Annotated in this window: 94 protein-coding genes, 1 pseudogene and 1 riboswitch; of the genes and pseudogenes, 42 read left to right on the forward strand and 53 right to left on the reverse strand. The window is 55.1% G+C overall.

Features of this window, described 5'->3' with window-relative positions:
* Positions 1-777: 777 nt before the first annotated feature.
* On the forward strand, positions 778-1,896 hold the full coding sequence (locus Abci_RS05810) for an MFS transporter (protein WP_048838218.1): 1,119 nt from the start codon (positions 778-780) through the stop codon (positions 1,894-1,896).
* 66 nt (positions 1,897-1,962) lie between these two features.
* Here Abci_RS05810 and Abci_RS05815 read toward each other — a convergent pair whose 3' ends face one another.
* The 7 genes from Abci_RS05815 to Abci_RS05845 all read right to left on the reverse strand — a co-directional run bounded on the left by Abci_RS05815 (position 1,963) and on the right by Abci_RS05845 (position 12,054).
* Entirely contained in the window at positions 1,963-4,560 is a 2,598-nt protein-coding gene (locus Abci_RS05815) for an MMPL family transporter (RefSeq protein ID WP_048838219.1), read from the reverse strand.
* Between the two features lie 116 nt (positions 4,561-4,676).
* Positions 4,677-5,723 carry a flippase-like domain-containing protein gene (locus tag Abci_RS05820; RefSeq protein ID WP_048838220.1) on the reverse strand — a complete coding sequence of 349 codons (1,047 nt, stop codon included), beginning with the start codon at positions 5,721-5,723 and terminating at the stop codon, positions 4,677-4,679.
* A 55-nt stretch (positions 5,724-5,778) separates the two neighbouring features.
* Entirely contained in the window at positions 5,779-6,261 is a 483-nt protein-coding gene (gene ribH, locus Abci_RS05825; RefSeq protein ID WP_048838221.1) for a 6,7-dimethyl-8-ribityllumazine synthase, read from the reverse strand.
* Between the two features lie 30 nt (positions 6,262-6,291).
* On the reverse strand, positions 6,292-7,623 hold the full coding sequence (locus Abci_RS05830; protein ID WP_048838222.1) for a bifunctional 3,4-dihydroxy-2-butanone-4-phosphate synthase/GTP cyclohydrolase II: 1,332 nt from the start codon (positions 7,621-7,623) through the stop codon (positions 6,292-6,294).
* The gene (locus tag Abci_RS05835; RefSeq protein ID WP_048838223.1) at positions 7,608-8,210 is read right to left on the reverse strand and encodes a riboflavin synthase; all 603 of its coding nucleotides are present in this window, start codon (positions 8,208-8,210) and stop codon (positions 7,608-7,610) included. Before Abci_RS05835 ends, Abci_RS05830 begins: the two co-directional genes overlap by 16 nt.
* Positions 8,195-9,247 carry a bifunctional diaminohydroxyphosphoribosylaminopyrimidine deaminase/5-amino-6-(5-phosphoribosylamino)uracil reductase RibD gene (gene ribD, locus Abci_RS05840; RefSeq protein WP_244877592.1) on the reverse strand — a complete coding sequence of 351 codons (1,053 nt, stop codon included), beginning with the start codon at positions 9,245-9,247 and terminating at the stop codon, positions 8,195-8,197. Before ribD ends, Abci_RS05835 begins: the two co-directional genes overlap by 16 nt.
* Before the next feature lie 105 nt (positions 9,248-9,352).
* Positions 9,353-9,496: riboswitch (FMN riboswitch) on the reverse strand.
* Between the two features lie 152 nt (positions 9,497-9,648).
* Positions 9,649-12,054, reverse strand: a complete 2,406-nt coding sequence (locus Abci_RS05845) for a TonB-dependent receptor (protein WP_048838224.1) — start codon at positions 12,052-12,054, stop codon at positions 9,649-9,651.
* A gap of 356 nt (positions 12,055-12,410) precedes the next feature.
* Between Abci_RS05845 and Abci_RS05850 the strand changes: the two genes are divergently transcribed.
* The 4 genes from Abci_RS05850 (at position 12,411) to Abci_RS05865 (ending at position 16,648) form a co-directional block, all read left to right on the forward strand.
* Positions 12,411-13,655, forward strand: a complete 1,245-nt coding sequence (locus tag Abci_RS05850; protein WP_048838225.1) for a cytochrome b — start codon at positions 12,411-12,413, stop codon at positions 13,653-13,655.
* Positions 13,655-14,431, forward strand: coding sequence for a cytochrome c1 (locus Abci_RS05855; protein ID WP_048838226.1), 777 nt, complete (start codon positions 13,655-13,657; stop codon positions 14,429-14,431). The genes Abci_RS05850 and Abci_RS05855 overlap by 1 nt, the downstream gene beginning before the upstream one ends.
* Before the next feature lie 24 nt (positions 14,432-14,455).
* Entirely contained in the window at positions 14,456-15,118 is a 663-nt protein-coding gene (gene petA, locus Abci_RS05860) for a ubiquinol-cytochrome c reductase iron-sulfur subunit (protein WP_048838327.1), read from the forward strand.
* Between the two features lie 135 nt (positions 15,119-15,253).
* Positions 15,254-16,648, forward strand: coding sequence for a DUF2252 domain-containing protein (locus Abci_RS05865; protein ID WP_048838227.1), 1,395 nt, complete (start codon positions 15,254-15,256; stop codon positions 16,646-16,648).
* Here Abci_RS05865 and Abci_RS05870 read toward each other — a convergent pair.
* On the reverse strand, positions 16,620-17,210 hold the full coding sequence (locus Abci_RS05870; RefSeq protein WP_048838228.1) for a peroxiredoxin: 591 nt from the start codon (positions 17,208-17,210) through the stop codon (positions 16,620-16,622). The two genes, Abci_RS05865 and Abci_RS05870, sit on opposite strands and share 29 nt — an antisense overlap.
* Before the next feature lie 231 nt (positions 17,211-17,441).
* Between Abci_RS05870 and Abci_RS05875 the strand changes: the two genes are divergently transcribed.
* Complete coding sequence (locus Abci_RS05875) at positions 17,442-17,996, forward strand: flavodoxin family protein (RefSeq protein ID WP_048838328.1); 555 nt, start codon at positions 17,442-17,444, stop codon at positions 17,994-17,996.
* A 72-nt stretch (positions 17,997-18,068) separates the two neighbouring features.
* Here the strand turns inward: Abci_RS05875 and Abci_RS05880 are convergent, their stop codons facing one another.
* On the reverse strand, positions 18,069-18,869 hold the full coding sequence (locus Abci_RS05880) for a hypothetical protein (RefSeq protein WP_048838229.1): 801 nt from the start codon (positions 18,867-18,869) through the stop codon (positions 18,069-18,071).
* Between the two features lie 675 nt (positions 18,870-19,544).
* On the opposite strand from Abci_RS05880, the gene Abci_RS05885 reads away from it, so the two are divergent.
* The 4 genes from Abci_RS05885 to Abci_RS05900 all read left to right on the forward strand — a co-directional run bounded on the left by Abci_RS05885 (position 19,545) and on the right by Abci_RS05900 (position 25,926).
* On the forward strand, positions 19,545-21,458 hold the full coding sequence (locus Abci_RS05885; RefSeq protein ID WP_244877593.1) for an esterase/lipase family protein: 1,914 nt from the start codon (positions 19,545-19,547) through the stop codon (positions 21,456-21,458).
* Positions 21,455-22,432 carry an Lnb N-terminal periplasmic domain-containing protein gene (locus Abci_RS05890; protein WP_048838231.1) on the forward strand — a complete coding sequence of 326 codons (978 nt, stop codon included), beginning with the start codon at positions 21,455-21,457 and terminating at the stop codon, positions 22,430-22,432. Before Abci_RS05885 ends, Abci_RS05890 begins: the two co-directional genes overlap by 4 nt.
* A gap of 173 nt (positions 22,433-22,605) precedes the next feature.
* Positions 22,606-23,961, forward strand: coding sequence for an MFS transporter (tcuC, locus tag Abci_RS05895; protein WP_084597546.1), 1,356 nt, complete (start codon positions 22,606-22,608; stop codon positions 23,959-23,961).
* A 285-nt stretch (positions 23,962-24,246) separates the two neighbouring features.
* Positions 24,247-25,926: an OprO/OprP family phosphate-selective porin gene (locus tag Abci_RS05900; RefSeq protein WP_048838232.1), complete on the forward strand. Its 1,680-nt coding sequence runs from the start codon at positions 24,247-24,249 to the stop codon at positions 25,924-25,926.
* Positions 25,927-25,967: 41 nt separating this feature from the next.
* Here the strand turns inward: Abci_RS05900 and Abci_RS05905 are convergent, their stop codons facing one another.
* The 4 genes from Abci_RS05905 to Abci_RS05920 form a co-directional block, all read right to left on the reverse strand.
* Complete coding sequence (locus Abci_RS05905; RefSeq protein WP_048838233.1) at positions 25,968-26,789, reverse strand: SDR family NAD(P)-dependent oxidoreductase; 822 nt, start codon at positions 26,787-26,789, stop codon at positions 25,968-25,970.
* Positions 26,790-26,865: 76 nt separating this feature from the next.
* Entirely contained in the window at positions 26,866-27,756 is an 891-nt protein-coding gene (locus tag Abci_RS05910; protein WP_048838234.1) for an S-methyl-5'-thioadenosine phosphorylase, read from the reverse strand.
* The gene (locus tag Abci_RS05915) at positions 27,743-28,456 is read right to left on the reverse strand and encodes a cytochrome c1 (protein WP_048838330.1); all 714 of its coding nucleotides are present in this window, start codon (positions 28,454-28,456) and stop codon (positions 27,743-27,745) included. Before Abci_RS05915 ends, Abci_RS05910 begins: the two co-directional genes overlap by 14 nt.
* 104 nt (positions 28,457-28,560) lie before the next feature.
* Positions 28,561-29,757 (reverse strand): cytochrome b, encoded by a 1,197-nt coding sequence (locus Abci_RS05920; protein ID WP_146806792.1) that lies wholly within the window; start codon positions 29,755-29,757, stop codon positions 28,561-28,563.
* Positions 29,758-30,025: 268 nt separating this feature from the next.
* Here Abci_RS05920 and hemF point away from each other — a divergent pair, with 268 nt between their 5' ends.
* Together hemF and Abci_RS05930 are read left to right on the forward strand one after the other, a co-directional pair.
* Positions 30,026-30,940 (forward strand): oxygen-dependent coproporphyrinogen oxidase, encoded by a 915-nt coding sequence (hemF, locus tag Abci_RS05925; protein WP_048838236.1) that lies wholly within the window; start codon positions 30,026-30,028, stop codon positions 30,938-30,940.
* Positions 30,941-31,094: 154 nt separating this feature from the next.
* The gene (locus Abci_RS05930; RefSeq protein WP_146806790.1) at positions 31,095-32,207 is read left to right on the forward strand and encodes a hypothetical protein; all 1,113 of its coding nucleotides are present in this window, start codon (positions 31,095-31,097) and stop codon (positions 32,205-32,207) included.
* Here the strand turns inward: Abci_RS05930 and Abci_RS05935 are convergent.
* The 4 genes from Abci_RS05935 to Abci_RS05950 all read right to left on the reverse strand — a co-directional run bounded on the left by Abci_RS05935 (position 32,172) and on the right by Abci_RS05950 (position 35,939).
* Positions 32,172-32,786 (reverse strand): Smr/MutS family protein, encoded by a 615-nt coding sequence (locus tag Abci_RS05935; protein WP_244877595.1) that lies wholly within the window; start codon positions 32,784-32,786, stop codon positions 32,172-32,174. The genes Abci_RS05930 and Abci_RS05935 overlap by 36 nt on opposite strands.
* An 80-nt stretch (positions 32,787-32,866) precedes the next feature.
* Complete coding sequence (locus tag Abci_RS05940; RefSeq protein WP_048838332.1) at positions 32,867-34,285, reverse strand: cytochrome-c peroxidase; 1,419 nt, start codon at positions 34,283-34,285, stop codon at positions 32,867-32,869.
* A 125-nt stretch (positions 34,286-34,410) separates the two neighbouring features.
* Positions 34,411-35,262: a DNA-methyltransferase gene (locus Abci_RS05945; RefSeq protein WP_048838238.1), complete on the reverse strand. Its 852-nt coding sequence runs from the start codon at positions 35,260-35,262 to the stop codon at positions 34,411-34,413.
* The gene (locus tag Abci_RS05950) at positions 35,259-35,939 is read right to left on the reverse strand and encodes a Tim44/TimA family putative adaptor protein (RefSeq protein WP_048838239.1); all 681 of its coding nucleotides are present in this window, start codon (positions 35,937-35,939) and stop codon (positions 35,259-35,261) included. Before Abci_RS05950 ends, Abci_RS05945 begins: the two co-directional genes overlap by 4 nt.
* A 176-nt stretch (positions 35,940-36,115) precedes the next feature.
* Between Abci_RS05950 and Abci_RS05955 the strand changes: the two genes are divergently transcribed.
* Complete coding sequence (locus Abci_RS05955) at positions 36,116-36,634, forward strand: histidine phosphatase family protein (RefSeq protein WP_048838240.1); 519 nt, start codon at positions 36,116-36,118, stop codon at positions 36,632-36,634.
* A gap of 187 nt (positions 36,635-36,821) precedes the next feature.
* Entirely contained in the window at positions 36,822-37,322 is a 501-nt protein-coding gene (gene secB / locus Abci_RS05960; RefSeq protein ID WP_048838241.1) for a protein-export chaperone SecB, read from the forward strand.
* Positions 37,323-37,403: 81 nt separating this feature from the next.
* Here the strand turns inward: secB and Abci_RS05965 are convergent, their stop codons facing one another.
* Together Abci_RS05965 and hemC are read right to left on the reverse strand one after the other, a co-directional pair.
* On the reverse strand, positions 37,404-38,180 hold the full coding sequence (locus Abci_RS05965) for a uroporphyrinogen-III synthase (RefSeq protein ID WP_084597547.1): 777 nt from the start codon (positions 38,178-38,180) through the stop codon (positions 37,404-37,406).
* Positions 38,181-38,191: 11 nt separating this feature from the next.
* The gene (hemC, locus tag Abci_RS05970) at positions 38,192-39,265 is read right to left on the reverse strand and encodes a hydroxymethylbilane synthase (protein ID WP_048838242.1); all 1,074 of its coding nucleotides are present in this window, start codon (positions 39,263-39,265) and stop codon (positions 38,192-38,194) included.
* A gap of 42 nt (positions 39,266-39,307) precedes the next feature.
* On the opposite strand from hemC, the gene Abci_RS05975 reads away from it, so the two are divergent.
* The 3 genes from Abci_RS05975 to Abci_RS05985 all read left to right on the forward strand — a co-directional run bounded on the left by Abci_RS05975 (position 39,308) and on the right by Abci_RS05985 (position 41,516).
* Positions 39,308-39,484, forward strand: coding sequence for a hypothetical protein (locus tag Abci_RS05975; protein ID WP_158319777.1), 177 nt, complete (start codon positions 39,308-39,310; stop codon positions 39,482-39,484).
* 64 nt (positions 39,485-39,548) lie between these two features.
* Entirely contained in the window at positions 39,549-40,643 is a 1,095-nt protein-coding gene (tsaD, locus tag Abci_RS05980; protein WP_048838334.1) for a tRNA (adenosine(37)-N6)-threonylcarbamoyltransferase complex transferase subunit TsaD, read from the forward strand.
* A gap of 51 nt (positions 40,644-40,694) precedes the next feature.
* Positions 40,695-41,516: a 23S rRNA (adenine(2030)-N(6))-methyltransferase RlmJ gene (locus Abci_RS05985; protein WP_048838243.1), complete on the forward strand. Its 822-nt coding sequence runs from the start codon at positions 40,695-40,697 to the stop codon at positions 41,514-41,516.
* A 30-nt stretch (positions 41,517-41,546) separates the two neighbouring features.
* On the opposite strand, the gene Abci_RS05990 is transcribed toward Abci_RS05985, so the two are convergent.
* Genes Abci_RS05990 through Abci_RS06000 form a run of 3 tightly spaced genes read right to left on the reverse strand, consistent with a single transcriptional unit; the run spans position 41,547 to position 46,028 of the window.
* Positions 41,547-42,272 carry a MarC family protein gene (locus tag Abci_RS05990; protein ID WP_048838244.1) on the reverse strand — a complete coding sequence of 242 codons (726 nt, stop codon included), beginning with the start codon at positions 42,270-42,272 and terminating at the stop codon, positions 41,547-41,549.
* A 50-nt stretch (positions 42,273-42,322) separates the two neighbouring features.
* Positions 42,323-44,383, reverse strand: a complete 2,061-nt coding sequence (locus Abci_RS05995) for a lysylphosphatidylglycerol synthase domain-containing protein (RefSeq protein WP_048838245.1) — start codon at positions 44,381-44,383, stop codon at positions 42,323-42,325.
* A 16-nt stretch (positions 44,384-44,399) separates the two neighbouring features.
* Positions 44,400-46,028, reverse strand: coding sequence for a lysine--tRNA ligase (locus Abci_RS06000; protein ID WP_048838246.1), 1,629 nt, complete (start codon positions 46,026-46,028; stop codon positions 44,400-44,402).
* A gap of 154 nt (positions 46,029-46,182) precedes the next feature.
* Here Abci_RS06000 and Abci_RS06005 point away from each other — a divergent pair, with 154 nt between their 5' ends.
* Complete coding sequence (locus Abci_RS06005) at positions 46,183-46,935, forward strand: competence/damage-inducible protein A (protein ID WP_048838247.1); 753 nt, start codon at positions 46,183-46,185, stop codon at positions 46,933-46,935.
* A gap of 36 nt (positions 46,936-46,971) precedes the next feature.
* Here Abci_RS06005 and Abci_RS06010 read toward each other — a convergent pair whose 3' ends face one another.
* The 3 genes from Abci_RS06010 to Abci_RS06020 form a co-directional block, all read right to left on the reverse strand.
* A complete protein-coding gene (locus tag Abci_RS06010; RefSeq protein ID WP_048838248.1) occupies positions 46,972-47,928 on the reverse strand; it encodes an acetyl-CoA carboxylase carboxyltransferase subunit alpha in 957 nt (318 codons plus the stop codon).
* A gap of 71 nt (positions 47,929-47,999) precedes the next feature.
* A complete protein-coding gene (locus Abci_RS06015; protein WP_048838249.1) occupies positions 48,000-48,935 on the reverse strand; it encodes a tyrosine recombinase in 936 nt (311 codons plus the stop codon).
* Positions 48,935-49,207 carry a hypothetical protein gene (locus tag Abci_RS06020; RefSeq protein ID WP_048838250.1) on the reverse strand — a complete coding sequence of 91 codons (273 nt, stop codon included), beginning with the start codon at positions 49,205-49,207 and terminating at the stop codon, positions 48,935-48,937. Before Abci_RS06020 ends, Abci_RS06015 begins: the two co-directional genes overlap by 1 nt.
* Positions 49,208-49,270: 63 nt before the next feature.
* Between Abci_RS06020 and aroB the strand changes: the two genes are divergently transcribed.
* The 6 genes from aroB (at position 49,271) to Abci_RS06050 (ending at position 57,722) form a co-directional block, all read left to right on the forward strand.
* Positions 49,271-51,004 carry a 3-dehydroquinate synthase gene (gene aroB / locus Abci_RS06025; RefSeq protein WP_084597556.1) on the forward strand — a complete coding sequence of 578 codons (1,734 nt, stop codon included), beginning with the start codon at positions 49,271-49,273 and terminating at the stop codon, positions 51,002-51,004.
* Positions 51,005-51,339: 335 nt separating this feature from the next.
* Complete coding sequence (locus Abci_RS06030; protein ID WP_048838251.1) at positions 51,340-52,485, forward strand: OmpA family protein; 1,146 nt, start codon at positions 51,340-51,342, stop codon at positions 52,483-52,485.
* Positions 52,486-52,583: 98 nt separating this feature from the next.
* On the forward strand, positions 52,584-53,123 hold the full coding sequence (locus Abci_RS06035) for a GtrA family protein (RefSeq protein ID WP_084597548.1): 540 nt from the start codon (positions 52,584-52,586) through the stop codon (positions 53,121-53,123).
* Between the two features lie 205 nt (positions 53,124-53,328).
* Positions 53,329-55,968, forward strand: coding sequence for an alanine--tRNA ligase (gene alaS, locus Abci_RS06040; RefSeq protein WP_048838336.1), 2,640 nt, complete (start codon positions 53,329-53,331; stop codon positions 55,966-55,968).
* An 84-nt stretch (positions 55,969-56,052) separates the two neighbouring features.
* Entirely contained in the window at positions 56,053-56,742 is a 690-nt protein-coding gene (locus Abci_RS06045) for a phosphatidylserine decarboxylase (RefSeq protein ID WP_048838253.1), read from the forward strand.
* 11 nt (positions 56,743-56,753) lie between these two features.
* On the forward strand, positions 56,754-57,722 hold the full coding sequence (locus Abci_RS06050; protein ID WP_084597549.1) for a CDP-alcohol phosphatidyltransferase family protein: 969 nt from the start codon (positions 56,754-56,756) through the stop codon (positions 57,720-57,722).
* Here the strand turns inward: Abci_RS06050 and Abci_RS06055 are convergent.
* The 7 genes from Abci_RS06055 to Abci_RS06085 form a co-directional block, all read right to left on the reverse strand.
* Positions 57,686-58,195, reverse strand: coding sequence for an NADH-quinone oxidoreductase subunit B family protein (locus tag Abci_RS06055; RefSeq protein WP_048838254.1), 510 nt, complete (start codon positions 58,193-58,195; stop codon positions 57,686-57,688). The genes Abci_RS06050 and Abci_RS06055 overlap by 37 nt on opposite strands.
* 30 nt (positions 58,196-58,225) lie before the next feature.
* On the reverse strand, positions 58,226-59,725 hold the full coding sequence (locus tag Abci_RS14495; protein ID WP_048838255.1) for an NADH-quinone oxidoreductase subunit D-related protein: 1,500 nt from the start codon (positions 59,723-59,725) through the stop codon (positions 58,226-58,228).
* Positions 59,725-60,846 carry a hypothetical protein gene (locus Abci_RS06065; RefSeq protein WP_048838256.1) on the reverse strand — a complete coding sequence of 374 codons (1,122 nt, stop codon included), beginning with the start codon at positions 60,844-60,846 and terminating at the stop codon, positions 59,725-59,727. Before Abci_RS06065 ends, Abci_RS14495 begins: the two co-directional genes overlap by 1 nt.
* Positions 60,843-61,508 (reverse strand): hypothetical protein, encoded by a 666-nt coding sequence (locus Abci_RS06070; protein WP_244877596.1) that lies wholly within the window; start codon positions 61,506-61,508, stop codon positions 60,843-60,845. The genes Abci_RS06065 and Abci_RS06070 overlap by 4 nt, the downstream gene beginning before the upstream one ends.
* Positions 61,505-62,527 (reverse strand): hypothetical protein, encoded by a 1,023-nt coding sequence (locus tag Abci_RS06075; RefSeq protein ID WP_048838257.1) that lies wholly within the window; start codon positions 62,525-62,527, stop codon positions 61,505-61,507. The genes Abci_RS06070 and Abci_RS06075 overlap by 4 nt, the downstream gene beginning before the upstream one ends.
* Positions 62,524-64,206 (reverse strand): hypothetical protein, encoded by a 1,683-nt coding sequence (locus Abci_RS06080; protein WP_048838258.1) that lies wholly within the window; start codon positions 64,204-64,206, stop codon positions 62,524-62,526. Before Abci_RS06080 ends, Abci_RS06075 begins: the two co-directional genes overlap by 4 nt.
* A gap of 161 nt (positions 64,207-64,367) precedes the next feature.
* Positions 64,368-65,150 (reverse strand): class I SAM-dependent methyltransferase, encoded by a 783-nt coding sequence (locus tag Abci_RS06085; RefSeq protein WP_084597550.1) that lies wholly within the window; start codon positions 65,148-65,150, stop codon positions 64,368-64,370.
* 68 nt (positions 65,151-65,218) lie between these two features.
* Here Abci_RS06085 and gloB point away from each other — a divergent pair, with 68 nt between their 5' ends.
* From gloB to nagA, 4 genes are all read left to right on the forward strand, one after another.
* Positions 65,219-65,944 carry a hydroxyacylglutathione hydrolase gene (gene gloB, locus Abci_RS06090; RefSeq protein WP_048838260.1) on the forward strand — a complete coding sequence of 242 codons (726 nt, stop codon included), beginning with the start codon at positions 65,219-65,221 and terminating at the stop codon, positions 65,942-65,944.
* A 152-nt stretch (positions 65,945-66,096) separates the two neighbouring features.
* Positions 66,097-67,104, forward strand: a complete 1,008-nt coding sequence (locus tag Abci_RS06095) for an N-acetylglucosamine kinase (protein ID WP_048838261.1) — start codon at positions 66,097-66,099, stop codon at positions 67,102-67,104.
* The gene (gluP, locus tag Abci_RS06100) at positions 67,105-68,409 is read left to right on the forward strand and encodes a glucose/galactose MFS transporter (protein ID WP_048838262.1); all 1,305 of its coding nucleotides are present in this window, start codon (positions 67,105-67,107) and stop codon (positions 68,407-68,409) included.
* Between the two features lie 28 nt (positions 68,410-68,437).
* Positions 68,438-69,541, forward strand: coding sequence for an N-acetylglucosamine-6-phosphate deacetylase (nagA, locus tag Abci_RS06105; protein ID WP_048838263.1), 1,104 nt, complete (start codon positions 68,438-68,440; stop codon positions 69,539-69,541).
* Between the two features lie 18 nt (positions 69,542-69,559).
* On the opposite strand, the gene Abci_RS06110 is transcribed toward nagA, so the two are convergent.
* From Abci_RS06110 to Abci_RS06135, 6 genes are all read right to left on the reverse strand, one after another.
* A complete protein-coding gene (locus Abci_RS06110; RefSeq protein WP_048838264.1) occupies positions 69,560-71,632 on the reverse strand; it encodes a S9 family peptidase in 2,073 nt (690 codons plus the stop codon).
* Between the two features lie 124 nt (positions 71,633-71,756).
* A complete protein-coding gene (locus tag Abci_RS06115) occupies positions 71,757-74,198 on the reverse strand; it encodes a penicillin acylase family protein (RefSeq protein ID WP_048838265.1) in 2,442 nt (813 codons plus the stop codon).
* Complete coding sequence (locus tag Abci_RS06120) at positions 74,199-75,407, reverse strand: FAD-dependent oxidoreductase (protein WP_048838266.1); 1,209 nt, start codon at positions 75,405-75,407, stop codon at positions 74,199-74,201.
* 129 nt (positions 75,408-75,536) lie between these two features.
* Positions 75,537-76,712 (reverse strand): serine hydrolase domain-containing protein, encoded by a 1,176-nt coding sequence (locus Abci_RS06125; RefSeq protein WP_048838267.1) that lies wholly within the window; start codon positions 76,710-76,712, stop codon positions 75,537-75,539.
* Positions 76,709-78,325, reverse strand: coding sequence for a serine hydrolase (locus tag Abci_RS06130; RefSeq protein WP_146806788.1), 1,617 nt, complete (start codon positions 78,323-78,325; stop codon positions 76,709-76,711). The genes Abci_RS06125 and Abci_RS06130 overlap by 4 nt, the downstream gene beginning before the upstream one ends.
* 186 nt (positions 78,326-78,511) lie before the next feature.
* Positions 78,512-79,405, reverse strand: a complete 894-nt coding sequence (locus tag Abci_RS06135) for a LysR family transcriptional regulator (RefSeq protein WP_048838268.1) — start codon at positions 79,403-79,405, stop codon at positions 78,512-78,514.
* 254 nt (positions 79,406-79,659) lie between these two features.
* Between Abci_RS06135 and Abci_RS06140 the strand changes: the two genes are divergently transcribed.
* From Abci_RS06140 to Abci_RS06160, 5 genes are all read left to right on the forward strand, one after another.
* Positions 79,660-81,135, forward strand: coding sequence for a sodium:solute symporter (locus Abci_RS06140; protein ID WP_048838269.1), 1,476 nt, complete (start codon positions 79,660-79,662; stop codon positions 81,133-81,135).
* A 52-nt stretch (positions 81,136-81,187) separates the two neighbouring features.
* Positions 81,188-82,114: an N-acetylmuramic acid 6-phosphate etherase gene (locus Abci_RS06145; RefSeq protein ID WP_048838270.1), complete on the forward strand. Its 927-nt coding sequence runs from the start codon at positions 81,188-81,190 to the stop codon at positions 82,112-82,114.
* Between the two features lie 40 nt (positions 82,115-82,154).
* Positions 82,155-82,961 (forward strand): glucosamine-6-phosphate deaminase, encoded by an 807-nt coding sequence (nagB, locus tag Abci_RS06150; RefSeq protein WP_048838271.1) that lies wholly within the window; start codon positions 82,155-82,157, stop codon positions 82,959-82,961.
* 37 nt (positions 82,962-82,998) lie between these two features.
* A complete protein-coding gene (locus tag Abci_RS06155) occupies positions 82,999-85,179 on the forward strand; it encodes a beta-N-acetylhexosaminidase (RefSeq protein ID WP_244877597.1) in 2,181 nt (726 codons plus the stop codon).
* A gap of 175 nt (positions 85,180-85,354) precedes the next feature.
* Positions 85,355-86,818 (forward strand): carbohydrate porin, encoded by a 1,464-nt coding sequence (locus Abci_RS06160; protein WP_244877603.1) that lies wholly within the window; start codon positions 85,355-85,357, stop codon positions 86,816-86,818.
* Positions 86,819-87,185: 367 nt separating this feature from the next.
* On the opposite strand, the gene cas6f is transcribed toward Abci_RS06160, so the two are convergent.
* The 7 genes from cas6f to Abci_RS06195 all read right to left on the reverse strand — a co-directional run bounded on the left by cas6f (position 87,186) and on the right by Abci_RS06195 (position 96,330).
* Positions 87,186-87,767 carry a type I-F CRISPR-associated endoribonuclease Cas6/Csy4 gene (cas6f, locus tag Abci_RS06165; protein WP_048838274.1) on the reverse strand — a complete coding sequence of 194 codons (582 nt, stop codon included), beginning with the start codon at positions 87,765-87,767 and terminating at the stop codon, positions 87,186-87,188.
* Positions 87,757-88,797, reverse strand: a complete 1,041-nt coding sequence (gene csy3, locus Abci_RS06170; RefSeq protein WP_048838275.1) for a type I-F CRISPR-associated protein Csy3 — start codon at positions 88,795-88,797, stop codon at positions 87,757-87,759. Before csy3 ends, cas6f begins: the two co-directional genes overlap by 11 nt.
* Positions 88,798-88,831: 34 nt before the next feature.
* Positions 88,832-89,797 (reverse strand): type I-F CRISPR-associated protein Csy2, encoded by a 966-nt coding sequence (gene csy2 / locus Abci_RS06175; RefSeq protein WP_048838276.1) that lies wholly within the window; start codon positions 89,795-89,797, stop codon positions 88,832-88,834.
* On the reverse strand, positions 89,790-91,106 hold the full coding sequence (gene csy1 / locus Abci_RS06180; RefSeq protein ID WP_048838277.1) for a type I-F CRISPR-associated protein Csy1: 1,317 nt from the start codon (positions 91,104-91,106) through the stop codon (positions 89,790-89,792). Before csy1 ends, csy2 begins: the two co-directional genes overlap by 8 nt.
* Before the next feature lie 26 nt (positions 91,107-91,132).
* On the reverse strand, positions 91,133-94,513 hold the full coding sequence (cas3f, locus tag Abci_RS06185; RefSeq protein ID WP_048838278.1) for a type I-F CRISPR-associated helicase Cas3f: 3,381 nt from the start codon (positions 94,511-94,513) through the stop codon (positions 91,133-91,135).
* On the reverse strand, positions 94,510-95,487 hold the full coding sequence (gene cas1f, locus Abci_RS06190; protein WP_048838279.1) for a type I-F CRISPR-associated endonuclease Cas1f: 978 nt from the start codon (positions 95,485-95,487) through the stop codon (positions 94,510-94,512). Before cas1f ends, cas3f begins: the two co-directional genes overlap by 4 nt.
* A gap of 126 nt (positions 95,488-95,613) precedes the next feature.
* Positions 95,614-96,330, reverse strand: coding sequence for a dTMP kinase (locus Abci_RS06195; RefSeq protein WP_048838280.1), 717 nt, complete (start codon positions 96,328-96,330; stop codon positions 95,614-95,616).
* A 252-nt stretch (positions 96,331-96,582) separates the two neighbouring features.
* Between Abci_RS06195 and Abci_RS06200 the strand changes: the two are divergent.
* Positions 96,583-97,281: pseudogene (locus Abci_RS06200) on the forward strand (polyprenol monophosphomannose synthase); the annotation flags it as partial.
* Positions 97,282-97,504: 223 nt separating this feature from the next.
* Complete coding sequence (locus tag Abci_RS06205) at positions 97,505-98,914, forward strand: glycosyltransferase family 39 protein (RefSeq protein ID WP_158319778.1); 1,410 nt, start codon at positions 97,505-97,507, stop codon at positions 98,912-98,914.
* A 37-nt stretch (positions 98,915-98,951) separates the two neighbouring features.
* Here Abci_RS06205 and Abci_RS06210 read toward each other — a convergent pair whose 3' ends face one another.
* Together Abci_RS06210 and Abci_RS06215 are read right to left on the reverse strand one after the other, a co-directional pair.
* Positions 98,952-99,782, reverse strand: a complete 831-nt coding sequence (locus tag Abci_RS06210; protein WP_048838283.1) for a hypothetical protein — start codon at positions 99,780-99,782, stop codon at positions 98,952-98,954.
* Between the two features lie 93 nt (positions 99,783-99,875).
* The gene (locus Abci_RS06215) at positions 99,876-100,640 is read right to left on the reverse strand and encodes a nucleoside/nucleotide kinase family protein (RefSeq protein WP_244877598.1); all 765 of its coding nucleotides are present in this window, start codon (positions 100,638-100,640) and stop codon (positions 99,876-99,878) included.
* Between the two features lie 240 nt (positions 100,641-100,880).
* On the opposite strand from Abci_RS06215, the gene Abci_RS06220 reads away from it, so the two are divergent.
* Positions 100,881-102,236, forward strand: a complete 1,356-nt coding sequence (locus Abci_RS06220) for a lipopolysaccharide biosynthesis protein (RefSeq protein WP_158319779.1) — start codon at positions 100,881-100,883, stop codon at positions 102,234-102,236.
* Positions 102,237-102,264: 28 nt separating this feature from the next.
* Positions 102,265-103,344 carry a glycosyltransferase family 4 protein gene (locus Abci_RS06225; RefSeq protein WP_048838285.1) on the forward strand — a complete coding sequence of 360 codons (1,080 nt, stop codon included), beginning with the start codon at positions 102,265-102,267 and terminating at the stop codon, positions 103,342-103,344.
* On the opposite strand, the gene Abci_RS06230 is transcribed toward Abci_RS06225, so the two are convergent.
* Positions 103,345-105,723: a heavy metal translocating P-type ATPase gene (locus Abci_RS06230; RefSeq protein ID WP_048838286.1), complete on the reverse strand. Its 2,379-nt coding sequence runs from the start codon at positions 105,721-105,723 to the stop codon at positions 103,345-103,347. It abuts the gene before it with no gap.
* 177 nt (positions 105,724-105,900) lie between these two features.
* Here Abci_RS06230 and Abci_RS06235 point away from each other — a divergent pair, with 177 nt between their 5' ends.
* A complete protein-coding gene (locus tag Abci_RS06235; RefSeq protein WP_048838341.1) occupies positions 105,901-106,233 on the forward strand; it encodes a metal-sensitive transcriptional regulator in 333 nt (110 codons plus the stop codon).
* A gap of 23 nt (positions 106,234-106,256) precedes the next feature.
* On the opposite strand, the gene Abci_RS06240 is transcribed toward Abci_RS06235, so the two are convergent.
* From Abci_RS06240 to Abci_RS06250, 3 genes are read right to left on the reverse strand one after another with little or no spacing between them, the layout of a single operon-like run.
* Positions 106,257-106,526: a hypothetical protein gene (locus Abci_RS06240; protein WP_146806786.1), complete on the reverse strand. Its 270-nt coding sequence runs from the start codon at positions 106,524-106,526 to the stop codon at positions 106,257-106,259.
* A gap of 29 nt (positions 106,527-106,555) precedes the next feature.
* Positions 106,556-107,341, reverse strand: a complete 786-nt coding sequence (locus tag Abci_RS06245) for a copper resistance protein B (RefSeq protein ID WP_084597552.1) — start codon at positions 107,339-107,341, stop codon at positions 106,556-106,558.
* Positions 107,338-109,146 carry a copper resistance system multicopper oxidase gene (locus Abci_RS06250; RefSeq protein ID WP_048838288.1) on the reverse strand — a complete coding sequence of 603 codons (1,809 nt, stop codon included), beginning with the start codon at positions 109,144-109,146 and terminating at the stop codon, positions 107,338-107,340. The genes Abci_RS06245 and Abci_RS06250 overlap by 4 nt, the downstream gene beginning before the upstream one ends.
* A 157-nt stretch (positions 109,147-109,303) precedes the next feature.
* On the opposite strand from Abci_RS06250, the gene Abci_RS06255 reads away from it, so the two are divergent.
* Both Abci_RS06255 and lldD read left to right on the forward strand, forming a co-directional pair.
* Positions 109,304-109,552, forward strand: a complete 249-nt coding sequence (locus tag Abci_RS06255) for a hypothetical protein (RefSeq protein ID WP_048838289.1) — start codon at positions 109,304-109,306, stop codon at positions 109,550-109,552.
* Positions 109,553-109,837: 285 nt separating this feature from the next.
* The gene (gene lldD, locus Abci_RS06260; protein WP_048838290.1) at positions 109,838-110,989 is read left to right on the forward strand and encodes an FMN-dependent L-lactate dehydrogenase LldD; all 1,152 of its coding nucleotides are present in this window, start codon (positions 109,838-109,840) and stop codon (positions 110,987-110,989) included.
* Positions 110,990-110,994: 5 nt separating this feature from the next.
* On the opposite strand, the gene Abci_RS06265 is transcribed toward lldD, so the two are convergent.
* Both Abci_RS06265 and Abci_RS06270 read right to left on the reverse strand, forming a co-directional pair.
* Positions 110,995-111,993, reverse strand: a complete 999-nt coding sequence (locus tag Abci_RS06265) for a DUF2125 domain-containing protein (RefSeq protein WP_048838291.1) — start codon at positions 111,991-111,993, stop codon at positions 110,995-110,997.
* 369 nt (positions 111,994-112,362) lie between these two features.
* Positions 112,363-113,067, reverse strand: coding sequence for a lysophospholipid acyltransferase family protein (locus tag Abci_RS06270; protein WP_048838292.1), 705 nt, complete (start codon positions 113,065-113,067; stop codon positions 112,363-112,365).
* 178 nt (positions 113,068-113,245) lie between these two features.
* On the opposite strand from Abci_RS06270, the gene ahcY reads away from it, so the two are divergent.
* Together ahcY and Abci_RS06280 are read left to right on the forward strand one after the other, a co-directional pair.
* Complete coding sequence (gene ahcY, locus Abci_RS06275) at positions 113,246-114,535, forward strand: adenosylhomocysteinase (RefSeq protein ID WP_048838293.1); 1,290 nt, start codon at positions 113,246-113,248, stop codon at positions 114,533-114,535.
* 319 nt (positions 114,536-114,854) lie between these two features.
* Positions 114,855-115,256: a DUF3597 domain-containing protein gene (locus tag Abci_RS06280; protein ID WP_048838294.1), complete on the forward strand. Its 402-nt coding sequence runs from the start codon at positions 114,855-114,857 to the stop codon at positions 115,254-115,256.
* Positions 115,257-115,343: the final 87 nt, after the last annotated feature.

The raw sequence follows: 115,343 nt of genomic DNA on the forward strand, positions 1-115,343 counted from the left end.
AACTGCGTCTTTTCTGAGCTGCCTGTGCGGCAGTGAACTCCATGTCCTTCCACAACCCCCGCATCACAACATTTCTGAGCTGCCTGTGCGGCAGTGAACATAACCGGTCAGCTTACTTTTTCTGGTAATTACTTTCTGAGCTGCCTGTGCGGCAGTGAACATCGAGCCAGGCTTTGTTGCCGCTACCAGAACTTTCTGAGCTGCCTGTGCGGCAGTGAACTAGAGACGATAGAGTCTATACTGGCGGAATTCTGCGGGAAAAAGAGGTTTTGGTCTATTTGACCCTCTTTTTTGGTCTGTTGGTTAAGTCTTTGAATTTCAATGAACAAATTATATGGCCAGAAAAAAGGGTTTTTCTGGAGTGGCGTGAAGCAGGTTTATAACCCGAAACGCGCCTGAGAAACCAGAGAAATAGCCCGTAGCTGTTATCTCACTGTCTCGTGCTGACCAGACTGGCGGCTGCCCTTACTAAGCACGGCAAATAGTACGCACCTTAGCAGGCAAAGCGTTTCGTCATGCCTCTATTTCCTGTAGTCGGATTGGACACACCACCGTAGCGCTATGCTATCGGTCCTTACCGTCTTGCCCGCACCTTATGCGGGCCGGGAGTGTCCACGCTGCTTCCGGTTCGTTGCCGTGGGCCTGCTGCCCGGTTTGTTTTTGCCTCTTGCCACAGGGATGCCTCGTGAAACACCAGACACCCAACGTCTATACGCTCCAATTTCCTTCTTGCTCCTCCTGCCCTGCCCTACAACAGCCTTTTGAAGGAGGCTGGGCATGATCTTCCGTATTCTTATTCTGTCTCTGGGCGCGTTTGTCTGGCAGGTTACTGAAATATTGCCTATCGGGCTCCTGACCGACATTGCCCATGGGCTGACTGTGTCTGAGTCCCAAATTGGTCTTTTGGTAACCGGGTATGCGTGGCTTGTGGCTCTGACAGCCATTCCCCTTACCATTGCCTGCTCCGGCGTGGACCGGCGGATTCTGGTTGCGGCTCTTATGGCTTTGGTGGGGAGTGTTAATCTGCTCACCGCCCTGACACCCAATTATACCGTTATGGCTTTACTGCGGGTGGCGTTGGCGCTGGGGCATGGGGTTTTCTGGTCCATCCTTTCCAGTCTGGCGGTGCGGCTTGCACCACAACTCCCCATTGCCAGAGTTACGGGCATGGCTTTTACCGGTGTGGCCGTGGCCTTTGCTGGTGGCATTCCTCTGGCTTCCGCCATAGGGCACTGGGCTGGATGGCGGGCCGCGTTCTCGCTCACAGGAGTTCTGGGGGTGATGGTGCTGGCTGGTATGCTGGTGCTTCTCCCGCCCATGCCGGGTGTACGGCGGCATATTGATATCCGCCACCTGCTGCGCCAGCCCGTGTTACGCTACATTGCCATTCTGACAGCCTGCGCGGTAACGGCGCATTTTACAGCCTACACCTACATTGTACCGCTTTTAAAGAAGCTGGTTCTGGCACCAGATGCTCAAATTCCGCTTATGCTGCTTGTGTTCGGAGGCGCTGGTATTGTTGGCAACTGGCTTGGTGGCCGCTTGCCTTTTTCAGCCGGGCGGACTGTCGGGCTGTCATTGGTTGGGCTTGTGCTGAGCTATGGGCTGCTTGTTGGGTCAACGTACGCCACATCTGCCATCTGGGTGGTGCTGGCACTGTGGGGCGTTATTGCAGCCCTGATAAACCTTGCCATGCAAAGCTATGCGCTGGAACTTGCCCCCAACCAGCATGAGGCCGCGGCATCCTTTTGTGTCACCGGGTTTAATGCTGGCATTGGTACGGGCGCCTTGGTGGGGGGTCTGGTTCTTCCGGCCGGGGGTGCTTTTGCCATTATTGGTACGGGTGTGGTTTTGGCCTGCGTTGCCATGGCTGTTTTAAAGGCCAAACCAGCCTGAACCCTTTATTCCCCTGAAAACCAGCCGTATAAAAAAACGCCCCATTATGGGGCGTTTTTCGTAAGGTCAGTTTTCGTCTATGTCTCGCTTTGGCAGCAGCGCTGGCACAAAAACTAGTGTTGCCAGCAAGGTGCACCCCAAAGACAACAGCAAGAGCCGCCCCATGCTGGCCGTACCCGGATGGTGGGACAACGCCAGAGAGCCAAATGCCGTACCCGTTGTCAGTGCAGAGAACAGCACAGCCCGCGCGGTGGGGGACGCCAGCGGGTGCTTCACACCATCACGCCAGTTCATGACGAAGTAGATGTTGAAGGACACCCCAACGCCCAGCAGCAGCGGCAGGGCGATAATATTTGCAAAGTTCAGTGTCTCAGGCAGCAGCACAATCAGAATAACGGTCATGAGGGCTGAGAGCAGCAGGGGGGCCAGAACAAGCATCATGTCTGTCAGACGGCGGCGGAGCGCCAGAAACAGGATGAGCGCAATCATGCCAATAGCGGCAACAGCAGCCTGTTCAAACGCCTTGACGATGGAGCGTGCGCTTTCAACAATATCAACCGCGCTCCCTGCCATTTTTGGTTCAATCTGCTGTAGGGAGGTCACAAAGCTGCGCAGAGCGTTGCTGTTGGACATAACGCCGTTTGGATGAACTTCCACCAAGGCGCGGCCATCGGGCAGCAGATAATTGCTGGCAATAGACTGCGGAACATCCTTAAGCGTGACAGGTGTTGCCTGTAACATGGTGCGGAGCTGGTCCAGCTCAGCAGGCAGAAAACGAACCAGAGCATGGTTGGCATCCACCACAATCGTGTCCGGCGCTGAGGCCATTTTGGCAAGCGCTGCCTGAATGCGGCGCAGCGGGTCTGTGGCACTCAGCTTGTCCATCACCCCACCCAGCGCAGTTGCGGTGCTCTGGGCGGCATCACGCAGGGCTTGCGCGTCGGGTTCTGGTCTGGGGGTTGGCACAATAAGGGTGGGCAGCAGGATATTGGCTGCATCCTGAATAAGCGCCAGTTTTTCAGGCTGGTTTTCCGGCACAAAAGACCCCAGCCACATGGCGTCATGCACACCAGGCACTTTGGCCAGACGGTCTGCCTCGCGCTTGGCATCATCCAGAGACGGCACCAGCAATTCTGCCCCATAGGGGGAAGACTGCGGGTTGGTCATAAGCAGGTGCAGGGCCTTCATGCCCTCGGAGTTCGGGTTTTTTGTGTGCAGTGGGTCGCCATCAAAATTGAGGCGCGGCACCAGAACAATGCCCGCCAGCGCCACAAGGCCAAAAACAATCAGCAGTGGCTTGCGCATCTGACGGATTTTGACATCCACAGGCTGCATGAAGGCATAGCCCATGCTCGGGCAGTCCAACGGCGGATGAAAAATACGCAGCAAGGCTGGCAGCAGAGTTGTGGTGCAAACGAATGCAACCATCATGCCAATACCGGCAATCAACCCAAGCTGGGCCACGCCCAGAAAGGCTGTGGGCGTAAATGCCAGAAAGCCTGCGGATGTTGCCAGTGCCGCCACCAAAATCTGGTGCCCTGTCTCCTCCCCAGTTTCCGCCAACGCGGCGAGGATTCCCTGCTCGTTCCGGCTATCCTGATGTTGGGCCCGGAAACGCACAGAGAACTGGATGGCGAAATCCACCGCAATGCCCACAAACAGGATGGCAAAGGCAACGGAGATCAGATTAAGCGTACCAACTGCCACGGCTGCAAAACCGGTCGTCAGCAGCAGGCCTACAACCAGCGTGACCACAATAGGCAGCACAACACGCCAGGACCGCACAGCCAGCATGAGCCAAATGGTCACCAAAGCCAGAGACCCCAGAAGCCCTGCCACCATCCCTTCTGCCACAGTGGCAAATTCTTCATCATCGAGCTGCACCTGCCCGGTCATGTGTACCTTGGCGTGGCCGCTTCTCACATAGTCCAGACTATCCGCAGCGCGGCGCATGGCATTTGCGGCATCCCCGCCCGGCTGGAAGGAACCATAGTCCAGCTTGGGTTTGGTGATGACAAACTGGTAACGCCCGGCAAGATCAGAGAGTTGACCACCTAACAGATGCTCCCAGGACAGGGGTTGGGGTTTGCCCGCCAGCGCCTGCTCAAGATTATCCGCAAAGCCTTTCAGGGCTGGCTGAAAGCCCGTCAGGTCCGCCTGCCCCTGCTTCACGCCTTCCGCAATAAGTGACAGGGCACCAAACAGACCGCGTGCTGATGGGTCCTGCGCCAACGCCCCCAGGAACGGCTGGGCGGCAATTGTGTCATCCAGTAACTGCCCAAGCGGTTTGGTATCCAGAAACATCAGGCCGTTGCGCACTAGGTACGGGTCTGCATCCGGGCGTTCTGCAAAGTTGAAGTTTTTATGGTCTGCTGCCAAACGCTCTGCCAGCAAACGGGCGGTCTCCCGCCCCTCTTCCGGCAAATCTGCCTCAATCACCGCAACAAGCAGGTTTTCCTTTTGCGGGAACAGACGGGCCATCTCGTCCGAACGTTGCTTCCACTCAAGCCGTGGGGAGAGCATTTTGCTCGTATCTGTGGTGACCCCCAGATAATTAACCCCGGCAAAAACTGCCCCAGCGGAGAGAATAAAAAACACTGCCACGACCGCATAAGCATGACGTGCGCAAAGCATGATGAAACGACCGATGAAGGCAGAAAGCATGGCGAGCTGTCAGTTCCTGATAAATTTTTAGGCCATTGAAGGCTCAAAGTTGTTTTGGTTTGGCCCAACCCACCTGCTTCATGCAAGCAGGGATATAGCAATGACCCTTTTTGCGTTCATAAACGAACGTCAGAAACCGAATTTTTACACAACATGGGTGCACATTCGCTCTCATGCTCCGGGCTTTCCGGGCACCATACATGCTCCAGCCACTGCCAGAGAACGAGCGAAGGTAGACCCCACACAATTTCGCGTACGCGTTTAATAAGGGACAGGGCCATTGCCATCTGGGGTGGCACGCCGAAAAGGCCGCCTACCAGAACATACCCGCCTTCAGAAACACCCAGAGCTCCCGGCACTGCAAAGCCAACGGATTTTGCGGCCTCACCCACGCCCTCAATCACGAACCCCACGGCTAATGAGCAGTCATATCCCATAAAATGCAGGATGAGGCAGACCTCAACTGCGCCAAGCGCCCAGGCAACAAACTGTAAGGTAAAAGCCCATACGGTAGCGCGTTTGGCCATATAAAGCGCCAACACCTGCTGGTGCAGCCCGCGTATGCTTTCAGCCCCGCTCCAGCCAAGATGGGCTGCTATTTTCAGTAAAAGCTTTTCAACAAGGGCCACGGCACCAAGCCACTGGCTAATAAAAACAGCCAGACCAATGGCAAGAGCCACCAAAGCGCTCTCCAGCAATTCATCGGTCACGGCAGAGCGTTGCACCAGCGTAAGCAAGACGATAAGGCCGAGCACCGTAAACAGAACCTGGCTCAGCAGTTCCAGAGTAAGGTCGCATATGGTTGCTGCCGCGGCACGCTTTGCGCCCAAACCGCGCCGGTTCAGCAGGCGCGTAGAGCAAACCTCCCCTCCAACCTGTGCAACAGGCAAAAGGTTGTTCACCCCTTCCCTCACACAGCGCAGGGCAAAGTAGTCTTTTAATGTCAGGACAGAAGAAGGGAGTGTATCAGGCTTAGGGCCGGAAATAACCCGCCAGGCCTGTGCGGAGAGAAGAACCTGCACGGTGTGGAACACGATTGCTGCAAGAATACCCCAGCCACCGGCCATAACGAGCGAGAAAATGGCACCCGCCCCGAACTGGGCCAACATCCAGACAGTCAGCCCCAGCCCTAAAAGACCTGCAATGACAGCAACCCGCTTCATCCATTCCCTCGCCTTGCAAGGCTGCACACCTCATTGTCGTGCAGCCTTTACCAGATCACGTCTTGATCTGACGCAGCAACGCAAGTGACTCCACGCAGGCGGCAGCAGCTTCACGCCCTTTGTTATGAATGTCAGAACGGGACCGAAGTTCCGCCTGCTCATCGGTATATGTTGTCAGGACACCAAACGCGATTGGCACTTCCGTAGCCAGGGAGGCCTGCATGAGGCCAACCGTGGTGCCAAGGCTGATAAACTCGAAATGCGCGGTATCGCCCTTAATCACGCAGCCGAGGCAGATAACGCCCTCATAACGGCCTGATTTTGCAAGGGTTTGCGCTAGTAGTGGCATCTCAAACGCGCCAGGAGCTGCAAAAATGTCGGAGGCCGCAACGGCAATATTGTGCTCACCCAGCCATTCAATAGCGCCGTTCCGCAGGCCGCCTGTCACGTCCTCGTTAAAGCGGCTTACGATAAGTGCCAGACGGGGCGCAGGCACCAGTTTGAGATCAGGCAGGGACGCAGGAAGATGTGTGCTCATAAATTTCTCTTTTTCCTCAAAAGGCTTGCATCAAGCAGGTGCCCCGGCCGGGGCATCGCTCACAGAAAAATTACTCAACCGGTGCCCCATACGCTGCCGCTTGGCATGCAGGTAGGCGCGGTTAAAGGGATTAACCGGTGTTTCAAGGCCGATTCTCTGGCGCACCAGAAATCCACGGGCTTCCAGAGCTCGCACCTTGTCCGGATTATTTGTCAGCAGGTCTAACTGGCCCACGCCCAGCTCCCGCAGAATAGCGGCGGCGGCTGTCCAGTCCCGCGCATCTGTTGCAAAACCCAGCTTGTGGTTGGCATCTACCGTATCCAACCCGGCATCCTGCAACTCATAGGCCCGGATTTTGTTGGCCAGACCTATGCCGCGCCCTTCATGGCCGCGCACATACACCAGCACCCCGCATTCTGCCTGCCCAATAGCCCTTAACGCTGCATGAAGCTGGGTTCCGCAGTCACACCGCAAAGACCCAAGGGCATCCCCCGTCACACACTCGGAATGCATACGCACAACCGGCACAGCACCTGCGGCTACCGGATTACCTTTTACCAGCGCCACATGCTCCACCCCCAAACGGTCACGGAAGGCATGGATCATCAGGTCTTCTCCGCCATAGGCGCTTGGCAAGGCTGCCTCTGCCAGATCAGCGAGGGTTTCCTGCTCCGGCACGGGGTGCGCTTGGGCTGCCGTATCTGGCAACGCTGCCAGACCATGCTCTTTTACCCACTCCACCAGCTCCGCAATGGAGATAATGGGCATGTCGTATCTGGCCCCATACACTTCCAGTTGCGGGCGGCGCGCCATGGTGCCGTCCTCGTTCAGAATTTCGCAGATAACTGCTGCGGGCTGCAAACCGGCCAGACGCACAAGGTCAATAGAGCCTTCAGTGTGGCCAATACGCTCCAGCACGCCGCCCGGCTTGGCCCGCAGCGGGAAAATATGGCCGGGCGTGGCAAGGTCAGCCGGCTGTGCCGTATCAGCAATAGCAGTCAGAATGGTATGGGCACGGTCCGCTGCGGAAATACCGGTCGTAACGCCTTCTTTGGCTTCAATGGACACTGTAAAACCCGTGCTGTGGCGGGCCGTGTTGTTGGTGACCATCATGCGCAGGCCAAGCCGGTCCACATGCGCAGGCGTGAGCGGGAGGCAGACCAGACCACGGGCATTGGTAATCATGAAGTTCATGGCTTGCGGGGTCATGAACTCCGCCGCCATGACCAGATCGCCCTCGTTTTCACGGTCTTCATCATCCACCATAATGACCATACGGCCGGCACGGAGCGCTGCGACGGCTCTCAGCAGCGCTACAGATGGCTGGGAGGCATTGGCCACCTTGTTCACTTGGTCTGGCATAGAACCTCCACGTATTTGGCAATAACGTCCACTTCCACATTCACGGCGTCACCAATCGCAAGCGTGCCGAGTGTTGTGTGCGTCCATGTGTGCGGAATAATCATGAGTGCAATGGTGAAAACTTCATTCTGCACCGGCCCAATTTCATTCAGCGTCAGGCTGATGCCATCCAGCGTGATGGAGCCTTTTTCCACCATGTAGCGGCGCAGTGTTTCTGGCACCTCAAACACCACACGACGCGCATCCCCTGACGGTGTACAGGCCGCGTAACGCGCCGTGCCATCCACATGGCCCTGCACAATATGGCCAGACAGGCGGGTAGCAGGAGTTACTGCGCGCTCAAGGTTAACGCTGCTGCCTGCCTTCAAGACACCCAGTGTTGAGCGGTCGAGGGTCTCACTGCTGATAAAAAATCGCGCATGGCCTGTTGCCGCAGGCTCTACTGCGGTCAAACACACACCGTTCACGGCAATGCTTTCCCCTTCAGCAATATCTTTCAGGCCTGTATCAACATCGATAACGAGCGACTGGTCTCCCGCATCTGCCTTGAGAACATGACCGAGGGATTCAATTATTCCGGAAAACATGCTTGCTCCTGCGTACACCGTGCCCACTCCGGAAACAGAGCAAGGGGGGTTACTTCCTGTCGTGTTGAAACTGAAAAATGGTCCACCCCGGCAGCGTTCTGACGAATAGTCAGCCAGTCATCCCACAGGTTCTGCTCTTGCAGGGCGGAGAGAAGTTTTGGGCCTGCCTCTACCATCAGCCACAGCGCATCCGTCTGGGCCAGAAGCTCTGGCAGGGCTTCGCTATTGGGGCAGAACAGCACATCAAACCGTTTTTCGGCCTGCCCCACCCACTCTGGAGCAACATTCGCCTTTTGCCCGCATACCACCACTAAGCGGCGCCGGTTTGCGTGGTCAGGCACATGCCGCACGGTAAAACCCGGCTGGTCGGCAGCAATGGTGCCTGTACCGGTTATAATACCATCTGTCGCACGGCGCAGGGCGTGGGCAAAGGTAAGGGATTCCGGCGTGGTAAATGTTGTCTGGCCAGCGGGTGGCACCATAGTGCCCGCACTGTTGAGTGCCTGCTTCACCGTTATCCACGGTCTGCCCTGCGTTGTTTTCTGGACAAAAGGCGCAAGCAACGCCTTGCACTGTGCAAAAAGTGCTGCGCCATTAGGAGCCTGCTCCAGCCAGTGCACTGTGCGTCCCGCAGCGGTCAAAGCCTGGGCTCCGCCGCCTGCCACATGGGGGTTGGGGTCTGCACACCCAATCCAGATGTCTTTGACCGGGGTTTCAAGCAGGGCCTCGGTACAGGGCGGTGTACGGCCTGTGTGGTTACAGGGTTCCAACGTCACAACGGCAGTCCGCACCCGGTCTAGCACACCGGCAGCCCGTGCCTGTTCACACGCCAAGCGTTCCGCATGGAACTGGCCCGCCTTGTGGTGGGCAGCAAGGCTCAGTACCTCACCGTCCTCCCCAAGCAGGGCACAGCCTACCGCAGGGTTGGGAGCTGTCTGGCCAACAAACCGAAAAGCCTCGGCCACAGCAGCCTGAAACGCACGTTTCACCTGCTCTGGCACAAACTCTGGCACTGTAGTTAAGGGGGAGTTTTGCAACGCCCTGACCCCTTGTTGTCTCAACCATGAACCAGACGAACTTAGGGCATAGGGGAGCCTTCACGTCTCTCCGCGCCGCATAAAGAGCGCAGAAAGCCATGACGCTACCGTTCTCTCTCATCCGGACTATGACCGTCGGCCCCGGATTTGCACCGGATCTGCTGACCCTGCCATTGGCAGGCGCTCGCGGGCTTATGGCTTACGCCACTTACCGCCGGTAGGGAGTTACACCCTGCCCTGAGAACGTCGTACCCGCTTAAACCACGGATACAATTGTTACTATGGGTATAATCACGCTGGAGTGCAAGAGAGAAACACATCACACCTTTGCGCAGGGGCTTACCGGGAGCCTGAAGCCACCCGGCAGCCCCACCCCAAAAGAGCGAGGAGCACACCAAAGGTCAGAAGGAAACGGAGAGTGTTCCGGTCATGTTGAAGCGTGGGTACAGGTAATATGTGGGGGAACCGCTGGCAGACACAGCACTGCCGTAAACGCCCGTGGTGGCATGGGCGTTATTGGTTAACCCATAAGCACCGGTACGCACAAAACTACCCGTTATGTTGTTAAAGTTCATGCGGAAAACAGGTGCTTTAACAAACCCAAAACTTGGGAAACGATACCCCACCGCTATGGAGTCCGTAAAATAACCCGGCATTTTTTCGTCATTCATGAAGGTGGTGTATTGGGCCGAGGTATAATGCACTGCAAAATTACCAAACAGCTTGCCGTCATCATATGTCAGGCCGATATTTGCCAGCACATGAGGGGCCATGACCGCCCGGCGCCCTTTTGTTGGCAGCAGGTCAGACACCGTTGCACCGTTAAGAAGTCCGGTGGTGGGAAGGTTAGAATCCATTGACGTGTTGAGATATTCAATGGACGCATACGGACTGAAATGATGAATGGGGTGTGCCGCCACCATGGCATCAAACCCACGCGCCGTCTGGTTGCCCGCATTAATAGTGGTGCTGATGGCCTGGTTGTTCACATAGACGCTGGTTGAGACCAGCCGGTTGGTAATGGAATAGTTAAAGAAGCTCAGATCAGCCATCAGGTAGCTGTTGTTAAAGCGCCACCCCAACTCTTCCTTGATCAGGTATTGCGGTTTGGCATTGTAAGGGTTGCCAACATAACTACCGCTTTGCGCATCAAACACCGCTGAGAGTGAGCCGGGGTCTGGCATACGATAGTCCCCCTCAGCGTTGATATAAATCTGGTTATGCTCGTCAATCTTGTAGCCAATACCCAGTTGTGGGAGGGGCACAACCGTATTTTCCTGCATATGCGGCGCACGGCTGGCATAGTTCTGGCTGTAGCGGTTGATCATGGACACTTTAAATCCTGCATCAACCTGAAGGCGGTTATCAAAATACCGGCTGACATTGTGCACGAACAGGGAATGGTTATACCAGCCAGCATCACCCTGATACGGCATATAGCGCGAACCGTTCTGGAACAGTCCGGTGCCCTGTGCGTAAGGGTAATTTTTCCGGCCGTCCTCCGTTGCTACTGAATACAGGTTGTTGACCTGATTATCCTGATAATCAAACCAATACCCAAGGGATACGGTGTTATGCCGGTCTATCTGATAATTCAGTTGCGCCACAGCACCCGCGTGCGGGCGATAAACGCTATAGGTGGACGTTGCAGGCACCTGCCCGCTCAACGCAGCGCCATTTGACCCCTGTGTTACGGCCACTTTGTCTGCATTGAACAGTGAACCGTTATACGAGTAGCCACCATTATAAACGTAGTAGGGCTTGAAATCGAAGCTGAAGCGGCTTGGCAGCACGACATGCACCGGAGCAGTAATAAAGAACTGGTCCCACATATTGCCAACCAACCCTACATAGCGGGATGGCATTTTAGGGTTATATTCTGCGGAATAGGTAAATGTCCCGTTGCCGTGCTTTTTGTCCAGGAACTGCTGGGCTGTTGGGTAAAGCGGCATTGACGTAAACTGGTGGTTCCAGCTTGCGAACAGGTCGATATAGGAGCCGTTATCAAAGTCCTTGCGGGCACCAAAATCCAGATGGCGGCGTTCGTTGGTGCCTGGGCCAATCCAGTTGCGCGCATGCTCATGCGAGAAAGACAGATAGCCGCGCACGCCACTGTTCCCAATATCCCCACTATTTACCCGCAGGAACTCGCGGGACATGTTGTTGGACCCGTAGGAAAAATCCGTCGTACCGCCAAATTTGTGGTCCGGCGTTATGGTTCCTGCATCCATAACCCCTGCGGCCGCAGTTGTGACCGGCAGGTTAATGGCGGCAGAACCCGGCGTAACGCTCACATGGTCAAGATTCTCAGAATCCACGTTCTGGTTCAGGTAATAAGCCGTGGCAACAGGCACACCGTTGAGGAGAATACCCATGTCGGAATCCGTAAGGCTACGGATGTTCATGGTGCCACCCAGAATACCGGACGAATCGTTGGCTGAGACACTCACGCTCGGTAAGTTCTTGACCAGATCCAACGCGGTGCTGGTTGGGTTTTGCATGGCAATGTAGCGTTTGGTTACGGTCTGCACGGCCCGAGGGGCTGTTTCATGCCGCATCATGCCACCGCCACCAGCCCGGTTGACAGCCACCATAATTTCTTCCCCGGCCCGGCTTTTAACGGGGCCTGACGGATGCCGTACTCGCTGAGGCGCGACACTGTGAGAAGTCTTGCGAACGTTGGTCGGTACCCCACCTTTCCGGCTGGCCTGTTTATGTGTTGCAGCATAACCATAGTCACAGAACAGGATGGTGCTGCTGAGAATAGCGGCAACAAACCGACCATGCTGTGTTTTTGTGGGAACCATTGACGTGCGTTTTCCTCAACAAAGAAGCGTTCGTAATGGCCGTGCTTTAGTGCAAAAATTATCAAAAAAGGAAACCCTTTTGCCGCATTTTACAGTGCTTTTTGTATAAATTGTTGCACCATTACACTAGCCGCCTGTTGCGTTTAAGACGCAGTGAGCTTATTCCCCCAAGCTGGGCCAGACGCGAGCCTCTGGATGCTTGCAAAATGTTTCGGTTGAGTTATGTTTTTCCGAAAGGCTGCGTCGCGCCCGTACAGCACTTTCCAAAAGCTGTCTGCGGCGCTAGCTCCACCTGACTGATGCCGCTAGCATGGCGCACCGGCTTCTGGCCTTGAGACGCTCACAATGGAAGACCCATGACCCAACCCATTACGCCGGGGCATCAGCCCGCCCCTCCTGCGCCAGAAAGCACTGGGCTTTCTGGGTGGATTGATCAGCGCCTACCCATCATCAGTGCGTTCAAGGCCGAATACATCCATTTCCGTATGCCCCGTAACCTGAACGGGCTTTGGAATTTTGGCGCCATTCTGACCATTGTGTTGTTGCTCATGCTGGCAACCGGCACTTTTTTGGCCATGCACTACACCCCTACAACGGCTGAAGCCTTTTTGTCTGTTGAAGCCATAGACAGGCAACTTGCCGGAGGCTGGCTCCTGCGGGCCATCCATATGGTTGGGGCAAATCTGTTTCTGGCAGCCCTGTATGTGCATCTGTTTCGCGGCCTTTATTACGGCTCCTACAAAGCCCCGCGTGAGCTTTTGTGGCTGACGGGCCTGCTCCTGCTGGTCATGGTCATGGCAACGGCGTTTGCCGGATATATTCTGCCTTGGGGGCAAATGTCCTACTGGGGGGCGGATGTCATCAGTAAGGCCGTGGGGGCTGTGCCCGTTATTGGTGGCACGCTAGAGCATATTCTGGCTGGCGGAGAGGCTCTGGGCGATATTTTCCTGCATCGCTTTTTTGTGCTGCACTTCATTCTGGCGTTTCTGGTGGTTGGGGTTGTTGGCCTGCATGTTGCTGCGGTGCATGTCTCCGGGTCTAATAATCCGTTAGGAATTGAGCCAAAAACGCCCAAGGACACGGTACCCTTCCACCCGTATTTCACAAGCAAGGACCTGTTTGGCCTTGTGCTCTTTGCGCTTATTTTCGCACTTCTGCTCTTCTTCTGGCCCGGTCTGCTGATGGAGGCTGATAACTACGCCCCCGCTGACCCCATGCACACCCCGGCGGATATTGAGCCCGAATGGTACTTCCTGCCGTTTTACGGCATGTTGCAGTCCATTCCGTCCAAATTTGGCGGCTTACTTGCTGCCGCAGGCTCCCTGCTTGTGCTGTTTGCCCTCCCCTGGCTGGACCGCTCCCCTGTGCGCTCTGCCCGCTTCCGCCCGCTATGCCGGGTCGGGCTTATAGGGCTTGTGGTATCCTTTGTGCTTCTCGGCCTTGTGGGGGAACACCATGCCGCCGGTGGCTGGATGCTGCTTGGCCGTGCCGCTCTGCTTTACTATTACTGCTATTTTCTCGTGCTGCTGCCGCTGGCCAGCCGCATCGAAAAAACACGCCCTCTTCCCGCCTCTATTGCCGCCGCACAGGGAGAGGGCTGATGCCTCACCACGCCACACTGAAAAGTTTTGCGCTCCTGGCGGGTCTCTGTTTAGCCACGCCAGTTTGTGCCGCAGAACCAGCAGCTACTCCCCCCCATCATTCATGGCGTTTTGACGGCCCTCTGGGCACTTTTGACCAAGGCAGCCTACAGCGCGGGTTTGTTGTGTATGACCGTATCTGCTCAACCTGCCACGGTATGCGTAGCCTGACCTATAACGACCTTGCAGGCATAGGCCTGAGCCAGAAAGCCATTGGTGATCTGGCCCACAGCAAGCAGTTTCCCGGCCCGCTGGATGAAGATAGCCAGCCGACAACGCGCCCCGGCACCCCGGATGATCACTTCAAGTCCCCCTTCCCGAGTGATGCCGCAGCAGCAGCCATGATGGGGGGTGTCGCCCCGCCCGACCAGTCCCGTCTGGCGCTTATTAAACCCCACGGGGCGGATTGGCTTTATGCTTTTCTGACAGGGTATCGTATGCCTGCCCCGGCGGGCGCGCCCTCAGCACCCGGCAAGTTCTATAATGACTGGGCAGATGGCCATCTTGTCGGTATGCCGCCACCGCTTGTGAACGGTGCCGTCACCTTCCCTGATGGCACGCCCGCCACGGTTGAGCAGCAGGCCAAAGATGTTACAACGTTTCTGGTCTGGGCATCTGACCCGCACCGCAATGCACGCCACCATATTGGTAAAGGGGTTGTGCTTTACCTGATTGTTCTGCTTCTGCTGGCTTACACGTGGAAGAAGAAGATCTGGAAACGCCTGCACGGAGCCTGAACGCACATGGACAAAACACCCCCCATGACATCTGAAACCCCAGAGTCCCCTTCCACAGGGCAGGATCCACAACGCCGGGATTTTCTGGGCATGGTCACGACCGCTGGCGTGGTAACGGGTGCGGCGGCGTGCGCCATTCCGTTTCTGCAAAGCCTGACCCCGCAGGAAAGTGCCTCCGCTCACGCCCCGGTGGATGTGGATGTCTCCAAGCTGGCACCGGGGCAGCAGACAACTGTTGTCTGGCAGGGCAAGCCTGTTTTCATTTTGCGCCGTACACCGCAGGACATGGCAAAATTACAGGATGCCAGCTTGGCCAATGCGCTGCGGGACCCCAACTCCAAAGACCATCAACAACCGGCATATGCTGAGAACTGGCACCGCTCCCTTACGCCGGAATATGGTGTGTATGTCGGGGTCTGTACGCATCTGGGTTGTGTGCCGTCTTACGCGCCAGCTGCTGCTGCCAGTGCGCCAGCTACGGCAGAAGGCACCGCTACACCCCCGGGCGGTTATGCCTGCCCCTGCCACGGCTCCAAATTTGATCTGGCTGGCCGCGTTTTCAAAGGCGCACCGGCACCGTACAATCTGCCGGTACCGCCCTATTTCATGCCAACGCCAACCACAATCCGGCTTGGGGAAAACCCTAAAGGGCAGGATTTTGATTTTTCAACAATTGTGCAGATTTAGCACTATCAGTCAGGCCTGACGGCACGGCCAGTGCCTTCAGGCCTTTTGGCATAGCTGTTTCCACTCGACAAAATTCTGATTGGCTTTCTACACTGGCTCCAAGTTGCTCCCCAACCTGCCAGAGTGGTCTGTACCATGCCTGCCCAGAACACCACGCCCTACCCTACACGCAAACAAAGCACGCAACTAGGTGCGGCACGCCGCAAAGCCGTGCCGCGAGCCGCACACGCCACATGGGACGTACCCAAACATCGGGCTGACCCTGTTGCCTTGCTGGCCACGCAAGGCCTGAGCCGTATTCAAGCACTCCTGCCTGTACGCTATGACCGCATGAAGGTCTCCCCCTTCACGTTCCTGCGCGGTGCGGCTGTTGTTATGGCCTCTGACCTTGCCAGCACGCCGACGTCCGGCATCAGAGTGCAATCTTGTGGCGATTGCCACCTTGCCAACTTTGGCAGTTACGCCTCCCCTGAAGGTGTGCCAGTTTTTGATATTAACGACTTTGATGAAACGCTGGATGCTCCATTTGAATGGGACATCAAAAGGCTAGGCACCTCGTTGGTGCTGGCCGGTTTGGAAGGGGGTTTTTCCAACAAGGCCGCCCATCAAATGGCAGAAAGCATGACCCTGGCCTATTGCCGCCAGATTACGCAGCTTTCGGCTCTTAGCCCGTTACAGATATGGGCCAGCAAAATTGATCTGACCGCTGCTCTGGCCAACTTCAAAAACACCAAAGTGCGCAGCCAGACAGAAAAGCTGCTGGCGCAAAGGCTGGAATCTGCCAAAACACATTTCGGCCTTGTGGCAGAGGACCAGACCACACCGCGCTTCAAAGAAAAACCACCATTGATTATGCGTATTCCTGAACAGGAGAGCGCTGTCAGAACCGCTTTTGCCCGCTATGTGGCAACTCAGCCGCCTGAACGCGCAATCCTGCTGCAACATTACCGCCTGCAGGATGTCATTTTCAAAGTTGTTGGTATCGGCAGTGTTGGGACTTTTTGCGCCATCGGCCTCTTTACCACAGCAGATGGCGAACCTTTGCTGCTGCAAATCAAAGAGGCACAACCCTCTGTTCTGGCACCTGCGGCAGGCCCTTCCCCTTTTGCAAACCAAGGGGAACGGGTTGTGACGGGGCAACGGATTATGCAGGCTGTGTCCGACACCTTTTTGGGATGGACCCATACCAGTGCCGCCAATACCGCTGACACACCAGACCTTACCGGGTCTGGCCGCCAGTTCTATGTCCGCCGCCTGAAAGACAGCAGATTGGCCGCTGTGGGAAGTGACGTTGCGCAGGATGGCCTGCCTGACTACGCAACCCTATGTGGCATAACGCTGGCCCGTGCCCACGCACGGTCTGGCAATACCAGCCTGATTGCTGGCTATGTTGGCAAAGGACCAGCCTTTGCCAAAGCCATTGCAGAATTTTCTGTAGCCTATGCGGCACAGACCCACACAGACTGGCAGGCCTTCACCGCAGCTTTACAGCATGGCGCTCTCAGGAATGCAGAGCATACCACGCCGTAACGGCGGCCATTGTGCGGTTAACATGCGCCTGTGGGTCTGAACTTGTGAAGGCCAGAAGTATCGTGCCATCTGGCGCAATGACATAGGACGTCCGGTCAGAGAGCAGAAAATTACCGTGTGTGCTGCTGGTTTTGTAAAGAGAGGCCACTTTGGCGTCCGGGTCCGCCAGCACGGCGAATTTACCCCGGCATTCTTCTTTGGAAAATGCCGCCACACGGTCAACATTACCGGCTGTAATACCCACAACTGTTGCCTTCAGCTTTGCAAAGTCATCTGTTGCATCCGCAAAGGCATGCGCCTCCAGCGTGCAGCCGGGCGTGAAGGCTGCCGGAAAGAAATACAGCACTACAGGGCCTTTCTTAAGAGCTTCCTGTAGTGAGAACGAGATCGCTTTACCGTCCAGCGCGCCATGCGCCGTAAAGGCCGGAGCCTGCGCTTTCTCGGCCAACGCCGCCTGCGCTGGTTGAGCCATAAAGCCGGATAACGGCATAACAGCACACGCTGCCGCGCAGCCAAGCGCATACAAACTTTGCTTTATGGGGGTGGAGCGCCTGATTTTCATGGTCTGCCTCTGTCTCTTTTTTGGTCTATAGCCATCATGCACGCACTCGCGTGGTCTCGACACTAAATTTATACAAGGCGGGCTTAGCATCACCTCCATTTCACACCATCAGTATGAGATGATTTTTCAATAAAGCTGATTATCATACAGACACCTACAAGCCATTCTCCCACTTACATTATGGCAGTGCCCCCTAAAGCTGCCATTCCCTGCTTCTATGGAGAAGAACCCATGGCTGATATTGTTGTTGTGTACCATTCAGGCTTTGGCCATACCCGCAAAGTGGCTGAGCATGTTGCCAAAGGCGCAAATGCAGACCTGATTGCCATTTCAGAAACAGGTGACCTGACCGAAGCTGAATGGGAAAAGCTGAATGCAGCCAAAGCCATTATTTTTGGCACCCCAACCTATATGGGCAACGTTAGCTGGCAGTTTAAGAAATTTACGGATGCCACGTCCCGTATCTGGTACAACCGTGGCTGGCAGGACAAAATTTTTGGCGGCTTTACCAATAGCGCCAGTCCGGTTGGGGATAAGGGCACAACCCTTGCAGCCCTACAAACTCTTGCCTCCCAGCATGGGGGAATTTGGGTGAGTCTCGGCCAGTTACCCAGCAATACCAAAGCTGCTCAACCCACAGACCCCAACACATTGGGGGGCTCAGTCGGCCTGATGGTCCAAAGCCCGGCGGATGCCAGCGTGGATGAAATTCCGCAAGGCCATCTGGATACCGCTGTTGCTTACGGGCAGCGGATAGCTGGCATTACAGGCCGCTTCTCCGCCTAAATAGCCAGGACCTGCCTGTCAAAAAGCAAGAAACCCCCGGCTGTTGGCAAGCAGACAGCCGGGGGTTTTCTTTTACTGGGCAGCCGGGTTTACTGCATCCAGCACTTCAGGTTGCACAACCGGAACCGATGGTACAGCAGTCATCTTATCTATGGCCGCTTTCCCTACAGCCTGAAGAGCCTGATGACCCAAGCTGTTCAGTTCATCTGCCGTCGTCTTCAGGCTTGGAACGGTTGGTGTAGGTGTGGACGTTGTTGTGGTGGTCGCAGGTTTACTGGTCGCTGCTCCGGTTGCAGAAACTGGTTCTGATACTCCTGCCGGTTTTGTAACCGTGGCAGAAAACTGACTGGGAATAAGAGACACTTTGCTATTTGGCACTGCGGCTGCTGGCGTAACAGTGGACGCAGCGTAAAGCTGTGCATTCACAATACGATGCTCAGCCTGTGAAAGGCTGGTCGGGTTTTTGTCATATATATCAACAAGCTGTTCATTTGGTGCGTAACAGAACAACACGGTGTGCAGGTTAGGGTTCATCCCGGCTTTGACTGGTGCCCATAGCGCCTCTGACAAGCCAAAGGTGCTCACCCCTGTGAGCATTTCCGCCGCTGCCACGGCAGCTTTGCCACCAACCCCAAAGCCTGACGTATAAAGTTTATAAATATCGCATTGCCGGTTTTCATGCTGCACCTGCCCCTCCGGTTGGCCAACCGTGCTCATGACTGCAAAACGGTCTGCACCCGTTGTGAACTGCTCAAGATTGACCGGTTGCGCCTTGCTCTCACTCCCTGTGTTTGTGCAGCCAGACAACAGGGCAAGGGCTGCACACCCTACCGTGCACAGGATAGTATTAATCCGGAACAACTTGAAAACCATGTGGTAAACTGCGCCTTGCAAGAATGCATATTCTGAAAATCTCTCTTTCACCGCGAGAGAACTGCCTCTCTATGCCACAAAACACAGTACCACCACGAGAGACCCCACGTTAAATTTTCGCTTATTCTGAAGAGATTATTTTTCAATAAGTATTATTTCCTCTCTCAAAATCTTGTTTTCTTTGCCTTGAGCACTGGGTTTTAATACACACAAACAAACCTCACACCGCGCCATAAAATCACCTATTTTACCGACGACTTATTCACGGAAAAAGAAAACAAGACATAGCGCGTGATTAGCTTCCGTTTAAAAAATATCGTGGTTACTGAAAAGATGTAGAATATTGAGCAGAATGCCGCATATTTTCTTACCGCCCACACGTCTCACCGGACCATGTTGCCACTTCAAGGGTTCAGCTATTCATTTGCCCATATAAACAGAGAAGCCTCTTTCGGATTTTCGCGAAATATCTGCCGCCTGAAAATTTTGTCACATGCGTCAATTATTTTGTTTTTCCCCAGACCATGCTACGCTCTGGCTTTCTTAAAAGCTGGTGGGCGTTGCAACTGATACACCTAAAAGCAGCCCCTCCCTGCCCGAAACCATACTGCTATGATTGCGCCTGTGACCTTGAAATCTTTCTCCCCAAGCAAAATTTTTCTCTGCTCAGGCATTTTGGTTTTTCTGTCTGGGTGCGCTGCGCCCATCACGGTGACGGAACGCTCTCTTACGCAAACGTACAAGGCCCGCAATCAGAGTGCGCTCATCAGCAATACGTTAAGCACAACCAGCCTGACGACACTCAGGCGGCAAAATCTACTGGATACATGGCGACGGAACCCGGCAGAGGCCATAAACAGGCTGCGTAGTATGACGCAGCGCCAATTTTACGCGCAAAGTCTGACAGATCAGCTTTTTACTTTGTCAGAGCTCACTTATCTTCACGCACGCAAAACGCACGACAAAGCTTATTTTATGGCGGCGGCACTCTATGCCTACGCCTATCTTAACCCGCAGGCTCCTGATGCTGAGCGCCCCAGCCCTTTCAGCCAACACTTCCGGCAGGCGTGCGACATTTACATGCTGAGCCTGACGGAGGCTTTTGGCGCCCCTATTCAGGTAGCGTCCCAACACTGGACGCTACCTTTTGGCACGTTAGACCTAGACGGCGTGCCCAGCTCCTACAAATGGTATGGGCATAGCTTGGCCGATCTACGCCCGCTTGCCCGTTTATCCATTACTGGAATTGAGAATATTTACTCTCATACAGGTTTGGGAGAGCCAGTAGGTGCCCTCCCCCGCCTTAGCAACGCTGAAGACAAATCCTTCACAATTTCAGACAAACTACGAGTGCCGCTTAATCTGCAATTAGTTCTGTCGTCCCCACGCACACAGATTTTATCAAACACACTACAAGGCCATCTTGCCCTGACGGCTATGGACGAGGCACCGCCCCCCAACACCACAAACCCGCGGCAATATGACCAGACAGCAGCACGCGCTGTCAGTCTGGACGAAACCATGGACTGGTCTTTGGAATATAAGGGCTTTCTGGATGGTCGTTTATTTGACCAGACACAATCACCACAGCTTTTCACCATTGAACCCCACCAGTACGGGCATAGGCCGGTTATTCTGGTACATGGCACTGCCTCCAGTGCAGCACGCTGGGCCAGTATGGTTAATGACTTGATGGAAGACCCTGTTATCCGGCAAAATTATGAGTTCTGGTTTTTTTCTTATGCAACGGGAAATCCCATTCCCTACTCTGCATTACAGTTGCGGCAAGCTCTTTTGCACACCATCCAGTACCTTGGCGGGGCACAGGCAGATCCCGCGTTGGGACAAATGACCCTTATTGGTCATAGTCAAGGCGGGCTCCTCATAAAGCTTCTTGCGATTGATGCAGGCAACAGACTCTGGGACGGCATGGTACCAAAGCCTTTGGACTCCCTAAAAATATCTGAAAAATACAAACAGTTTTTACACGAAACCCTTTTTCCCGCGCCGTTGCCAGACATCAAAAGCGTGGTATTTATTTCCACCCCACAGCACGGCAGTTATCTGGCCGGATTTTCCATTGCACATATGGTGGGGCGTATGGTGTCCTTCCCCCTGACAGTAACAGAAGCAACCCGTGCCGTGCTTGCCAGTGACCCCACATTACGCCGCTTGAACATGCGTCCGTGGCGGGTTGGCAGCGTATATGGCATGTCCCCTCACAGTGCGTTCATGCGGTCCTTGGCCCCCATTCCAGTTACGCCAGATATTACCGCCCACTCCATTATTCCTGTTACAGGAACAGCCCAGAACCTTGAAAAAGCTGATGATGGCGTTGTGACTTATAAAAGTGCGCACGTACCCTATGTTGCGTCCGAACTTGTGGTACCGCATTCCGGCCACTCCACACAGTCCAACCCAATCACCATTGCAGAAGTGCGCCGCATCTTGCTTGAAAACTTACAGCAAACAGCCACCACAGAAACCTTGACCAAGCAGGATATCAGCACAATGGGCGGCGTGTACCGGTCTCCCGAACACCCTCTGGCGTCATCCGCGCAAATACAACAGGCACAGGCCACTCCATGAGCACGCAACGCTTTTTACGCGGTATCGGCTGGTTTTTCCTTGCCTGCATGACGGCCTTTGCTACGGCAGCGCTTTTCTACTCCACGCTGGAACCGGATAGTCTGCGCAATGCGTTGGCTGCTTTATTCCCCACCTGTGTGCTGATTGCATTTTTCATACGTCGCTTCATCAGCACGACAGTGTCTCTCACAACTTTGTTCGCTGTCTTCTGGGGATGGTATTTAACAGACCCACCACGCAATGACCGGGACTGGGCTGGAGAATATGCCGTTCCGGCTGACGCAACACTCAATGGGCGGGTAGCGCATATCGCGCATGTCAGGAATTTTACCTATCGTACGACTGAAGACTATACCCCGCATTATTATGATGCGGATTATAATCTGGATGATCTTACCTCACTGGATTTGATCACATCCTATTGGGCAGGCGAAAGCATTGCTCATGTGTTCCTGAGCTTTGGCTTCAAAGATGGCAGGCATCTGGCCCTTTCCATAGAAACCCGCAGGCAGAAAACATTTTCCTATTCCGCCATTGCCGGTTTTTTCCACCATTATGAAACCTTTTATGTCACGGCTGATGAACGGGACCTGATTGGTGTGCGCACGGATATTCGGAAAGAGCGTGTCTACCTCTACACCCTCACTTTGTCGCCACAGGCGCGTGAACGATTGTTCCTGAGCTATTTGGCAGAAATCCACCATCTGACTGTCCAGCCAGAATGGTACAATACGCTGACAGACAACTGCACCACAGGTATTCTTACCCGCGCGCAAGCCAAATGGCGTTACCGACTAGACTGGCGTGTTTTGCTGAGTGGTTATACGGCATCCCTTGCTTATGACCTTGGGTTGCTCCAGACACACGGCCTGAGCTTTCCAGCGCTTAAACAGGCCAGCCGTATTCAACGCCCGGCACACGCAGTGCTTGATGATAGTTTTTCAACAAATATTCGCACCAGTCCTGCGCCTTAAGGCAGAAAACTGCCTTTCCGGCTTTTTATTAAGACGACGAATATCTCTCACCTTGTTTTGACTAGATGCGCTCTATACTTAGCCGCGCACCATGATAAGTGTAAGATACGTTGCTGTTCGTCTCATGTCGTGCAGTAAAAGCTTCCTGCCAAAAGAAGTAAGAATAATACGCCATGATAAATAGCAGCAGTAGTAGTACTCTTAGTCCAGAAGCTAACGCGTTGACAGAAAACGCAGAGTCCCATGCGCCAACGGGCTCTCCCCAGACTGCGCGGCAGCGTATGAAGGCCGCTGCGCAGGTTGCCAGTGGCAATATGCTGGAGATGTATGACTTCATGGTGTTTGGCTATTATGCCGCAGCCATCGGGCATACGTTTTTTCCGTCATCAGACCCTTATGCGGAACTCCTTCTGTCTTTTGCCACCTTTGGTGCCGGGTTTCTTATGCGCCCGCTCGGAGCGTTGGTGCTTGGCGCGTATGTGGACCGTATTGGCCGCCGCAAAGGGTTGATCCTGACCCTCACCCTCATGGCGCTCGGAACACTGGCTCTTACCCTCACGCCCAGCTACGCAACAATCGGCATTCTCGCCCCGCTCATGGTGCTTGCTGGCAGGTTGTTACAAGGCTTTTCCGCTGGGGTGGAGTTGGGCTCAACCTCCGTGTATTTGGCAGAAATTGCCAAACCTCATAACAAAGGGTTTATCGTTTCCTTCCAGTCGGCTTCACAGCAGGTTGCTGTCATGGGGGCGGCGGCTCTTGGCGTCTTTATGGCGTCCATGCTGTCCCCCGCACAAATGGCGGCGTGGGGGTGGCGCATCCCCTTGCTGATTGGTTGCCTTATTGTGCCCGTTCTGTTTTTTCTACGCCGTAACCTGCAAGAAACAGAAGCGTTTGAAAAGCAGCACAGCCCTCCACATTTTCGGGAAATTCTCCAGACGGTTTGTAAGGAATGGCGGATCATTTCCACCGGACTTTGCATGGTTATCATGACCACAACATCCTTTTATGTCATTACCGCTTACACACCATCCTTTGGTAGTTCTGTCCTGCATCTTTCAAAAGTGAGCAGTCTGATCGTTACATTATGTGTGGGTATGTGTAACTTCCTGCTTATTCCGGTGTTTGGTGCGCTTTCAGACAAAGTGGGCCGTAAAAAACTGCTTATTGCGGCAACACTCTTGGCTATTCTAACGGCTTACCCCGCCATGCTCTGGCTGGTCACAGCGCCATCTTTCCAGCGCCTGCTTGTTGTAGAACTCTGGCTGGCCATAATTTACAGCCTGTATAATGGCGCTGCCGTGGTTTACCTGACTGAAATTGTACCCCCACGTATCCGCACAACGGGTTTTGCTCTCGCCTACAGCTTGGCAACCTGTGTAGGGGGCTTCACCCCAACACTCTGCACATGGTTGATCCATACAACAGGGAATAATGCCGTGCCCGGCGCATGGCTTGCTCTTGCTGCTGTGTTTGGTCTGTGCGCGAGCCTGATAGCCCGCCCCTATGCTCAGGCTGAACTGAACCGGTAGAACATCGTTATTACACACCAACTAAAATGGTTGCATTGTGTGAAATAATGCAACCATTCCAAGTTATTTCTGGTTCAGTTTTCTTGTCCTGTTCCCCATAATGCTTTTTATGCCACAGGTCGGAAGTAAAAATACTCTCAGCTCATTGCTTTAATTGACGGACACTCGGGCGCATGGCTTAAATGCCTGACCGGGACTACCGGCTATCTGGATGCTCTGACTGTATTTTTACTGTTTTGACACCAGCATAATTGCGCAAACAATAAAGAAAATAAGTTAGCAATCATGACTCTTCGGTGTTTTTCTGCTGCGGCTCAAACCAACACAGTGCGGTCTGCCATACTTATAGTGCCTTTGAGCACTCTAGGGGTTTTACTGCACAGCGCGACTGCCCTTGCTTCAACATCCGATCCGGCAGTGCAAGAGCTGATACGCCTTGTCAAAGTGCAATCCCAGCAAATTCATGAACTCCAGTCACGGCTAGCTAAAGTTGAGAAACACACAACCCATGCCACGGCCACAACGCAAAACACGGTCAAGCCGCCGTCTGTGGCCCGCACGCAGCCTGTTCCGCACACTCTGAAGTCAGGCCCAGTAGAACCAGTAAAATTTGCCGGAGATACACCCTCACCCCAGTTTGCGATGAATAGTGCTGCCTATCCTTTGCTTCCTGCTGCTCCTGGGTCATACGCAGCGGTTTCCAACATGCCGTCCGGGTCTGCCCCTGTCATGGGGGTTGCCTCCCAAATTCCATCGTCCAGTCACAGCACAACAATAGGCGGACTCGTGCTGAAGTGGGGCAAGGGCCTTCCCCAGATTACCACGCCCGACAACGCATACTCCTTCCGACCACGCGGTCGTATTCTTGTTGATTATGGCTCAGCCTTTGGTAGCCGTTTCCCTCAACAAAATGTCTCCCGTACCGTCATGCGAGCAGCCCGCTTAGGCTTTGAAGGCAACGTGCATCAACTGTCATGGGTGCTGGAAGGCGACTACGCTGACAACAAGCTGTCTGTCATGAGCGCCTTCATGACCTGGAGCGACAAGATGGGGGGCCATCTTGTAGAATATTCTCTTGGCAACAAATTTAATGAACGCGGCTTTGACGGCTCCACCGGTTCTGACCAGACCGTGTTTCTGGACCGCGATATTGTGGCCAATGCCATACTGCCTGTTAAAGGTTGGTACGGCATTGGGGGTGCCTTCAAAATCTTTGGTGATAACTGGCACGTTGCAGCACAGATCACAGGAAACGATGTCAACACTGCAAACCTGACCAATAATGTGCGCGACGACCTGACCTACATGCTGCGCTCCCATTATATTCCATGGCGCAATAAGCAGGGCCTTGTACATTTGGGCGCCTGGGGATTTTACGAAGACGTAAAGCCAAGCAGCAGCTTCTCGCAAAACGTACGTTTGCTCGCCCGTACGGATGATGCCTTCAGTCTTCAATTTGGGCCGGTCATGCCTATTGCCAATTCAATGGCAGGCGGGCTGGAAGCTTTTGGCATCTGGCGGTCTGCCTGGGCCTTGAGCGAGTTTGGCGTGCGGCATATCCAGATGCGTGACACAGCAGCTGGCCTGCCTGCCAATACTCCATTCCACGGAGCAGCAGGCACGGAAGAAGCCTTCAGTGCACAGGCTGGTATTTTTCTGACCGGGGAAACACCCAACTACTTTGCGCATACCGGCCAGTGGGCCACCCCCCGCATTTTACACCCAATGACAGATGGTGGCTGGGGCGGCTGGGAAGTTGCTGCAAGGTGGGACTGGATTGATGCCACACATATTCCAACAGGCGGACGTGCCTGGACCGCGACCGTTGGTGTAAACTGGTACTTGCTGAGCTTTGCGCGCCTTATGCTTAACTATACCCATGCAGACGTTACGAATAAAACCGGCAATTACAAGGGTGCCAATAGCGGGAATATTGTAGGCCTGCGCTCTGCCGTTACGTTCTAATATACGACACGGTGTGTAGAAATTGCTGAATGCAAACTTTTCTACACACCAGCCTTATTCTGCCCCGCCAGGTATTTCTTCTTACCCTTAAGGCCTTTTTTCAAAAGAACAGGCAAAATCATACGCCATACGCGCGGCATCATCAGCATGACCTGCGCGAGGATACCATCCGAACTGGGGCAAAAAATTTCTGACTTTGGCCGCTTGAGCAAACGCTCGACAATCGCTGCGATGTCATCGGGTGTAGAGGGCTGCGTCAGAAAATTGAGAACTGAGCCGCCATTATCAATCTCTCTCCGCAGCATTGGCGTGTCCACTGCACCAGGGAAGACGGAAGAGACAGCAATACCACGCGGTTGCAGGTCCTGTGCGAGTGACAGCGCGAACCCGCGCAAGCCAAACTTACTGGCCGTATAAATGCTGCTGCCTTCAAGCGGCACCAACGCCGCCATGGAATTCACAAAGACAATCCGCCCCTCCTTGGGCACAAGCGGCAGCGCCAGCATGGTCAAAAGTATGGGGGCTTCAAGATTAACCGCAAGCTGTGCGGAAACGCCCTGTGTGTCACACGTTCCCATCCGCTGGGGAGTGATCACACCTGCGCAATGCACAACCGCATACAAAGGCACGGACGCCTTGCGCAGGCCTTCCATGGTGCTTTGAATTTCAGCAGGCTTTGACAGGTCACACGCTACGGGTGTGACATGCTGTTGTAGCGGCGTGTCACCCCTCCGGCTGAACGCCAGAACGTGAAGCCCCGCCGCCACAAGACGGTGAATCAGTTTCTCCCCTATGCCGCCTGCTGCACCGGTCAGCAACACGACGGGGCGAACTGGATGAGAGGTTAAATGAGAAAAAGGCATAAGGAGAATAAAACCACCATTCTAAGTGCCCCTAGCAAACACACCTTTTTCTCTCTGTGCAAGGGTTGGGCGTGGATTAAGCGCCCAACACCCGCCCTGCCACGGTTTGCAGTTTGGCAATCAAAGCAGGGTCACGTGCTTCTGGCGCGGTAATAATGGCGTGCTCAAGGGCACGGTCACACCCAGCCTCACACAGCCCACGCTTCTGGCCCAATACGGGAATAACAGCCTTGACCAAAGCTTTGGCGTTGGCGGAGTTGGCCTGCATGGTTTTGACCACGCCTTCTACGGTAACGTTGTCATGCTCTTCGTGCCAGCAATCATAGTCTGTCACCATGGCAACGGTTGCGTAGCAAATCTCGGCTTCCCGTGCCAAAGACGCTTCCGGCATGTTGGTCATGCCAATAACCGAGCATCCCCAGGAGCGGTACAACTCACTTTCCGCGCGGGTTGAGAATTGCGGGCCTTCCATCACCAGATACGTGCCACCACGGGTCGCCTCAAGCCCAAGCGCCTTTGTCTGGGCTTCCAGCACGTCCCCAATACGGGAGCACAGCGGGTCTGCCATGGAAATATGAGCTACGCACCCTGTGTCAAAAAAGCTTTTGTCACGCCAGATCGTACGATCAATAAATTGGTCAATAATCACGAAATGACCGGGCGGCAGTTCTTCCTTCAAAGACCCTACAGCGGAGAGGGACACAATGTCTGTCACGCCGGAAATTTTGAGGGCGGCAATATTGGCTTTGTAGTTCAGCCGGGACGGAGGAATAGGGTGCCCGCGCCCGTGCCGTGGCAGGAACACACAGCGTACCCCGTCCAGACGCCCAAATAACAACTGGTCGGATGGAGCACCCCACGGGGTTTCAACATGCCGCCATTCCTTGTCTTCCAACCCGTCAATATCGTACAGGCCTGATCCGCCTATCAAGCCAATAACAGGTTCAATATTTTCATTTTGCGACATGGGACCAGATTCTCCGCTTCAGGATCACAAGTAGAATGGCGAGAAAACACAGATAAAGCGCCACGCCAACACCCAAGCGGCGTTTGCTGTCTGCATGGGGGGAAGAAACCCATGCCAGAAACGTCGTGACGTCTCGTGCTTCCTGCGCGGCGGTGGCTGCTGTGCCATCCGCATATACCACAGCATTATCACGTAACGGCGGGGGCATGGCGGTCCTGTGCCCTATGGCATAAGGATTATAAAACCCATTAGCATGGATGCCTGGCTTGTCCTGAGGGTCTGCTGCCCCGTACCCTGTCAGGAGTGCCAGTATGCGGTCTGGTCCACCGGGGTAAACGATCGCCACACGGGAGAGATCCGGCGGTACGGCCCCATTGTTGGCCGCACGCGCCGCATCCGGGGACGCATAGGGAGCGGGAAACGCATCCTCAGGCTGCCCTTTCCGCTGGGTACTTTGCCCCGGCTCTCCCGGTCCTGTGGGCACTTTCCATGTTGCAGCCAGCGCCATGACCTGCTCTGAAGAGAGTCCTGCGGCTGCAAGGTCTGAAAAATGCACCGCGCCCAAGCTATGGCAGGCTGCGCACACACCAGCAAAGACAGCATAGCCCCGTTGAACTGCCGCAAGGTCATAATGCCCGAGCGGGCCATTAAATGACCAGTGCTGAACTGGCGCTTTCTCTGGTGTGAGTGAGTGTGCCATGCCCTGCACAGGAACACAGGCCAGTATTCCACATCCCACACTGCGAAAAACAGTCTGCCTGAAGCCTTGCAGACACGTCAGGAGGTCAGCTTTTACACGCCGGATCATAGCTGTGCCTCGGGACGTGCCTGCCGTGCGTGCCATGGTAAAAACCCGAAAAAATAAGCAAAGAACCCAAGGGTAGCGAGACGCCCCACCGTAAGCCAGACACCCGCCACATGGTGGCGCCCAGCAAGCCCGACCAGAATAAAGGACAGCACCAGCACGCTCAAAGCTGCCCCGGCTACAAAACGGCTTACCCACCACGGGGATGTAGCGGCGTGGGATTTGGGGTCAAGCCGCGGCACCAGAAACAGAACCAGCACAGCCCCAGCCGAGACAACAAGCCCGCCAAACTTGGACGGCACAACCTGCAACATGCCGTAAAATGGCAAAAAATACCATGCTGGCTCAATATCCGCCGGAGTGTGAAGCGGGTTTGCTGGGCGGTAGTTTTCCGCTTCACTCACCAGGCCGGGCCAGAAACACATAACCAGCGTAAAAGCGAGCGCCATGAGCACAACGCCCAGCACGTCCTTCACAGTAAAATAGGGATGAAACGACAGTAAGCGCTTTGGATTTTGCCCGCTTAGCCCTGAAGGGCTGCTGCTTCCACGGCCATGCAGAACCGCAACATGCAGCACCACTGCCGCAACAAGAGTGAAGGCCATGGTAAAATGAAGCACAAACATACGGTGTAGTGTTGGCGTGCCCGGAGCATCCCCTCCAAGAAACATGGCCTCCAGAGTGGGGCCAACAAGAGGCACGGCACCAACAGCCTTCCCCGCCACATCGGCCCCCCAGTAAGACATTTGCCCCCACGGCAGCACATAGCCAGCAAAGGCTGTCACCATCACCATAACCAGCACGGCAACGCCGACACCCCACACGCCCCGGCGCGGGGGGGCGTAGGACCGATAGATCAACCCCCGCAAAAGATGACAATACAAAGCGAGCATAAAAAAGCTGGCCCCTGTCATATGCAGGCTACGCAAGAGCCACCCGGAGGGAGCCCGCCGTTCCAGAGCTTCCACAGAACTGAACGCCAGTGTGGCATTGGGGGTGTAGGACAGAGCAAGGCTGAGGCCACTGGCAACCATGAGCGCCAGAACAGCGATCAGCATGGCCCCTACAGTCCACAGAAAAGTAAGATCTCTCGGCATAGGGAAGCGGGCCATATGGGTGGCAAGCCGCGTTGCTATGCCTGCTTCTGCCTGCTGCACCACCTTGCCCTGCTGTTGCTCTAGCACCGTGTCAGACATCCGCTTTCTCACTCTCACTGGCCTCATATCTTTGGGGTTCGGGCGTTTCCCCGCAGATGTCCTGTACACCAAGCCTATGCCGTCCCAAATGCAGGCTAGCCATGCACGCTGCTACCGCCATTGCCATTCTTTGCGCCAACACGCCTTTACAAAATCCGCCCAGCCCGCGATGAACAAGCAAATACTGCACGTATTGCCCAGAAAAAGCACCCCTTGAAGGCAGAATGGGTACTGGCCTTGACTGTACCCCAGAACAGAGAACCCCGGCATGATCCCTACCAAAGTTCACTCCGTTCCCGACCATGTTGCCCTGAAAGCTGAAGCCCGCAGTTGGTTTGAATCCCTCCGGGACAAAATTTGTGCCGCGTTTGAGCAGATTGAACAGGAAGGCGCACAGCAAGGCAGCCCTGTTCTGGCAGGCCATGAGCAACCAAGCCGTTTCGAACGTAAAAGCTGGAACCGGGAAAACGATGATGGCACTGCCGGTGGCGGCGGTGTCATGAGCCTGATGCGCGGCCGGGTGTTTGAAAAAGTGGGCGTCAATGTGTCCACCGTTGAGGGCACCTTCAGCCCGGCTTTTGCTGCCACCATTCCTGGCGCCTCAGAAGACCCTCGGTTTTTTGCAACCGGTATCAGCCTTGTTGCGCATATGTGCAGCCCTTTGGTGCCTGCTGCCCATTTCAACACCCGCATGATTATTACCACGCAGGGCTGGTTTGGCGGCGGTGGGGACATTACCCCCATGTTTCCCGAATCAGCCGAAGCCATTGATGATGCAGCGGCTTTCCATGCCGGATTTGAACAGGCCTGCGCACGCCACAATCCGGAGTATTACCCGCGCTTCAAGGCATGGTGTGACAAGTATTTCTACCTTCCCCATCGCAATGAGCCGCGTGGTCTGGGCGGTATTTTTTATGACCGGTTGGACAGCGGCAATATTGCGCAGGATTTTGCCTTTACAAAAGATGTGGGCCTTGCCTTTTTGGAAACCTACCCGAACATTATCCGCCGCCGCATGATGGAACCGTGGAGTGCGGAGCAGCGCGATGCCCAACTTGTCCGCCGTGGCCGTTATGTGGAGTTTAACCTTTTGCACGATCGTGGCACACTGTTCGGGCTGAAGACGGGTGGCCATACGGAAGCAATTCTGATGAGCATGCCGCCCGAGGTGAAATGGCCATAATTCTGGCCGTGATTTTGCCGTGAACAAGACCTATTTTGTCTTGCTGGCTCGTGTGCCCTGTTGGGACTGATACATGGGCTGGCTTTTGAAGGACAGACCTGAAAAGACCTGTGAGAAGGGCCACACTGTGCCGCGCCGAGAGCCTATGAACCCTATGAACCGACCGACCCTCCTCTCCCGCCGCAAGGTTCTGGGAGGCGCTGTGGCAGGTTTGTGCGCAGTCACAGGCAAGACGGCGCAGGCTCATCAGGATCTTACAGCTGAAAGTGGCCGTCTGATTGTAGCAGGCGTTGCTGACAGCCAGTGTGGACGCTGGGCTGACATTTTGGTTCCCGCGTTGGCGGAAGCTTTGCATGTACCCCCCTTTACCGTGACAACCACCACGGGATGGGATGGTGTAACAGGGGCCAACCTGTTTGATATTCAGCAGGAACAAGCCATACCGCCAGCAGGCCTTATTGTTCCCGGTCGCGCCGTATTGGCGGCCATGTGTGGGGACAGCCGCGTTCATTATGACTATCAACGCTGGGTCCCTACTTTCTTAAGCCATCAACCCATGGTTGCTGTCGGGCGTGCCAGCCTGCACCGCTCCCTATCCAGCATTATCAAAGGCCAGCCGTTACGTGTGGCGGTCTCGACCTATGCCGGAGCAGAACTCCCTACTCTGCTGGCGCTGGATCTTTTGGCCTTACGCCCTTTGCCCGTTCCCGGCTTTGGCACCCCATCCGCTGCGATAGATGCGCTCAGAGCGGGCACGGTAGAAGTCATTCAGCTTCCGTTTGATGGAGAGTATGCTGGCCTTATGGCATCCCTTCAGGAAGATGGGTTTGAGCCTCTTTTTGCCAACGCTCTGCCAAAGGACGTTTTCCAGCATCGCGGTCTGCCGCCCGACTTTACCGCCATTTACACGCAGGAACGCAAGCGTGCCCCGTCCAGTCTGGAATATGACGTATGGAGCGCCACCACGGCCGCCTGCGCCATGAAGGCTGGCGTTATGTTGCCTATCCTTTCCTCCCCCTCTCAGGTCGCACTCTGGCGTCATGCCTGCCAGACGGTTGCCAGCCAGCAAGACCTGCGCTCCCACGCACGGGATGAAAATGAGGTGATGGTCACAGGAAATGCGTGTGCGGCAGCCTATACTCTAATGATGCCAGATGTCAGCGTTCTGATGGCCCTGCGCCGTTGGCTTTCTCTCAACATTCCCAAGTGGCGCGATACCCTCGCGCGCCGGTCAGGCCCGCCTGCGCCGCAGCAAAACCCTAACTGACCCTTTATTGCCCGCATGGGGATAAGTTAATCCTAAAACGCGGTTGCGTATTTCGGGCCGCCCCAACCAGTGGGGTAGCTCCCGCCGCAGGATTCCACCTTCTGCCCCTGTGCCCAGTCCGGTCACAATTTCCACGCATCTCAGGCCCCGCATATGGGCCACATCCATAAACTCCATCAGCCTGCGGAACGCATCCTGTGCCACCATACCATGCAGGTCCAGGCGACGTTGCACCCGCATGCCTCCATCAGAAAATGTGCGCCAGCTATAGTTATCAACGCCTGGATACCGCTTCCCGATAGCATCAGTCGGGTGCGGTTTATGGGTTATCTCAACCATAGGTTTAGGGGGAATAAAAAGCCCCATATCAACTTCGGGCAACGCCCGCGCCTTGCGGGCAAGTCCGCGGGCGAGCTTGGGTTTGGGTGGTGCCGCGGTAACCGTGTTAACGGCGGGGGCCTGCACTGGTGTTGAAGCAGTACCCTCCTCACTTATCGGGTCGTGCAGCGGGGCCACATCACGCATGACGTGGTGCCAGAGCGCCTTTTCTTCTTCCCGTAGCTGACGCCGCCTGACCACCTGCCTGTATCCCCATAAAAAAAGCCCACTCGCTGGTTATACACCTGCGAATGGACTTGGTTTCAAGGCTCAATAAAAACTTACTTAGCCATGTCTGCCAGAGAACGGCCCTGGTATTTACCTGTCAGCGTTTTCAGGAACGCTACAATATCGTTTACGTCCTGATCAGAAATTGCATGATCTGGCGTCTGATAGCGCGCCATTTTCCGCACGGCATCTTCCAACGTGGCGACACTGCCATCATGGAAATACGGGCCGGTCTGGTCAATGTTACGCAGGGTTGGCACAACAAAGCGCTCACGGTCTTCATCTTTGTGGGTCACGTCATAGCGGCCTGTATCTGCTGCTGTCAGCTTGCCACCACGGTCCTTGAAGTAGTCTGACTCAAGGCCCATCGCTTCATACGCGCCGCCACCCAGAGCAATACCGCTATGGCAGCCAGAGCAGCCAATGCTCTTGAACCGGTCGTAACCACGCTTAGCTTGGTCACTGATGGCAGACGCATTCCCTTTCAGGTAATCATCAAACGGGCTGTCGGGTGTCAGCAGCGTTTTTTCAAACTCTGCAATCGCTGTTGTAATGGTGTTCTGGTCCACGCTGGCATTGGGCCCAAAGGCCGCCTGAAACAAGGGTGTATATTCCGGGTTAGCCCGCAATTTCTCCGCAACGGCTACCCAGTCATGTGAGCCCATTTCCACAGGGTTCATAACGGGTCCGGCTGCCTGTGCTGCCAGATCATCCGCACGACCATTCCAGAACTGTGCCATTTTAAAGTAGGCATCATACACGGTTGGCACGTTGATCGGGCCTTTCTGGCCCCCAATGCCTGTAGCTGTTACCAGATGGTCAACGCCACCGTGGTTCAGGTCATGACAACTGGCGCAATTGAGCGCACCATCACCAGACAGGCTTTTATCAAAAAACAACTGGCGGCCCAGCGCCACTTTAGCGGCATCAACCGGTATGCTGGCTGGTACCGGGCGCACAGGTTCTGCTGCAAACTTATCCGCAGCCCCGGTGTTCGCATAATATTTACGCCGTGTTTCCTCAACCCAATGCAGCACGGACTGGCGCTCACCATCAGACAGGTGCGCATGCCAGTGCATGAGCAGATACATGGTGGGCGGCATACGGTTTTGGGTAATCACTTCCTCAATACGGGACAGTTGTTCTTCCGTAGGCGGCTTACCCTGATCAAACGCAGCCAGTACCGGCTCAACCCGGAAATGGCGCAAACCTTCGTGCAGGTCTTTTTCCATCAACTGGTTTGCCAGAGGGAGCTTGAAGTAAAATGGCAGGTCACGGCCAACAGCATGACAGTAGTCACACCGTGCTTCAGCCAACACATTGTAGGCTGCCAGAGCCACAGGATCCTGTTTTGTAGGAGATGTGGCAGGTAGTTGAGGTGCCGTACTGTGATCAAAATGCGTCAAAAACGCAACTGTTCCACCATAAGCCAGAACACCTGCCCCTATTAAAGAGGCTATAACTCTACGCAATACACACACTCCCAGTCATTCTTGAAAAGCTATTGTAAGCTTTTATTCGCTCTGGTCTGGGTTGTGTTTGATACACATCAAACTGTCAAATAGATTATTTTCGTTAAAACCATTAATAAAATCGATTACTGATCGGTTTTATCCAACCAGTCCTCCACAAGGCGCCTGCGCGCTATGGCCACATAGTCCTCATCAATATCAATCCCAACGCCAGAGCAGCCCATGCGCTGTGCTGCCAGCAACGTCGTGCCTGTGCCCATAAACGGATCTAAAACCTTGGCTTTTTTCCTGCCATGCAACCGGATGCACTGTTCAGGGAGCGCAACCGGAAACGTGCCCGGATGATCGAATTTCTCGGAGCGCCCGCGCACAGTCTCGTAGGGTATAAACCAGGTATCGCCTCGGCAGCGCCGGTCCTGCCTGTGGCCCCGCCGGGCGATATTTGACTTGTCCTGATACGGCACCCCAGCATTCAGCCGATCCAGCAGCACGTCACCATCCAGCGTAAAATGCAGAAGGTGCTCGTGCCCACGGTGCAGGTAGCGCTGGCTGTTCATGGGCTTGAAGTGCCCAAAGCTCTCCTCACCCACAGAAATGGATTTGACCCACGTAATGTGGTTTTGCAGCACAAACAGCTCCCGCATCCGCACAACAAGTTCAAACGGCAGCCAAGGTTGAGCAGATGAGCCGGAAATATTCAGGAAAAAAGACCCGTCTGGCCGCATGACGCGCCGCAGGCTTGCGGCAACCTCCATCATCCAGTCCAGATAATCTTCTTCCTCACGCCGGTCTGCGTAAGTGCGGTAAGAAAGGCCTATGTTGTAAGGCGGAGACGTTACAATAACATCTATCGTCTCCGCAGGCATACGCTGCAAAACGCGTAAGCAGTCGCCCCTTACCAGATGTTGCTGCCCGACTTTATAACGCCGGGACTGCTTTGGTAAAACAGAGGCCTTTGAAACGCCGGCAGATGTCACGCACTACGCGCCGATGCCAGACGCCAGATGCTGCCAGATGCGCCCAGCAGGCGTTCAAAAATCCAGAGATCAGAAAACTCTGTAACGGCATCCATGCCGGTAACCGGCTGGTTTTCAGCATTCAGCACCAGACTGATCTGGTCAGAGACAATCCGAACCTCAATGGTGGCACCCACGCCCACAGCCAGTGGGGTGAGGTGAACATCTTCAATGCTTAATGACCGAATCGCCTTGATATCCGTGCGCTGCGTTTCTCCCGCAGCGTTGCGGGCGGTAATGGCTGCTTCAAAGGACTCATACACCGCAGGGGTCAGGCGTGCTTTCAGTGTGACAAGATCGCCCTCCGCATAGGCTTTGACCACCTGCGCAAAAACAGTCTGCGCTCCGGTCAAAAACTGCTGCGGCGTAAAACTGGCATCCTTTTCACGCACCTGTAGAAGCAACTGCCCGACACGCGTGCCGGGAGCTGGAATGTTGAAATCAACATTCTGCTCTGCTGCTTCAGCTTTGGCATCAACACTCTTTCCCATCCCGGCAGCTTTTGCGGGCACAGGCATGGAGAGCGGCTGAATACCAACGCGGCGGCCCAGAACACTGCGTAAACGCAGCACCAGAAAGGCAGCCACAAGAGCAAAGAGAATAAGATCGACCGGAAAGTGGCCGAAAGAAAAATCCATAGTTCACACGTCCATTGTTGATGCGCCCGCCCGCAGGCAGAGAACACTCAGGAACTGGGCTTCCCCTAACACATAGAGAAGCCACCCGCCCGATACAATGACCGGACCCCTTTTGGCAGGCCTCTTAACAGCAATAGCCTTGCGGAAAAGCCCTTCTTTTTCCTATCTGCTAAACCATGATTATTTTGCGACACTGCGAGAGCGAATTCAACCGGCTCTACAATCAGACCGGTCGGGACCCCAATCTGGCAGACCCCAGCCTGTCCGCCACAGGCAAAACCCATGCGGATCAACTGGTTTCTGCTCTTGGGCATCTGCCCATCACGCGTATTCTGGTCTCCCCCTTTACACGCGCATTGCAAACCGCCACCCCGCTGGCACGTGCCCTGAATATTACACCAGAAATTTCCCCCCTGCTGCGGGAGCGCGGCCTTTATTCCTGTGATATTGGAACACCCCCTAACACCCTTGCCTGGGCTTGGCCGCACCTCGATTTTGCGGAACTGGATGCCACATGGTGGTCCCCCCAGCCAGAAAGTGACCAGCATATGCAGAAGCGTGTTCAGCTTTTTCGGCAATTTATGGCCACACAACCCGATGCTGACCAAACCCTTGTGGTTTCCCACTGGTGGTTTTTGCTAGGGCTTTGTGGCGACAGTCTGGAGAATGGGGACTGGCGACATTACAGCCTGTAAACACTTGTTTTGGTTTGTCCTGCCGCCCCAAAAAGCAAACTTTTTTTAACGCGGCCCCCTTGCGGATCCACACCGGACGTGTCCTGTATTGCGGCACGCTCAAGCCTTGCTGTATGCAGGAGGCCAGAGCATAAAATAACGTGCCGCCTAATTTTCAGTACGACCTGACAAGAAAGCTGTTTTTTCCATGTCCGAAACTGACCAGTCCACCCTGCCGCCAGCTCTTCCGCTTGCTGTAAACTTGCAATACACGCGGGATCTGTCTTTTGAAGTACCAGGTGGGGCAGAAATCTTTGCAACCCTGCGCTCTCAGCCGACAATCTCCGTCAATATTGATGTGCAGGCCAGCCGCTTGCAGGATGATCAGTCCGTGTATGAAGTGACACTGGCGATTAAGGCAGAAGCCAAAGAAGCCCCTGAAACAGAAGGTGGCACACCTGGCCGTACCGTGTTTATTGCTGAACTGGCTTACGGTGCCGTGGTCACACTGACCAACCCGCCGCAGGAACTGATTGAACCGATGCTGCTGGTTGAAGTGCCGCGTCTGATCTTCCCATACGCACGTAACATCATCAGTGATGTCACCCGCGATGGCGGCTTCCCGCCCATCGTGTTGCAGCCGATTGACTTTGTCGCTCTGTGGCAGGCCAAACGCGCTGAATTCCCGCAGACGGCAGGCAACGCTTGATTTCTTAAACCTGAACAGGGTGCTCGCGCACCCTGCCATGGTTTTTAAACGGCTCTCTGGCAACGCCAGACGGGCCGTTTTTTATGGAGAAGACCCAAGCAGCGACAACAGGGACGCCGCGTTTGGCTCCGGTGCAACCCGCACGGTACGCCAACCCGCTTTGAAGAGAACCTCTTTGGTTGCGTCAGACATCACAACCCCAATTGTACTGGCCGCAGCAGGCCATACAGGCCGTGGCAACGCACTTAACCAGCCTTTGGCGCTTGCAGCAGAAAAAAACAGGCTATAGCCAATTCTGCCTTCTTCCAGAGCCTGCTGAATGGTCGGGCTTATTTTTTTGACGGGTCGTGTTGAGTAGGCCACGCGGCGGAATACCGTGAACCCTTTTGCACGGAGATGATGTGCAAAAGGCTCCCCCTGCCCAGACCCAGACAGCAACAATAAGGCCCCCTGCTCAGGCCGACGCTGCTGCACAAGCAGGTCACTCAGTGCAGAGGCATCGCCTTGAGCACTATAAACCACACTAAACCCCGCAGCATGAGCTCGGCGGGCTGTACGGTCCCCCACGGCAAAAACTGGTACAGAATGGTCTACACTGGTGCTGGCACATGGCACGGCCTGACCGCTGGTCAGCACAACAGCGCTCACCCCTGCTGGCAGCTCAGGCAGATAGTAGGGCCTGACCACAAGTGCTGGAGACGCAAAAGGCTGCCACCCGGCGTCAAGAAGTGCGGCAACTGTTTCCGACAGGCCGGGTTCAGGGCGTGTAACTAACACGCCCGAGGCTGGCTGAACGCAGCCCTGTTGCTGGTGACTTTCACCGCCGCTCTGGTGCCGATCAGGCAGTGAGTCGCCCATTTTGTCCTTCTTCAGTCGCCCTCAAAAATATCTGCCGGGCTATCGGTTCGCAGGCTTTTACCAAGTTCGTGACCAAGGCGATGTGCATCCGCAGGCGCACCACTAATGGCACGCTTGAGCAGGAAAGACCCGTCCTCCCGCGCCACAAGCCCTGTCAGGTGAAGCTCCGGCTCTTCCCCAGCAACAACTGGAATAAGCTGGGCATACCCACCAATGGGTGTTCTGCAGGACCCATCCAGCTCTGCCAGAAGGGCGCGCTCTGCTGTTGCAACCGCGCGGGCCTCATAATCCTCAATAGCGGAGAGGAGTTCGCGCAGTTCCACGTCATCTTCACGGACGGTAACACCTACAATTCCCTGCCCGGCTGCTGGCACCATCAGCGTGGGGTCAAGCACAATATCCGCCCGCTCTGCCATACCAAGTCGCTTGAGCCCTGCCAGTGCCAGCAAGGTTGCATCACACTGCCGCCCCGCCAGTTTGTCGATTCGGGTCTGAACGTTCCCGCGCAGGAGGCCAAATTGCAGGTCAGGCCGCACATGAAGCATCTGAGCCTGACGGCGCACGGACGAGCACCCCACAACGGCCCCATGTGGCAACGCTGAATACGGGTCATCCGGGTCAGTCATAGCCAAATCTGGCCCCAGTATCAGGGCATCCCGTGCATCTTCACGCTTCAGGGTGCAGGCCAGCACCAGGCCGGGGGGTAGATCGGTCTCAAGGTCCTTCAGGCTGTGGACGGCAAAATCTATCCGCCCGTCAGCCAGAGCCTCATGAATTTCCTTGGCGAACAGACCCTTGCCGCCAATATCTGCCAGACGTCTATCCTGCACCTGATCCCCAGTGGTATTGATCTGGTGCTCCTGAAACGCCCCCATATCGCGCAAGACTGGGCAAAAGCGCGTCAGCATGGTCAGGAAGGCGCGTGTCTGAACCAACGCAAGCGGAGAGCCGCGCGTCCCGACACGAAGGGGCAGATGACGGCGGGTAGAATGCCCGGCTGTCTTTTTCTGGCGGGCCGCCGCCTCTGCCGCAATTTTTTGCAGCGCAGGAGAGATGGCGGGTGAGGAAGGGTAGGCTGAGTCCATAAGGTGTGTCTATTACCGGGAATGATGAAAGGACAAGCAGCCATGATGCCCGGCAGGTCTGAAAACTTTGCGCCCCCGGTGGCCACGCCGCCCCGCTGCGCGCCATTTCGTACCCGCAACACTTCGGCAGGGTCTTATACGGCAGATTTACAGACTGCGGGAGAGCGGTTGACGCAATACCACGCCATCCCCCCATTTTCAGATTTCCCTCCGGCCTGATATGCCACCTGTCAAACCCTTACAAACCGCAGAAAAACGCGCTTCAACCACAGGTACCCACTCTATGTTGTCCACCCCTTCCTCTGTTCTGCCCGGCCCTGTTCTGGCCATAGAGTCATCCTGTGATGAAACCGCCTGTGCGATTCTCTCTTCCGATGGCACCTGTCTGGCTCAACGTGTCGTGTCTCAGGATGGCCATGCAGATTTTGGAGGGGTGGTGCCAGAAATTGCCGCCCGTGCCCATTTGGCATTATTGCCGGGACTCGTGCGGGCTACCCTTGCAGATGCACAACTGACAGCCAACGACATCGGGTTTGTGGCCTCCACCACCGGGCCGGGGCTTATAGGCGGCCTTATTGTTGGCAGCGGCTTTGGCAAAGGTCTGGCGCTGGCGCTTGGCAAACCCTTTGTCGCCGTGAACCACGTGGAAGCACATGCTCTCACAGCCCGTATTCCCGGTCTGGTGCCCGGTGGGGCTCCCTTCCCTTACCTGTTGCTGCTGGTGTCCGGCGGGCATTGCCAGTGTATTGCTGTGGAAGGGGTTGGTCAGTACCGCAAACTTGGCGGAACCATTGACGATGCGGCTGGCGAGGCCTTTGACAAGGTCGCAAAAATGCTGGGCCTTGGCTGGCCCGGTGGCCCCGCGCTGGAAAAACTGGCACGGGACGGCAACCCGAAGACTATTCCCCTCCCTCGCCCTCTGTTGGGCCGGGAAGGATGTGATTTTTCTTTTTCAGGCCTAAAGACTGCTCTGTCTCAAAAGCTGGCACCGTTTGGGCAAAGCCCTTTGCCACGGCAGTTTGCTGCTGATCTTGCTGCATCGTTCCAACAGGCTGTGGCCGATGTTGTGGCAGACCGTATAACCCATGCCTTACGCATGATGCCCGATGCAGGCCTGTTGGTGTGCGCTGGAGGTGTTGCCGCAAACTCCGTACTGCGCGCACGGCTTGAAACCGTAGCGGAACAGCATGGCATACGGTTCGCGGCCCCACCCTTGAAGCTCTGTACGGATAATGCCGTCATGGTTGGCTGGGCAGCACTGGAAACCTGTCAGGAAGCGGCCAGACGCGGCTTGCCTCAGCCTGATGACACCGCCACACGCCCACGCCCGCGCTGGCCGCTTGATGAGATGGCGCATCGCTTTGCGGCCACCCTTTAGCGCTACTATTCTGATACATCCCCTTTATCTAACCGTCACGAGGCCGCCCACTTGAATTACCGCCACGCCTACCATGCAGGTAACTTTGCTGATTGCATGAAACACGCCCTGCTTGTCTCCCTCCTAAGCAGCTTTTTACGCAAGCCTTCTCCGTTTGTGGTGCTGGACACCCACGCGGGCATTGGCCGTTATGATCTGGAAGGAACAGAAGCCGAGAAAACGCAGGAATGGCGGAGCGGTATTGGCCTGTTGGAACAGGAAGGCCCGGAAAGCCCTCTGGCACCATGGCTGGAGCTGGTTAAAAAAGCTGGCCTGCCGCACCGCTACCCCGGTTCTCCCATGCTGGCCTCTTTCATGCTGCGTCCGCAGGACCAGCTTATATGCTGTGAGAAGCACCCGGAGGATAAACGTGTTCTCTATGGGCTGTTTACCCGCACGCCCAATGTTTTTGTGCATGAACGGGATGGCTATGAGGCGCTCCGCGCTCTCCTGCCCCCCAAAGATGCAAAACGTGGCCTTGTGTTGATTGATCCACCATTTGAGCAGACAGACGAATTCAAGCGTCTGGTAGAAGCGGTGCAAACCATCCGCACCCGTTTTCCCACCGGGGTCATCGCAATCTGGTACCCCATCAAGCACAGAACGCCTGTGCGCACGTTTCTCACCGCGCTTCAGGACGCCGGGGTGCGCGACATGCTGACAGCGGAACTGCTGATGGCTCCCCCGACTGACCCTGACCGCCTCAATGGCTCAGGCTTACTGGTTATCAAGCCGCCATTTGGTTTTGCAGAACAAGCCGAGGCCCAACTGGCCCGGTTAAAAACCGTGCTTGGAGCACACGATTATAGCGTGACGCAGATCAGCCCGGAATAAGTAACTCCTCCCGCTTATGGCGGGAGGACTTCAAACGGCCTTCATGGCCAACCAGATCTGGACAGCAAAGCCCTGCACACCTGCAGCCAGAATTTGTACGCCAATGCACAACAGAACGAGGGCAGCCATACGGCTTACAATCCGTGTGCCTGTGACCCCAAGCAGAGACACCAGCTTTTCTGACCAGGAATAGGCGGCCCACACCACCAGCACGACAGCAACCGCCGCCAGCGTGACCCCAAATTCGTAGGGCAGAAAAGGCTGCCCCGGCGGGCAGCCTGACCCCAGCGCAATAGCCACGGCAATGGTACCTGGCCCCACAGTAAACGGCATTGCAAGCGGGAAAAATGCCGAGTCCGACCAGTTGGGGGACATAACGGTCTTTCCGCCCTGCAAAGCCTGCTTTTCCTTTTTGGCTTCCATGGTTTCCGGGCTTTGCAGCAGGTTCCAAGCCCGTACCGCCACAACCAGACCACCCGCCACGCGCAGCGCACTGACGGTAATACCAAAAAAGACAAGAACCTTGCCGCCCAGCCAGATAGAGATCAGCACGATCATAAAAGAATAAAAGGCAACCAGCTTGCTCAGCGCCATAATTTCGCGCTGGGAACGCCCTGTTGTGGCCTGCGCAAAAATAAGCGATGCCCCAAACGGATTTACAATGGAAAACAAGGCCGGAAAGGCCAGCAGGAACGCGGTTGTTGCTGCGGGCACAGCGCCCCCCTGCAAAAACGGAACCGTAAGAGCTGCTGACATAGCCTAACCCGACACTCAAGGCCCACGCAGGAAGCCTGATTTAAAAGAATTTACAATGCAGAAATGGGTGGCTCTGCATCCGCGCCCTTATAGGAGGCCACAAAGCGGGAGGCGAGTGCAATATCGTCCGCCGGATAACAGAACTGCAAACCGTTGCTATTTTCCAACGGCCAGACGTTCAGGCCTATATCATCATAAATGCGCAAAAACGGTGTTCCCACTTTCCAGAAAGCGGGTTTAACGCCTTCCTGCAACGCAAGATCCCGCAAACGCCAGATGGCAGATACGCTGTCATCCTCCGCGCCCGCAGGGTCACCCAGCCCCACCAAAAATCCTTCCCGGCGGAAAACAGGAATCACTGCCTCGCCGCCCTCACCTGTCACATAACCATCCGGCGTCATGGACGCGATATCCGGCAGGGCATGGTCCAATGTCAGATAGTGCTTTTGTGCGGCTGCATCCCAAGGTTTTACCCGCACTCGGCCTGGCAGCATAAGCCTGCTCACAACCAGCAGAAAAAACGCTACGGAGAGCGCAACCGTCCATCGGGCTGCGCCGGATGCGGGCAGAATGAACACCATCTCCCACCAACTTCCTGCTCCGTGGCGGGACGCCAGTGCAAAAATGCACCCGAACAGGAGAAGCAAGCAAAGCAGTGTGGAGGTTGAAAGCGGCTCACTCAGCAAGCGGGCGCGCCGGTAATAGCAGGAGCGGAATGGTGCTATCAGAAAAGCAGACAGCGCCAGCACTACAGGCACCAGAACAGTGTTGCCGCGCACAAAGGTAATGACGGCCGCAATAACCAACAGGCCCAAGGTAGCCCGCCATGCCAGCGTGACACGCTGTGAAAGACCAATGGCCAGGCCAATCAGCCCCACACCCATAACTGAAAGCAGATAGGTGCCTATGGTGCCCAGCCATGTGGCACTTGCTGTATTCACCACCCCATATTTGGCAACGGGATCCAGCAACACCAGACAGATGAGCATGATGCCACATAGCGCGACCGTACCTGTGGCAACAGCTACGGAGAATCCCGCTTCGCTATCTCTCACAAGCTGGCTGGGGCGGACCCGCCGCGGTGCCGCAGGCTTGGCCATACGGCTTTCTTTTTTGGCCGCAAGGGCATCGTCCCCGCGCAGGAACAACTCATGCCCGGCAAACATAATACCCGCCATAAACAGCGGAATAATATAGTAAAACAGGCGGAAAATGAGCACCACGCCCATGATCTGTGGTGCAGGCATATACGGGCCCAGCGCCAACAGCATGGCACCATCAAACACGCCAAGCCCACCGGGTACGCTTGCCACAAGTCCGGCTGTGTAGGAGGCAATATAAATTGCCAGAAACGAGCCGTAGTCAATCTGCACCCCTGCGGGAAGCAACACATACGCAATGGCTGCCGTAGCTGCCACATCCGCCGCAGCAACAGTTGTCTGCAAGACCGCCATGATGGGGGATGGCAGGTCAATGGTATGCTGCCGCACCGTCAGATGCCGCATTTTGAAGGTCAGGCCAATATAAGCCAGGACCGCAAGCCACAGCGCGATGCCAACCCCGGCAAGCACGCTGGCGGGCACATGCGCCCCGGCCATGGGAATAACCGAAGGCTCCCACACCAGCACGCCGCCGATAAGAACAGCAGCGCCAAGCAGATAGGTGGCAGAGCAAAACGCAATAATCTGGGCAATGCAGAAAGAACTGACACCCCAGTTGCGGTAAAGCCTGTACCGCACAGCAGCACCGGAAACCGCTGAAAACCCAAGATTGTGGGACAGCACGTAGGAGCAAAAAGCCGCAAAGGCCGTTCGGCCAAAGGACAGATGCCCATACCCGACCTGCACAACGGCAAGGCGGTCATAAAACGACAGAATAAAGTAGGACAGAAAGGTACACGCCACCCCAAGCCCAAGCTTCCAGCCCGGTATAGCCTCCATGGCCATACGGATGTCCGCAAGGCGCAGGTGCCGTAATTCATGTTGAACTACGGCTATGGCCGCCACCATCAGCAGCAAGCCAAGTAGATGCGGCAGGTGCTTGAGCCACCGCTTCCACCCCTGTGGCTTAGGCTTGGATCCCTGCGGAGCAGATGGCGTGTTATCTACCATTCAACCCGTGGTCCGCTCAGGCCTGCTGGTCACGCAGAAGGGCGGCTTCAATCAGGGCAACCGTCTCTGCCACCCCATACAGCGCAACAAACCCACCAAAGCGCGGGCCTTCCTTCTGGCCTAACAGCACTTCATACAAGCAGCCAAACCAGCTTCTCAGTGGCTCAAACTCGTGCCGCTTACCAATCTCGAAGACCAGATTTTGAAGTGTTGAAGCATCCGCTGCCTCTCCCTCATAGCCACGGAGGGCGTCAGCAAGATCAACCAGTGCTGCACGTTCCTTCTCACTTGGAGAGCGGAATGTTTTGGCAGGGCGTACAAAGTCTGCGTAGTAGGCAATGGCGTGACGGGCCAGGCCTGCAAGCATGGGGTGTGTTTCAGGTGAAACATCCGCATCGTACCGACGAATGAAGCCCCAGAGCACTTCTGGCGTTTCCGCATTGGCCACGCTGGCAAGATTTAACAGCATACCAAAGGATATAGGTGAGCCTGCGTTCTCTTCAATCTCGCCCTTGGTGATGAACCATGCCGGATTAGCCCGCAGATCCACACCCTTGGGGTCTGTTGCCTGAAGAGGTTTGGCCTTTTCAAGGTGGGTCAGGTAGTCATCCGCTGTTTTGGGAATGACATCAAAATACAGCCGTTTCGCCCGCTGTGGCTGGTTAAACATGAATTGCCCAAGGCTTTCCTGCGGGGCATAGCGGAGCCATTCCTCCACCGACAGGCCATTTCCCTTGGATTTGGAAATTTTTTGGCCCTGCTCGTCCAGAAACAGTTCGTATGTCAGACCGGCAGGCGGCTCTCCGCCCAGAATGCGGCAAATTTTTCCTGAGAGACGCACGCTGTCAATCAGGTCTTTGCCGGACATTTCGTAGTCGACCCCCAGAGCATACCAGCGCATAGCCCAGTCGGCCTTCCACTGCATTTTGGCATGGCCACCCGTTACCGGTGTCTCAAACACTTCGCCGGTGGCAGGGTCTGTCCAGCGTACGGTTCCGGCTTCCGCATCCACGGCATCCATCTTCACCTGCATGACCTCACCCGTGCGGGGGTGAAGCGGCAGAACAGGTGAGTAGGTCGCACGGCGGTCCGGCCCAAGCGTGGGCGCTATAACGCCCACCACTTCCTCATGCACTTCCAGCACGCGTTTCAGTGCGGCATCAAAGCGGCCGCCCGTATAATACGCTGTGGAGGACGCGAACTCGTAATCAAAGCCAAAACTATCGAGAAAGCTGCACAGGCGAGCGTTGTTATGGGCAGCAAAGGAGTCGTGAGTGCCAAATGGGTCCGGCACACGGGAGAGCGGCTGGCCAATAAATTTTTCCAGCATGTCCCGGTTGGGCACGTTATCTGGCACTTTGCGCAGGGCATCCATGTCATCCGAAAACGCCAGCAACCGCGAGGGGCGGCCTGTCAGCGCCGTATAGGCCTGACGCACCCAAGATGTCCGTGCAACCTCGCCGAACGTGCCAATATGCGGCAGGCCGGATGGACCGTAACCTGTCTCAAGCAACGCTGGGCGTGCATCCTCATCTGCCCCGGCTTTGGCCGTACGGGCATCAACATGGGTGGCTAATTTGCGCGCCTCCTCAAAAGGCCAGGCGCGCGGAAGGGTGGGTTCGGGTGCTGTACGGCTATCTGACATGCGCGGAAGCTATGAACTGGACCGCGCTTGGTCAATCTAAAAACAAGAGCCGAGCGCCTATGGCACGTTTTTTCCACCCATTGACCCGCCACCAAGCCCGCCCCATCCTACAAAAATACTTTGCGCCTCTGCGCTGCTGAAAGGAGCCTTTTCCATGCGTCGCACCGCCGCTCTTATTTTGATTGGCAATGAAATCCTCTCCGGGCGCACCCGGGATGATAACATCCAGTTTCTGGCAACACGTCTGGGTGAACTTGGTATTCCGCTGCGTGAAATCCGGGTCATTCCAGATGTGCGCGAAACAATCATCCTGACGGTCACGGAACTGCGGGCAAAATTTGATGAGGTTTTTACAACCGGCGGCATTGGCCCCACGCATGATGACATTACGGCCCCGTGCGTTGCAGAAGCCTTTGGTGTGCCGTGGGAATTCCATCCCGCAACATATGACATGCTGAAAGCCCAGTTTGGGGAAGACTTCAACACAGCCCGCCAGCGCATGGCCAAACTGCCCCGTGGTGCCACGCCCATTCCCAACCCGGTTTCCCGCGCACCAGGTTTTTCCATTGGGAATGTGCATGTTATGGCCGGAGTGCCCCGTATTATGCGGGCTATGTTTGATGAACTCGCACCAAGCCTCACACCCGGCTCACCCGTGCAATCGCGCACATGGTACACAACAAACCTGTTTGAGGGCACGATTGCTGATGGGCTGGAAGCAATCCAGAACACTTATCCGCAGCTTGATCTTGGTTCCTACCCCTTCCACCGCGATGATGGACGGCGTGGCGTGGCGCTGGTTGCCAAAGGTCAGGATCAGGATGCTCTGACACAGGCCGCGCAGGCCATTTATACCCTTCTCAAAGAAAAAGGCGGTGCCCCCGTTGAAGGAGAGCCACCGCCCTGAAACGTTTTATGAGGTGTCGGCAGTCTGACCTGGTGCTCAGGTCAGGCTGTCACGCCCCATAGCCAGAAATTTTTCCCGGCGTAATTCTTTGAGGCGAGCAGGAACAAGACCCACCAGTTCCTTCAGTTCTTCGGCTATCACGGTGTGAACGGATTGAAGGGCTGCTTGCGGGTCACGCTGAGCACCGCCCACTGGCTCCTGAATAATCCGGTCTACCAACCCGAGACGGTGCAGATCCTGCGCCGTCAGGCGGAGTGTCTCGGCTGCTGTGCTGGCCTGCTTAGGGTCACGCCACAAAATGGAAGCGCAAGCCTCCGGCGAGATCACGGAGTAAATGGCATGCTCCAGCATCAGAACCCGGTCACCGGCTCCCAACGCTACAGCGCCACCTGAACCGCCTTCACCAATCACCGTAGCAATCAGGGGAACCGGAGCGTCCAGACAGACCTCAATAGACCGGGCAATGGCTTCAGCCTGGCCACGTTCTTCCGCATCAATACCCGGCCACGCGCCAGCCGTATCAATGAATGTGAGAATCGGCAGGTTAAAGCGTCCGGCGAGCTTAACCAGCCGCTGTGCCTTGCGGTAGCCTTCAGGCCGCGCCATGCCAAAGTTATGGGCCAAGCGGGTTTCAAGATCAGAGCCACGCTCTGTCCCAATGACGACCACAGGCGCACCATCAAAGCGGCCAATGCCGCCTATAATGGCTTTGTCATCCGCGTACAGCCTATCCCCGGCAAGAGGGGTAAAGTCTGTCAGCAGGGCCTTGATGTACTCCTGCGTGTGCGGGCGCTGAGCATGACGGGCAACCTGCACCTTCTGCCAAGGGCTGAGCTTGGCATAAATGGTACGCAGGTGCTTCTCCGCCTTATCCTGAAGGCGGACCGTCTCTTCTGCAATATTGACCCCGTTCGGGTCGGTCATTTGCCGCAGTTCGTCGATCTTGTTCTCAAGTTCGGCGACGGGCTTTTCGAAATCCAGGAACTGACGCATGGGCAAAGCGGATAGCACAGTCACGCGTAAAACCAAGTCACTTCGTGCATCACAGCACGCATAGTATGCATTTAACCGGCTTTTTCCGCTCTTTCACCTGTTTGTGTGGCAAGCGGATGATAGGCTTCCACCACTTTTTTCAGCCGCTCTGTCTGCACATGGGTGTAAATTTGCGTGGTCGCAATGTCCGCGTGGCCCAGGAGCAGTTGTAGCGCCCGGAGGTCCGCCCCATGCGCCAAAAGATGCGTGGCAAAAGAATGCCGTAAAACATGGGGGGAAAGCCGCGCGGGGTCTATGCCCGCACGTAAGCCTGTTTCATGTAATATTTTATCAAAGGCTTGCCGGGTCAGTGCACGGCTTGGGTCACGCCCAGGGAACAGCCACGGGCTTTCACGCCATGCATCGCAGGCATGAAGCTCCAAGGCTGCGTCACGCCCACTCTCGGAAATCGGCACAAGCCGCTCCCGTCCGCCTTTCCCGCGGATCAGCAACATGGGCTTCTCGCCCCTCAGGGCTTCTCGCGGAAGGGAGAGCAGTTCGGAAATACGCAAACCAGAGGCGTAAAGTAGCTCCAGTGCCGCTTTTGCCACCAGAGCGCGGCGCTTTTGCGCAACGCTAGCCCCTTCTGCCGGTACACAGGCCTCCAGAAGCGCCACGACCTCCGATTCGGAGAGGAAATGCGGCAAGGATGCGCTTGGGCGTGGCGAATCCAGCAGGCTGGCCGGGTTATCTGTTCTGATCCCTTCCCTCAGCAGGAAAAGATAAAACTGCTTGATGCACGACACCCTGCGCGCCACCGTTCGACGGCTCTGCCCGTCAAGGGTCAGGTCAGCCATCCAGGCGGCAAGTTCTTCGGTCTTGGCATAGACCAGCAGGACGCCCTGCGCCGCCAGAAAGGCAGAGCAGGACTCCAGATCAGCACGGTAAGCGGAAATCGTGTTTGGAGAGGCAGCACGTTCCGCCGCCAACATCTCCAGAAACGGTTCCACTTCGTGGCCAACCGCCATTAGTGGGCTGGCGCCGCCACAGGTGCAGAGGCAGCCGGAGCAGCTGCCGGCGCGGCATCCGGCTGTGCGGGTACAAGGGGTGTGACCAACGGCGCAGGTGGCGGCGGAGGCGGTGCAATAACCGTAGGGGCAGCAGCCTGCGGCGCAGCCAGAGGAATATCACGGTGGACAGGCTGGGGTACCGGCGCATGGGCAGACAGACCAAGTGCTGCAAAACCACCCAAAAGTGCGACGCAAACCACGGCCGCAACAACAAGAACCATACGGTTCATACTTTTGCTCTCCGACAACAGAGGTTAGATGTGTTCTTTCTGCTCTATGGTAAGCTGCGTTCCATGTCATCACGTATCTCGTCTTCCCTATCTGATACGGCGGATCCCCCGCCGATCCCCCTTGATCTGGAAAGGGTGAGCCATCGGTCTGGTGCCGGGCTTCTTCCATCCGGGCGCAGCATTGTGCTTGTTGGCCTGATGGGCGCGGGCAAAACAACCATAGGGCGCAGACTGGCCACACGTCTGGGCCTGCCTTTTGTTGATGCCGATGTAGAAATTGAGCGCGCAGCGGGCTGCTCCATTGCTGATGTGTTCCGCCTGTATGGAGAACCCGCCTTCCGGGACGGAGAACGCCGGGTTATCCGCCGCCTGCTTGAGGGGCCACCCATGGTTCTTGCCACCGGCGGCGGTGCCTTCATGAATGCCCAGACACGGGCATTTGTGCGGGAACGTGCCATTTCCGTGTGGTTGCGCTGTCCGCTCCCCATCCTACTCCGCCGCGTGCAAGGGCGCTCACACCGCCCCCTTCTGAACGATACATCCCCCCGTGATGTGCTGGCGCGCCTGATTACCGAACGCCACCCGATTTATGCCGAAGCTGATATCGTTGTTGATTGCGGAGAATATAACGTGGACCACAGCACCACCCGTGTGATCGAAGCACTGGCCCTCTCCCGCAGGCCTGTACGGCTCCCGATTGATCTGGGGCATACGACGTATGACATTGTTATCGGCACGGACCTCATCTCCCGTACCGGGGCGCTCTTGGCGCCCCTGCTCCCGCAAAAGCGCGTCATCATCATTACGGATGAAAACGTGGCGAGGCATCACCTCCCCAAGCTCCACGCTGCCCTGCGGGAGACGGATATACAGTTTCGCACCCTCACCGTTAAACCGGGCGAGCACTCCAAAAGCTTCGCAACCTATGAACGCCTGATCGACAGCATTCTGGAAGAAGGCGTGGAGCGTAAAACAACCATTATCGCCTTTGGCGGCGGTGTGGTGGGGGATCTGGCCGGATTCATTGCGGCCTCCACGCTCAGGGGGCTGCCATTTGTGCAAATTCCCACCACTCTGCTGTCACAGGTCGATTCTTCCGTTGGGGGTAAAACAGGCATCAACACCCGGTGGGGCAAAAACCTTGTCGGAGCCTTCCACCAACCCCTGTGCGTGCTGGCGGATGTCTCGACACTCAGCACCCTCCCTCATCGCGAGTTGGTTGCGGGTTATGCCGAAATTGTGAAGTCCGGCCTGATAGCAGACCCAGCCCTCTTTGAATGGTGTGAGAAAAACGGTGAAGCCCTGCTGGATGGTGACCCTGAAACACAGGCAGAAGCCATCCGACGGGCCTGCGCCTTCAAAGCCAGAGTGGTGGCGGACGATGAACGGGAACAGCACAGCAGCGGTGGCCGCGCCCTTCTGAATCTGGGCCATACGTTCGGTCACGCTCTTGAGGCCGAACTGGGCTACGATGGCCGCCTGCTTCATGGAGAAGGAGTCTCCATAGGGTTGCGGCTGGCCTTCATGCTGTCCGTAAAGCTGGGCCTCTGCCCCGCGCAGGATCTGGAGCGCGTGACCGCCCATCTGAAGCGCCTGAAAATGCCTGCACAAATCAGAGATCTGCCATACAGCTTCCGCGCATCAGACCTCATGGCACATATGCAACGCGACAAGAAAATGCAGGACGGGCAACTCTCCTTCGTGCTGGTGCACGGAATCGGTCAGGCCTTCACAAGCCGGAATGTTCCGGCTGAAACCGTCCATCAGGTGCTGCTGGATGATGGCTGCACGCCTTAGAAAACCGCCAATTTCTCTGTATGTTTCTTGTATTTAGCGCACCACGCCGCAATTCCGCCTTATTCTGAAAGGAGACAGACGCGGCATTGGTGAATTCACCATGTTCAAAGCAAGACGTTAAAAGCTGAATACTACTATGCAGCAGCTACATCTTGGGAAACCGAAATGAACTGTTGCAAAGAAAACACGGTTATGGCTTCTAATTGCATTAAGCATGAAGCTGCGGGTTTCTATTTTGGAACCTATCGTTTTATACGGCTTTAGGCATCTTGCTGGGTCTGACTGCTAAATGGTTAGCGGCAGAGTCGAACAGATGAAATATTGAGGACGAAAAAATGCGTCTCCGCACGGCGTTACTTGCAACGACACTAATGGCAGCGGCTCCGGCGGCCGCATCTGCCACCACGATTACAGGCCCGTACATCGACCTGGGCGGTGGTTATAACCTTGTGCAGAATCAGCACGCACACACTTCCGGCTACGGCGGTGGCGCTGATAACGATGCACGCGGCAACAGCTCTTCCCAGTTCCGCCACCATGACGGCTTCACCGGTTTCGGTGCATTCGGCTGGGGCTTCGGTAACGGTCTCCGCGCTGAAGTTGAAGGGGTGTACAACTACTCCCAGATCAACCACCGCGGTGGTACGTCTATCCCGGGTTCTACCCGTGGTTCCGACCAGTCTTACGGCGGCCTGGTTAACGTGCTGTACGACATCGACCTGAAGCAGTTCGGTATCGACGCACCTGTTACACCGTTTGTTGGTGTTGGCGCTGGCTACCTGTGGCAGCACTACAACCCAACCCAGACCAACTTCAGAAACGGTAACACCAGCCGTCTCGGTGGCACCAATGGTGGCTTCGCCTACCAGGGTATCGTCGGTGCTGCTTACGATGTTGGCGTACCTGGCCTGCAGGTTACCACGGAATACCGTATGATCGGTCAGCCTGGTTCCTTCACAGACGGTGCATTCACATCCACCGCCAACTACACCACAGGTCAGCATGGTCGTGGCAACACGAACTTCGACCACCGCTTCAACCACCAGTTCATCCTGGGTCTGCGTTACGCATTCGACACGGCTCCTCCTCCTCCGCCGCCAGCTCCGGTTGTTGCTGCCCCAGCTCCGCTGCCAGCACGTTCCTACCTGGTGTTCTTCGACTGGGATAAGTCTGTCCTGAGCTCACGCGCTCGCCAGATCGTTGCTGAAGCTGCACAGGCTTCCACGCACGTTCAGACGACCCGCATCGAAGTTAACGGTTACACCGATAACTCCGCTGCTCACCCTGGTCCTCGTGGTGAAAAGTACAACCTGGGTCTTTCCAACCGTCGCGCAGACAGCGTGAAGGCTGAACTGATCCGTGACGGTGTTCCGGCTTCTGCCATCGACATCCACGGTTACGGTGAAGCTCACCCGCTGGTTCCGACCGGCCCGAACACCCGCGAACCTCAGAACCGTCGCGTGGAAATCATCCTCCACTAATTCGGTCTGATCTTCGTGATCAAAGAAAGGGGGCACCTTCGGGTGTCCCTTTTTTTATGTTGAACTCCCACAGTGCTTTCGCGTAGGTCACCTGGACAATGACCACACACTTCCCGCCCCCATCGGCCGGGCATACTCTGGTTTCCAGACTATGCTCCCCAGCAGTCATGCGCCTTTTCAAATTTGGCGTTGTGGGCGCACTTGGTTTTCTGTGGGATTCGAGCACTGTCTATGGGCTACGCCCTATTATTGGCCTGACCGCGGCAACGCTTGTTGCGTATTTTGTTGCCGCCACACTGAACTGGCTTCTCAACCGTCTCTGGACTTTCAAAGGTGCAGGCTCACGCGATCACCCTATTCTGCAGTGGCTCAGGTTCCTGTTAGCCAACAGTTGTGGGTTTTTTCTTAATCGTGGCACGGTCTATACTCTCTTCTACACAGTACCGCTGTGCCTGGAGCACCCCATTATTGCGCTGGCAGCAGGGGCATTTGCGGGCATGTTTGCCAATTTCAGCCTCAGCCAGAAACTGGTTTTTCGGGAAAAACCACCACAGTCCACTCTTGAACTGGCAGAATATGCTGTGGAACTTTCTCACCATGAGACATCTCAGCCAGCCACTACTACAGACGCAAAATAACGCATTTCCAAAGCCCCTTCTCCTACCCCCTTCCGATAAAGCGCCGGGTGCGCTACAGCAGGGGTGGGTAAAGGAAGCTTCCCGGCTTTCCACCTGGCCGTGAGGAGTCTTTCCTGAAAACAGGATGCCAACGGAAAAGTCCGTCTGTCATGCTCTTGGGAAAAATCACGCGCCCAACCAGTTTCAGGACCGTCTGCCTCACGCCATGCTGACCACAAACGATATCCGTACCACCTTTCTGGAGTACTTCGCCGGGAAAGAGCACCAGATTGTGCCTTCTTCTTCTCTGGTGCCACGCAACGACCCTACCCTGCTGTTTACAAACGCAGGCATGGTGCAGTTCAAAAACGTGTTTACCGGCCAGGAAACCCGGCCCTACTCCCGCGCCACAACAGCGCAAAAGGTTGTGCGTGCCGGTGGTAAGCATAACGACCTGGATAACGTAGGCTATACGGCCCGCCATCACACCTTCTTTGAAATGATGGGCAACTTCTCGTTTGGAGACTACTTCAAACCAGAAGCCATTGAGCTAGCCTGGAACCTTGTGACCAAAAACTTTGGTCTTCCAAAAGACAAGCTGCTTGTTACCGTCTATTCAGAAGACGAAGAAGCTGCGGGCCTGTGGCGTAGCATTGCCGGACTGGATGACAGCCGGATTATCCGAATCCCCACCAGTGACAACTTCTGGCGCATGGGTGACACCGGCCCCTGCGGCCCTTGCTCTGAAATTTTTTATGATCACGGCCCGGATGTATTCGGTGGCCCTCCCGGCTCTCCGGATGAAGACGGCGACCGTTTTGTCGAAATCTGGAACCTGGTCTTCATGCAGTTTTTTGAAGACCCACCGGGCACACGCTCGCCGCTTCCCCGCCCATCAATTGATACCGGGCTCGGTTTGGAACGCTTTGCGGCTATTCTGCAAGGCAAGCGTGACAACTATGACACAGATACGTTTCAGGCCCTGATTCAGGCTTCAGCGGACGTTACACATCAGGCAACGGACGGAGCATTCAAGTCCAGCCACCGTGTTGTTGCTGACCATTTGCGCTCAACCGCGTTCCTGATTGCGGACGGCGTTCTGCCTTCAAAAGATGGCCGTGGTTATGTTCTGCGCCGCATTATGCGCCGCGCCATGCGCCACCTGCACATGATGGGCACCCACGACCCGGTTTTCTACAAGCTGCTTCCAGCCCTCATTCAGCAGATGGGTCAGGCATACCCGGAACTGGTACAGAGCGAAGCTCTCATTCGTGAAACCATGCGCGGTGAGGAAGAACGCTTCAAGGCCATGCTGGACCGCGGCCTCGGGCTGCTGGCTGAAGAAACGGACAAACTCTCCGCAGGTGCCGCACTCCCCGGTGACGTTGCGTTCCGTCTTTACGACACTTTTGGCTTCCCGCTTGATCTGACGCAGGACGCCCTGCGCGGCAGTGGTCATACAGTGGATGTGGATGGCTTTGACGCCGCCATGACCGTACAGCGCGAGCGCGCCCGTGCGTCCTGGGTTGGGTCAGGCGATACAGCGCTGGAAACAGTGTGGTTTGAAGGCCGTGATAAATTCGGTGCGTCAGAGTTTCTTGGTTACTCCACTGAACAGGCGGATGGTGAAGTTCAGGCTGTTGTGGTTGGCAATGGCTTCGTCCAAGAGGCCCCTGTGGGCACTCAAGTGGCGGTTCTGCTCAACCAGACCCCATTTTACGGAGAAAGCGGTGGGCAGGCCGGTGATACTGGCACCCTGACCGCCAAAGGCCTGCATGTTGCGATCACGGATACCCAGAAAAAAGCTGGGGACCTGATTGTTCATTACGGCACCGTGACCGAGGGTACACTCCGCCCTGGCATCGCTGTGACGGCAACTGTGGCACATGACCGCCGCTCCGCCATACGGGCTCACCATTCCGCCACTCACCTGCTGCATGAAGCGCTGCGCCGCAAACTGGGTGAACATGTTGCCCAGAAAGGCAGCCTGAATACGCCAGACCGCCTGCGGTTTGACGTCAGCCAGCCACGCCCCATCACGCAGGAAGAACTTGCAGAGGTTGAAGCTGAGGTTAATCGCCTTATCAGAGAGAACTCTCAGGTCGTCACCCGCTCCATGACACCAGAAGAAGCTGTGGCCGAAGGTGCCATGGCTCTGTTTGGTGAGAAGTATGGTGATGAAGTGCGCGTTGTTTCCATGGGCGGGGCCGATGGCAACAAGAGTGCATGGTCCATCGAACTGTGCGGCGGTACCCACGTCAAGCGTACCGGCGATATAGGGCTGTTCCGCATTACGTCAGAAAATGGCGTTTCAGCGGGTGTCCGCCGTATTGAGGCCGTTGCTGGTAAAGCAGCTGAAGCCCTCTCCATTGCCAATGAACAACGCCTGAACCAGATGGCGGCCCAGCTCAAGGTCAGCGTTGCGGATGCACCGGAACGTCTGGCTTTGCTGCTGGAAGAGCGCCGCACCATGGAACGCCAGATTTCTGCCCTGCAACGGCAATTGGCCGCAGGGAATGTGGCCTCTGCCGGGGTAGAAGACGTAGGGGGGCTGAGACTGGCCACCCGTAATCTGGGAGATACGGCACCGCGTGAACTCAAGGGGCTGGCAGAAACCATCCTCAAGCAGGGCAATGCGGATGTTGTCGTCCTGATTTCAACGGCCGGTGATAAAGGCAGCGTTGTGGCTGCCGTTGTGGCGGACAAGGTTGAAAGCGTAGATGCAGTGGCACTTGTGCGCGCAGCAAGCGTTGCCATGGGGGGCAAGGGCGGCGGTGGCCGCCGTGACATGGCGCAGGCCGGTGGCCCGGATGCCGGTGCTGTGGATGCTGCCTTTGCTGCTGTCCGCGCGGCCCTGACGGCCTGAGCTCTGGCCTAAACAGAGGGGGCACGTCCTGCGGCCCCTCTGTTCTGCTGTCTCTGCCCCGCCTTTTATGTTAGGATTGAGCCTATGTCTCTTCTCGGATCTCTGAAAATGGTGATGGCGCCTCCGCACCCGGAAGCCAAACCCTTTCTCCTCGCCTCTGGCGCAGCTACTCTTGCTACACGCTATCTTGGCAAAAAACTGTCTTGCCCCAAGCTCAAACTGCTTGGCACGGCCAGCGGCCTGTTTTTTGGGTTCTGCCTGTATTTTTTCCGTGACCCGGAACGCAAGACACCTGCCCGCAACGATGTTGCCGTGGCTCCCGCTGATGGGCGTATTGTCTCTATTGAGAAAATTGCACCCCCGGCAGAACTGGGCATGGGTACTGCTCCTGTCTGGCGTATTGCAACGTTCCTGTCTGTGCTGGATGTTCACGTAAACCGTATGCCCGCAGCAGGTACAGTAACCCGCATTGCCTACCATCCTGGCCTGTTCCTGAATGCCAGCCTGGACAAGGCGTCTGAACAGAACGAGCGCAACGCACTCAGCCTGACCCTGCCAGATGGCCGCATGATGGCTGTGGTACAGATTGCAGGCCTTATTGCCCGCCGCATTGTGTGCAGCGTGACAGAAGGTATGCAGGTGGAAGCTGGTGAACGTTTTGGCCTGATCCGCTTTGGCTCCCGGACCGACCTGTACCTGCCGCCAGGCGTTGAGCCTCTGGTTGCCGTCGGCCAGACCATGATTGGTGGCGAAACCGTAATGGCGCGCCTCTAATCCCTGTGGTCATGCAGCAGCCCCCTCCCTCCATACCCACGTCTTCTTCGGTCGGTTCTGAGGCAGGACTGTCCGTGCCAGACCAGCACCTTGCTCAAACCCGTGCTCCACAAGGTGCGGGTGGTTATGCAGCCGCGGGTAAAGGGCAACGCCGCAGGCGGTTAAGGCGGCGGGTACGCACAAAAATCAAGGGCACGTCGTTCAACAGGCTCATTCCCAACATTTTAACAATGTTGGGACTGTGCGCCGGGTTAACGGGCATGCGCTTTGCCGTAGACGGGCGTTTTCAGGCTGCTGCCATTGCCTTGGTTATTGCCGCCTGCATTGACGGGCTGGATGGGCGCATTGCCCGGCTGCTGCGTGGGTCCACCCGGTTTGGGGCTGAGTTTGACAGCTTGTCGGACTTTGTCTGCTTTGGTGTTGCGCCGTCTTTCATGCTGTATTTCTGGGCTTTGCGGGAGGGCGGTCGATATGCTTTTCTGCCATGCCTTATTTTTACAGTCTGTATGGCTCTGCGCCTTGCACGCTTCAACGCCATGCTGGATGGGGAAGAAGACAAACCCAAATACGCCAGTAACTTCTTCACAGGGGTGCCTGCGCCTGCCGGGGCTGGCTTGGCCCTCTTCCCGCTCTTTTTAGGGCTGGAAGCTGAAAAGCTGAATATAGACTGGCTTTATCATCTCACGCGCCTTCCCTACATGCCCAGCTTTACCCTGATCAGCACAGCTCTGCTGCTGGTCTCTACGCTGCCTGTCTGGTCATTTAAAAACTTCAAGGTTCCGGCAAAATATGTTCTGCCGGTTATGCTGAGCACCGGTATTTATACCGTTATTCTGGTGGCTGACCCGTGGGCGGCACTGGCTGCTGCCGGTGTTATTTACATGCTGCTGCTGCCCCTCAGCCGCCTGAGCTTCAGCCGCCTAAAAAAAGCCGCTGAAGACCTTCAGGAAGATGTAGAAGACGAAGACGCGCCAGCATAAGCAGCCGCTGGCGCACGCTGCCCGAACAAGGAACATAACCCGTCCAGCACCTCCTGCGGTGTAGGCGGGCACCCCTTGATACGCAGATTAATATGAACCTTACGGTTCAGCCCCCCCATAATGGTATAATTTTCCGGGAACAGGCCGCCATCTATGGCGCAGTTTCCAACACAGATTACACCTTTGGGCGTAGGCATGGCCTTCCATGCGGCTTCCAGTACCGGGGCCATGGCATACGTGAGTGCGCCGGTAATCAGCAGGACATCAGCGCCCTGCGGCGTAGAGGCAAAACCAAACCCCGCACCCTGCATGTCGTAACCACCCGCAGCCAGAGCTTCCAGCTCCATCCCGCAGCCGCCACAACCGCCTGTATCCACGTGAAACAAGAGAAGCGGCCAGCGCGGGCCAACGGGCTTTAACCGCGCGCTACCCTGCCGGAAGCTGGCGTCAAATACGGCCCGGATAAGCCCCATAATTACTGCCTTCTCTTCTTTACTGTCTGCTTAGCCATCCAGCGCGGATGCTGTCACACCCAACGATGCCCGGATAAGGCCAAGGTCCGCCACATTTTGCCCTGGCAGAACGGCTTCCAGCGCCAACAGGGATGAGTATGCCGGGTCACGAACAAAAGCGTGTTCAACCCGACCATCCTTTAACCTGACCCAATAGAGAACAGCGCCCCACGGCCCTTCAGCCATGCCAATGCCTTCTCCATCCTCATAATACAAGTCTATGCGCCCACCTGCTGACAAGCCTAGCTTTGGCCCTGCCGTATTCAGCATACGCAGGCTCTCACCCACTTCTTCCAGCAGTATGATCGCACGGTCTTCCACCGCCCCGTCATGCCGCCCGGATGTAAAACGCCACAGGCCGTCATAAGCCCGCATGTCACGGCGATAATCGCAATCGCCGCCGCCAGCACGGGCTACCGGGCCATCCAGCCCCACTTGCTCCAGTAGGGCGCTATCCACAACACCTAGCCCGACAAGGCGGCTTGAAAGCCCCGGGTAGCTTTGCCATAGCGTGACCAAATCAGGGTAAATCTCCTCTCCCAATTCAGCCAGCTTGCTGCATAATTCACCCATAGCTGCGGCTGTACGCAGGTTCACACCACCCGGTACGCAATGGTCCATCATCAAACGCGAGCCAATAATGGGCGCGGCTTCTGTCAGCAGCTTTTCCCGGAACCACATGCACCGTGATGCCACCAGCACGGCTCCGGCCTGCCGGGCAATACCAGCGAGTGTGAACAGATGTGTGCTAACACGTTCAAGCTCCAGCACAACAACCCGCAGAAGGCTGACCTCTGGCCCCATGCTCTCGCCACACGCGGCCTCAACAGCCTGACAAAAGGCAGCCTGATGCGCTGCACACGCCCCGGCCACATAACGGCCAGTCAGACGGTTGGCATCCTCCACGCGGCATGTCTTTAAACGCTGAGCCATGCCTCTATGCGCGTATCCCGTTACGGTTTCAGCGTAACGAATGACGTCACCATCCAAAGCCAGCGCAATATGTAGGGGAGACTCACGCCCACCTGATGCTGGTCCACTCCCCGCCGTTACACCCCCTGCTGCCTGCATGGCCTCAGACGGCTGAAATGTCAGCATGGTCTTGTTACTACCGGCCCCACCGGGTGCTGCTGCCAGCGGCATTGTCTCTGCCCAGACATCATGATCCACCAAGGGCCGGACATCCGTTGCCCACATGGCTTCTGCACCATACAGGTCAAAAATCATGCGTTCATACAGGCTGGAAACAGCACGCGCGGGAGAAAGTGCCGGGTAACGCCCCCCTTCCAGCATGAGAGAGGCTGCCAGAGGCTGGGTCCCATGCGGCATGAAGAGGGCATGCACCGCCACACCATCACACCACAGCCCGACAAATGGCAGGCTGTCATGCTTCAGACCCTCTACAAGGTCACGCCATGCCATTTCGTCCAGTTGAAAGCGCCATGGTGTTTCTGTGGGCTGACCGGCGTGAATATGCGCGACAACGTCCATCAGAATGCCCCTAGCATCATGGCAAGAGGCACCAGAAACCCAGTAACAACCAGCACCACGCACGCCACGCGGCCCGCCGCATCCTGCGGCCACACCGCATGCCCTTCACCCTGTACGGGCACCGCCCGCACAACAGCGCATAAAATACCGGCCAGTGTCAGAACTGTAAAAACCCACGACCAGTCGCTCATCATGGACAGTAAAAGCAGACACCCGACAAACGGTGCGCCGGGTGGAAAACACGCCAGTGTTCGCGCAGCCCAAGAGCGCTCAGAGCGGCTCCCGCCTGCCAGGCACCACCCGCACAAAAACAGAAGAGCGGCGACATCTGCCTTCGTGCCCACAGCAATAAGCGCCAGTGCGGAAGGAAAGGTCCGGAACATACGCAGCCCATCATGCGACCTGCCAGCACACGCCGTTAGCCAGACAGAGGCAAGCCCTGCAGCAATCAGGGCCGTATCAAACGCGTCCCCACCATGCGGCCTGAGCCGCATGGACAGAAGAATCGCTGCCCCGGCAAAAGGCAGGAACAACAATGTGTCGTTCTCCTCACGCCAGGGTTGACCAAACGGTGTGAGACCAGCCAGCATCACAATACCGCACGCCAGCAAAAGACCGGACGCGGCCTGCCCCGCAGGCAGCAGCAAACCGGCCAGCACCAGAAACATGCCCACAGACCCTGTGCGCAGCAACGCCCAGCCCGCCATAGCCTGCCCGGCAGGGCGGCTGACAACAAACACACCATACGCCAGAGAGGCCTCAAGAATCCCCAAGCCCACGATAGGGTCCGGCGTTACACAGGCCAGACCGGCCAAGGCGGTGGAAATATGAGGCAACCCACGCAGAAAACGGTTTGGGATGGTATTGGCCTCAAGCACCGTCAGCAGCAAACCAAAGGCGAGCATGACGCGCCCGGCACGTTGCACGGGGTCATCATCCCATCCGGTAGCGGCGGCTCCCGTTGCCGGAAACAGGAAAACAGCAGCAGCCAGCACGCACCCTCCGCCAGCCATCCACACAGCGACCTCCCTGCTCCGGGGAGTATTCAGGCTCATCACCACGGCAGCGCCGAGCAAGGGCCATGCAAAAGCCAATGCGGCCAGAAAAACAGGAAATGTCATGGTGTATCGGCCCCATCATAACGAGGCGGCTTGGGCACATAATCAGGATGGGGCGCAGCATCGGCAGCCCCAAGAGCGCTCCCCGGCTCCTTTTTACCTTTTTTGCGTTTGGATCCCTGACGACGACCGGAAGCCCTGACCACAGCCAGACGAGGCAGAACACGATGAACGCACATACCGCCCAATACGGCAATCAGCACCCCTGCCAGAACGGTAACGCCCACAACCATAAGGTGTTTTTGTATGATGCCGGATAACAGCACGCCTTCAACACATGTCAGCAAACCGGCCCACTGCCAGACCATAGCCTGCCGACACGTTACAGCAACCAGACCAGCAAGAACGATGCAAAGGCCGGATGGAAACGCCATCACGCCGGGGCGTGACCCTGCCAGCATCAACACAACCATAAGGCCAAGAGCCAGAAATGGTACGGCTGGGCCGCTCCGCTCTGGTAGGTTATCCTGCTGATAATAGCTGAGAAACCAGACCGGACCGATGGCAAAAAGCAGGGCAAATGCTGCCCCCGCCTGATGCAGGGGGTCCGTGCCATCCACAAGCATTGCTATTGCGCTAACAACGCCTAACGCTGACAAAAACCCTATGCCACGCGCTACAACACACAGTGCCAAAAGGGGCGCTAATATCGCGGCTAGTGTCATGGTTGCACGCCCCCGTCATCACCATAAATCGGGTTTTGCAGGGCAGCAGCGGCTGTTGTGCTGGAAGGTTCCTGCTGTGGGGTCAGGACAGGGTAGGCCACCTGCCACGCCAGAAGGCCTAGCAGAAAAACCGTAGCCAGCCGTACCCGCCCCTGCTTGGGCAGAGGCAACACCACCAGATGTGTCAGTGCCAGCAAGACAGCGGCGATAGCTACCTTTACCAACCACGCACCCCCGCCTTCCAGACAGCCGATGCCCCATGCTTCCATCCCTGCCGTGGCGGGAAGGGACAGCGTGCCGGACCAGGCGATATCCCCCGCCAAAGTAACCCAGCATAACCGTACACAATCCCGCGCCAGCAACCACAGGCCACGGTCAGGGCCGGAAAGAGGGCATGCGCCTTCCTCATCACTTTGCTGGGTGCGCCATGCGACCGCAAAAAGGGCAACGCCCATCAGCACAAAGGGGGCTCCATTCCCTAAAGGAGAGAGGCTCCGTATCTGGGCCAGAAAAGCAGCGAGATCCTGCCCACCGACCATCACCAGAACAGGTATCAAGGCAGGCAACAATAATATGTCTGCTATCAGCACCATATAGCCGTTCAGCGCATAGCGGCCCGGCTGCGCCACCAGTGGCAAAGACAAAAACAAAGACGCCAGAACCAGCACGGCAGAGATCAACAATAGCCCCGGTGCAGGAAAACCCGCTGGCAACAGCATAAACACCGGCACCATACCGCAACCCAGCACGGCAAGCACAAAACCTGCCCGCACAACCCCTGCACCAGCTTTATGATCCGGCTCAGCAAGGCCCGGACGGGTAAATTGGTGCCGTATTTCCTGCCAACGGCCACTCACCCTGTAGCGGCATTCGCCAGCCATTCGGCCACCCAGCCGTTCAACCCAGCCGGTAAAAAAAGGAGCGGCCACCAGCATCAGCACGGTCTGGCACCCCAATGCGGCAAGGCACAGTAGGCTCCAGCCCCAGGTCAGCACGAAGGAAGATGCAGGCACTGTCATTGTCCGACCAACAGCCCAAACAACAGCCCGGCAGCCAGAAAAAGCAGGATCAGCACAAGGCCCTGTGCTTCACACCATGCCACACTTCTGAACAGTATAGCCTGCACGTAACGACCACCTGCGGCCGTTTTATCAACAATGGCCCATTCAGAGGGCGTTTGGTTCTGTAAGCCTAGGAAAACCAGAAGCATGGTCCACACCGCTGCCTCTTGCTCCGTGGGCTCAGCTTCTACCGCTTTATCCACCTTTATAAGAGGCGCGCCCTCCTGCCAGCGCTGTCGCGCAGCCTGCAACCTTGGGAAGGGATAAAATTTACACACACGGCCCAAAGCAATAACGCCACCCACACAGACCATCAGCGCGGCCACACTATAAAGTGGCGTAAAACTCACTGGAGTGTCCGTAAACCAGACGGATAAAGCTTTTGACCACATGAAGTCTCGTGCATCCACGCCAACAAAAAGGTGGTCTTGTAGCGCTAGCCATGCCCCCGGCAACACAGAAACCACACAGGCTGCCACAAGACAGATAACCGCTGGCAGAAGCGGAAAAAAACCGCTCCGAATACTCTGCCCAGACAGACGAGCAGAAATGCCCTGCCCGCCCCGAAATGCAGCATATCCCAGCCGTACCAGCCCTAGAATACCCAGTGCCATGAAGCCTGCGGCCCCCACCAGCACAAGAATTGTACCCAGAGCCTGTATGGGCGGCGCAGCACGCGTGGCCAGTTCACCCGCGCTCACCAGGCACCACAGGACAGAAAACCCACCCAGCGGTGGCAGCCCGGAAAGCAGAAGCAAAGCCACGCTCAGCACGGCAAGACCAGCAACGCTGCAAATAAGAGGCGGAAAGCCTGTAGGCTCAGAGCTCCCCTCCGCATCCTTCTGTGGCTGACAAAGCCACAGCAAAGCCAACATAGCCAGCAATGGTGCCCCCAAGCCAAGTTGGGCAGCCGTTCTAAACTGGTCCATGCCCTCTAGCGTGGTTGCCAACGCCAAGGCCAATAGTACGACCAAGGCACCAAAACCGGCGCACGCCAACCCTGCGGCAATACGATGAACCTGCTGTGCCCGCAGTGCCTGCACGCAGCCACCCAATGCAACACAACAGCCACTCAGGATGAGCAGGACCTGAAACACAGGGTGCAGCACACCTGTCTCGGAAAGCAGGCGGCCCAGCAGAAAAACCCCGATACCGACGGGCACAGTCGCTTCAGGCCCTTTTTGTGCGGAAACTGACCAGCCCAGTAACAAAACCATAAGGCAGAGCAAAGGTGGGCAAAGAGGGCTGTCCGCAGGAATGCACGCAGGCACAACAGCCGCAGGTAACCAGACACCCTGCCGCCCCTTGCCTGCAAGCAACACCAGAGCTGTCCCTGCCAACAACCCGAACACCAAGGGCGAGAGCGCCAAAAACGCCAACCCTGCCAGAACGCACGCCATACCCCGGCGGCCCTGGCTCATGATACCGCCAGCAAATGCCAGCAGGACAAGCATGGGGAGTGTGGGACCATCCAGCCCGAAAACGGGACACCAACTCACAGCACCTTCTACCCGCAATGCGGCGCCCGTTACAGCCAGCAAGCCGATAGCTGACCACGCTGCTGCCTGCATTTCCGGCCGCCACGCCTCGGCTTGCCGTAGCAGGCCTTTGGGCAGAATTGCCAGCACAGCAGCCACGACAAACAGCGCCAGTAACCCGCAAAGAAGAAAAGAGATGAGAATGGAACCAGCCTCAACACCAAAAAAGACTTGCAGCCTTTAGCAGGAAAAACTGCCGGATAACACCACGTCCGGCGCTCTGAAAATCAGGACATTCACTTTATACGCCCCTGATAGCCTCAGGACTGGGGAGGTGGCACCTTGCCGCAGCCTTCTGGCACACTGGCAAACCGTTTGCGCCAGACCCTGCGGCGTGCCTGAACAGGCATGGACAGCATGGAATAACTATTTTTAACAACCTCTATCAAACTCAGGCTCCCCAGACCGGGGGCGAGCACCTTGCCGGCAATATCCGTCACCTGCCCGAATTGCAGACTGCGGCAGCCCCACTGGGCTGGCAGAAACAAGACCTCGTCCCTCCGTTCCGTATGCAGCATGGTTTGGTCAAAAATACGGCCTAATGCCCGTGCACCAAAGGCAGGCTCCCGCGCAAAGGGCGTGCGCCTTTGCCGCAACCGGCCACACCACTGGCTGGGTGTAATAAGGAGCATACGCCCGTCATCCCGCAACACGCGGCTGGCGCCGCGCAGCACTGTCATAGCGTGCGCCTCATCCCGGAAGGCATGCAGCAGCACAATCCGGTCAAATGTGTCATCCTGAAAAGGCAGCAGGGCCGGATCTGCACAGAGTATGTTCTCGTAATCCTGATGAGGGAGTTCCCCTCTCTCCCCATCCAGAACGTAGTCCGGCTGAAGCGCAGACACACATAAGGCTCCTCGCCCCCGCCATGCCTCCAGACAGGGCGTTGCATAGCCTATACCCAGTATTTTCTGTTGCCTGAGGTCTGGCCAGAACCATTGCAGCCGTTCGCGCAACAACGCCGCGCAGGTGGCCCCCGTGTGCGTACGATAAAAGCCAGGAACCATGGAGGGCATGACATCATTCATAGCTCTGCCTATCATGATCTGAACCCACTACGCCATGACCACACACCTGTGGCCACCCCACGCCTGCCAAGGAAGTCCCTGCCATGCCCCTATCTATTCGCGCCATTCCCGTTTTGTCAGACAACTATGCGTGGCTCCTGCACGATGAGGCAACAGGGCAAACCGCCATTGTTGACCCCGGAGAAGCAGCCCCGATACAGAAGACCTTAAAAGAACTGGGGCTGGGCCTGGACCTCATTTTACTGACCCACCACCACTCGGACCATATTGACGGTGCCCGAACCCTGCGGGACACTTACAAATCCCGCATTGTCGGCCCGAAGGCAGATGTGCACCGCCTTCCCCCCTTAGATCAGGCTGTGGAGGACGGGGACACGCTGGCTCTTGGCAACAGCACAGCACAGGTCCTTGCTGTGCCCGGCCATACCAGCGGGCATATTGCCTACTATTTCACAGCTCCACCGGCTCTGTTCTGTGGTGACACACTGTTCAGTCTGGGGTGTGGCCGCCTATTTGAAGGCACGCCTGAGCAGATGTTCACAAGCCTGCACCGTTTTGACACTCTGCCTGACGAAACGCTGGTCTGCTGTGGGCACGAATATACGCTTGGCAATGCCGCTTTTGCTTTACATGCAGACCCGCATAATACTGCCCTGCAAGCCCGCGTAAAAGACGTAAAAGCCCTCCGTGCAGCAGGCCAGCCAACCCTCCCCTCCACTTTGGGGCTTGAGCGGCAGACAAACCCCTTCCTGCGCGCCAAAAACAGCGTGGAGTTTGCTAAATTACGCCGGGAAAAAGACACCTTCTAAAACGCTCGCACCAGCAAGTACGCCATACCCCCGGCCATGATGAGAGATTACCCTGAGGTTAAGGGCTGTTAGCCAGAGAGCTTCTGGTTATTCCCCCGCACATCTTATAAGCTTTCCGAAACAATTTTTCAGAATAGACTGAGCTTACCGTAATGTCTGACCTACCCCGCCTTTCTGTCACAAGCTCTTTGCCTGCTGTTCTGGCCGTTGATGGCGGCGGCACCAAAACAGCCGCTATTCGGGTGGGACAGGACGGACGCATACAGGACTTCAGGGTAACAGGCGGTAGCAACCCGTTTGATCAACCCGCCTGGCGCGATGTGCTGGCTGATCTGGTCACCCCCATACGCGCCGGTATTCAGGCCTCAGCATTCGGGCTTGCTGGCTATGGTGAAAACCGGGCCATGGGCCAGCACATCCAAACTCATCTCCAAAGCCTGTGCCCTGATGCGCCCTTAAGCATTAGTAATGATGTGGATATGGCCTGCGGTGGTGCGTTTGCAGGCGGAGCGGGTGTTCTGCTGCTTTCGGGCACGGGGTCCATTGCCTGGGCGCAAAATGCCGAGGGACGCTCCCAACGGGTTGGCGGGTGGGGCAGCGTGTTTGGTGATGAAGGCAGTGCTTACTGGTTAGGCCGTATGGCTCTGGAACATTTGTGCCAGGCGCTGGATGGCCGCCGACCAGAAGCCGCCGAATTTGCCCAAAGGCTCTGCACCCACATGGACTGGCCGACCACCAACCCGGAAGCGATGGACGCGTTGCTAGGATGGCATGCAGAACAAAAGCACCCCCGTTCTGCTGTTGCCCAGTGCGCACGCCTTGTTGACAGCATGGCGGAGGAAGGTTGCCAGCACGCACGTTTTCTTCTGACGCAAGCCGCCACGGAACTGGCACGGTCCATACAAACCGCACGCGCTTTCTTTCCTACGGAAACACTGCCATGGAGTTACGCTGGTAGCGTATTCAACAGCCGCAGCGTTCTTGCTGACCTAACAGCTGTATGCGGCGCACCGCAGGCTCCGGTTCTCCCCCCTTTGGGCGGTGGTATTCTGCGTGCCGCCCGCTCGGCTGGATGGGCGGTGACAACAGGCTGGATTGCCACAGTGGCACAACAGTTCGCGCTCCTTGCCTCCTCCTCTCCTGCGAAGGGAGCGGCATAAATGGAACCCTCACCACCCTCGCAAGCTGCTGGTTCAAAACCTGATTTATGTCCGGCAGGGTCCTATGGCTGGACACCGTTGGCACTAACCGCTCTTTTGTTTTTTGTAATCGGTTTTGTAACCTGGTTGAACGGCCCTCTTATCTCCTTTGTCAGGGTTTCGTTTTCTCTTGATGATAAAGCGGCCTTTCTTATTCCGCTTGTTTTTTACTTCTCTTATTTTCTGTTTGCCATCCCATCCTCATGGATCGTGCAGTGCATCGGGTTGAAACGAAGCCTCTCGGTTGCCCTTGGCATCATGGCGCTGGGCATGGCGTGCACGGGGCAATTCATGGCCACAGGTTTGTATCACGGTGCCCTTGCGGGCCTGCTGAGTGTGGGGAGCGGGCTTGCCCTGCTGCAAACTGCTGTTAACTCCTATGTCAGTTTTCTAGGCCCGCTGCATAAAGCCGCCCAGCGCATTGCCATTATGGGTATTTGCAACAAATTTGCGGGTATTCTGGCCCCTATCACGCTTGCTTATTTTGTTATGGGTTCCATTCAGGATGTTGCCGTTCATGCCAACCAGATGACAGACCCCATAGCCCGCGCAGCCCTCCTCCACCAATTTGTTCAGAGCATTTACTGGCCTTATCTTGCCATGGCGCTGTTTATGGTGCTGACAGCCATTGCGGTCAGCCTCTCCAGCCTGCCAGATATTCATGCTCCGGAAAAATCTGGCGCGTCCACGCGGGCCGATACCCACTCAAAGTTTGTGACTATCGTCACCTCGCCGCGCATTCTGTGCGGTATCATCGCCATGTTTTTATATGTGGGGGTAGAAGTTCTGGCCGGGGATGCCATTGGAACCTACGCGCAGGATCTTGGCCTCTCCCTGAACCAAACACGATTTTTCACTGCACTCACTTTAACAGGTATGCTCGTGGGTTATTGTTTGGGCATGCTGTGCACACCCCGCTTCTGCTCGCAGGAACGCTACACTCTGTATTGCTGCATAGCCGGAGGGTTTTTAAGCCTGATGGCTTTTGTGGCGCATGGATATGGGGCCGTGCTGTGCCTGGCCCTTCTTGGCGTTGCCAATGCCATGATTTTTCCTGGCCTGTTTCCTACGGTGCTTAAAAATACGGGGGCTCTTGCCCCGCTCGTCTCGGCACTTCTTGTCATGGCCTATTGCGGTGGCGGGGTGCTGCCACAGCTTTTCGTCTGGCTTAAAACCATATTTGGTTTTCAAGGTGTTTTCACAAGCCTGACTTTATATGGCTACGGGTTTATAGCGCTTTATATGCGCAGCAACCCTGCCCGATAACGTTTGAAACAAGTAAAGACCTTCGACCATGCATACTCTTAGCGGCCACCTTGTCCTGCCTGACCGTATCCTCTCAGGTTCTCTCACATTCTCCAGCACCATTCACACTGTTGCTGAAAACCCGAATGTACCCGACCGCTATATCCTGCCCGGCTTTATTGATGGCCACGTGCATGGTGGCAACGGAGCAGACACGATGGATGGAGTTGAGGCCATCCATACCCTTTCCAAATTTCACGCCTCGCATGGCACCACAACCATTCTCCCCACCACCATTACACGCCCGTGGGCAGATGTTATGGACGCGTTACGGGCCGTGGCCGAGGTAGTGCGCACCCAAATTTCAAATGGCCCCGTGGTGCATGGCGCTCATCTGGAAGGGCCATTTGTCAGCCCGCACAAGCTGGGTGCCCAACCCCCGTATGCAATTGCCCCTACGTCTGACCGCGTTACGGAAGCTCTGTCTACAGGCTGCGTTAAAGTTGTGACACTCGCCCCCGAGCTCCCTTACGCTGAAGATGCCATAAACCAGTTTGTGGCCGCCAATGTGCGTGTGAGTATCGGGCACACTGTTGCCAGTTACGAGCAGACAGAAAAAGCAGTCTGTCAGGTCTGTGCGGCTGGCGGCATTGCCGGGGCCACACATCTGTTCAACGCCATGGCTCCCATCAGCAGCCGCAAACCCGGCCCCGTGACGGCCCTTATGTGCAGCGATGCCTATGCTGAAATGATTTTTGATACACACCATGTACACCCCGCCACATTCCGGCTTGCGCACAAGGTTATGGAAAACAGGCTCCTGTTTGTAACAGACGCCATGCGCGCAACCGGCATGCCAGAAGGCCCAAGCCAGTTAGGCGGTCAGGACGTTATTGTTAAAGACGGCGCAGTCCGCCTGCCGGATGGCAGCCTTGCTGGCAGTGTGCTGACCTTGGATGTTGCACTCCGCAACGCCCTACAGGCCGGTACGCCACTCATACAAGCAGCCGCTTTGCTCAGCCAGAACCCCGCCCGCTACCTTGGCCTGACAGACCGAGGCACCCTGGAAGTTGGCAAACGCGCTGACTACGTTGTGATGGATAGTGCATTCATAGTGCAGGAAGTATGGGTTGGCGGGCAGCGCATTCACTAATACGCCACCCATCTTCTCTTAGTGGCTTCTTGACACTAAGGTTTTCTCAAAAAACTGGCTCATCCATGTATAGGCCATCAGCCAGTCCTGCATGCGCAAAAAGGCATGGCGCTCATTAGGGAAAGCGTGTTCTTCGTAAGGCACGCCCTGCTCCGATAACAGCCGTGCCAACAGGGTGGACTGCGTAAATTCCACATTATAGTCGTCATCTCCATGCACCAGCAGCACGGGGGAGCGCCATTGCGCAACATTGGCTGCGGGGGATGACTGCCACTCCAGATCATGCATGGCCTTGTTTTGCTCCGGTGACAGGCCGGGTTTGTCGGAGCGTGTCATATCATGCACCCCATGAAAATCCGCACCAGAACGGAACACATCGCTATTCCGTGCAAGGGCCAAAGCGGTCAGATATCCGCCCCAACTGCCACCCCATATGCCAATACGCGCAACATCAACATCCGGCCGCGTTTTCAGGTAGGTGGCTGCTGCCAAGACGTCCTGATATTCGCTTGCTCCGTCTCTGCCAATGCCTGCGGCATTGCGGAAAGCTTCCCCATAACCAGTACTACTACGATAATTGACGGAAACAACAACATATCCTTGTGCTGCCAGTATCTGGTTCATACCATAGGCATTTGAATAATACCCCATACTGTTAAAAGCTGGCAGCATCTGGCGATGCGGCCCACCATGCACAAAAACAAGAGCGGGATGGAGTGCCGTTGTCTGGGTCTGGGGCATAAACAGTTGGGCGTGAACGTCCATGCCATCTTTACTTTTGAGTATGAGCGTTTGCGGGCTGACAAACGGTATGTCCGCTGTAGTCTCAGCGTTTAAGGCAATCGGCTCTTTCTTTCCGGGAGTAAGGATAACCGGGTGAGTTGTCTCCCTCACGCCTGCGCTTATCAGCCCTATGGCGCGACCTGCCAGAACAACATCCGTCTCCATTTCATTACTCTGCGTCAGACGTTGCGGCTGCCCCCGATCAAGCGAGACCTTCCAGCCATGCCACGCGTCCAGATTACCGACATTGCTCGTATAGAAAAGGGTCTTCCCATCATCTGACAACCGGTAGGAAGACACCTCGGCCTTGTCCGGCGTCAGACAAAGGGGAGAAGTTGGTTGCATGATATCCAAACGGCAAACCCGCATCCATCCACTGCCTTCCCACGGGAAGAGAATGTGCGTGTTATCAGACCACAGCACCCCAGCACCTTCCGGCGCAAAAAAACGTGCGCCAGCACCGGCATGTGGTGTCCAGACAACATGGTCCTCCCTGCTGTTCAGGTCATAGACATGGAGGTTCCAGAAAGACGCTTTTGCATTTCTTCCCGGCGTAACCGGAGAATGCTCCCGCACAAATGCGACACGATGCCCATCTGGCGAAAAGCTGGGCAGGCTGTCTTGCGCCAGAGCCGGGCTTAAAAACTCCATAGCGGACTGCTGGATATGCCACAGCCCAATAAAAGCGTGTGACCCACGATCAAGCGTAAAAGCGAGAGTCTTGCCATCTGGTGACCAGAGCAGGGATGTCAGGCTACCCCGCGTTGCCATAACTGCTTTGGCTTCTCCCCCTACAGGAGCAAGAAACAGCGTGCCTTTCTGGCTGAAGGCCAAAGTTTTTCCATCGGGAGAAAAAACGGGGTTCCAGCCTTCTCCCAACACCATCTGTTTGCCAGTGTCCAGAACAACATGCACGGTCTGCTGTGTACCAGCCGCGGCCAGGTCGGGGTTGGGAGACGGGTCATCAGGATATTCCGCGTCGCCTCCTTCCACATACGCCACTGTTTTCCCATCCGGTGATAAAGCCAGCCCCCACAGGTCTGTTCCATCATCTTTGGTGTAGTGCGTCAGCGCGTGTGGACCTGCTCCTGCATCTGAGGTGACAATATTGCGCACCCCTGCCCGCCGCTCCACCCATGCAAAACGCTCACTATGCCGGGCACCAACAAGATTTGTGGCAAATGGCAGAGACAACATGGCCTTGATCTGGCGTTGTGGCTGCATGTCCGCCAGTGGTGCTGCCGCTGCTGAAGAAAGGCCGGAAATTGCACCTGCCAGCAGGAGCGTGGCCAGGGGAAAGTGACGCATGAGGGAGGCGCTCCTGATAAAACTTGAAAAACCATTCCAGCAAGGGAGACACAAAACTATGTTTTTTGAGCAAACTTTTTAGAAACCTATAAAATCTCTAAAAACCATTATGTGCCTTAATTTTTTACGGCGCAGCGTGTCCCGGATAGAGCACCTGATGATGGCGCGCCGCTGCTTGTACGGCGTGTGGTGAAAACACGAGCGGCTGCATGGCACCCTTCAGCCATGGGGCCAGAAAATCATCATAATGCCCGCTTTGCGGTTGTGCTGCCTGACCGGGAAAATTGAGGAAGACAGACCGATCCCACGCCCCGACATCACAGACCATCAGGTAACTGGCTCCCCCTGTCACCGCATACGGGTTACGGCCTTGTGCGAGCGCTTTTGCTGACAGGTCAGGATTATACCACCGCGCCATAACCGTATAAGCATCTCCCCCGCTCTGCGCCGTTTCTCCTCCAACGGGTGGAAAAGCCTTGGCGACAGCGTAAGACGCATGGAGCGGATGCCGCATCTGAACGGTATGCAGTGCGCCCCACCTCCACGCCGCCATAACTGGCCCCAAGCGGTCCCGCACCTCCTCAACTGCCTGCTGCAAGGCTGTCACCAGCAGCGCATCCCGTGCTTTCTCAGGTTGGGGGCCTATTCGGCTATCGGGTGCCTGTAAAAACGCCAGCAGGACGGAAGCATTTAATGGCTGCGGTACAATCCTACGCAAGCCTTCTGGCACCAGAGCCTGATAGAACAGAACATTGAGTTTGGACCACCAGACCTCATACAACGCGGCCCCGGCACTGCTGGCGTCAACATGCCCGTCCCAATGCTTTAACAAGGCCACTTCCGCCGCCAGACTTGCAGGTCCGTCTGGCAGGCAGGCCACAACAGCAAGGGCTAAATGGGAGAGCGTATCATGCTGCAAAGCCACACTCTGCGCGAGTGTTGCCCGCTTGGTTTCCTGCAAAACTTCAGCAACGCGCTGATACCGGTAGGGGTCTTTCCATTCATAACTGACACAGCGCTCCTCGTAGGGATAGTCTGCTGGCAGGTTCATTTCATTGGATGTCCCGAACCATCCAGCCGCCGGGTTAAAGCTGGATGGCAGAGCCTCCAAGGGTTGCAGCCCCTGCCAGTCATACTGGCCATCCCCCGGAGCCGGTAACAGGCCGTCATGGCCGCCGGAACGGTGTGGCAAACCACCCGCCGCCTGCCAGCCAATATTCCCTGCCGTATCCGCATAAGTGAAATTGGTCGGACTGGTATGAAGTTTTAAAGCCTGCTGAAAGCTGGACCAGTCTTGCGCCAGATTAATACCGATATTGGCCAACATACCATTGGCACCGGGGTATAGCCACGTGGCTGCCACACTCACCGCCCGCTGCCGCGTGGGGTCAGTTGAAACAACGGGCCCTTGGGCAGCATAACGCAGTGTGACAGTGCGGCTGGCCTCCCCGCGCACAGCAATGGTGGTAGTCTCCTGCTCCATTTCCACCCATTGGCCTTTATGAAAATAACGGTCCGGATGGTGCGGGTGCGTCCGCAGAATAAACAGGTCTTCCTGATCGATATGAAAATTTGTGCGGCCAAAAGCAAAATATTCATTATGCCCTTGCATGACCCCCGGCATACCGGGAGTGCCACCGCCAATAACATTCAGCCCTGGCGCTGTGAGGTGAATAACATGGCGCGGCCCCGGAGAGCCAAAGCCAAGGTGCGGATCATTTGCCAGAATAGGTCTGCCTGTTGCCGTGCGGGAAGGCGCAATGACCCACGCATTGCTTCCTTCATTGGCGCGTCTATGGTCTTCCCCATGCTCGGCTTTGACTTCATGCACGCCCGCAAGCGGCAACGCCGCCTGCAACACGCCAAACCACCCCAGGTCCTGCTCTGACACAGCATGAACATCCAGACCTTCTGGCACTTTCAGGCTATGGGCAGGGCGCAGTGGCTGAATAAGAGCATCATATGCCAGCGCATTGTTTGCCGCTAACTGCGCACGACGAATTTCCCCTTTGGTATTACCCGTTGCCTCCGCCCGCATCCGCACAAGATCAAGCACATCCCAACTTAAGGGCTTGTAAGAAAATATTCTGAATTCTTCAGAGAGTTTTTCCGGGTCTTGTTCAAGCTCTTTAAGATAGGCGTTAATGCCTGCAACATAGGCTGTCGCACAGGTCTGGACGGTTTGTGGCAAAGCTGCAAATTCCGCGACTGCATCCCCCCGAAACAAAAACAGCCGGTTAGCGGTGTCAGACGGCACAAATTTGGCACCATATACTTCTGCCAAACGCCCAATGGCCCGACGATACTCAAAGTCCAGTTGCCATAGGCGGTCACGCGCCACCAGATAGCCATTGGCAAAAAATGCATCCGCGAGAGAACCCGCCTGCACATGCGGCACGCCCCAATGATCTTCAAAAACATCAACCGGGGCAAGAAGCCCTTCCAACCCGGCCATACGCACTGAAGGGCCAGCCTGTGCAGGCTTATGGGACAAGCTTGCAAACAGACTTGCTGCAACACCACCCAAAAGCGCATGACGACGGGAAAAGGCTTTAGCGTGTGTCATTTAAGGAGCCATTCCTTCAACAATATCCCGGATTGTCAGCGCAGAACCGCCGGAAAGAGTAAAACCAAGCGCGCCATGCCCTACATTTAACAGCATGTTGCGCCAGCGCGTCCGCCCGACTATCGGCACGCCGGTTGGGGTAGCAGGCCGCATACCGGCCCACGGCGTTGGCGGGGAACTTGCGCTCAGCGCAGGCAATGTTTCAACAGCCAGTCGCCTCAGCGCCTCAATACGCTCAGGGTTAATACGGGCATCCAGCGCACCAATATCCACCATGGCAGCAATACGCAGGCGGTCACCCAAACGGGCATAGACTACCCTGTTGTCATAATCTGTCACACTCACGCTGGGGAGCGTGGCCGCAGGGGCATCCATGGTCAGGCTGTAGCCTTTCAGGCCATAAAGCGGCAGGTCCAACCCAAGCGGCTGCAACAAAGACCGGGACGCCAGACCAGCCGCCAGCACCACAAGGTCCGTGTCCTGCACAATGCCATTCACTCTTACCCGGCAACGCTCTGTTGTTGTTTCCTCCAACTGTGCCGCACCATGCACACGGCAGAAATCCGGGCTTGCCTCAAGTGCCGCCAAAAGCGCCTGACAAAACAGGTTGCAATCAGCCACCTCATCTTCAGGGGAAAAAATGCCCCCAGCCAGGACGGGTGTCAGGCTTCCAAAAGCAGGTTCCACGCGTGCACAGTCAGCGGGGGTTAAAACCTGCTCCTGTTGCGGGTTTATAACGGCACGGGCAGCTTTGGCGAACTTACGCGCATCCCGATACACCACCAGTTTTCCGGGTTTGCGCCATAAAAAGTCACCTAACCCTTCCTGCCGCCAGTGTTGCAGGACGCTTTGACTACGCAAAGCAATTTCCAGAATTTTTGCCGTATTTTTCTGGTTGGTCTGTGCATTACATGCCCCCAGAAACGCCATAAGCCAGCGCCACTGGTGCCAGTCCAGCCGTAATTTAAGCGAGATGGGAGAATGGTGCTGAAACAGCCATGACACGGCATCCAGCGGCACGCCGGCATCCGCCAAGGGACGCACATATCGGTAACTCAGTTGGCCACCATTCCCGAAGCTTGCCTGACTGCCAACCTGATCTTCCCGCTCAACCAATGTGACGGTATGCCCAGCCTGTATAAGCGCATAAGCGGTTGTCAGGCCTACAACGCCTCCACCCACAACCGTAATTGTCCGTCTAGCTGACATAAAAAGACCAAACCCTTATTGCATGAGTGCGTCTGGCATGATCTCTTCGTACAAGAAAACATGCCTATTTGTCAGTAGAAATTTAAAAACAGATACTGCGCGACACCATTTGAAAAAAGCCCGCCCCCCTTAACTTGAAGTTAACCCTAGAGCGTGCCCTACAGCCGTTGCTACATCATGCCGCAAATGCACAACGCTATGCCCACCATTGGGGTGCACACGGTTGGTCAGGATAAAAACATAGCAGTCATTTTCTGGGTCTATCCACAAGGATGTCCCGGTAAAGCCTGTATGACCAAACGACTGGTGGGAGAAAACATCCCCTCGGGGTGAAGCATAAGGAGACGCTATGTCCCACCCAAAACCCCGCAGGCTTTTCTGCCCCGCCGGTTGTTGTGGCGTTGTCATGGCAAGCAGTGTTGCCTGTGTAAGGGGGAAAGAGCTTGGCTGTCCGGCGCGCCTTGCCAGCAAAGCCTGCGCATACAGCACAACATCCTGCGCGGTTGAGAATAACCCTGCATTGCCAGCCACGCCGTCCATACGGCGGGCGGTGGGGTCGTGCACCACACCGCGCAGCATCTGGCCCTGCTCATCATATTGGGTGGGGGCAATACGCGCCAATTGGCTGGCCGGGGGCAGAAAACCGGATTGCGTCATACCCAGCGGTTCAAGAATAGAATGCTTGGCGTAAACATCCAGCGGAAAACCTGAGATCTTTTCAGCAATAAGGCCAAGCGTAATAAAATTGATATCACTATAGATAAAACCGCTACCCGGCGTAATTTTGGGCACAGAGTTCATAATCCGCTCAATGGCGCTACTACGCCCCCACCAATCCGGTGTGCGCGGTAAATCTGGCTGCAACCCGGAAAAATGGGTCAGGAGTAGCCTGATCGTAATATCTGCCTTACCCGCCGCAGCAAAGGCTGGCAGGTAGCGTGCAACAGGGGCGTTGACATCCAGCAGGCCTTTTTCCGCAAGCTGCATGACAGCCAAAGCGGTAATCATGGGTTTGGTAAGGGAGGCCATGTCAAACACGGTATCCGTTGTCATAGCCTCATACTCAGGCTTCAAGCTCCGTGCTCCAAAAGCGGCCAGATGCAACACCTGCCCGTGCTGGCCAACACCCCAGACGGCACCGGGGCACTCGCCATCCCGAATAGCCTGCTTTATCAGCGCATCAGCCTTTGCAAAGCGCTGTGGAGTGCGGGATGTCTGGCAGGCAGCCAACGCCCCCGCGCCTGCGAGAACGCAGCTACCCTGCAGAAAAGACCTGCGAGACAGAAACGCTACGGACATGCTCATGGAGATACAACCTTGATGGGGTGCAAATCCTGCACGTCAAAACTGAAGTCTGAGCCTATGACTTCCATATGAAAGCCGGTCACTTTTCCTTCTGTATTCCGCTCGAACTGCACATAACTATCATCCCCGGCATCGTTCGCACGATCCTGCCACTTGGCGACAAACAGGTCGTGAGGCAGCGCCTGCAAGGTGCCAGTCAAACCATTTGCCTTGCTGAAACTAAGCGTCAAAGCGCCTTGGGTCACAGAAAGCCGTATGTCGCCCCGCCATGCATCGTGATACACGCCCACGTACTCCTGCAAAGCCGCAACAGGAAGAGATACAAAGGGGCGCGCCGGTGAACCCGGCCCCACCGTGGCGGCTTTCTCTGCCTTTTTCTTGGCGGACTGCTGGGCTTCCCGTTGCCAGTAGCCTACCCAGTCCTCGCTTTTGCCTGTTGCAATCAGGGAACTCAGGGTTGTTGCTATGGCGTATGTTGCATGGTGGTCATCACGGTTTGTCAGCACAACCAGACCTGTGTTTTTTTCAGGCAAAACTGAAACATAGCTGACCATGCCGCTCACTGTTCCCGTGTGCCACACACGTTTGAGGCCGAAAAAATCCTCCATAAACCAGCCATAACCATAGGCTCTGAAATGGGTTTGTGTTTTCTCGGCCATATCTGGCAGCGGCAAGAGGGCGGAAGGCGCCCATAGGGCATCCCGCTGCGTCTGGCTGATGATTATTTTGCCCTCCGCAGTTTTCCCGCCGTTCATTAAGGTCTGCACCCACCGGTTCATGCCATTTACGCTGCACCATATACCGCCAGCAGGGGCCATGGCGCTTGGTTTGAGTGCTGAGCGATCAGGCAGAATACCGCTACCGCCTTCACCCGTTGCAACATCGGTCTGCCCCGCCACCGGATGTGTACTCTGGCAGGCGGACAAACCGGCGGCATCAATCAGATGTGTCTGAACATACTGCTCCCACGTCTGGCCCGAGATTTTTTCGACCAGAGCGCCAGCCACAACATAGAGCAGGTTATTATAAGCGTAATCCGCCCGGTAACGGCCGGTAAACGGCATGTAAGGGAGTGCTGCCACAACATCCTGACGGCTGAATGTACTGTGAGAAAACAGCATGAGGTCGCCTGCCCCCAGCCCCATACCGCTATGGTGGGTCAACAGGTCACTCACCCGGAAATCCCGTGTTATCCAGGGGTCTGACACCCGAAATTCCGGCATAAGATCCGTAACACGGTCAGTCCACTTCAGTTTGCCTGCATCAACAAGCGTTGCAAGGGCTGTTGCTGTAAACTCCTTGCTGTTGGACCCTATGGCAAACAGCGTTGCGGCATCGGCTTTGCCGCTTTTTCCATCCTCCGCTTTCTGTCCATAGGCTTTTGCAAAGACTATCTGTCCGTCATGCACAACACCTATGGCCAGACCCGGCACCTGAAAGGCCGCTTGCGCCTTGCTGGCAACATCATCAATCTGTTGCTCTGTCAGACCGTGGGGAAGCTGGGGGGCCGCATGAACAGGTAAAGCCAAAAGCGCCAGAACAGCAGCGCCATTTATGCTGCGCCACACTGCTTTTTTGCAGGATTTCCCTATAAAAAACCGTTGCTGCATCATAAAAATAAGGTCCTTAAACTGTTATGCACCAGCACATTACCTCAGCAAGAAACCCGCCAGGAAACTTACACCGCACATAAATACGATACCGCAATGTTCTGAGCAAAAAAGCGGTGCTGTCCATGTCAAAATTATTCGCGTGCATTAGCTCTTGGTTAAGAGGAACGCAGTGCGCACCTTACCCCGCTACACTGCGGGAAGAGACGCAAGATCCTGTTTTATTTCCAATTGCAGCAGAGCCAGAATATCTTTTGAAATATGGGAAAGGGCATGGTCTGCCCGGAACAGCACCGTGCAGGCCATACCCAATGGTGGCTTGAGCGATAGCGGCACAGGCAAGCCGGGATGATGAAGGGCTGTCAGGCCATCAACAATGGCACACCCACCGCCCAACCGCACAAGCTCGGCCGCCATATAATGCGTTCTTACCCGTACTACGGGCACGGCGGCATGGTCTGCATCTTCCCACGCCATATCAAGCAGGCGTGCTGTTGGGTCATTCTCGCTCAGGCCAATGTAGCGGGCGTGGTCAATATCTTCCAAAGCCACAGGGCCTTCTGTTCTCTGCTTGTCAATCAACACAAGTGGGATGTCTGCAATATGGCAGGCCGTAAGGCCCTGCTGTTCGTAAGTGCCAAACACAATACCCAAATCCAGGTCATGGTTCAGAAGGCGGGAGACAATTTCCGGCCCATGCAGGGTATCAATGGTCAGCTCATTCCCAGGATGTTTGGCATGGTAGCTTTGAATAACACGCGGCACGATGCTGAGCCCAAGGCTTGGGACACACCCGATGCTGATAGCATGACCATTCCGCGCATAGCGCAGATTTTCCGTCAGCCTTTTCAGGTCGGAAATTTTCTCAAAAATAGTGTTGACGTGCGGCAGCATAATCCGTGCCTCCCGCGTGGGCACAAGCCTGCCGCCTGTACGCTCAAACAGGGCAAACCCAAGCGACTGCTCAGCATAACGCAGCACTTTACTGGCCGCTGGCTGGGAGACATGCAAGACCTCTGCCGCACGCCGCAGGGAGCCTGTGGACATTATAGCGTAGAACACTTCTATCTGGCGTAAACGCATAACCAGCGTTTCATCCTTCCCGTTTCATGATGGTGCAAGACACACGGTTCAGGCCCGGCATGGTACGCGCAGCAAAGGGAGTCTGCTGACGATACACCCTTGATAGCGCATTTTTTCCATAACAGAACGTTAACATGCCATAACAAATTTGAAATGCACAAAAGCTTCTGCCGTGTTGTCCCTTCCCGCCCCAGGCCGCATACTCTGGTGGCACACCCAACAGGAAGGCTTCCCATCATGAGATACCGGCATTCATGACCCTGCTTGATCTTGCCGTGATGGCCGCCTATCTGGCCGGTATGCCGCTTTTGGCGGTGCTTCTGTCTGGGCGGCAATCCTCCACCGCCGCGTATCTGGAAGGGGGGCATGACCTCCCCTGGTGGGCCTTATGCCTGTCCATGGTTGCAACTGAGACCTCAACCCTCACCGTCATCAGTGTTCCGGGGGTCGCGTTTGGAAACGGGATGGTGTTTGTGGGGCTGGCACTCGGGTATCTGCTCGGGCGTGCCATCGTGGCCTGGAAATTTCTCCCGCTCTACACCAACGGGCAGATGCTCAGCGCGTATGACTATTTAGGCCAGCGTTTTGGCGGCGCTATGCAACGGGCTGTGTCCGCCACCTTCCTTGGCACACGCGTGCTGGCTGAAGCCGTGAGGCTTTTTGCCGGAATGCTTCCGCTTACAGCCATGTTGGCAGCAACACATATTACCATTCCGCGCTCCCTGTTGCTCATAGGCATTGTTGGGGTCACGCTTTTTTACACGCTCTGCGGGGGCCTGCGTGCCGTTGTGTGGTCCGATGCCATCCAGTTCTGCCTTTATCTTGGCGGGGCCGCAGTATGCTTTGGGCTGCTCTGGCAGGACATGCCGCCGCAGGTTGTGAGTATTTTGCACCAGGCTGGCAAATTTGCCCTGTTTTCCCACGGCACCTCCCCTTTTAGCAGCGCCTTTACCCCTCTTGCCGCTGTTGGTGGTGGCGCATTGATGACACTGGCCTCCCACGGGACAGATCAGCTTATGGTGCAGCGCGTATTAGCCGCCAGAAGCTTGCGGGAAGCCCGGTTGGCCCTGATGGGCAGTGCCGTTGGCGTAGCCGCTTTGTTTGCGTTGCTTTCTGGTGTGGGCGTTCTGCTTTGGGTACACCACGGACAGGTTGCCTTACAGGCTACAGGCCTATCGTCCCCCGATGCCGTTTTTCCCGACTACATTGTGCATGACCTTCCCTCCGGGCTGCGCGGGCTTCTGGTTGCCGCCATTCTGGCCGCCACCATGGGGTCTCTATCCTCCACACTCTCTGCCATGACAGCGGCAACAGTGGGCGATTTTCCGGCACTGTGCGCCCGTCTGGCGCGGGTTTGCAAATTGGGTCCACTGGCTCTGGCCCGCGCTCTTACGGTGTTGTGGGCCGTTGCTCTGGTCGGGGGTTCGTTGCTGTTTGCCCAAAGCAGCCAATCTGCCGTGTTGCTGGGCCTATCTATCGCGGCCTGTAGTTATGGCCCCATGCTGGGCACGTTTCTGGCAGGCATGGCCGTTCCCTCCGCGCGCGCTACGGAACTTCTGCCCGCCTTTTGTGCCACAGTCCCACTTGTTCTGTGCGCCATGCTCATCCTCCATCCCGGCGGTCATGCGGTGGCTTTCCCGTGGCTCATCCTGCTGGGCATGGTCCTGCTTTGCGTTTTCACACTTACTCTGCGTGGGGTACGAAAGGTGCTTTCAAGCCCACATCGCTAACTCTGGCTCATAACTCCAGTCTTTCTCTTGAACAGTTCAGGACAACGCTTTCATGACCTCCACCATATCGTACTCTCAGGCAGCAACCGCAAAAACAGAAATGTTTGATATGCGCTATGAGTCTCTGGATTTATGGCCAACCGGACCACTACTGGAGGCGCTGCTTGAGAGCCAGTTGGGGGCTGTTTCTTCTGTAAAGGCCGCACTGCCGGACATGGAAGGCGCCATAGCTGCTGCTCTGCCCCGTTTGCAGCGGGGTGGCCGCCTGTTTTACGTGGGTGCAGGCACGTCCGGCCGTATTGGTTTGCAGGATGGCGTTGAGCTTATCCCCACCTATGGCTGGCCTGAAAACCGGCTTGTACTGCTTCTGGCAGGCGGAGACGCGGCACTTTTTCAGCCTGTAGAAGGTGCTGAAGATGATGAAGAGGCAGCACGCAGTGCCATAACCACGCATAGCGCTGGCCCTGATGATGTTGTGATTGGCGTAGCCGCCAGTGGCGGCACACCTTATACCTGCGCGGCCCTAGCCTGCGCCCGTGCCGCAGGCAGCCTGACCATAGGTTTGTCCTGTAGCCCCAACACGCGCCTTCTGCATGAGGCTGAACTCGGTCTGTTGATCGAAACCGGCCCGGAGGTCGTGGCTGGCTCCACCCGCATGAAGGCGGGAACAGCACAGAAAGTGGCGTTAAACATGCTCTCGACCGCCCTGATGATCCGCCTTGGCCATACATGGCGCGGGCAGATGGTGGATATGCGTATTGTTAACGCAAAGCTGGTAAAACGTGCCCACCGCATGGTGCAACATTTGACAGACTGCACGGAAGCCGAGGCTCAGGCCGCTCTAACGCAGGCGGAAGGCAACATAAAGCTGGCTGTGCTGGTCTGTTTTGGTTTTACGCCCACAACCGGCAAAGCAGCTTTAGAAGAGCATGGTGGCCACCTGCGTGCCGTTCTGGCATCCGCACACAGCTCGGTTTGACGAACACTGACAGTTTCTTAAAAAGGGCGTTACAGTCTTCATGAAAGTTTTTTTGTGCCCCAACAGGGAAAAGCTTGCCGCCTTAACCGCAGCTTTGCTTGCCGCGCAGATACGCACCAAGCCGGAGAGCGTGCTTGGTCTGGCAACAGGCCGCACGATGGAAGCGGTTTACGCACGGCTGGTGCTGGCCCACACCACACAGCAGCTCGATTTTTCCCGCTGCACCACGTTCAATCTGGATGAATATGCAGGGCTGGCCCCAACAGACCCCCGGTCCTACCACACCTATATGCACCAGCATTTGTTCCAACATGTGAACCTGACCGCAGAGCAAACACATCTGCCCAACGGCATGGCCGAAGACCTGTCAGCCGAAGGCGTGCGTTACGATGCCCTAATTCAACAGGCTGGCGGCATAGACTTGCAACTTCTGGGGCTGGGCGAAAACGGCCATATAGGGTTTAACGAACCGCTAGCTTCCCTTTCCTCCCGCTCTCGACCTGTTGTGCTTGCTCCTGAAACCCGCCAGCAGAATGCTGGACTTTTTGATGGTAACCCAGACTCAGTGCCACCAAGAGCACTTACCATGGGCACCGGCACCATTCTGGAAAGCAGAAGAATTATTCTGACAGTATCAGGCACAAGCAAAGCCCGGATTTTACAGGCGGTTCTGGAAGGCCCCGTCACGGCCCAAAAAAGTGCGTCTGCACTGCATTTTCACAATAACTGTCTGGTTCTGGCGGATCAGGAGGCTGCAAGCTGCCTGACAACACGCAATGCTATTGACCACGCCATGCAGCATGACCCAGAGTTATCCGCCCTGCAAACGCTCCTGACCGCATACTAACAAACGGATTTTCACCATGTCATACAGGACCAGCCCCATGCGTTTTTACCTGACGACCGCACTCGGACTGGTCTTATCTCTAGCGCCTGCCGTATGCGCTGCGGCTGCTGACAGCACAGGTGCGCCGGTTGCACAACACCCTGTCATCATGCCCGCACCTTCCAGCTTGCAAACAGACGGGTCAGCTTTCGCCCTCCCACAGACCCTTGCTGTGGTCTGGCATGGTAAAAAAACTGCCCTGCTGGAAAAAGCTGTAGAGCGCTTTCGGGTGCGGCTTGAAAAAATATCCGGACAGAAGATCTCTTTTACAACACCATCATCTGACCCAAGCCTTTTTACCCTGACGATTGCCTGTGATGAAGCTGGAGGCCCCCTGCCCTCCCTGACCATGCAGGAAGACTACACGCTGACTACCTCTGAAAGCGGCATAACCCTGAGTGCAACACAGCCTTTTGGCATTCTGCATGGCCTTGCCTCTACCTTACAGCTTGTTACGCGCACGCAGACCGGGGCGGTTCTAGCGCAGGCCACACTCAGTGATGCTCCACGTTTCCGGTGGCGGGGCCTGATGATTGATGTCAGCCGACATTTCATGACACTCCCCACGCTTCTGCGGCAAATTGATGCCATGGAACTGACCAAGCTCAACGCCCTGCATTTACATTTGGCAGATGGGCAAGGCTTCCGGGTGGAAAGCAAGCTCTTCCCGCGCCTGCATACCGTTGCCTCCCACGGGCAATATTATACGCAAAACCAGATACGCACTCTGGTCTCTTATGCTGCGGACCGTGGCATCCGTATTGTGCCGGAATTTGACACACCCGGCCACAGCTTTGCCCTGCTGGAAGCCTACCCCCGTTATGCCGCACAGGCACCCTTAAACTTGACCGACCGGGCGGAAAGAAACCGCGCCGCCCTAGACCCGACCAACCCCGCCACCTATCGGTTTGTAAACGCTTTATATGGGGAAATGGCCGCCCTGTTCCCTGACGCGTATTTCCATATTGGGGGGGATGAGGTTGTTGCCAAACAATGGAAAAATGCGCCCCGTATTATGGCTTACATGAAGGCCCATAACCTCGCCACGCCCGCAGAAATGCAGGCGGAATTTACACGGCGCGTCGCACGATCCCTAACCAGACGCCATAAGATTGTTATGGGGTGGGATGAAATAACAGCGGCTGAAATCCCGCAGGATACTGTTGTAGAAGTCTGGCGTGGGGCTGCACACACAGCCTCCGCCACCGCAGATGGTCACCCGGTTGTTGTGTCTGACGGCTATTATCTGGACAGGCTGCAACCGTCTGCCACCTTTTATCAGCGCGACCCGCTGGATATAACGGCCAACATGGCGGAAGCAAAAGCCGCTGCACAGGTTACTGGCCCCGGCGGCACGATTGATGCGCCCGCCGTGCAGCAGGTCACCCCGCTATCCGATGCCCAGAAAGCATTAGTTCTCGGGGCTGAAGGGGCATTGTGGACGGAAATTGTCACGGAAGAGATGCTGGACAGCCGTTTGTGGCCACGCATGGCCGCGCTGGCAGAGCGCTTCTGGTCTGCTCCCGCACAGTGTGATGCCTCAACCCTTTCTGGCCGCCTTGCCGTCACACAGGACCGGCTAGAACTGCTCGGGCTGGAAAGCCGCTCAAATAGCCACCGGATGCTGACCCGCCTTGCACCGGGTGATACTGACGCGGCAGCGACACTGCTCAGCGTAACCAGCCCCATAAGAAATTACGCGCACAACCATGAACTTTTACAAATTCGGCACAAACAAACCGCAACAGAGCAAGACCTGACTGCTCCGGCTGACATTGCAAGCCCGGATAGTTTTGTAGCTGACCGCTTCAACCAACAGGCTGTAGCCTATGCCGGTGGCCAGAAAGACCTGAAACAGAGCTTGCGGGCGCAACTGACCGCATGGACTGAAAATGATGCCGCGTTTCAGGCCGCTGCTCTCCGCCACCCCGGCTTGCAGGTCGCTCTGCCTGCCTCAAACGCCTTGAAAAATCTGGCGCAGGCAGGGTTGATGGCATTGGGGTATGACCGGTCATCTGGCTGGAAACGCCGCGCGCGCGAGGCCATTTATACCGCACAAGCTGAATTTGCCGCGTCTGCCACAACCAAGGTTGTAACCAACACCCCGCAACCTTCCTCTGACCTGTTGCAGGATATCCTGCCGGGCATTGAAAGCCTTGCAGCCGGGATTTTGCACTAACCTGCACGCTTTATAGAAAGTAGGCCAAATATAACAAAAAAGCTAAAACAGAACCTTACTGGCCCCCAGCCGTTGAGGGCACTACGTCATACGTGATAGGAACAGCGGATTGTCTGGTGCAGACATAAGTAGACATGCACCATGCCCTCGACTGTGTGTAGGATCACTCTTGAACGTGCTCTCCTGGCCTTTCCGGCTTTCACTTTTCATGGCCTGTCTGGGCAGCCTGTCTGCGTGGCTGCTTAGCCCCTGCGCCAGCGCGGCCTCCCTCCCTCTCACAACCGATATTTTGCCGTCAGGGGTCCCTCTTCCCTCTCCCGCGCCCGATTTCTCCATCCCGCCGGAAGATTACAGCACTGAACTCCTGGGGGACGTGCATGGCTTACGCACATGGCTAACCCGGCAAGGCGTACGTATTACCCTACAGGATGTAGAGGAAGTCTGGGGGCTGGCATCCGGTGGCCTTCAAACCGGAGCAACTTACGATGGCATGACCGCTATTGCTGCCTCTCTCAACACACAACAGGCTTTTGGTTGGCCGGGCGGTTTATTCAATGTCAGTGCGCTCCAGATCAGGGGACGCTCCTTTACAGCGGAACGGCTGGGCGCACTTAATACCGTCAGCGGGTATGATGCTGGGCGTTCCACCCGTTTGTTTGAAATTTGGTACGGCCAGAGCTTTTTCAATAACCATCTGGATATTCGGGGCGGGTCCATAGATCTTGATACCGAGTTTCTGGTGAGTCAGAACGCTTCTTTTTTCCTTAACTCCAGCTTTGGCTGGCCTCTCTCCACGTCCAGTAACCTGTATTCTGGTGGGCCGTCGTGGCCCTTGTCCGCTGTTGGCGTACGCGCAAAATGGACCCCAGCCGCCCCCCTTGTGCTCATGGGTGCCATAACAAACGATAACCCGACCCGCGGGCCCTTCTACAGCTCGGTCAGCGCAACGGAGCGTGACCCGTCTGGCACATTTTTCTCCACCCATGGGGGCACCTTGGTCATGGGGGAAGCACAGCTTTACCTTGACCTTGCCAAGCGCCTTGCTGGCGATGATGCGCCAGCCCTTCCCGGCACATGGAAAATTGGGGGCCTTTACGATAGCGGGCGCTTCCCCAGCCAGCGTTACGATAACCACGGTACCCTACTAGCAAGCCCGGACAGCACCGGTACGCCGCGCTACCACCCCGGAAACTGGATGGCCTATGCCGTGCTGGACCAGATGATATGGCGTAAGGAGAAAAACTCTGGAAAAACCATAAACTTTTTCTTCCGGACCTCTGTCGCCAATCAGAAACGCAGCTATTTTTCTCTGGAATTACAAAGCGGCCTGACCTTTGATGAACTGATTCCCGGCCGCCCGGATGATACAATTGGCATTGCCTGGGGCACCAGCCTGTACAGCAAATCCGCTTTGAAAAACGCCGAGGATTCCGTGCGTTTTGGCACCAAAGAGCCTTATGTGCTCAAACCTGAACATCATATTGAACTCACATATCAGGCCGCCGTAACACCCTATCTGATCGTGCAACCGGACTTTCAATATTTCTTCAATACAGGTGGCACCATTTCCCCTGCAAACACCACCCTTCCCCACCGCAGGAGCGCGGTGCTGGGCGTCAATATGACCACTACATTTTAACAAGGGCAGACGTTACGCTTCCCTCTGTTTATGAGTCTTCCTGTGCGGCAGTGAACGCCCCCTCTGGAACATTGATGACGTCCGCGAATTTCTGAGCTGCCTATGCGGCAGTGAACCACGGTAGCGGGAACGTGTGACACGGATTTACTTTCTGAGCTGCCTGTGCGGCAGTGAACCCAAACTGCCTGTATTTTGAGTTGGGGATGCATTTCTGAGCTGCCTGTGCGGCAGTGAACTAGAGGGAAAAGCTTGTAATCGCCTGAAAACTATAGAGTAAAGCCTTTTAAGCCGGATTTACCCCTCTTTTTTAGAGGATTATCTATCTATTTGATTTTAAAAGATCTTTTTTAGGCCTCTCAAAAAAGGGTCAAAACCAGGGGACAGTGCCCCCTAAACTCAACCCATAAGTACTGAACATGCCCGCCTTGGGCTGTTCCTGTACAGGTTCATGAGAAATAAAAAGTGGGAAGCGTTTTTGCCCCGTGCTGGCGCTGCTTATCATTACAAAAGGCAAGCGCAGCCGCTCGGCCGCTGTGTCTGGTATGGTGTGCTGTGCTGCTTGCTTATCCAACCCGTGCCTGCGCATGGCACGGCGCCGTAGCCGTGCCGGACTGCTTTTGGCCTGCACACGTTTGACAAGCCGATGCTGACAGGCTTTCGGCACAGGCAGAATATCGGCACTGGCCGTATAGTCCCGCACCACGCCCAGCCATTGCGCACCAGCCAAAGCCTGCAAAGCCTCCTGCGTTCCGTGCAGCCGCATACATCCACCCAAATTAGGGGGTGTATCAGCATATTCAGGAAAGCTTACACCAATCTGCTGCGCCCCCATCCCGACAAGAGCTTTATGGAGCGCACTGAAAAGCGCCTCCATAACGATGTGCTGCGCAATTTCAGGGTTGGGCAGGCAGCGAATATCTTGGTAAAAGTTATTCAGGTCAGCCGGCATCGCCAAACACACCCCCTCTTACCAGAACTGCCATGATGAAATGCTGATCTTCCAGTGACGGTTCATTGTCTTTCAGAACCCAGCCATCCAGTAAGCTATAAAAATCTTTTTTTGCTTTTGGCTGGCGGTAGGCAACACCCTGCGTGGTAACAGAACCATAAGGTTCTACGGCTATAGGCCCGTTGGTTGCAGCGTCTGGATACCATGTATCAATGGACCGCAACGCATTGCCAATTTTTTGCGAATGAATGCCCGCAACGGCCTGCTCACCAAGACCAACGCTGTAAAGAGTGCGGCTTTTTTCGCTTTTCCCTTTATCCAGCAGCAATTCTTGTGATGGAAAAACCTCCTGCCCCTCACCCAGCCGCACAAAAGCGCTCACACGCAGCAGCACATGCCGTGTACCAGAAAGGCCTGCGGTTATGAGGTCCGATAGCGCCTTCAGGTCTTTTGAAACAGCTTTATCGTCAAAACCACTGAGAGACTGCGCCAGAGCGTCAAAGCTCCATGTCTGTGCCGCCTGGCCTTTTGCCATTTCTGCCACCTGAACAGTCACAGCCTCTGCCCCAAGACGGTTACGCCACAGGAAACGACCATTCGCCAGATTGGCCGCATAACGCTGCCCCAACGTGCCCAGCCCTTGTGCCGCCAGATATTTGCCTACCGTGGCAATCAGCTTTGCGCGATATTCCGTGCTGTTACAGGCCGCAGGTTCCCCTACACCAGCCAAAACCCGTAATGTGAATTCTACCTTTAACGTATCTGCATCAAATGGCAGGCTGGCGACATCAACTGTCTGCAAATTAGGTTTTTCAATAGCAGCATTGAGTTTAGCCGGATCTGTCTCACCTTTTTTCAGGCGATTGGAAATTGTGCCGCGCACAGACTTTTCCCGTATGCGCACTGGCTGCCACGCATCAGCCTGATCTTTTTGCTCCCAACGGCCTGCGAAGAACAACGCATCGGACGGGTCGAGCTTACGCTCAAAGGAAAGAACAGAAGCGGTTTTCAGGGTTTTGTCTTCAGCCATAACTCAAAATCTCCATAATATTCTTAAAAAATAATTAGGCTCTCGATTTAGGAGCACGATAGAAATTGCTACAACGATACACCCCTGTTTCCGTGCAGGATGAGGCATACCACAACAGATCCTGCGGTGTTTTCACACGGCTTGGCGCTATCCATTGGCCAACAGAAAACAGGCTTTCCACTGCCTGAAAAGGCACTGTTTCGTCCCGCGCGCCCTTCACTGTGCCGGGCGGACACGGTGCCCCTAATGCCCCATATCCCACTGGTATGGGCACAACCCAGCCGTTATCCCGGTCATGCACCCATTCTCCCTCAGCCTCATCATAGTGCCAATTAACGCGGGAGAGGGAGAGCCATGCATCAAGGGCTGTGGCTTCGGGGTGCGTCTGGCGTAGGTGTGTGAAGCGCTCCGTCAGCAGTTCTTCACGCTCTATCAGCGCAAAACCCGGCAGTAATTGGTAGCGTTTTACCTCAAAGGTTTTCAGCACTTTTTCGGTATCGGCCAAAGCAAGGCACCAAGGCTTGAAGCGTGCTGCTGCCGTGCCAACAGGCGGCAGAACACTGCCCCCTGCCACCCGCATGGTTTGTAGCAGGTCAAACAGTGCCGCAACATCGTCTCTCTGCTGCACAGCTTCATCCTGCCAGCCATCTGCGCTCACGGCAAACAGTATGGATATATCAAGATGAATGCGGCCTTCCTCAACAATAGGAGCCGTCTTGCCGCTTTTATCAATCGGGTTGCGGGTCAGGTTAAAGGTTTTGGTAAACCCCGTATCCGTTACCTGCTCCTGATAACTATGGCAGACCACACCAACCGCATTGAAAAACACATCAGCCAGCCCTGCCGCGTGGGCGCGGCGCTCCAATGCCCACATAAGCCCCATAAAAGCTGTAATGGAAGGGAAGCCGTGCGTTAGAGGGCTGGAAATGGCGTTGGCATTCTGTACCCGAATATGCGGGAATACCACCAGATGGGAAGACGGAACCACAGGGCTATTCATTGCCAGCACTCCTCTCCGCCCGTCGCCGTCTCGGCACAGGCCATGCGACTGAAAGAAGAACTTGCCTTACCCAGTGTGTATATTCCGTATCCGCCACGGCAGTTAGCCCTGCTTGCCGCAAAGCAGCATTCAGATGGTTGGCAAAACGCTGTGCCACTTCATCCGGCCAGTCGCCCCACTCATAGGCTTTACGGAAGTCTTCGTCATGCGCTGCACGTTCCGGGTCAAGCCAGAGCTGCTCGCACAGTGCCAAATGGCATGTTGGGGCAACACTCCACCCTGCTGGCAACGCATCTTTGACACCGGCTTCAAAATTCACAAGTGCGGACGCCAGTTCCTGCTCAAGCTCTTGTCTATATTCTCTTGTCTCCAGCGTAGGTGGAGGGTCTTTTTTCAAAAACCCAGCCAGTTTTCTTACAACAGAAGCGGCATCCACTCCTTTGAAAAAGGCCGTCATGACGGTGTCCCGGTTAAAAACCGGGGGCTTTCTCTGAGACCGCCACTGAGGCGGCAACGAGGACAAAAGATAATTTACACCACCACGCTCAGAATTAAGCTGTGACACATTTTGTGGCTTTGTCCCGCCCAGTTTTCTGACCGCCAGACCTTTATAATCTTGATACTCCTGATCATACGGCTGACGTTTACGAAAAGCCTGACGCGCCAGAGCGTTCTGCTCACCAAAACGACTTTCCTGAATCGAGGCATGAACAGTATGCGCCAATGCGCTGGAGAACAGCGGTTGCAGGAGACTATAATGGCTGTCATCCGTCGGTTCATCACCAGTCAACCAGTAAAGCTGCTTCATAAGTGCGTGGGAGTTGAAATTTTCGCGGGATGTTACCAGCCCTGCAAATGCAGTTATCCATGATTGAGCTTGCTGTGCATCAGGCGAAAGAGCTGCCTTAAAATCCGGATCTCCTGCTTCTGCCCATGCAAGAAGTGTTTTATTATCCACTGTCGTTTTGAGAAACTTGAATACATCAAGCGCTGCCGCGTTTCCCACAACGTCCACAGCAAAATGGCTTCCCAAAGAGTGACTGCCTATCTCTTTTCGCTTAGGCAAATCATCCGGACGGATATAAAGACTACTTCCACCGGAAGACGAATGTGTGGCTTTTGCTGCGTGGGTTGCCCCTTGAATTTGCGCTACCCGACGGGCTGCGTCTTCCAGCCACATCGCATAGTCATATTTTGCTGCCGCTGGGCTATCCTCGGCCTCATTTTTTAATTTTTCATCGCGGCGGGTGGTAATAAAAGTGGCAATAGCCTGCTGAAATGCACGCGCCCTTATACTAAGCTGTTGCATAATTTCTCCCGTTTATACCGAGAACTCTAATCACTATAATTCGAAAAACCAAGAACTGAATGATAGAACCAGCCCATTTTGCTCGCCCTTACAGTAACAGTAGCCATGCGTTTTGCGCTGTCATACACAGGCATGTCCAGATTATCAGCCTGCGCACGTAACAGCACAGCAAGATCTGGCACGGTCCATGCGGTTATGGCCTGCCCATAATGTAGCGCAACGTCATGCCTCTGGCTTTTTTCCACCGGTGCATACAGGGTGGAATAAGGCTTACCTTTACCCTCGTTGTCCTCCCGGTAGAGGTGAAGATCGTCTTCGTCCTCATCAGGTAGAAACACAAGTGTCTCTTCTTGTTGGGTATTAGCTCTAAAAGGCTGCTGCTGCGCCAGAACACCAGTTAAAGCCGCTTGTGGGTATTGCCAGCATAAAGCGGACATCTCCCGCCCCGGCGGCAGGGCGGGAGCACGGCGGCTTGCCTTCTGGCCCACAGGCTGCGGCAACATGCACGCTGCCATACGTGCCTGTTCGAGATCTGAAAGGTGGGTCTGCGGTTGCCAGTCTTGCGCCGGAGGCGGGGCAACACGCGGCACCGCTGTAATGGAGAGGTATTCTTCAGGCCGCAAAAGGTCATGCAGCCAATGGGTTTCAAGATGGTACCGGGTCCCTTCCGCCCCCTCAAAACCCGGACGAACAAATACTGCACCGTCAGACTGTTTAAAAAATTTTATGGCGGTATCAAGAACAATAATATTCGGGCTTACCGCTGGTATACGTCTATGCCTCTGTACGCGGCCAGCCAACTGTATAAGAGCTCGCAAGGAAGATGGTTCTGCCACGGCCCAATCGGCATCCCAGTCACGCCCAACCTCACACACTGGAGAAGCCATGACAACAAAAGCATGGTTATGCGCAGGGTGCGCGTCTATTGCTGCCCTTACAACAGGCAGAGCATAGACGGCGTTTTTTGCACCGCGACGGTTAAAGACGCCATCAAGCATATTTTCCAACGCTGAGCGCTGCACAAGCGGAAAGCGTGCATGATAAACGCACAGATGGATAACTGTATCCTCACGCCCTCCCTGCGCAAAAATCTCACGCGCAACGTGAAAAAGCGGGTCAATATTGGCCATACGGACCAAGCCAAAACTGATTTTCTTACCCGTCACAGGGTCTTGCTCCCCGCAACGGTCATGCAACTTCAGGCTGCACTCACGCACAACGGCAGCAAACGCCTTGTATAACTCCTGTTTGGGCGCATTACGCGGCAGATCAAGCGGTTCTATTTCTGCCTTGCAAACAGGCTCCTGTTTTAAAAGGTTCTGGCTCCGTTGCAGAACAAATGTGTCATGCTGTTTTTCAAAATGAGCGACATCCCCGCACGCTGTACTGTGTGCAGAAAATTCATCCACCCAGAGGCACGGAATATCATAAGCAGCAACATTGCCGCTGGCATCGTGGTTTTTCTGGTAACAGGCCCGCCCCGCACGATATGCCTGATACATTCCCACAACCAATGATGGCGGCAGAGTGGCGGAGGAAAGAAGAACTCTGCTTCCTAAAAGCCCTGCCCAATAAACAAGGCGTGTTAGAGCTGGCAGATCATTCAGATCATAGTCATCCAGTTCGTCCAAAATGAGGTCCGCACTCATAAGCCTCAACATAGGTGCAATCTGCCGGCCGCCACGACAGGATTCCGTGGCGGGCACCATATGGTCTACTGTGCAGACCAGAACTGGCGCTGAAAGCAGTTGCCGCATGGCAGGGTCATGCCCAAGCCGGGACAGTAACGGATGCTGTGCTTCACAGCCTTCGTATAAAACGTAACTCTCTTCTTCCAGCAACCCAAGGCTTGATTCAGACCCTGAATGCTCAGCCCGCTTTGCGTAATACTCAAACAATGCCTTACTGGCCGCCCCACCGACCCGAATAGCAAGCTCGTCATCCCCAAGATGTAAATCTTTTTGGTAAGATCGACCAGTTTGTAAAGTCAGTGCACGCAAGCCAAGTGCGTATGTCAGCCGTAATCCTTTTTGCGGATCAGCCCAGGCATTGACAATTCTGGCACCTGCAAGCGTTTTGCCAGTTCCGGTGGATGCCATGCAAACACAAAAAGCCCCCTGCGCGGCGGCATTTTCTCGCATAGCAGTTGCGGCATCTGCCGCCTTATCTTGCCATCTGAAGCGCGGGTTGGCACTTCTACGCCGCAACCCTTTATGGTGCACCAGATAAGGCAGATAGCGTGCAAAACTTGGCAACGCATGGGCAATCATCCCTGCGTCCCGCGTAACACCCAGTAAGTGTTCAGTCAGCGTTTGTTTCAAGGCCCCCTGACCGTCCGTATTTGCGTAAAGATTTGAAGAAAATTTGTCTTTCAAACGCTCCGGAGCACGGGGCGGCAAACTTGAGTAATAATGGTCAGACAGCATCAGGCTCAGTCGGGCCAGATGCAAAACATATGTGTTTTCAAGCCAGCCACCAGCATGGCCCGGGTCAAGAACCAGAAGCCGAGTGGCTAATTTAGCAACCTGCTTTTGCCACTCTTTGGTTTGCATCGGCAGGGCATTAGTGTCTTGCAACGTCCAGTAACGCTCACGCTCTTCTGGCGCTGCCTCTCTGACACATTCATTCCAGGCGTGGGTTATACCCTCCAACGGGCGCTCAAGATGCGCCAGACTGAATGTTTCCAGCTGTCTGCCCAGATAATCCTGCCCACTTTCATCCTTCTTTTGTACCGGCACAAGCGGAAGGCGATGATGGGTAACAATAAGCCAGCCTATAGCCGTAGCCAGAGGCGGCATGTTCTGAAAAGGTGCAGCATCCTGTGCATCCACCCCATCTTTCTGATAGCGGCCCGGTGCCAACCATTCCTCTACCCTATACCGGCTTTCAGCAAGCCTGCTCAGCCACTGTGCATCTGTGTCCTGACCCACAAAAGCCTGAAAAAGGCGAAGCGAGACCCATTCGTGCCGGTAAAGGTTCTTCTCCATAGTCTTCGCGCGTAACCGGGCTTGAAATGCGAGGCTGGCCTTGCCCAGATCATGCAGCAAAGCCGCTAACTGCGCGAGTAGACGGATCTCTTCTCCGGTCACCCAGTCATTTTCGTCCTGCGCGCGTAAAATATTGCGTTCGGTTGTATTGGTCGGCACAGTGCCGTCAGCGTTAAAACGGCTTGCATCCCCCACAACCCAGAGCAGGTCACACTGTCCTTGCCCATGTAGCCAATGACAGGCCACAGACGTATTGCGTCTGGCTGTTTGCCGTAGCAGTTTGCGAACCGTCTCCAGCCCATTCTGCGTAAGGGGTGTCTGCCAGCTTCTGCTCCCCTTGCGTTCAGCAAACTGGTCCAGAATCCGGCGGGTTTCTTTTAAAGCGCGCTTATCACATTGGGATACGAACAGGATGTTCATGGCTGCACAGTATGCGCCATGCTTAATGCTACATCCTTGACGGTATCAATCATGAAGTCGAGGGACTCTGTAGTCGTTAACGCACTAATGCAGTTTCGTCTGAACTCCTGCTCCTCATCCCCACGCATGGCGGATAGGAAAGCCTGCGGCAAAATGGTGGCATCCTTGACCAAGTCGGCAATGTCAAACACCAGGCCTCCACGGCGTGTCTTGCCATGCAAAACGGCCAAGCCGTCTGGCAGCCCTAAAACCCATGCTGCGGTAGCGCCCAACCCGTAGGCCAGATAATTACCGTGATCGAGAAAACGATTGGCAGGATCTGCTCCCACACCACGTTTGGCGCGGGTAAAGTCACCATATCCTACAGTTTGAGCCGCCAGTTTGAAGAGCGCTTTTGTCAGCCGTGCCTCTTCTATTAAAAGCGCCCCAACATCGGGAGCCTGCCCTATGGCGTGCTCTGTACTGGACAGCAATGCGCTTAAACGGACAGCGTCAGGGGAAAATCCACCATCCCTCAAAGCTCGCTTTGTCCACTGCTCCTGTATTCGGGCAGCACGCGCCAACTGGAGAGCTTTGGCAGCACGCAAGCGTTCCTGTGGTTGAAACCAGAAACTCACCCAGGCCTGCACATATTCAGTTGGGCGATATTCACTCTGCGGGGAAAACCACAGGACATCTGTTTCCTGCTCATTGGCCGAAAACAGCGGCGTTCCCCCTCCCCCGCAAAAGCCGACCATCACTCCAGCTTTAGCCAACTCACGCATAGCCGCCTGCGTAACAGAAGTGCCTGTTCCCAACAAAACTGTGGTGGTATTGGCAATTGGAATATTCCAATACAAAGACTTCTTGCCACACTCCGTCACATACTCAACCCGCCCACCATTCACCAGAACCCGACAGTGCTGCAGGTAATAGATATTGGCACGTTTGGAGTGAAGTATTGTCTTCAGATCACCCGCTGATATATCTTTCATAGAAATATCAGCTTTTATAATTATAAATATTTGAAATTATTTTTTATTTTTTTACTTTATTTTTTTAGGAATTTTGAAATTTATGCACATCAAAAATATTATTCTTAATTTTGATGTGCGACAATTTTATTTTGTGTATTTCTCTATAACACTCAAAACCTGTTTTTTCACGTCATTGTAGCTCTGACACGCATTAATAATTTCTATCGGCGCACCATCAAAACGCAGCGTTCTGGTTTTTTCAATTTTTGTAGCAAGCAAATCTGGATTATGGTCCGACTTACGGGCAACTGCGGTGGGCAGATCTACATCCAGAAAAATAACAACTGTAGGATGCACACTGGCCATGCGGGTGTAAAGTCGCTTCTCCACCCGCGCCAGCCAGGCAATAAGAGGGTTCTGCGTTTTGCCTGCTGACAGACCTGGTCCATCACAACAGCCCGCCAGCTCAGCTTGTGGGTAACGATCTGTTACAATTTGAATATTATTTTGATGAGCTTTAAGAAGTTTTTTAAACGCCAAAAACCGTTTGCAGGAAAAAAGGAACACGACAGAGGCCGTCACGACACCGGGTATGCTTTCTCCGGGCGTGCGGGTTTTTTTTGCCTTGCTTGAAAGAGCGCGCTCAACAGCTTTGCCAATGATCGGCCATTTCTGAATTTTTCGGCCTATATCCCCTGAGCCCAGCCCCAGATACACCAATGCCGTCTTGCGTTTTGTGTTGAGAATATCGGCTATTTCCGCAGAAATAGTGGATTTTCCAGACCCATCACACCCTATGAATGCAATAATTGGTGCGCCACCTCTTTTATGCGCAGCCGGAGCCATAGAGCCTGTCATCATCTGTCAAAACCACCATACACATTCAGCCCGCACTTTCTCGCAGGCTTCTTATTTTGCCCTTTTTAGATACATCATAAATGCAATTTGCGCCATCCATGCACCCTCCCTGAAGAGACCCGAGCTTATTTGACGGAATGCCCACTTAGTCGGTAGAAGGCACCATCTTGCCTTCGGGCATTCATGAGCTTTTGGCCATTTATAGCTACTTTATCCAGCAACTGATCGAGCTTTCAGATTACAGCGAGGAACATCATGGTGTGTGCAGAGGTTAGTATTGTTGTTCCCTGCTACAATGAAGCAGACAATGTCGCTCCCTTGGTCACAGCTGTGAGTGCTGCGTTGAAAGACCGCTCATGGGAGGTCATTTTTGTTGATGACAACTCCCCGGATGGGACCATCAACGTGGTCAGGCGTCTTGCGCAGCAAGATGAACGGGTGAGAGGTTTATTACGGATTGGCCGCAAGGGTCTTTCTTCTGCGGTTATTGAAGGAATATTAGCTTCTTCCGCTCCCATAGTGGCCGTCATGGACGGCGACTTACAACATGACGAAGCCTGCTTGCCTGCCATGCTGGATGCCATCCAGAATGAACAGTATGATGTTGCCGTTGCCAGCCGCCATGTAGAAGGCGGTGACAGTGCAGGACTCTCTAACAAATGGCGCCATTTCCTGTCTGAGCAGGGAATACGGCTGGCAAAAAGCTTATCCGTTCCCGTGAATGACCCAATGAGCGGCTTTTTTGCGGTGCGACGCGAGTGGTTTGAGACCGTAGCCCCCAATCTGACCGGGCGCGGCTTCAAGATTTTGATGGAAATGCTGCTTGCGGCCCCCAAACCGGTGAAAGTGAAGGAAGTGCCCATGGTCTTCCGTGACCGTTTGCATGGTGAAAGCAAACTCGGTCCGCAGGTCATGATACAGTTTCTTATCATGATCGCCGAAGGCTTGTACAAAAAGCCCGCTGTCAAGCGTGCCACATTTGTTACGGGTGGAAGCATAGCCGGACTTTTAGCCTTGTTCTGCATCAAACGGCGTCTTCGTTAATTTACCCACTTTTTATAAGTATGGTAAAATGCCGCAGTCAAACAATGTCCTGTCGCTTTTGAAGCATATTTTACCGTACCTTTTCCTGTTAGTCCTTGCACTGCTCTTACGGTGGCAGACCTTGGGTAACCCCATGGTGGAGGTAGATGAACAATTCTACCTTTTTGCAGGGGGCAGACTTCTTGATGGGGATTTACCCTTTGTAGATGTATGGGATCGCAAGCCTTTTGGCCTGTTCCTGCTTTACGCTTTTTTTCATCTTTTTGGCTCTTATCGAATTTGGGCGTATCAGATTGGAGCCCTTTTAAGTTTATGGGGCACAGCATTACTGGTGCGCCGTATGGCAGCAACAATTGCTCCGGCCAAAGGAGCTTTTGCAGCCGCTGCTCTTTACGAAATATGGCCCAATTTGGCAGGAGGAGAAGGGGGCCAGTCCCCTATTTTCTACAATTTCCTGACCGCCTCAGCTATAGCACTACTGCTGACTTACCTGCCCCGCATGGTAAAAAGCAGCACTGTGCGCCGTAATACCGGATGCGCAGCAATGCTGCTCTTTGGTTTGGCAATACAAATTAAATATACTGCTATTTTTGAAGGCTGTTTTGTCGGGTTGTATCTTTTATGGTCAAGCTGGAAAAGCAGAACACCCCTACGTACCATTGCCCAAGATACAGCGCTCTGGATCAGTGCTGCCATATTACCAACACTCAGCGTGTTTCTATTCTACTGGTCTATTGGCCACGCGACTGACTGGTGGTACGCCAATATCACATCCATTTTCCATCGAGGTGCTCTCCCTCACAAAGAGACATTGTTCTTAATTTTAAAAATATTGATCATTATTGCACCATTGTTTTTCTGCTGGCTCTTGCGCACTCGTTTGAAAATTGTTTTTTCAGACACGCAGAAAAATAAAATACACTTTCTGGATGCATGGACTGGCACTTCTCTGGCGGGAGTGGCTGTTTTCAGCCCGTGGTACAATCATTATGCCCTTCCCGTCTTTGTGCCGCTCGCCGTTCAGGCCGCTCCCTTATGGGGCAACCGGATTGGCAGAGGCGTCATGCTTATGGTTGCTGCCGTAGGCACACTTCAGGGACAACTCATTTTATGGAAACACCAAGTAAGCAAAGGTAATAAAACCGTTTTTTCAGAACTGGAACAGGCCATTGGCAGCACAGGGAAAGGCTGTTTTTTTATTTATGATGGGCCAACACTGCTTTACGACACCCTGCCCTATTGCAAGTTAAGCACCCATCAATTTCCTTCCCATTTTTATTTTCAGTCGGAGGTCAATGCCACCGGCATGAACCCTCTGTCAGAAATACAGTCCATACTGGCCAAGAAGCCGGACCATATCGTGACGCAAGAACCAGCATCCCCGATAGAAAATATGGTGGTCCGCAATGCACTTTACGCCACATTAAATCGTGACTACACGCCTACTTACACGTGGACACGCAAACACCGCTCTATTGTTGTCTATACCCGCAAGGCAGCCCTCTCCCCCCTGCCCCATCCGGATGCTGCTTTAACGCGATAAAACGATGTGGCAATAAAATACCGGCTTTCACGGTATTTTATACTTTGGGGTAGGCTGTCGCTAAATCCGTCAGCAACCGAGATATTATTTCCGGCACAACAATTTTATCTTTATGATAGTTCAACTGCCCTGATACTGATTGAGAGATCAGGTCATCATGCATGCGCCCCATAAGTCCATTAATGGCACTTAAAAAACGCGACATTTTATGATTGTCCGCACTTGGGTAAAGGGTCCGCAATGTATCAAAAAAAGACACATGTCGGCTGATGATTTTTCGCAAGGCATGAAATTGCGCTGAGGTTATGCTTGGCTCATTCAAATAAGCCGGGATTTTACCAATTTCTGCCTTCAGCATCCGGTTAAACGCCTGTGTGGTGTCCAACCTTGCCTGCTCTACCAGGCGCTGCCTGATTTTCTGGAACGGGCCAGAGACAAGAAGCCGCATTACGCCGCCCAAAAGCAGGATTTTTCGTTTCAGGCCATTACGGAAGGCATCCTGCACTTCTCCCATTATGGTCGATGTTGCTTCGTATAAAAAAGGACGTTTATGGGCCGGAGTATAGAGAATAAACGCAAACCCCATGTGCTTATATTTCGCACGGATATGTTTGAATGCTACTCTCTCCTGCTCGGAGAGGTCTCTTTTCCATAAAATGCTGTTGGCTAGCCGCACAAGTTGCTGCGGGGCAATCCCCTCCAGCCATAATTGCTGACACAGGTTAAAACACTGCGTGACCTGATCTTCCGAAAAATTGGCAGGAATAACCGCTGGTAACGTTACATTGCTGTCCGCAACATCATTCTCCAATATCGCATCAAAGAGCGTATCGAGTGTATCCTGAGAAAAATGAGTGCGAACGGGCATGGAACAACCTGTAACAAAAACTTTGGTGGAACTGCGCTCATCACGCTGAGCAGGAGGCCTGAACCAGGCCGTAAAAGACGTACCTTCTGGCTGTTAGTGGCACGACCTACCATAAGCGGCCATCACTGCAGAAACATGGGTGCGAGCGGTAGCAAGGACCGTTTCCAGCGGTTGCGTCGCATCCAGCTCCACAACGGGGGCACCATTAAACGTGAGACGTGGCACATCTGACACCTTTTGGCGCAGGGCTTCAGGCCGATGATCCGGTTTCCGTGCCAGCGCCGTCTCAAGGTCCACATTCAAACGCAAAACAACATCTGGACGGAATTTGGCCATCCATTCGTAAATTTTCTGCTCCCCATAGGTAAGGGCTTTCACCACACCATTCTTCGGATTACGGGCCACAAGACCGGGGCCATCCATAGGGCCTGGCACGGAGGCCTGCGGAAAGCGGTCTGTCAGGATGCTATAGCCTTCCCGGTGGAGACGTCGCATGCGCAGGAACCTTACCAAACGCCGCATGGATAGCGCAAAAATAACAAGCGCCGTGAGGGTCCCTGCCCCCTTCTCGCGCCGTGTGTTCGAAGCCTTATGGACAATGCGCTTATCCACCTTGGGACCTACAAACGGAATACGCGCAATGGCCCGCCCCCAACTGCCTGTCTGCTTTCCCAAATGACAGAAACGGGTGGGCTGCTGCGCGGACATCCACGCGAAAAGAGCAGTCCCTACTGTTGTCTTCCCGCTACCATCTGACCCCACCAGCGCGATAACCGGCGTTTTGCGGCCAGAAAGCGCGGTATAATGCGGGGCGGACTGAGGTTGTTGCGCCAAAGGCGGCACGTTAGACTCTGGCACCAGCAGGGTGTTCCTCTCATAGGCATCTACACTGGGGCTCTGCCTACCATAACTCTGACCAACCGGGAAAAAATTTAGCAATTCCCTGACCAATCCGTTGCGTGCGTTGGGCTGATTTGATGAAGGCTGCCTGGTGCGCTATAGGCCACGCGCACGAGGGGATTGGCGATCAAGGGATGTGCTGCCCCCTCACCCCAACGCGTGCCCTCCGCCCTCTCGTCTGACCGGAACCCCCTGCTTGTGAGTCAAGAAAAAGGCAAAACAGCGTTTTCACGCATTATCAGCAACACCAGCATTATCGTGCTCGGGCGCGTGCTGAATGCCGTATGCAGTTTTATCTATATTCCCTGGACCGTGCAGACAATCGGCCTAACCGGCTTTGGGCAACTGCTGCTGATTACCAGCTATCTCATGCTTGTTTCAGACATTACACACCTGCACTCCTGGCAGCCGCTGTTGCACTTTGGCACCTCGTCTTACAAAGAGAAAAACCACCGGGAATTCCATCAGATCCTTGGCTTCTGCATGCGGTCGGACTTTATAAGCGGTCTGACAGGCATGATTGTTGGTATTGGCGGGGTTATGCTGTTCAGCCGCACTATGGGGTGGCCAGATACACTCCGCTCCATGGCAGAGCTGACAGCACTAACCATACTCGTCATGAACCGTGGCTGGCCTGTTGGCGTCATGCGTATGATGAGCAAGTTCAAGGTTGCCACAACAATTGAACTGGCTGGCACCCTGACCCGTACCATCGGCAGTTTTATCGGGTTTGAACTGGGGAAAGGCCTACCCTATTTTCTGGCGGTATGGGGTATTACGCAGCTGGTTCTGTTCGTGCTGTATAATACCTTTGGCATGTATCTGGTCCGCAAAAATATCAGCACTTCATTCCCGTTGCGGGAGTTGTTTATGCCAACCGTGAAAATACGGGGCATATGGAAGCTGACACTCGGCACCAGCTTTAGCGAGATTCTGGAATCTTTTTTCAAACAGATTTCCACACTGCTGATCGGTGCGTGGATGGGTGCGGCAGAGGCTGCTATTTTCCGGGTTGCCACCCAGATTACCAACGCCATAGCAAAACCTGCCACCATGCTGATCCCCGCCATTTACCCTGAGTTCATACGCTTCCGGAACGAGCGGGACTGGCAGGGTTTCCGCCAGACCATGTTACGCATTATGGGCACAATCGCCCTGCTCAGCGTTGTTGTTCTTGGTGTCTCGCTCAGTTTCGGCAGTTCCATACTGGACTATATGCTACACCATCATTCGCCCAATGGTGGCGCCCTTATCAGTATTCTGGCTGTGAGCGCCCTGATTGACGTTGCAGTAGTGCCATTGGAACCGCTGCTGACAGTCATGGGCAAGGTCTATTCCGTACTCCGCGCCAAGATTGTCACCATTATTCTCTATATGCCTGTCCTGCTTGTTCTGACCCATTTTATGGGCATCTGGGGCGCAGCCCTTGCCTCGGTTATTGCCTCGGCTGTCATGTTCCTGTGGTGCTCTATTCGGGCTGCAACCGTGTTTGCGGCCGTGTACGCCTCTGAGCGCCCAGAGCCACCACCATCAGAACCACACATTCCGGCCTGAACCAGAGTTGACCACTGGATAAACCCGCATGAAAATTTCCTACATTGTCACAAGCCTAGAAAATGGTGGCGCGCAATTAACCATTCCGCCGGTGCTGGCATGCTTGCGCCGCCATGACTGTGACGTCAGCGTTATTGCCTGTGAACCGCGCGACATGAAGGCTGCCGAGAAACTGGACGCGGCTGGTATCCCTTACTCCGTGCTCTTCAACCGCAAGCGCAATAAGCTGACTTACGTGGCTGGTTTGGTAAAAGCCTTACGCGCGGATCGGCCAGATATCATCTGGACCTCCCTCAGTGTTGCAACGCTTGTGGGGCAGTTAGCCGGGAAAATTCTGGGTATTCCCGTTGTCAGCTGGAAGAACAATGCTGAAGCGCGCCTTTATACCCAGCTTTGCCGCAACCTGACACGGCTTTGGGTAGCAGACTCTGCCATGGTGGCCACATTCCTGCGCCAGACAATGCATATCCCGGCGCAACGTGTCATGACATGGCCACTTTATTGTAGCGACACATCCTCCTTTATTACATCGTACTGGGATGACTCACGGCCTTTACGGCTAGGGTCCATGGGCCGACTGAGGGAGCAGAAAAACTACACAGTTCTCATTGATGCCCTGCATGGGTTCCTGCAGAAAAACCCCCAATATGCCACCCGCCTCACCCTCTCCATTGCAGGAGAAGGCCCCTTGAGGGAAGAGTTGCAAAGCAGAATTAACCAATACGATTTGCAGAATGTGGTGCAGCTTTTAGGGTATAATGAAGACCCGAAAAGCTATCTTCAGTCTCTGGATGTATACTTACAGCCGTCATTATTTGAAGGTATGTGCCTTGCAGCCCATGAAGCCATGGCGATGGGGCTACCCGTTATTGCAACACCCGCGGGAGAACTGGCGTTTAGTGTCAAAGCTGATCAAACTGGGTTTGTCCTGCACGGGAACACCGAACAGGCTCTCATAACCACCCTGGAAAGTATTTTTTCCACGCCAAAACTGGTAGCCCAGTATGGCACCGCTGCCCGAGACTTTGTTTCTCATAAGTTTAGCGAACAGGCTTTTGATCAGGCCGGTGCCGATATACTGCAACACATTAAAAATATGCTGCGCTGATTACTTATTTTTGTAAGTTTGCGGCATCCAGCGTTTGAGCAGAAGCGAGTTACTAACAACCGAGACCGAGCTTAACGCCATTGCTGCACCGGCAACAACAGGGTTAAGCAGCCCAAAGGCCGCCAATGGCAACCCAAGAGCATTGTAAACAAACGCAAAAAACAAATTCTGGCGTATCTTGCTTAATGTTGCGCGGGAGAGGGAAATAGCATTCAGAACGCTGCTCAGGTCATTGTTCATCAGCACAATATCCGCTGTCTCCAATGCAATGGCAGAGCCTGCACCAATCGCAAACCCAACATCTGCTGCGGCCAGAGCCGGGGCATCGTTAATGCCGTCTCCCACCATGCCAACCTTTTGGCCTTTAGCGCGAAGCGCTTCCACAGCACTTGCTTTGCCGGCTGGCAGAACACCCGCCTTAAAGTCTGTTATACCAACCTGCTCTGCTACTCTGGCGGCGGCACGCGCATTGTCGCCAGTTAGCATTACCACGTTTATACCGCTTTTTTGCAATGCGCTTACCGCTGGTGCGCTATCCCCCCGCAAGCGGTCAGACAATGCAATATAACCAAGTACTGTGTGAGAGCTGGCCACGGCAATCACTGTTTTGCCAGCGTTTTCATGATCCGTAATGGTCTGCTCATCCAGCACAAACCCTGCTGACTGAATAAACTGGGGAGAGCCAAGCCATGCGCTCTCCCCCGCAATACTCGCCTGCACCCCTTTACCTGGAACCGCCAGAAATTCGCTTAATGCCGCAGCATCCGCCTGCCTGCTCTGTGCACACTTAACAATGGCACGGGCTAGCGGGTGCTCAGAGTCTTTTTCAAGGCTGTAGGCAACATGCAAGAGCCTGTCTTGACTTATGCCTGATGCAGGAAGCACATCACCAACTGTTGGCATGCCTTCTGTCAGGGTGCCGGTTTTATCAACTATGAGAGTTTTTACTGTTTCGGCCTGTTCGAGAGCATCTGCATTTCTGAACAAAATACCCGCATTTGCCCCTCTGCCAGTGCCCACCATAATAGCGGTGGGCGTTGCCAGCCCCAATGAGCAGGGGCAGGCTATAACCAGAACCGAAACAGCATTAACAAGGCTCCAGAGCGCCTGCCCGGTCACGGCCCATCCGATACCAAACGTAAGTCCTGCCAAAACCAGAACAACAGGCACAAAAACACCCGCCACTTTATCCGCAAGCCGTTGTACCTGCGCTTTAGAGCCCTGTGCCTGCTCAACCATTTTGACAATATGCGCCAAAACCGTATCTGCCCCCACGCCAGTGGCCTGCACACGTAAAAGCCCGTTTGCGTTTAGAGTGCCACCAAAAACCTGCGCCCCTGTTTTTTTGAGCACCGGCAGGCTTTCACCGGTCAGCATGGCCTCGTTCACATCAGACGCACCCTCCAGAACCACCCCATCGACTGGTACCGTTTCACCCGGCCTGACCACGAAAATATCGTTCTGCCGCACGGTGCCCACCGGTTGGTCTATTACCGCCCCCTGCCGCTCAATATGGGCCATGCGCGGCTGAAGCGTTAAAAGACTTTGCAAACCACTGGATGTTTTATTTTTTGCATAGGCCTCCATCAGCTTCCCGAGGGAAATAAGAGTGATGATGGAGACACTGGCCTCAAAATAGAGAGGCTGAGGAAGACTAAAGATAACAACGCAGGCACTAAATAAATACGTAATGGTAGTGCCAAGAACCACAAGAACATCCATGTTGGCAGAACCACTGCGGACGGATTTCCAGGCGTTTCTGTAAAAATTGCGGGCGCAATAGAACTGCACGACCGATGCCAGCAGCATTTGCACCCAGCCCGGAAGGCCATGCATATGGCCAAAAAACATTGAGATCATGTCAAAGAAAAACGGTAGAGAGAGCAGTGCTGTCAGCAAAAATTGGTAACAGTCATGCCGCCATGCTTTGGCTTTCTGATCCTGCGCCGTCTGTGCCGTATCGGGCTTGAGCGGAGCAACGCCAAACCCCAGTTTTTCTATGCTGGACTGTAAGTTGGCTGGGTCTGTCAGGCCTGCAACATAGTCTATATGTGCCTGCTCTGTCGCAAAATTAACAGCGGCCTGCACACCGGGCTGCCTGTTCAGCACACGCTCAATACGTGCGGCACAGGACGCACAGCTCATACCAGAAACTGAAAGATCAAGGCTGCTTTGCTCAACTGAAAAACCAGCCTGCCTTACCGCATCCAGAACAGTATTGAATGGTATGGAAGGGTCTTGCAGCGTGACCTGAGCCCGCTCTGTCGCAAAATTAACAACAGCACTGACACCATCCAGCCTGTTCAACACTTTTTCAACACGCGCAGCGCAGGAGGCACAGGTCATACCGTGAATGGGAAAACTGACAGGCTCGGCCACAGCTATGACTCCTTCATACACACCATGCCTCAGATTATTATACCCCCAAGGGGTATATGCAAGCCTAAAATACCTCTCGCATCATGAGTGCCCGCAAACTGTTTATGGCAGGAGCCAAGGCAGCCTGCTAAACTGGAAAAACCATATAAAAGGGGTGCAACGATGGATCTGGATGTGATGCCGGAAAACGAGACACAGGCGTGCCAGAGTTGCGGCTGTGAGCCTGACACCAATACTAAGCGTGTCCAGCAACCTCAGAAAAAAGCGCTCATCAACCGCCTGCGCCGCATAGAAGGGCAGTTGGGTGGCGTGCTGAACATGGTGGAAGAAGACCGCTACTGCGTTGATATTTTAACGCAAATTTCTGCCGTAAAATCAGCGTTGGATGGCGTTGCAATTCACATCCTGTCCACTCACGCGAATGGCTGCGTGCGGGATGCTGTGAAGCAGGACGGAGGAGAAGCCGCCATTGACGAACTCCTGGCCGTTATCCGTAAAATGATCCGGTAACGCTCTCCCCCTCCTGCATACGCTTAGCGGTCGAGGGTGGTTGCTGGGGCCTGTGTTGTGTCCTGCTGCATGGCGGCATCCATCTTGTGGCACACTGCCAACTGGCTTTTGGCTTTGGCATCCAGTTTTTTGTTCTGTTGTTCTGCCTGCTTCAGGGTTTCACACAGTGCCATTTGCTGGTCCATGCTTAACCCAGCCATTGGGTCTGTTGTGGTCGCCTGCTGTTGCCCCTGCGCCGCGTAGACAGGAGATGTGGCCAGAAGAAGCGTAAAAGCCAAAACAGAATAACGCATTTTCATTTCTTTTTTCCTATTTGCCATAATCAGAACCAGCTTCTCACCCCAAGTGTAAAGCGGACAGACCCCGTATCTTCCCCTTGAGCGTGCGCAATATGACGTGCCTGAGCAAGGTACCCGGCATATGTCACGGCTACATAGGGGGCAAATTTGCGCCACAACTCGTACCGTAGCCGCAAACCTGTATCAATTTCAGACACACCCGCCCCAACCTGTCGTCCGGCATCAGACTTGGTATAAAAATTGAGTTCGGCCTGCGGCTGAAGAATAAGCCGGTTGGTCAGCAAAAAATCGTAAGACCCTTCGGCCCGCGCGGCAAAGCGCCCGCGATCACTGACATACGCTGTAGCCTGCACCTCAAACTGATAGAGCGCCAAGCCCTGTATGCCCAATGCGCCCCACGTCCGTGTTGGGCCATCATCTAGGTCAACCCGCGCGCCCGCCTGCACGTCAAAATAGGTGGAAACGGCACGGCTATAAAGTGCTTCATGCTGACCATCCGTTAAGCGGCCGCGTTCCAGCGTGCCTTCACTTTTAAGCCACAACTTGTTGTAGTCTGTGCCGTACCAGCCTTCACCATCCCACCGCAGGTCTGTGCCTGTGCTGTTATACCGCCCTTCCAGCGCATTCAGAATGCCATGAAAATACTTACCTTGATCCATAACCGGCTGCATGGAGCCCATAATGACCGCAGGTTTGCCCGTTGGCGCATCCGCTGCATGATATATGGAAGAAGCTGACTGAGACTGGGCTTGCGCTGGCACCGCCAGCACGCACCCTGAAACACCAAGTGCTGCAAAAAACGCCTTCATTCCACAACCACCGTACGAAACATGCCCAGATCCATGTGGAGCATGAGATGACAATGATAGGCCCAGTTTCCCGGCACATCTGCCGTAACCAGATAGCTCAGGCGGGATCCCGGCTGCGAAATGATAGTGTGCTTGTAGGGGCGATAATCACCCTGCCCGTTTTCAAGCTCGCTCCATAATCCGTGCAGATGAATGGGGTGCTCCATCATTGTATCGTTAATAAGGGTAAAGCGGACCCGTTCTCCCTTTTTAAGGCGTATCGGTCCGGACTCTGAATATTTACGCCCGTTAAAACCCCAGATATAGCGCTCCATATTGCCGGTAAGATGCATAATAATCTCACGTGACGGCGGGCGGGGGTCGGCTCCCTTTCTGGTGGCGCGAAGGTGCTTGTAAGTCAGTACACGTCGGCCATTATTTTCCAGACCATCGCCAGGGCTGCCCAACCGATCAATTGGCATGACGGCGATATTCTGATTTTCAACATTCAGGGGTGGTGGCCCAGGGTCATCAACCTCTAACGCGGGCTTGCCCATGCTGCCATGCATATGCGCCATACTGTGCCCGGCCATACCGGCCATTCCCGCCATATCATGCCCTGAACCTGCCATCATGGCATGGTCGTGAGGCATGGCCATGTGGTCCATAGATTCACCCGGCTTCATATCGCCCATCCCCATATCCACCATAGTTCGCACGGGTCGGGGGTCCATGGGCGGGACAGGCGCGGACAGCCCTGCCCGCGAGGTCAATGTACCCCGCGCAAACCCGGTTCTGTCCTCACTTTGTGCAAAAATGGTGTAGGCTTTGTCCTCTTTGGGCTGCACGATCACATCATATGTTTCGGCCACGCCTATCCGAAATTCATCAATCGGCACAGGCTCCACATCATTACCATCCGCCTGCACCACCAGCATTTCAAGGCCGGGAATACGCACGTCAAACAACGTCATGGACGACGCATTGATAAACCGCAGACGTACTTTTTCACCGGGGGTAAACAAGCCGCTCCAGTTCATGCCCGGAGAATTACCGTTAAGAAGGTAGGTATAAATAATCCCTGTGACATCTGAAATATCGGTCGCGGCCATCCGCATACGGGACCAGGCCAGCCGATCTTTCAGGGCTTTAAGCGCACTCCCCGCCTGTCTGGCCTCTTTAGGGAAAGAGGCAGCCGTCCTCTGTTTGAATACATAGTAATCTGATTGCATTTTCAGGTTACTGATCATGTCCATGGGGGACACATCTGTCCATTCAGACAGCAGAATAACATAGTCCCGCGCGCAGGCATTGGGATCCGGCCTGATTGGGTCAACCACAATGGCGCCGTAAAACCCTTGGGCTTCCTGCATACCTGAATGGCTGTGGTACCAGTAAGTCCCGCTTTGATGCAGCCGGAAACGATACGTAAACTGCCCCCCCGGTGGAATACCCGAGAAGCTTAACCCCGGCACACCGTCCATATCAGACGGGAGCCGAATGCCGTGCCAGTGGATGGAGGTGGCTTCATCCTTCAACTTATTGGCAACCGTTATTTCTACCAGATCACCTTGCCGCCACCGCAAAATGGGGCCAGGCACAGAGCCCTCCACGCACGGGGCATGCAGAACTTTGGAGTCAATTTCGGTACGTTTGCGGCCAACAGTCAGGTTCCACACAGCGGAAGAAGACTGAGGCACAACACCTGAAGCCGGTGCAGCCGCATACCCCGGACGCGTATGGGACGCCCAGGCGCCCAAAGCACCTGCACACGCCACAAAATGCCGACGTGTGAGGCCGCCTCGGACAGGAGACGAACTGGTCATGTAAAAATCCAAACGTGCTGAGCGTTACGGGGTGCGCCTTATAGGGGCATCACCCTCACAAAATTATGCGCTTAGACAGTTTGGAGTCTGGGCGGCCTGAGCAACGGCGAGCGGGCTGCCCCCCGAAGGCCAACAGCCGACACGGAAAAAAACAGGCGTGCCCCGCTGCCTAACGAAGGCACATGCTGCTGCGCCATCGGCTGGACTGCGCTGTCTGACAACAGTTGATGACTATGGCAGCAGGCATCACCTTGTGGCCCAGTGTCCCTCTGTGAGGAGTGCTGGTGTGCTGGATGACCCTTTACACCATGAAATGCTCCGCAAACCACATGGTGCGCCGCCTCATGAACGTGAGAAAGACCAGATACAGGGCCGTGCTGGGCGTGTGCTGGTACGATGGCCATAAACAGCCCAACCTGCATAAACATGCAGGCTATCAGACCTATCCATTTTCTGGCCGAACGCTTTGGCATCACATCCTACAGTTCCGAATGAGCAACTCCTCGGTCACATCCCCAAATATACCCCCAGGGGGGATATACCGCCAAGTCTTTTTTTCTTGAGCCCCCGGCCTGCCACCCCTGAATAGTCATCTTTTTTTTGCAAATGAGAGTCGTTATTATTTGTGGTGGCATTGTTGTTATAACGTGCCATAAAGTGGGAGAACACAGCCTTACGTCAGGAGACCGCCATGATTATTTCTGCCCCAACCGATTACCGGAAAGCCGCACGCCGAAAGCTACCGCCCTTTCTGTTTCACTATATTGATGGCGGGGCGTACGCGGAACGGACCATGCAGCGCAATGTGTCTGATCTGGCTGATCTAGCGTTGCGGCAGCTCATTTTGCGCAATGTCTCCAACCTTCGCACGGATACAGAACTGTTTGGCCGCAAGTTCGCTTTTCCTGCCGCACTGGCGCCCGTTGGTTTAACCGGGATGTATGCGCGGCGTGGTGAAGTTCAGGCCGCACGCGCCGCCGCAAAAACCGGCATACCCTTTACACTCTCCACGGTATCAGTCTGCCCTATTGAGGAAGTGCAGAAACGATCTTCCGCCCCCATCTGGTTTCAGCTTTATGTGCTCAAAGACCGTGGGTTCATGAAAAACGTTCTGGAGCGTGCTAAAGCAGCGGGCATTACAACGCTGGTCTTTACTGTGGATATGCCCACACCGGGTGCCAGATACCGGGATGCTCATTCTGGCATGTCTGGCCCTTATGCGTCCCTCCGGCGCTATGCGCAGGCTGTAACACACCCTCAATGGGCATGGGATGTCGGCCTGCTGGGCCGCCCGCATGACCTTGGCAATATTTCCGTCTATCGGGGCAGCCCCACCAAGCTGGAAGATTACATCGGCTGGTTGGCTGGCAATTTTGATCCATCCATTGGCTGGAAAGACCTTGAATGGATCAGAGAGTTCTGGAACGGCCCCATGATCATAAAAGGTATTCTGGACCCACAGGACGCTCAGGATGCCGTGACCTTTGGTGCGGATGGGATTGTTGTCTCCAACCACGGTGGCCGACAACTGGATGGTGTACTGTCTAGTTGTCGCGCACTCCCCCCCATCACCAAAGCGGTTAGAGGCAAGCTGAAGATTCTGGCAGACTCCGGTATTCGGTCTGGTCTGGATATTGCCCGCATGATTGCTTTAGGTGCTGATGCCGTGCTGCTGGGCCGGGCGTTTGTCTATGCTTTGGCCGCTGACGGCCAAAAGGGTGTGGAGAATGTTTTATCCCTGATGGAGAAAGAACTTCGGGTTGCCATGACGCTGATGGGAGCAAGCACTATTGCCGATATCACGCCCGATAGCGTTGCCAGACTTGACGCAACAGAAGTCTAAACGCCCTACCAGCCCCTGACCGGCACAGGCAGGGTAAGAGGCTGGTCGGTCATGAGGGATGAAAAGAGTTTCTGCTTTATCTCTTCCACATACTGGATTTTCTCTGGCGGCAGCGTCTTGTCCTGCTCAAGCTGCTGGAGAAAATCCTGCCAATGCGCAACTGTCAGCCAGCTTTCCCCCTCCAGCCCGTATGCAGGGACAAACGTCAACCGTGCCGACCACGCCAGATGCAAGCCGCGCCACTGCCCTGTGAGGCTCTGTACCAGAACATCTGGCGCCCTCTGAGCACCGAGTGACGCCTCTGCCTGCTTTGAGCTACCAGTATCGTCCAAGCCTGCATTGCTGAGCAGGTGCGTCCACAGAATGCTCCGGTCAACTGCTGTACCCGGAATAGAAACCACTACCCTCACATCTGATAGATTTTGCGACCACGGTATGAGCGCCGCCTGATCTGCCGTCATGGCTAGCCCAAGAAGACTAGCCTGAGCATCTGCCTGAGTATTCCATTGCAGAGTACCGGCAAGGTGCGTCAGGACCAGACTGTAAGAGGCCAAAGGCCCTTCCTTCCCGGAAACTCTGAGAAAATCAGCGCTGAAGCCCATCTTCTGTCCAACACCCTGCGGCCATAGGGGGAGTGAAACCGTAAACAGCGCACCCTCTGCGTGCAGCACAGTCCTGTTCCGGGCACCCAATGCAAGCCCACCCACTACGTGAAGACGTAGGGAGAGCGGATGCCATACCGCAAGGTCCACCTCCCCTTGCGCCAAAGAAATTTGGGATGCTGCCAGTGTTCCTGTGGAGCACGTTAAAACCACGCCTGTGTAAATTTGGCGCACAGCCCAAAGCGTATAGTGCCTTTGTTGGCTGACAGACGTAACGGTGCATCCAGAACGCGCTTGTAATGACGCGGAAATATGGGGGGCATACATGGCTGCACTCCCCCACCACGCAGCATAAAGCAGGAGGGCACCCGTTACTGCGTACCATAAGCGCCGTGGCGTCATCACGGGTTTGTTCGTCTTCCCAAAAGCATGTTTCCTATGCATCCCGTTTCAAGAATGGTCGTTTTATCCACACATATACGCCAAAGCCGAATGTTAAGGCCGAACATCTTTAAGAAAATATTTATTATAGATGCACCATCAAACCCAAAGCAGGGGAAATCCTCACAACTATTTATTTTTAAATAGTTTTTCCAAGAAAGATAGAAGCACACTCAATTCCAGAACTAATCTGGTTTATGTCATTTTTATGTAATTGTTACAAAACACAGCATTCAGCACGGTAACGGCACAAATAAAGGGGCACGAGATCCACACACTTATCCACACCCCATGCAGAATACGTAGGCCCCTTATTGCGTAACACGCTGATCAGCTTATCTGCTTTTCCAAGGTGCGCCATGCTGCTTCAATTTGAGGAAGCATCACTTTGCGGCCTGCGGGTGCCAGCGGCTCCCCAATAACCACATGCAGCACGCCTGACCTTTTGAAAAAAGCATTCCGCCCCCAGAAACGGCCGGAGTTGGTGGCAACCGGTACTACGGGCAAACTGGTATGGGCCGCCATGGCAGCAATACCCGGTTTAAGGGGCACATGCTCCCCGGGCGCTGTGCGCGTGCCTTCTGGGAAAATAATGATCTGTTTGCCGGCCTGTGCTGCCTTTTCCGTCTCCTGCAACAGAGCACGAAGGGCCTTTGCACCATCGGCTCTTTCAATGGGCATCATGCCTGCCAGAATAAGCATTGGCCCCAGAAGAGGAATACGCCGCAACTCGCCTTTCATGACGTAGGATGGGCGCGGCACCAGCAGCATCCAGATCAGGGTATCAAACGCAGACTGATGCTGGGAGGCTATGAGGAATGGTCCGTTAAGTTTGGCAAGCCTCTCCTGCCCGCTAATCTGTACCTGCACACCGCAGACCGTGCTGAAAAGCCGGATCATTAACTGTGACCAGAGCTTGGCGTACGCCAAGGCCTGCCCGCGGGCAAACCAGCGGATGGGAAAGGCCCCTATGCCCATGGCCACCGTGAGAGCGAACGCCAGAATATTGAACAGAAATGAGCGAATAACAGCCATGATCGCGCCTTATGACCTTTCTGCACCATGCTTTGGAGGCCTTTTGCAGACCAGAAAATACCTCACCATGCAAGCCGCAGCCCGTATTAAACAGGAAACCGACCGGTTATAGCTGGCCTGTACGCCGCTCACACTGTATAGAAACGCACCATTACGACCTATAAGATACAGGACAGACATGACTGACTATAAGGTAAAAGACCTTTCCCTGGCAGAATGGGGCCGCAAGGAAATTTCCATTGCCGAAGGCGAAATGCCCGGCCTGATGGCTCTGCGCGAAGAATATGGTGCAAGCCAGCCCCTTAAGGGTGCGCGCATTGCAGGCTGCCTGCACATGACCATTCAGACTGCTGTTCTGATTGAAACACTGACAGCTCTGGGTGCTACGGTTCGCTGGTCTTCCTGCAACATTTTCTCCACGCAGGACCATGCTGCTGCTGCCATTGCTGCTGCCGGCATTCCCGTATTTGCGTGGAAAGGCCTGACAGAAGACGAGTTCAACTGGTGCATTGAACAGACCATTAAAGGTCCGGACGGCTGGACCCCGAACATGATTCTGGACGATGGTGGTGACCTGACGGTCATGATGCACGACCAGTACCCAGAACTGCTGGCTGAGGTAAAAGGCCTTTCTGAAGAAACCACAACGGGCGTACACCGCCTGTGGGAAATGCAGAAAAAAGGCACGCTGAAGGTTCCAGCCATCAACGTGAACGACAGCGTTACCAAATCCAAATTTGATAACCTGTATGGCTGCCGTGAAAGCCTTGTTGACGCCATCCGCCGTGGCACGGACGTGATGATGGCTGGCAAGGTTGCCGTAGTTGCTGGTTACGGTGACGTGGGCAAAGGCTCCGCTGCATCCCTGCGTAATGCTGGTTGCCGCGTTCTGGTCACGGAAGTTGACCCGATCTGCGCCCTTCAGGCCGCCATGGAAGGCTATGAAGTTGTGACCATGGAAGATGCAGCCCCACGCGGCGATATCTTCGTGACAGCAACAGGCAATGTGGATGTCATTACGGTTGACCACATGCGCGCTATGAAGAACCGCGCCATTGTGTGCAACATCGGCCATTTTGACTCTGAAATTCAGATTGGTGGCCTGCGTAACTTCACATGGGACAACATCAAACCGCAGGTTGATGAAGTTGTTTTCCCTGACGGCAAACGCCTGATTGTTCTGTCAGAAGGCCGTCTGGTGAACCTTGGCAACGCTACAGGCCACCCTTCCTTCGTGATGTCTGCCTCCTTCACCAACCAGACGCTGGCACAGATCGAACTGTGGACAGCACCTGCTGGCAAGTATGACGTTAAAGTCTACACCCTGCCGAAGAAGCTGGATGAAAAAGTAGCCGCCCTGCATCTTGCAAAAGTTGGCGCACAGCTGAGCAAAATGAGCCAGAAACAGGCTGACTACATTGACGTGCCAGTCAATGGCCCGTTCAAACACGAAGAATACCGCTACTAATAAAACATCTGCCGCGGATTGCTTTTGCACCGCGCCAGACAAGAGCGCAGGGCTTCATGCTCTGCGCTTTTTTTATGATGCAAATTCAAAATAAACGACATGTATTCACGGACGGCCCATAACTGTGTTGTTCAGAAATACAAAAAACAGATAGACGCCCAAAGCTAACTTGATTAACTAAAGTTAATTTAAACTTTTATTTCTCGTCCTATGCAACCCTAAGCGGTGTTATATACTTGAACCCGCACAGACCCTGACGTCATTACGCCATATTTTTTGGTCACTGTGTTGGGGTACTATTAGCAAGGAGAACTTGAGCATGAGCATTTTTGGCTCCATTCTGTCTTCCATTTTTCACCATGCAAAAGCCGCTACACCTGACAGCACCACAGGCGCTGCAGCAGTAACCTCTGCTGCTGTCCCGACCGATGCATCTGCCGGTGCAGCAGCAACCCCGCCTGCAGGCACACCAGTGAACATTGATGCCGTTCTGGCTGACATGGCTGCAAAAAACGGCCAGAACCTGAACTGGAAAGAGTCCATCGTTGACCTGCTGAAACTGCTGGGCCTCGATAGCTCCCTCGACTCTCGCAAAAAGCTGGCTGGGGAGCTGGGTTACACCGGTGACACCAACGATTCCGCAACCATGAATGTCTGGCTGATCAAACAGGTTCGCCAGAAGCTAGTTGAAAACGGCGGTAAGGTTCCTGCTGGCCTGTAAAATATGACTGTTTCCACTGTCTTTCGGCTCCCGAAAAAGTAGATACAGTTTGATTATTAAAAAGGCGTGCAAGGCTTTCGCTTTGCA

The organism is Acetobacter cibinongensis (genome assembly GCF_000963925.1).
GTDB classification, from domain to species: Bacteria; Pseudomonadota; Alphaproteobacteria; order Acetobacterales; family Acetobacteraceae; genus Acetobacter; species Acetobacter cibinongensis.

What these genes read in the sequence shown, in the direction of transcription:
- Abci_RS05920 (WP_146806792.1), bottom strand. Translation starts at nt 29,757, where the DNA reads ATGTCTGACACGGTGCTAGAGCAACAGCAGGGCAAGGTGGTGCAGCAG.
- Abci_RS05835 (WP_048838223.1), bottom strand. Translation starts at nt 8,210, where the DNA reads ATGTTTTCCGGAATAATTGAATCCCTCGGTCATGTTCTCAAGGCAGAT.
- aroB (WP_084597556.1), top strand. Translation starts at nt 49,271, where the DNA reads ATGTCATCACGTATCTCGTCTTCCCTATCTGATACGGCGGATCCCCCG.
- Abci_RS06225 (WP_048838285.1), top strand. Translation starts at nt 102,265, where the DNA reads ATGAAAATTTCCTACATTGTCACAAGCCTAGAAAATGGTGGCGCGCAA.
- hemC (WP_048838242.1), bottom strand. Translation starts at nt 39,265, where the DNA reads ATGGACTCAGCCTACCCTTCCTCACCCGCCATCTCTCCTGCGCTGCAA.
- Abci_RS05830 (WP_048838222.1), bottom strand. Translation starts at nt 7,623, where the DNA reads ATGCCAGACCAAGTGAACAAGGTGGCCAATGCCTCCCAGCCATCTGTA.
- Abci_RS06115 (WP_048838265.1), bottom strand. Translation starts at nt 74,198, where the DNA reads ATGACACACGCTAAAGCCTTTTCCCGTCGTCATGCGCTTTTGGGTGGT.
- Abci_RS06010 (WP_048838248.1), bottom strand. Translation starts at nt 47,928, where the DNA reads ATGCGTCAGTTCCTGGATTTCGAAAAGCCCGTCGCCGAACTTGAGAAC.
- Abci_RS05870 (WP_048838228.1), bottom strand. Translation starts at nt 17,210, where the DNA reads ATGAAAATCAGGCGCTCCACCCCCATAAAGCAAAGTTTGTATGCGCTT.
- Abci_RS06035 (WP_084597548.1), top strand. Translation starts at nt 52,584, where the DNA reads ATGACCACACACTTCCCGCCCCCATCGGCCGGGCATACTCTGGTTTCC.
- Abci_RS05820 (WP_048838220.1), bottom strand. Translation starts at nt 5,723, where the DNA reads ATGAAGCGGGTTGCTGTCATTGCAGGTCTTTTAGGGCTGGGGCTGACT.
- Abci_RS06235 (WP_048838341.1), top strand. Translation starts at nt 105,901, where the DNA reads ATGCCGGAAAACGAGACACAGGCGTGCCAGAGTTGCGGCTGTGAGCCT.
- Abci_RS05875 (WP_048838328.1), top strand. Translation starts at nt 17,442, where the DNA reads ATGGCTGATATTGTTGTTGTGTACCATTCAGGCTTTGGCCATACCCGC.
- Abci_RS06030 (WP_048838251.1), top strand. Translation starts at nt 51,340, where the DNA reads ATGCGTCTCCGCACGGCGTTACTTGCAACGACACTAATGGCAGCGGCT.
- Abci_RS05880 (WP_048838229.1), bottom strand. Translation starts at nt 18,869, where the DNA reads ATGGTTTTCAAGTTGTTCCGGATTAATACTATCCTGTGCACGGTAGGG.
- Abci_RS06020 (WP_048838250.1), bottom strand. Translation starts at nt 49,207, where the DNA reads ATGAACCGTATGGTTCTTGTTGTTGCGGCCGTGGTTTGCGTCGCACTT.
- Abci_RS05955 (WP_048838240.1), top strand. Translation starts at nt 36,116, where the DNA reads ATGATTATTTTGCGACACTGCGAGAGCGAATTCAACCGGCTCTACAAT.
- csy1 (WP_048838277.1), bottom strand. Translation starts at nt 91,106, where the DNA reads ATGCAACAGCTTAGTATAAGGGCGCGTGCATTTCAGCAGGCTATTGCC.
- Abci_RS05910 (WP_048838234.1), bottom strand. Translation starts at nt 27,756, where the DNA reads ATGTCGCAAAATGAAAATATTGAACCTGTTATTGGCTTGATAGGCGGA.
- cas1f (WP_048838279.1), bottom strand. Translation starts at nt 95,487, where the DNA reads ATGAAAGATATATCAGCGGGTGATCTGAAGACAATACTTCACTCCAAA.
- Abci_RS06065 (WP_048838256.1), bottom strand. Translation starts at nt 60,846, where the DNA reads ATGACATTTCCTGTTTTTCTGGCCGCATTGGCTTTTGCATGGCCCTTG.
- Abci_RS06070 (WP_244877596.1), bottom strand. Translation starts at nt 61,508, where the DNA reads ATGACACTAGCCGCGATATTAGCGCCCCTTTTGGCACTGTGTGTTGTA.
- Abci_RS06110 (WP_048838264.1), bottom strand. Translation starts at nt 71,632, where the DNA reads ATGCGTCACTTTCCCCTGGCCACGCTCCTGCTGGCAGGTGCAATTTCC.
- Abci_RS05810 (WP_048838218.1), top strand. Translation starts at nt 778, where the DNA reads ATGATCTTCCGTATTCTTATTCTGTCTCTGGGCGCGTTTGTCTGGCAG.
- Abci_RS06005 (WP_048838247.1), top strand. Translation starts at nt 46,183, where the DNA reads ATGCGTCGCACCGCCGCTCTTATTTTGATTGGCAATGAAATCCTCTCC.
- Abci_RS05865 (WP_048838227.1), top strand. Translation starts at nt 15,254, where the DNA reads ATGCCTGCCCAGAACACCACGCCCTACCCTACACGCAAACAAAGCACG.
- Abci_RS05995 (WP_048838245.1), bottom strand. Translation starts at nt 44,383, where the DNA reads ATGGTAGATAACACGCCATCTGCTCCGCAGGGATCCAAGCCTAAGCCA.
- Abci_RS05990 (WP_048838244.1), bottom strand. Translation starts at nt 42,272, where the DNA reads ATGTCAGCAGCTCTTACGGTTCCGTTTTTGCAGGGGGGCGCTGTGCCC.
- ahcY (WP_048838293.1), top strand. Translation starts at nt 113,246, where the DNA reads ATGACTGACTATAAGGTAAAAGACCTTTCCCTGGCAGAATGGGGCCGC.
- gloB (WP_048838260.1), top strand. Translation starts at nt 65,219, where the DNA reads ATGCCCCTATCTATTCGCGCCATTCCCGTTTTGTCAGACAACTATGCG.
- Abci_RS06125 (WP_048838267.1), bottom strand. Translation starts at nt 76,712, where the DNA reads ATGAGCATGTCCGTAGCGTTTCTGTCTCGCAGGTCTTTTCTGCAGGGT.
- Abci_RS05915 (WP_048838330.1), bottom strand. Translation starts at nt 28,456, where the DNA reads ATGGCACACTCACTCACACCAGAGAAAGCGCCAGTTCAGCACTGGTCA.
- Abci_RS06000 (WP_048838246.1), bottom strand. Translation starts at nt 46,028, where the DNA reads ATGTCAGATAGCCGTACAGCACCCGAACCCACCCTTCCGCGCGCCTGG.
- Abci_RS06055 (WP_048838254.1), bottom strand. Translation starts at nt 58,195, where the DNA reads ATGGGGCTTATCCGGGCCGTATTTGACGCCAGCTTCCGGCAGGGTAGC.
- lldD (WP_048838290.1), top strand. Translation starts at nt 109,838, where the DNA reads ATGATTATTTCTGCCCCAACCGATTACCGGAAAGCCGCACGCCGAAAG.
- Abci_RS05965 (WP_084597547.1), bottom strand. Translation starts at nt 38,180, where the DNA reads ATGGGCGACTCACTGCCTGATCGGCACCAGAGCGGCGGTGAAAGTCAC.
- Abci_RS05930 (WP_146806790.1), top strand. Translation starts at nt 31,095, where the DNA reads ATGAACCGACCGACCCTCCTCTCCCGCCGCAAGGTTCTGGGAGGCGCT.
- tsaD (WP_048838334.1), top strand. Translation starts at nt 39,549, where the DNA reads ATGTTGTCCACCCCTTCCTCTGTTCTGCCCGGCCCTGTTCTGGCCATA.
- Abci_RS06210 (WP_048838283.1), bottom strand. Translation starts at nt 99,782, where the DNA reads ATGCCCGTTCGCACTCATTTTTCTCAGGATACACTCGATACGCTCTTT.
- petA (WP_048838327.1), top strand. Translation starts at nt 14,456, where the DNA reads ATGACATCTGAAACCCCAGAGTCCCCTTCCACAGGGCAGGATCCACAA.
- Abci_RS05855 (WP_048838226.1), top strand. Translation starts at nt 13,655, where the DNA reads ATGCCTCACCACGCCACACTGAAAAGTTTTGCGCTCCTGGCGGGTCTC.
- Abci_RS05975 (WP_158319777.1), top strand. Translation starts at nt 39,308, where the DNA reads ATGATGCCCGGCAGGTCTGAAAACTTTGCGCCCCCGGTGGCCACGCCG.
- Abci_RS05950 (WP_048838239.1), bottom strand. Translation starts at nt 35,939, where the DNA reads ATGGATTTTTCTTTCGGCCACTTTCCGGTCGATCTTATTCTCTTTGCT.
- Abci_RS06045 (WP_048838253.1), top strand. Translation starts at nt 56,053, where the DNA reads ATGTCTCTTCTCGGATCTCTGAAAATGGTGATGGCGCCTCCGCACCCG.
- Abci_RS06120 (WP_048838266.1), bottom strand. Translation starts at nt 75,407, where the DNA reads ATGTCAGCTAGACGGACAATTACGGTTGTGGGTGGAGGCGTTGTAGGC.
- csy2 (WP_048838276.1), bottom strand. Translation starts at nt 89,797, where the DNA reads ATGAATAGCCCTGTGGTTCCGTCTTCCCATCTGGTGGTATTCCCGCAT.
- gluP (WP_048838262.1), top strand. Translation starts at nt 67,105, where the DNA reads ATGGAACCCTCACCACCCTCGCAAGCTGCTGGTTCAAAACCTGATTTA.
- csy3 (WP_048838275.1), bottom strand. Translation starts at nt 88,797, where the DNA reads ATGGCTGAAGACAAAACCCTGAAAACCGCTTCTGTTCTTTCCTTTGAG.
- Abci_RS06075 (WP_048838257.1), bottom strand. Translation starts at nt 62,527, where the DNA reads ATGACAGTGCCTGCATCTTCCTTCGTGCTGACCTGGGGCTGGAGCCTA.
- Abci_RS06015 (WP_048838249.1), bottom strand. Translation starts at nt 48,935, where the DNA reads ATGGCGGTTGGCCACGAAGTGGAACCGTTTCTGGAGATGTTGGCGGCG.
- Abci_RS06240 (WP_146806786.1), bottom strand. Translation starts at nt 106,526, where the DNA reads ATGCGTTATTCTGTTTTGGCTTTTACGCTTCTTCTGGCCACATCTCCT.
- Abci_RS05845 (WP_048838224.1), bottom strand. Translation starts at nt 12,054, where the DNA reads ATGGTTCCCACAAAAACACAGCATGGTCGGTTTGTTGCCGCTATTCTC.
- Abci_RS06250 (WP_048838288.1), bottom strand. Translation starts at nt 109,146, where the DNA reads ATGACCAGTTCGTCTCCTGTCCGAGGCGGCCTCACACGTCGGCATTTT.
- Abci_RS06245 (WP_084597552.1), bottom strand. Translation starts at nt 107,341, where the DNA reads ATGAAGGCGTTTTTTGCAGCACTTGGTGTTTCAGGGTGCGTGCTGGCG.
- nagA (WP_048838263.1), top strand. Translation starts at nt 68,438, where the DNA reads ATGCATACTCTTAGCGGCCACCTTGTCCTGCCTGACCGTATCCTCTCA.
- tcuC (WP_084597546.1), top strand. Translation starts at nt 22,606, where the DNA reads ATGATAAATAGCAGCAGTAGTAGTACTCTTAGTCCAGAAGCTAACGCG.
- Abci_RS05890 (WP_048838231.1), top strand. Translation starts at nt 21,455, where the DNA reads ATGAGCACGCAACGCTTTTTACGCGGTATCGGCTGGTTTTTCCTTGCC.
- ribH (WP_048838221.1), bottom strand. Translation starts at nt 6,261, where the DNA reads ATGAGCACACATCTTCCTGCGTCCCTGCCTGATCTCAAACTGGTGCCT.
- Abci_RS06270 (WP_048838292.1), bottom strand. Translation starts at nt 113,067, where the DNA reads ATGGCTGTTATTCGCTCATTTCTGTTCAATATTCTGGCGTTCGCTCTC.
- Abci_RS06140 (WP_048838269.1), top strand. Translation starts at nt 79,660, where the DNA reads ATGACCCTGCTTGATCTTGCCGTGATGGCCGCCTATCTGGCCGGTATG.
- Abci_RS05900 (WP_048838232.1), top strand. Translation starts at nt 24,247, where the DNA reads ATGACTCTTCGGTGTTTTTCTGCTGCGGCTCAAACCAACACAGTGCGG.
- alaS (WP_048838336.1), top strand. Translation starts at nt 53,329, where the DNA reads ATGCTGACCACAAACGATATCCGTACCACCTTTCTGGAGTACTTCGCC.
- Abci_RS14495 (WP_048838255.1), bottom strand. Translation starts at nt 59,725, where the DNA reads ATGGACGTTGTCGCGCATATTCACGCCGGTCAGCCCACAGAAACACCA.
- Abci_RS05815 (WP_048838219.1), bottom strand. Translation starts at nt 4,560, where the DNA reads ATGCTTTCTGCCTTCATCGGTCGTTTCATCATGCTTTGCGCACGTCAT.
- Abci_RS06050 (WP_084597549.1), top strand. Translation starts at nt 56,754, where the DNA reads ATGCAGCAGCCCCCTCCCTCCATACCCACGTCTTCTTCGGTCGGTTCT.
- cas6f (WP_048838274.1), bottom strand. Translation starts at nt 87,767, where the DNA reads ATGCCGGCTGACCTGAATAACTTTTACCAAGATATTCGCTGCCTGCCC.
- secB (WP_048838241.1), top strand. Translation starts at nt 36,822, where the DNA reads ATGTCCGAAACTGACCAGTCCACCCTGCCGCCAGCTCTTCCGCTTGCT.
- Abci_RS06130 (WP_146806788.1), bottom strand. Translation starts at nt 78,325, where the DNA reads ATGATGCAGCAACGGTTTTTTATAGGGAAATCCTGCAAAAAAGCAGTG.
- Abci_RS06095 (WP_048838261.1), top strand. Translation starts at nt 66,097, where the DNA reads ATGTCTGACCTACCCCGCCTTTCTGTCACAAGCTCTTTGCCTGCTGTT.
- Abci_RS06195 (WP_048838280.1), bottom strand. Translation starts at nt 96,330, where the DNA reads ATGATGACAGGCTCTATGGCTCCGGCTGCGCATAAAAGAGGTGGCGCA.
- Abci_RS06145 (WP_048838270.1), top strand. Translation starts at nt 81,188, where the DNA reads ATGACCTCCACCATATCGTACTCTCAGGCAGCAACCGCAAAAACAGAA.
- nagB (WP_048838271.1), top strand. Translation starts at nt 82,155, where the DNA reads ATGAAAGTTTTTTTGTGCCCCAACAGGGAAAAGCTTGCCGCCTTAACC.
- cas3f (WP_048838278.1), bottom strand. Translation starts at nt 94,513, where the DNA reads ATGAACATCCTGTTCGTATCCCAATGTGATAAGCGCGCTTTAAAAGAA.
- Abci_RS06205 (WP_158319778.1), top strand. Translation starts at nt 97,505, where the DNA reads ATGGTGGAGGTAGATGAACAATTCTACCTTTTTGCAGGGGGCAGACTT.
- Abci_RS05905 (WP_048838233.1), bottom strand. Translation starts at nt 26,789, where the DNA reads ATGCCTTTTTCTCATTTAACCTCTCATCCAGTTCGCCCCGTCGTGTTG.
- Abci_RS06085 (WP_084597550.1), bottom strand. Translation starts at nt 65,150, where the DNA reads ATGATAGGCAGAGCTATGAATGATGTCATGCCCTCCATGGTTCCTGGC.
- Abci_RS06155 (WP_244877597.1), top strand. Translation starts at nt 82,999, where the DNA reads ATGCGTTTTTACCTGACGACCGCACTCGGACTGGTCTTATCTCTAGCG.
- hemF (WP_048838236.1), top strand. Translation starts at nt 30,026, where the DNA reads ATGATCCCTACCAAAGTTCACTCCGTTCCCGACCATGTTGCCCTGAAA.
- Abci_RS06135 (WP_048838268.1), bottom strand. Translation starts at nt 79,405, where the DNA reads ATGCGTTTACGCCAGATAGAAGTGTTCTACGCTATAATGTCCACAGGC.
- Abci_RS06265 (WP_048838291.1), bottom strand. Translation starts at nt 111,993, where the DNA reads ATGACGCCACGGCGCTTATGGTACGCAGTAACGGGTGCCCTCCTGCTT.
- Abci_RS06280 (WP_048838294.1), top strand. Translation starts at nt 114,855, where the DNA reads ATGAGCATTTTTGGCTCCATTCTGTCTTCCATTTTTCACCATGCAAAA.
- Abci_RS05850 (WP_048838225.1), top strand. Translation starts at nt 12,411, where the DNA reads ATGACCCAACCCATTACGCCGGGGCATCAGCCCGCCCCTCCTGCGCCA.